Raw genomic sequence first — 83,387 nt, 5'->3', positions numbered from 1 at the left:
CGCTACGCTTACCCGGCCTACAAACGGCTATGCAATTGAAATATGCATGGTTTACGTAGGCCTGATAAGGCGCAGCCGCCATCAGGCAAGATATAGCGCCCGGTTTTGGCTCTGCGGTGGCTGCTTGCCGGGTGGCGCTACGCTTACCCGGCCTACAAACGGCTATGCAATTGAAATATGCATGGTTTACGTAGGCCTGATAAGGCGCAGCCAGCATCAGGCAAGATATAGCGCCCGGTTTTGGCTCTGCGGTGGCTGCTTGCCGGGGGGCGCCACGCTTACCCGGCCTACAAACGGCTATACAATTGAAATATGCATGGTTTACGTAGGCCTGATAAGGCGCAGCCGCCATCAGGCAAAATCTCACTCGAACAGGTTGTGATGTAACTTCTGCACTACCTGTTCGGCCTCTTTTCCGGGAACGAGGAAGCAGAGATTATGGCTCGAGGCGCCGTAACAGATCATGCGGATATTGAACGGTTCGAGCACGCCGAACACCTCTTTGCCCACGCCGCACGCTTTTGACAAATCGTTGCCAATCAGCGCCACCAGCGCCAGATCCTCTTCCACTTCCACCCGGCAGAGCGCCGAAAGCTCCATCAACAGCCCTTGCGTCAGCAGCGTATCGCCCGTTGAAGTGGAACCGGTGGTATCCAGCGTCAGCGCCACGCTCACTTCCGAAGTCGTAATCAGATCAACCGAAATATTGTGCCGCGCCAGAATGCCGAACACTTCGGCGAGGAAGCCGCGCGAGTGGAGCATATTCAGGCTGTGCAGCGTGAGCAGCGTCTGCTTACGACGCAGCGCCAGTGCGCGGAACAGCGGTGGATTGGTGGTGTGATTGCACACCAGCGTACCACCCGCCTGCGGATCTTTGCTTGAGCCGACAAACACCGGAATATCACTGCGCACCGCCGGTAACAGGGTTGCCGGATGGAGCACTTTCGCGCCAAAGGTCGCCATCTCTGCCGCCTCTTCAAAGGCGATTTCATCAATGCGTTTTGCCGCTGGCACCACGCGCGGATCGGTGGTGTAAATGCCCGGTACATCGGTCCAGATATCGACGCGCGACGCGCTCAGCGCTTCAGCCAGCAAGGCGGCGGTGTAGTCACTGCCGCCGCGGCCCAGCGTGGTGGTGCGACCTTTCGCTTCGCTGCCGATAAAGCCCTGCGTGATCACCAGGCCCTCATTGAGGCGCGGGGCAAGCTGCTGCGTGGCAAGCGTTAAGAGGGTTGCCACGTCGGGCTCGGCGCGGCCAAAACGGTCACTGGTACGCATCACTTTGCGAATATCAAACCACTGCGCCTGCACGCTACGCTCGCGCAGCACTTCAACAAACAGCAGGGTCGACATCAGTTCGCCGTGGCTGACCAGTTCATCCGTCAGCGCCGCCGAGGTCGCCAGCGAGGCGGCTTCGGCGAGGGTAGTAATATTTTCCAGCAGGCGTTCGATCTCTTCGCGAATCACCGCCTGGCTGCCCATACGCTCCAGAATATCGAACTGAATTTTGCGGATGGCGTCGAGCTTGACGAAACGCTCGGTCGCTTCAAGACCTTCCGCCAGCGCAACCAGTAAGTTGGTCACGCCCGCCGAAGCGGAGAGCACCACCAGACGGACACTGTTATCGGAGAGCACCACGTCCGCACTGCGGTTCATGGCATCGTAATCGGCAACGCTGGTGCCGCCAAATTTAGCGACAACGAAACTTGACATAACTACCTCGTGTCAGGGGATATCATTTCAGCCATGGCACAAGGTAAAACCTTCGCCTTTCGCCCCACAGCGGTGGCCTGGGAAGATGAAACTGAAGCGTGCAGTTAACCTGCAAAAACATTCGCAAAACAGCGTATTTATAAATAAAGGCTGGGCGGGCACAGTGTCAACGTCGGGATTATGCGGATTTTTCATGCTGCTTTTGCTGTTAGTAAAATGGCTTATGTTGTGCTTGTTTTCAGTGTTTTTTGCCTGGGTTTTGCGCACATCGAGCGAACCTTTGACATAAAAACCATCACACCTTCCCCTCGCAGGCGCTACAATCGACGGCAGTCTCACTTCTCAAATCAGAAGAGTATTGCTATGAAAAACATCAATCCAACGCAGACTTCTGCCTGGCAGGCACTACAGAAACACTACGCTGAAATGAAGGACGTCACCCTTGCGGAGCTCTTCGCAAAAGAGGGTGACCGCTTTGACAAATTCTCCGCCACCTTCGACGATCTGATGCTGGTGGATTACTCCAAAAACCGCATCACCCAAGAGACCCTCGACGCGCTGCTGGCGCTGGCGAAAGAGACCGATCTGGCCGGTGCCATCAAATCGATGTTTTCCGGCGAGAAGATCAACCGCACCGAAGATCGCGCCGTGCTGCACGTCGCGCTGCGTAACCGTAGCAATACGCCGATTATGGTCGATGGCAAAGATGTGATGCCGGAAGTGAATGCGGTGCTGGAGAAGATGAAAAGCTTCTCTGAAGCGATCATCTCAGGCAGCTGGAAAGGTTACACCGGCAAGCCGATCACTGACGTGGTTAACATCGGTATCGGCGGCTCGGATCTCGGTCCGTTTATGGTGACCGAAGCGCTGCGCCCCTATAAAAATCACCTCAACATGCACTTTGTCTCCAACGTCGATGGTACCCACATCGCCGAAGTGCTGAAGAAAGTGAACCCGGAAAGCACCCTGTTCCTTGTGGCATCGAAAACCTTCACTACTCAGGAGACGATGACCAACGCCCACAGCGCGCGCGACTGGTTCCTGAACACTGCCGGTGACGAAAAGCATGTGGCGAAGCACTTTGCCGCGCTCTCAACCAACGCGAAAGCGGTGGGTGAGTTCGGGATTGATACCGCCAATATGTTTGAGTTCTGGGACTGGGTAGGCGGTCGTTACTCGCTGTGGTCGGCGATTGGCCTGTCGATCATCCTCTCCGTTGGCTTCGACAACTTTGTTGAGCTGCTTTCCGGCGCGCACGCGATGGACAAGCACTTCGCTTCCACCGAGCTTGATAAGAACCTGCCGGTACTGCTGGCGCTGATCGGCATCTGGTACAACAACTTCTTCGGCGCTGAAACCGAAGCGATCCTGCCGTATGACCAGTACATGCACCGTTTCGCTGCCTACTTCCAGCAGGGCAACATGGAATCTAATGGCAAATACGTTGACCGTAATGGCAACGCCGTGGATTACCAGACTGGCCCGATCATCTGGGGTGAGCCGGGCACCAACGGCCAGCACGCGTTTTACCAGCTGATTCACCAGGGAACCAAAATGGTGCCGTGCGATTTTATCGCTCCGGCCATCACCCATAACGCGCTTTCCGATCACCACCAGAAGCTGCTCTCCAACTTCTTTGCTCAGACCGAAGCGCTGGCGTTCGGCAAATCTCGCGATGTGGTTGAGCAGGAGTATCGCGATCAGGGTAAAGATCCGGCAACGCTGGGCCACGTGGTGCCGTTCAAGGTGTTCGAAGGCAACCGCCCGACCAACTCCATCCTGCTGCGTGAAATCACGCCGTTTAGCCTCGGCGCGCTGATTGCGCTCTATGAGCACAAAATCTTCACCCAGGGCGCCATCCTCAACATCTTCACCTTTGACCAGTGGGGCGTTGAGCTGGGTAAACAGCTGGCGAACCGTATCCTGCCGGAGCTGGGCGACGATCAATCCATCTCCAGCCACGACAGCTCGACAAACGGGCTGATTAACCGCTACAAATCCTGGCGCGGTTAACTGAGAGAGCGTCGCTTCGGCGGCGCTTTTTTTTACCTGCGCAATTATTCCCGCCGTGCCTTAAATATCCGCTACCTGTGCGAATCAATATATAAGTAATCCCAATAATGTTATTTCCGTTAGGGCTAATCAGGGCGGAATAGTCTCCTTTGCCGTGCGTAATATCATTCATCAGGTTTATCCGAAAATCAGGGCGCGCGCCGTAACGCTTGCTATCTATTTTAGGACTAGCCTTATTGTATGAATAATATGTGATTATTTATGTCTATGTTTTTTAAAGTATTTATAAAATTACCCGTTTGCTAAATATACGCTCCGGCTAATGTTCCTAAAAGGTTCCCCGCTATTTCCTGAGGCGTAATTCATCTGCTTTAGTTGTGTATACTCCCTATCGCCTGAATTTTTTCAGGTAAATCTCCATTCATTCAATGAAGGGAAATTGATATGAAAAAAGCTCTTTATGGCATTTTTGCCATAACCGCGCTTGCGGCGACGTCTGCTTTCGCTGCACCGGTGTTAACCGGTGACGCAGCAGGCTCGGCAGCGACCTCCGTTTCTGCAGGTAGCTCTGCAGCAACGAGTGCGAGCACCGTAGGGTCAGCGGTAGGTGTCGCTCTGGCGGCAACCGGTGGCGGTGATGGCTCCAATACAGGGACCACCACGACCACCACGACAAGTACTCAGTAATAGCGAGTGCATTAACTATAACCACACTTCGGTGTGGTTATTTCGTCCCTTTCGGAGAAGAGTCGTGAAGCGACCTGGTATCATTTTGATTTGCCTGCTCCTTCAGGCATGTTCTGGCCCGATCAAAGGCCTCGGGAATTCACTCTGGAATAGCGTATTTGGCACGCCGGGCGTGCAGCTTACCGATGAAGATATCCGTAATATGCCCTACGCCAGCCAATATATGCGGCTTAATAATGGCCCGCAGCTGTTTGTGGTGCTGGCGTTTGCCGAAAACGGGCAACAAAAATGGGTGACGCAGGATCAGGCTGTCATCGTGACGCAAAATTATCGCATCGTAAAAACCCACCTTGGCACCGATAACCTGCTTGATGTCACCAACCTGGCGGCAGACCCGCTGGCGAAACCTAACCAAATTACCGACGGCACCAGCTGGACACGCATGATGGGCTGGACCGAATACAAACAGGTGCGCTACGCCACTGCCCGCTCTCTGTTCCACTGGAATGGCACCGACACCGTGCAGTTGGGCAGCGACGAAACCCGCGTTCGCGTGCTGGATGAAGAGGTCACGACGGATCAAAAAAGCTGGCGCAACCGCTACTGGGTGGATGAGGACGGGGTGATCCGCCAGTCTGAACAGTATCTCGGCGCGGACTGGTTCCCGGTGAAAACCACGCTGATTAAGGCGGGCAAACAATGAAAACACGCGCGCTTCTGTTGATGCTTTCAAGTCTCGCCTCCCCGCTGGCGCTGGCGACCGGCAATGTTGATGTCTACACCGCTGGCGACAGCAAACCAAAAACCTTAACCAATGCCGAACATCTGGTCGATCTGGTGGGCCAGCCGCGGCTGGCGAACAGCTGGTGGCCGGGTGCGGTGGTCAGCGAGCGAAAGGCGGCGATCACCGAGCAGGCGCGCCATCAGGCGCTGCTGGCCCGTCTCGCCACGCGGGCCTCCGGGGAGGACGGGGATAGCGCTGCCGCCATTAACGGCTTACGCCAGCAGTTACAGGGAATAAAGGTTACCGGCAGGCAGCTTGTTGAACTCGACCCCGACTTTTTGCGCACGCATCGCCGCGCTAACCGGCCGCTGGTCGGCGACTACACCCTGTGGGTGGGGCCGCAGCCGACCACGATTACCGTCGTCGGGCTGGTGAGCCGCCCGGGTAAAAAACCGTTTACGCCAGAGCGTGATGTGGTGAGCTACCTCGACGAGATGGAGCTGCTGAGCGGCGCCGATCGCAGCTACGCCTGGGTGGTCTATCCCAACGGTAAAACGCAAAAGGTACCGGTGGCTTACTGGAACCGTCGTCACGTCGAGCCGATGCCCGGCAGCGTGATTTTCGTCGGTTTCGCACCGGGTTTGTGGAGCGATGAGAATGACGAACTCAATGCCGACATTCTCCAGTCCCTGACGCATCGGATACCGGAATAATAATGAAAAAATCGTTTGTTATTAGCATATTGGCGCTTGGCGTGAGCGCCGCTTGTCACGCAGAGTCCTGGCCGGAACCCATCGGGCCTTCGCAGTCAGATTTCGGCGGCGTCGGCCTGCTGCAAACGCCCACCGCGCGTATGGCGCCCGAAGGCGAACTGAGTCTGAACTACCGCGATAACCACCAGTACCGTTACTACTCTGGCTCGGTGCAGCTCTTCCCATGGCTGGAAACCACGCTGCGCTATACCGACGTGCGCACGCGAAAATATAGTTCGGTCGAAGCGTTCTCCGGCAACCAGACCTATAAAGATAAAGCGTTCGATCTGAAATTACGTCTCTGGGAAGAGAGCTACTGGCTGCCGCAGGTCTCCGTCGGCGCGCGCGATATCGGTGGGACGGGGCTGTTCGACGGCGAATATCTGGTGGCGAACAAAGCCTGGGGGCCGTTTGATTTCTCCCTCGGTATTGGCTGGGGCTATCTGGGCACCAGTGGAAACATTAAGAACCCGCTCTGTAGCTACAAGTCAGCCTGGTGCGAGCGTGATACCCGCTATAAGAAAGCCGGTTCGACGGATACCAGCCAGATGTTTCGCGGCCCGAGCGCGCTGTTCGGCGGCGTGGAGTACCAGACGCCGTGGAACCCGCTGCGCCTGAAGCTGGAGTATGAAGGCAACAACTATCAGCAGGATTTTGCCGGCAAGCTGCCGCAGCGCAGCAAAGTGAACGTCGGTGCCATCTATCGCGTGTCGGACTGGGCAGACATCAACCTGAGTTACGAGCGCGGCAACACCTGGATGTTCGGCTTTACTCTGCGCAATAACTTCAATAACTTGCGTCCTTCCTATAACGATAATCCACGGCCGAAGTATCAACCGCAGCCGCAGGACGCGATCCTGCAACACTCGGTGGTGGCGAACCAGCTGACGCTGCTGAAGTACAACGCCGGCCTCGCCGACCCGAAAATTCAGGTCAAGGGCGATACGCTCTATGTCACCGGCGAGCAGGTGAAATATCGTCATAACCAGGAAGGGGTTGAGCGCGCAAACCGTATCATCATGAATGATTTGCCGGACGGTATTCGCACCATCCGCGTAACGGAAAACCGCCTCCGTATGCCAGCCGTGACCACCGAAACGGATGTCGCCAGCCTGAAACGCCACCTCGAGGGTGAACCGCTGGGACAGGATACGGAACTGGTGCAAAAACGCGTCACGCCAATCGTGCCGGAGAAAACCGAGCAGGGCTGGTATATCGACCGCACAGCGTTCGACTTCCATCTTGATCCGGTGCTTAATCAGTCTCTCGGCGGCCCGGAAGGCTTCTACATGTATCAGCTCGGGGTGATGGCGACTGCCGACTGGTGGGTAACCGAGCATCTGCTGACCACCGGTAGCCTGTTCGGCAACATCTCCAATAACTATGACAAGTTTAACTACACCAACCCGCCGAAGGACTCCGCGCTGCCGCGTGTCCGTACCCGGGTGCGTGAATATGTGCAGAACGATGTCTACGTAAACAACCTGCAGGCCAACTACCTCCAGTACCTCGGCAATAACTTCTACGGTCAGGTCTATGGCGGCTATCTGGAGACCATGTACGGCGGCGCGGGTGCTGAGGTGCTGTGGCGTCCGGTCGACGGGCCTCTGGCTTTCGGCATTGACGCGAACTATGTGAAGCAGCGTGACTGGCGCAGTGCGCAGGACATGATGAAGTTCACCGATTACAGCGTGAAAACCGGACACTTCACCGCCTACTGGACGCCGTGGTTTGCCGATAATGTGCTGGTGAAAGCGAGCGCCGGGCAGTACCTGGCAGGCGATAAAGGGGTGACGCTGGAGGTGGCGAAACACTTCGACAGCGGCATCGTGGTCGGGGCGTATGCGACGAAAACCAACGTTTCCGCCGCGCAGTACGGCGAAGGGGATTTCACCAAAGGGGTCTATGTCTCTGTACCGCTGGATCTGTTCAGCGCCAGCCCAACCCGCAGCCGTGCCGCTATCGGCTGGACACCGCTGACGCGTGACGGCGGTCAGAAACTGGGCCGTAAGTTCGATCTCTACAGCCTGACCAGCGATAAGTCGGTTAACTTCCAGTAATCCAACGCCCTTCTCGCGCTGAGAAGGGCGCTGTTTTATAACCGGCGCAGCAGTCGCGCCGGGTTGCCTGCATAAATCCCTTTCACCGTAAGCGACTTCGTCACCACGCTGCCTGCGCCAATCACGCAGCCATCGCAAATTGAGACCGCCAGAATTGTCGCGCCGCTGCCAATAGATACCCCATTGCCAATCGTAATCCGTCCCCAGTTATTGCGATCGGCATCGGGCTTGCCGTCGCGAAACAGATCGTTGGCGAACATCACGCCGTGGCCGATAAAGCAGCCTTCGCCAATGGTGACGTACTCGCAGATAAAGGTGTGGGACTGGATCTTCGTGCCTTTGCCTATCTGCGTATTGCCCTGAATTTCCACAAACGGGCCGACAAAAACCTCATCCGCCAGCGTGCAGTCATACAGGTTAGCGGGATCATAAATCACCACATTTTCACCGCAGGTGACGTTGCGAACGGCGGCGTGGCGAAGAGAGGGGGTGCTCATGATGGCTCCTTAAAGCGGTTTCCCGAGAATATGCAGTGTGCTTTGTTGGGAAGGTGTGCTGAAGAGGGCGCTCTTGATAAAGGTGAACCCCTGGCGCTGATAGAAACGCTGCGCGTGCGGGTTGGCGTCCAGCACTTCCAGCCAGAAAAAGGTCTCGCCACGGCGTTGCGCCTCGCGCGCTATCTCATTGATGAGATGCTCGCCGTAGCCTTTTCCCGTCTCGCCAGGTAAGAGATAGAGTTTATGCAGCAGCGTGCCTGTCGGCCCATTATCGTCACTGGTGCAATGCCAGGTGACTTTGGCAAACCCCACCGGATCGGGATCGAAAGCAATAAACCAGTTTCCCGATTCGTTTTGCAGGCTCTGCTGCAGGGAGGGCAGAGCGTACTCCTGATGCAGAAACGCCTCCAGTTCACTTCTCTCATGCCATAAGTGCGCGAAATGGTGGGTGTAACTGTCATAGCCCATTTTGCTCAAGAGGGCGGCGTCGCCCATGCCCGCTTTACGTATCGTTGTCATCGCTGCTTAACCTCCCGTTTCGCTGATCCAGCGATACATCTCATCACGAGCTGTCACATAATCTAAGTAAAAAAAGTAGATCAAGATCACATTTACGCGCTATACAGAGCATCTCCGGACAATAAAGAGGTGCTGTTATGTCGTCACTTAATCACCCGCGCGTGGCGTTTGTTTCGACCATTTTGCAGGGTGTGCTCAGCCTGGGTCTGCTGGCGCTGGGTATTATCCTCATTGTCTTTCTTGGCAAAGAGACGCTGCATCTGGCAATTGCGCTCTTCGCGCCAGTACAAACCAGCAAATATGAACTGGTGGAAGGGCTGGTGGTCTACTTTCTCTACTTTGAGTTTATCGCCCTGATTGTGAAGTATTTTCAATCTGGCCTGCACTTCCCGCTGCGCTACTTTGTCTATATCGGCATTACGGCAATTGTGCGGTTGATCATCATCGATCATGAGTCACCGATGGATGTGCTGATCTACTCGGCGGCGATCCTGCTGCTGGTCATCACTCTCTGGATCTGTAACTCCCAACGCCTGCGGCGCGAATAAAAAAGGCGGCCCATTCAGGCCGCCGAAATCGAGGGTGCAGTGGCAATAACAACAAGAGTAAAGCAACGATGAAATTTAGCCTTTCACCCCACCGGCCGTCAGGCCATTGACCAGCCAGCGCTGCGCCAGCAGGAATACCAGGGTAATCGGGATGGCGGAGAGCACCGCCGCGGCGGCAAAATCGCCCCATAAGTAGTTCTGCGGGTTGAGATACTGCTGCATCCCCACCGCCAGCGTGTAGCTGTCAACATCGCGCAGCAGCAGCGAGGCGACCGGCACTTCGGTAATGGCCGCAATAAACGACAGAATAAACACCACCGCCAGAATCGGCACCGACAGCGGCAGCAGCACCAGGCGGAACGCCTGCCATGGGGTGGCGCCATCCAGCGAGGCGGCCTCTTCCAGCGAGCTGTCGATCGTTTCGAAATACCCTTTGATCGTCCAGACATGCAGCGCGATCCCGCCGAGATAGGCGAAGATCACTCCACCATGCGTATTCAGTCCAATAAAGGGAATGTACTGGCCTAAACGATCAAACAGGGCATAGAGCGCCACCAGCGACAACACCGCCGGGAACATCTGGAAAATCAGCATCCCTTTCAGCAGCGTCGCTTTACCGCGAAAACGCATACGGGCAAAAGCGTAGGCGCAGGTGGTGGAGAGCGCGACAATGCCGATAGCAGTAATCACGGCGATCTTCACCGAGTTCCACAGCCATAACAGCACCGGGAAGGGCGGAGGCGTCACGCGCCCATCGGCATGCTCAACGCTAAAGCCCAGCGCCAGCCGCCAGTGCTCCCAGGAGATACGCTCCGGGATCAGGCTGCCGGTGGCGAAGTTGCCTTCACGCAGTGAAATGGCGATCACCATCAGCAGCGGGAACATAATCGCGGCGATAAACAGCAGCAGAAACGCATGGGTGAAAAAGAGCCGCAGCTTTTGCGATTTCGCCTGCACCATAGCCATAGTTTTCCTCCTCCTTAATCGAATTTCATGCGCGTGGCTTTCAGATTGACGATGGCCAGCGCGCCCACCAGCAGGAAGATCAGCGTGGCGATAGCCGCGGCAAGACCGAAGTCCTGGCCGCCGCCGCCTTCAAAGGCGATGCGGTAGGTGTAGCTCACCAGCAGGTCGGTATAGCCCGCCGGCGTGGTGGTGCCGATGCGATCCGGGCCGCCGTTGGTCAGCAGCTGAATCAGCACGAAGTTGTTAAAGTTAAAGGCAAAGCTTGCGATCATCAGCGGCGTCAGGGGCTTTATCAGCAGCGGGAAGGTGATGCGGAAAAAGTTCTGCAACGGCCCGGCGCCATCCATTGCCGAGGCTTCATAGAGATCGTCCGGGATCGCTTTTAGCAGGCCCATGCAGAGGATCATCATATAGGGGTAGCCGAGCCAGGTGTTGACGATCACTACCATCGCGCGGGCGGTGTTCGGATCGCTAAACCATGCCGGTTTAATGCCGAACAGCGCGCTCAACATCATGTTGATCTCACCAAAGCTCTGGTTGAACAGCCCTTTAAAGATCAGGATCGAGATAAACGACGGCACGGCGTAAGGCAGGATCAGCAGCAGGCGATAGACCGCCTTACCTTTTAACGACTCCCACTGCACGACGCAGGCCAATACCATACCGACCGCCACCGTCAGCACCACGGTGAGGAGGGAGAAGATTACCGTCCAGATAAAAATCTCGATAAACGGTTTTTGAATTCCTTCATCGGTAAAGACGCGGGTGAAGTTATCCCAGCCGATGGTGACCGTATAACCGGGGCTTAGCTTCTCACTGCCCCAGCTTCCGTCAGCGTTAAGCGCCTGGTAGAAACCGATCTGGTTGTTGGGGCGATATTTGATGCCGCTCTGGTTATTGAGCAGCGTGCCGTCCGGCTCAACCTGATAGAGCGGGCGGGTGCCGGAGAACTGGCGCAGCGAACTCATCGCCACTTTGCTCTCATCCGGCAGGATCGCGGTGAGCTGGTTCAGCCCCTGGCGGTTCTGCGTAATCACACGCAGGTTTGCGCGCTCGCCGGCTGGCAGCGCATCAACCTCTTTGACCTTTAGCTTCTGTTCGCCGCCGGGTTTAAAGGCGTCAGAAAGATAGTGTTTACCGCTCTCGCCATCCGTCAGCGCTAATTGCCACTTATCTCCGGCCGGATAGAGGCCAAAATTGTAGGCTTTGCCCGCCTGGTATGAGCGATCGAGCAGCACCTGCTGCGCGCGCTCCTGGGTGAGCTGGTTGGTACTGCTGTAGTTGGTAAAGGCGATGGCGATGGTGCAAATCAGCGGGAAGAGGACAAACAGCCCCATGCCCGCCAGGCCCGGATAGACATAGCGCCAGGCGTACGCTTTACGATTGGCAAAAATGTAGAGGCCTGCCGAACTCAGCACGAGCGTGGTGATGGCAAAAAGGTATTCCCCCTGGGCATACATCATGACGACAAGGTAAGCCACCAGCAGCCCGATCAAGGCGATGGCGGCCCATGCAACCTGCGAGCTTTGCCACCAGTGGCGTTTTCTTACAACATCCATGGGAGTGTCCTCTCTACACGCCCCTCTTCACGCCGCTTCGTTGTTGGCGAGGCAGCGTGAAATCGGGCATGTATACAGCCTGTCCAGTGCGCCCTGTCCTGAACGGAGCAGGGCCGTTACGTTCTTACTTGGTGATACGACCCTGCGCATCTTTCAGCGCCGCGTCGACGGTCTGGCGACCGGTCACGGCGTTGATCACCGCGGTACGGGTGGCGTACCAGAAGGCGGACATTTGCGGGATGTTCGGCATGATTTCGCCGGTTTGAGCGTTCTCCATGGTGGCGGCGATGCGCGGATCTTTCGCTAACTGATCCTGATAGGACTTCAGCGCTACCGCACCCAGCGGTTTGTCTTTATTCACTTCTGCCAGGCCTTCATCGGTCAGCAGGTAGTTTTCAAGGAACTCTTTCGCCAGCTCTTTGTTCGGGCTGGCGGCGTTAATGCCTGCGCTCAGCACGCCAACAAAGGTTTTTGACGGTTTACCGTTGAAGGTCGGCAGCTGCGCGACGCCGTAATTAATCTTGCTCTTGTCGATATTGGTCCACGCCCACGGCCCGTTGATGGTCATCGCCGTTTCGCCTTTGTTGAACGCGGCTTCGGCAATGGAGTAGTCGGTGTCGGCATTCATGTGCTTATCTTTGATCAGTTTCACCAGGAAGCTGAGACCGGCTTTCGCGCCCGCGTTATCCACACCGACATCTTTCACATCATATTTACCGTTTTCATACTTGAAGGCGTAACCGCCATCGGCGGCAATCAGCGGCCAGGTGAAGTAGGGCTCTTGCAGGTTGAACATCAGCGCGCTCTTGCCTTTCGCCTTCAGCGCTTTATCCAGCGCCGGGATCTCTTCCCAGGTTTTCGGCGGGTTCGGCACTAAATCTTTGTTATAAATCAGCGACAGGGATTCAACAGCAACCGGGTAGGCGATCAGCTTACCGTTGTAGCGCACCGCGTCCCAGGTGAAGGGAACCAGCTTCTCCTGGAAGGCTTTGTCCGGCGTCACTTCCGCCAGCAGACCAGATTGTGCGTAGCCACCGAAACGGTCATGCGCCCAGAAGATGATATCCGGGCCGTCGCCGGTCGCCGCAACCTGCGGGAACTTCTCTTCCAGCTTGTCCGGGTGTTCAACGGTCACTTTGATGCCGGTATCTTTCTCGAATTTTTTACCCACTTCGGCCAGGCCGTTGTAGCCTTTGTCGCCGTTGATCCAGATAACCAGCTTACCTTCTTCGATTTTAGCAAGGGCAGAGGCGGAGAACATCATCGTTGCCACTGCGGACAATGCGAGGATGCGTGCGCCTGTTTTGATTTTCATATATCCCGTCCTTTAGATGATGTGCTCATGGAACGCATAAGGTGGTTTGACGGAAGTAGTCTCCTTTTTTGGCAAGCGCTTCTCATCCTCCCCGCCCCTACGCCCCTGCGGTGATTTGTGTGATCTCTGTTACAGAGATTTTCTTTATGTGTCGCAGCGCACATAAAAATGCGCCGTTTTTTGCAAAGCCGGTCACGAAATTGCCCGCCGCCCGCTCACCGGGGGGGCAGAGCAGCGCGTCTCATCCTCCCATCTCCTCCCCCATAAAAAACGCGGGGGGTGGAGGATTCGCCATCAACATCGTTACGCCATAGTCAGGCCACTTTGAATGTATCCGTTGGTATCAGGTTGTAACGAAGGGAGATGGGGATGGCGAGCGTACAGCTGCGAAATGTCACGAAAGCCTGGGGCGATGTGGTGGTATCGAGAGATATCAGTCTGGACATTCACGAAGGTGAGTTCGTCGTGTTTGTCGGCCCGTCAGGCTGCGGTAAGTCAACGCTGCTGCGCATGATTGCCGGGCTGGAGACGATTACCAGCGGTGATCTGCTGATTGGCGATACCCGCATGAATGATGTGCCGCCCGCTGAGCGCGGTATCGGCATGGTGTTCCAGTCCTATGCGCTCTACCCGCACCTGTCGGTGGCGGACAATATGTCGTTCGGCCTTACGCTCGCGGGCGCGAAGAAAGATCTGATCAAATCGCGCGTCACGCAGGTCTCCGAAGTGCTGCAACTGGGGCACCTGCTGGAGCGTAAACCGAAGGCGCTCTCCGGCGGTCAGCGTCAGCGCGTGGCGATTGGCCGCACGCTGGTGGCCGAGCCGCGCGTTTTCCTGCTTGATGAACCCCTCTCCAACCTTGATGCCGCGCTGCGCGTGCAGATGCGTATTGAGATCTCCCGTCTGCATAAGCGCCTGCGCCGCACGATGATTTACGTCACTCACGATCAGGTCGAAGCGATGACGCTGGCCGACAAAATCGTGGTGCTGGACGCCGGGCGCGTGGCGCAGGTCGGCAAGCCGCTGGAGCTGTATCACTACCCGGCGGACCGCTTTGTTGCTGGTTTTATCGGCTCGCCGAAGATGAACTTCCTGCCGGTGAAAGTCACCGCCACGGCGATTGAGCAGGTGCAGGTTGAGCTGCCTAACCGCCAGCAGGTGTGGCTGCCGGTCGACAGCGCAAACGTGCAGGTCGGCGCCAATATGTCGCTCGGCATTCGCCCGGAGCATCTGCTGCCCAGCGATATCGCCGATGTCACGCTCTCCGGCACCGTTCAGGTGGTCGAACAGCTCGGTCATGAAACACAGATTCATATCCAGATCCCCGCAATACGTCAGAACCTGGTCTACCGCCAGAACGACGTGGTGCTGGTAGAAGAGGGTGCCACATTCGCCATCGGCTTACCGCCGGAGCGTTGCCATCTGTTCCGTGAAGATGGCACCGCCTGCCGCCGGTTGCATAAAGAACCTGGCGTTTAAGCTACCCCACAATGAGATTACACAAAGCCATTCGCATGATGTCGAGGCGGCAACGGCATGCACTTGTGAGCTTACAAAGGTAGGCGAACGGGTGAATACGGCAGCCAACAAAGCGTTAGCCGGACGGGGGCGTGTAAAAAAAGAAAAGCAAGCTCTCAGGAGATAGAACGATGATTACTCTGCGCAAAGTTCCTCTGGCAATCGCCATAACGGCAGGCATTTTGTCTGCTCAGGCGGGCGCTGTTGATTTCAAAGGTTATGCTCGTTCCGGCATTGGCTGGACCGGCAGCGGCGGTGAGCAGCAGTGCTTCCAGGCCACCGGTGCGGATGCAAAATACCGTCTCGGTAACGAATGCGAAACCTACGCTGAAATTAAATTAGGTCAGGAAGTGTGGAAAGACGCTGATAAAAGCTTCTATTTCGACTCCAACATCGCCTATAAAACGGCTCAGTTGAATGACTGGGAAAACAGCAACACCCCAGCTGTGCGTGAATTTAACGTCGTGGGTAAAAACCTGATTGACGCGCTGCCGGGTGCCAATATGTGGGCCGGTAAACGTTTCTATCAGCGCCACGATGTACACATGATCGACTTCTACTACTGGGATATCTCCGGCCCGGGTGCAGGCCTTGAAAATATTGACGTCGGCATCGGTAAACTCTCTCTGGCAGCAACCCGCTCCTCTGAATCCGGCGGCTCTTCAGCCTTCGGCGATCGTGATACGACCACTGGCCTCAGAACCTATAACAAAGTGGTTCCTAACGATGTATTTGATGTACGTTTGGCCGGTCTGGAAACCAACCCGGATGGCGTGCTGGAACTGGGCGTGGATTATGGCCATACCAACATTCCGGACAACTACTACCTCGAGCCGGGTGCGTCGAAAGATGGCTGGATGTTCACCGCAGAACATACCCAGAGCATGCTGAAGGGCTACAACAAGTTCGTGGTGCAATACGCCACCAACGCAATGATTTCTCAAGGTAAGGGCGTGCCGCGCGGCGGCTCGGTGGATAATGACGGGCATCTGATTCGTGTCCTGGATCACGGCGCAGTTAACCTCGCCGAGAAGTGGGATCTGATGTACGTCGGTATGTATCAGGATACCGATCGCGATAACAACCGCGGCAACACCTGGTACACCGTGGGCGTGCGTCCGATGTACAAATGGACGCCGATCATGAGCACCCTGATGGAAGTGGGCTACGACAATGTGAAGTCTCAGGAAACGGGCGATCGCAACAGCCAGTACAAAATTACCCTCGCGCAACAGTGGCAGGCAGGCGACAGCATCTGGTCTCGCCCGGCTATTCGTGTCTTCGCCACCTACGCCAAGTGGGATGAAAAATGGGGCTACATCAAAACCGATCCTGATGGCAACGTCTCTTCATTTGCTGCAAGCAATGGCACCGTGACGCCGTTTGGCACCTCCAGCCGTGGTGACAACGACGAGTGGACCTTCGGTGCGCAGATGGAAATCTGGTGGTAATCGAGACTTACCCGCTGTAATGCATGAAAAGAGGGGCGCAAGCCCCTCAATTTTAGGTGAAGCGCGCTATTGCCTGGCTACCGCTCACAACGAAATTAAGGTGATAACAATGAAAATGAAAAAGAGTCTTCTCGCATTGTGCCTCACAGCTGGCCTGCTGGCTGCGCCCATAACCAGCTTCGCGGCGATTAACATCGTGCCGCAGGATCTCTCCGCCGCGCCTGCTATTCCTGCCTCCGCGCTTCAGCAACTACAGTGGACGCCGGTAAATGCCTCACAAACCGTGACTAACGACATCTCTGTCGCCGGACAGCGTCTGAATGTCAGCGGCATCAGCGGCCCGGTGATGGCCTACAGCGTGCCGGCCAATATCGGCGAACTGAATATTACGTTAAGCAGCAAAGTCAAAGATGAAAGCGTCTTCGCGCCGAACGTGCTGGTGCTGGATCAGAATCTGTCGCCAGCAGCCTTTTTCCCCTCCAGCTTCTTTGCCTACCAGGAGCCGGGCGTGATGTCCGATAATCGCCTGGAAGGCACCATGAAACTGACGCCTGCGCTGGGTCAGCAAAAGCTCTACCTATTAGTGTTCACCACGGAAAAAGATCTGCGGCAGACCACGCAAATGGTTGACCCGGCGAAAGCCTTCGCCAAAGGAAACGGTAACGCGGTGCCGGATATTCCGGATCCGATTGCCCGCCATGCCACCAGCGGCACACTGGCGCTGAAAGCCAGCACCTCGTCCGCGTCCAGCATCCTGGTTGGCCCACTGTTTGGCTCCTCAGCACCGAGCGCGGTCACGGTCGGAAACACCGCCGCACCGGTTTATAACACGCAGCCTGCACCAGCACCGGTTGCAGCACCTGCGCCTGCTCCGGCACCTGCCGCGAAAAGCGAGCCGATGCTGAATGATACCGAGAGCTACTTTAACCGGGCCATCAAACAGGCGGCTGAGAAGGGTGATATCGATAAGGCCCTGAAATTATTGAATGAAGCAGAGCGTCTCGGGTCGAAAACTGCCCGTGCCACTTTTATCAGCAGTGTAAAAGGCAAGGGGTAACCTCTCCCCACGTTGTTGATACTTGCAGTAACTGGTGCGTCGCCAGACGCACCTTTTTTTCCTCCGTGCGGGTGCGCTGTTGCGCAACTGTTGCACGGATGAAAACGAATAAAGTTTCCCGCCACTCGCCAATCGGTTCTGCGATACACTACGGCAATGTTATGTACCGGAGAGTAAGGCATGTCACATCCTGCGCTTACGCAATTGCGTGCGCTTCGCTACCTGGACGCCATCCCCGCGCTGGAACCGCAACTGCTTGAGTGGCTGTTGCTGGAAGATTCCATGACCCAACGTTTTGAACAACAGGGCAAAAAGGTCACGGTTACGCTGATCCGCGAGGGGTTTGTCACGCCTGATGAGATCGCCGAAGAGCGCGATCACCTGCCCGATGAGGCTCGTTACTGGCTGCGGGAAATCCTGCTCTGCGCCGACGGCGAGCCCTGGCTTGCCGGTCGTACCGTGGTGCCGGAGTCAACCCTGAGCGGTCCGGAACTGGCGCTGCAAAAGCTGGGGAAGACGCCGCTGGGGCGATATCTTTTCACCTCTTCTACACTTACGCGTGACTTTATTGATATTGGACGCCACGAGCAGTTATGGGGGCGGCGCTCCCGCCTGCGTCTCGGCGGCAAGCCGCTGATGTTAACCGAACTGTTTCTGCCCGCGTCGCCGCTGTACTAAGAGGAATTGAAAATGGAGTGGAGTCTCACGCCAACTAAACTGTTGGCCTTTCATCGGCTAATGCGTACGGACAAACCGATTGGTGCGCTGTTACTGCTGTGGCCGACGCTGTGGGCGCTGTGGGTGGCAACACCGGGCGTACCGCCGCTGTGGATTTTGTTAGTGTTTGTCGCCGGCGTCTGGCTGATGCGCGCGGCCGGCTGCGTGGTGAATGATTACGCGGATCGTAAATTTGACGGGCACGTGAAGCGCACAGCTAACCGTCCCCTGCCGAGCGGCGCGGTGACGGAGAATGAGGCACGCGGGCTGTTTCTCATCCTTGTGCTGCTGGCTTTTGCGCTGGTGCTTACCCTCAATCTGATGACTATCCTGCTTTCGGTCGCGGCGCTGGGCCTGGCCTGGATCTACCCGTTTATGAAACGCTACACGCATCTGCCGCAGGTGGTGCTGGGTGCGGCCTTTGGCTGGTCGATACCGATGGCGTTTGCCGCTGTCAGCGAGTCGGTGCCGCTGAGCTGCTGGATTATGTTCTTCGCCAACATCCTGTGGGCAGTAGCCTATGACACTGAATATGCGATGGTCGATCGTGACGATGATGTGAAGATTGGCATCAAGTCGACGGCGATCCTCTTTGGACGTCACGACAAGCTGATTATCGGCATTTTGCAGGTGATGGTGATGGCGATGATGGCGGCAGTTGGCTGGCTGAACGGGCTTGGGGGGATCTACTACGCTACCGTGCTGATTGCCGGGGCGCTGTTTGTCTATCAGCAGGTATTGATTGCAGGCCGCGAGCGTGATGCCTGTTTTAAAGCCTTTCTGAACAATAACTACGTTGGCCTGGTGCTGTTTCTGGGGCTGGCGGTGAGTTATCTGCACATATAGCGTGGGGGGCGGGTTTACGCGGCTCGTGCGCGAAGTTGCCGGATGGCGGCTGCGCCTTATCCGGCCTACAGGTTCGGTGCCCCTGAAACTGTAGGCCGGATAAGCGTTAGCGCCATCCGGCAATGAGTATACAGTTCAGCATTACCACCCAGGCCGGATAAGCGTTTACGCGCCATCCGGCAATGAGCATACAGTTCAGCATTACCGGGCAGGCCGGATAAGCATTTATACGCCATCCGGCACTTCCATTACTCCGCTTGCGTCGCGCTCTCAATCGTTAAACGCACATCGGACGTCATCAGCTCTGCCAGCATCTGGTAAACGCCAAGCGTGCGCGCCGGATCGGCGTCGCCGGTATCGCTGATATAGCCCTCATCGCGCAGCGTCAGCACCAGCGTGCTGAAGACCGCTTTATCGAAGAACTCCGGCGCATTGATGCCGTGCAGTACCGACAGGCGCTGCGCCAGCGTACGGCTCTCTTTCTCCAGCGTACTGCGGTTCATCGTCGGGTTGGCGCTCAGCAGCCAGAAGGTGATGGCATAACGCTGCAGCGTCTCGCGCGCGCCTGCGGCCAGCAGTTGCAGGGTGCGTGAGTGAGCCGGATTGACGTTAAGAAGATCCTCTTTCAGGGTAATCAGCCCCTGGCGCACCAACTCCTGAATCAGATTATCCAGCACCCCGGCCAGCTCTGCGTTTTCCCAGCGCAGGAACAGCTCGGCTTTAAGCATTGGGTAGAGCAATTCCACATGACGCAGAATTTCGCCGCGAGAGATGGCGCGATGCTGGATCACAATCGCCGCGATCAGCGACGGCAGCATCAGCATGTGCGCAATGTTGTTGCGGTAATAGGTCATCAGCACCGCCTGCTCGCGCGGCAGGATGATGATATCGCCAATGGTGTCCTTCTCGACCTCAAACTTGTTCATCTGCAGCGCATGAGCAATAAGCTCGGCGGCGCTGGCGGACGGCGTGGTAGAGTCCGGCGAGTAGGGCACATTGCGCATCAGCTCAAGGTAGCAGTTGAGCTGCTCGGTCAACTGCTCGCGCGTCAACGAGCGCTGGCGCGAAGCCAGCAACGCCGTACAGCAGAGGTTCATGGCGTTTGCCGCTCCGGCGTTATTGATGCGCACCATCAGATCGGCAGCGATGCTGTTAACCGTCGGGGTCAGCCATGCCGGACGGATTGCTTCAATCGGGTCGATGGATTCACGCCACTCCGGCACATGGTGGTTCAGGTAGTTCATCAGCGGGATCGGCTCGCCGAAGTTCACATAGCCCTGACCAAGGTTACGCAGCTTGCTGAGGCCGCGCAGCATCTGCAGCAGGCTCTCTTTCTCTTTCGTCGCGCCGCGCAGCTCTTTGGCGTAGGTGCCGACCTCCATCACATGCTCGTAGCCGATATAGATTGGCACCAGCGTGATCGGGCGCGTGCCGCCGCGCAGCATCGCCTGAATGGTCATCGACAGGGTACCGGTTTTCGGATCGAGCAGGCGCCCGGTACGCGAGCGACCACCTTCAACAAAATACTCCACCGAATAACCGCGGCTGAACAGCTCGCCCAGGTATTCACGGAACACCGTCGAGTAGAGCTTGTTGCCTTTGAAGGTACGGCGAATAAAGAAGGCGCCAAGACGGCGGAAAATCGGACCGGCGGGCCAGAAGTTGAGGTTGATCCCGGCCGCAATATGCGGCGGCACCAGACCCTGGTGGTAAAGCACATAGGAGAGCAGCAGGTAGTCCATGTGGCTGCGGTGGCAGGGGACATAGACAATTTCATGCCCTTCGTGCGCCAGCTGGCGTACGCGCTCGGCGTTGTGCACGTTGATCCCCTGATAGAGCCGGTTCCACGTAAAGCCGAGGATGCGGTCCGTCAGGCGAATCATCTCGTAAGAGAAGTTAGCGGCGATCTCTTCCATCAGCGCGATAGCATTTTGCTGTGCCTTATCGTGGGAGATCTTTTTGCTGCGCGCTTCATCTTCCACCGCGCGGGCAATCGCTTTCGACGACAGCAGCTTATTGAAGAGATCCTGGCGCGCCGGCAGACGGGGGCCAACGGCGGCCAGACGCTGACGGGCGAAGTGCATCCGCGCCACGCGGGCCAGTTTCTGCGCGATGATCTTATCCGTGCCGTGTTCGGTCGCCATGCGGCGCAGCGAAACCGGCGGGGAGAAACGCACAAAGCTGTCGCGGCCAAGCCACGAAACAGCGAAAAACTTTTGAATACCGTTGAGCATGCGCAACGGCGGGTTGACCTCACCCTTTTCGCGGCCTGGTGAACGGCCAAACATTACCGAGACCGGCACCATCTGCACATCCAGATCGGGATGGCTGCGGTGTAAATCCAGGTAGTCGTGAAACAGTTTGATAGACTCTTCTTTGGGCGTGTAATAAGTGAATACGCGCGGGCCGCCGTGAATAAACACGTAGCGTGGCAGCAGTGCGCCATCGATCTCCAGCGGTTCGAGGGGATCGGGTAATTCATGCGCCAGGCACTGCTCGCGCAAGGTCATTAAGTCTGCCTTTGAGTTATAAGGCAGCACGTACATAATAGGTCGTGATGTGTCGAGCCCCAGTTCCTGTGCAGGTTCTGCGGGGATCGATTTACTTTTTACCAGCACGCTTAATGGTAAGTTCAGTAATTTGTAGTAAATTCGTGGCCAGCCGGACATAAAGGGTGTAAAGCCTCTGGTTATTAATAGTGCCATTGCGCCGCAAGAATATCAGAAAGCACGCATAATTTCTGGGGTACCGCTGTGTGTACCACTACTCATTGACGCTTAATAGTTAAAAAGGTTCTTTTCATGGCAAATAATACCACCGGTTTTACCCGGATCATTAAAGCCGCAGGATATTCGTGGAAAGGCGTACGCGCAGCCTGGATCAATGAAGCTGCTTTTCGCCAGGAGGGCGTAGCCGTCGTTCTGGCTATTATTATTGCTGCATTTTTAGATATTGACGTCATTACTCGCGTCCTGCTTATTGGCTCGGTCACGCTGGTGATGATTGTCGAAATCCTCAATAGCGCTATCGAAGCGGTGGTAGACCGTATTGGGCCTGAGTTCCATGAGCTTTCCGGCCGGGCAAAAGATATGGGCTCGGCCGCGGTGCTGATGACAATCTTACTGGCGCTCTTTACCTGGATCTCGCTTCTTTGGTCACATTTTCGATAGCGTTTCCATAATTCAATAACACTCTGGATTTTTGCTTAAATGTGGTTTCAAAATCGCCGTTGACTGTATATACTCACAGCATAACTGTATATACACCCAGGGGGCGGGATGAAAGCATTAACGGCCAGGCAGCAAGAGGTGTTCGATCTGATTCGCGATCGCATCACCCAAACCGGTATGCCACCGACGCGTGCGGAAATCGCACAGCAATTGGGGTTCCGTTCCCCAAATGCAGCCGAAGAACACCTTAAAGCGCTGGCGCGCAAAGGGGTAATCGAAATCGTATCTGGCGCATCGCGCGGTCTCCGCCTGCTGCTGGAAGAAGAGAACGATGTGGGTCTGCCGCTGATTGGTCGTGTCGCTGCGGGTGAGCCGCTACTGGCGCAGCAGCATATCGAAAGCCACTACCAGGTCGATCCTAATCTCTTCAAACCACATGCGGACTTCCTGCTGCGCGTTAGCGGGATGTCGATGAAAGATATCGGTATTATGGACGGCGATCTGCTGGCGGTGCATAAAACCCAGGATGCGCGTAACGGCCAGGTCATTGTTGCCCGTATCGAAGATGAAGTGACGGTGAAGCGCCTGAAAAAACAGGGCAACACCGTTGAACTGCTGGCGGAAAACAGCGATTTCTCCCCGATTGTGGTCGATCTGCGCAAACAGAACTTCACCATTGAAGGGCTGGCGGTAGGCGTCATTCGTAACGGTGAATGGCTGTAACGCCTCTTTTCTCTGCTGTGGCGCCCCGTTGTGCGCCGCAGCACCATGCTTCTCCTCTTTAATGACGCTTACGCTATGCCGCTGTTAACCGCATCCGACAAAGCTTTGTGGCGGCTTGCGCTGCCGATGATTTTATCGAATATCACCGTGCCGCTACTGGGCTTAGTTGATACGGCGGTGATAGGTCATCTGGATAGCCCCATCTACCTCGGCGGTGTGGCGATTGGCGCAACGGCAACCAGCTTCCTCTTTATGCTGCTGCTGTTTCTGCGTATGAGCACCACCGGGCTTACCGCCCAGGCATTCGGTGCAAAAAATCCCTCCGCACTGTCACGTGCTCTGGTACAACCGCTGCTGCTGGCGCTCGGCGCAGGTGTTGTTATCGCGCTGTTACGCACGCCGCTTATCGATCTGGCGCTGCATATTACCGGGGGTAGCGAGGCGGTGCTGGAGCAGGCGCGACGCTTTCTGGCGATCCGCTGGCTTAGCGCGCCAGCCTCGCTGGGTAATATGGTGCTGCTTGGCTGGCTGCTCGGGGTGCAGTATGCCCGCGCGCCGGTGATACTGCTGGTGGTCGGCAACCTCTTCAATATCGTCCTCGATCTCTGGCTGGTGATGGTCCTGCAGATGAATGTGCAGGGTGCCGCGCTCGCCACAGTAATCGCGGAATACGTCACTTTCTTTATCGGCCTGCTGATGGTGTGGCAAGTTTTACGCCGGCAGGCTATCCCGCTCTCAATGCTGAAATCTGCCTGGCGCGGCGGCGTTCGTCGCTTGCTGGCGCTCAACCGCGATATCATGCTGCGCTCGCTGCTGCTGCAACTCTGTTTCGGCTCTATCACCGTGCTGGGTGCGCGTCTGGGCAGCGAAACGGTTGCCGCCAACGCAGTGCTGATGATGTTCCTCACCTTTACCGCCTATGCGCTGGACGGCTTTGCCTATGCCGTTGAAGCGCACTCCGGTCAGGCTTACGGCGCGCGCGACGGCAGTCAGTTACTCCATGTCTGGCGCGCGGCGTGTCGACAGGCCGGGCTTGTAGCCCTCGCGTTTGCCCTTGTCTACGCGCTGGCGGGCAGCACGATTATCGCGCTATTGACCTCCATTCCTGAGTTGCAGGCTGTTGCCGGGCACTATCTTATCTGGCAGGTGGTGCTGCCGCTGGTGGGGGTATGGTGCTATTTGCTCGACGGCATGTTTGTGGGTGCGACGCGCGCGGCTGAAATGCGTAACAGTATGGCGATTGCCGCTGCCGGATTTGGACTGACCCTGATAACGGTGCCGTGGTTGGGTAACCATGGTTTATGGCTCTCGCTGGCGGTTTTCCTTGCGCTGCGCGGCGTCACGCTGGCGCTGATCTGGCGTCATCACTGGCGCAACGGCAGCTGGTTCGCCAATGCCGACAGTGCATGAGTATCTGCGGCTTCGTCTGGCGTGTATGGTTAAAGATTCCGAATAACAAACCGAACGCCGAATCCTTATCTACAATGATTAATACGTTCAGTACACAAGAACGTCATTTTAACCGAACGATAAGGAGTCATTTATGAACAAAGACGAAGTCGGCGGTAACTGGAAACAGTTTAAAGGTACTGTTAAAGAGAAATGGGGCAAATTGACCGATGACGATATGACCGTTATCGAAGGTAAACGTGACCAGCTGGTAGGTAAAATCCAGGAGCGTTACGGTTACGCGAAAGACGAAGCGGAGAAGGAAGTTACGGATTGGGAAACGCGTAACGAATACCGCTGGTAGCCTACACTTCCCCCTCAAGTGTATTAACCCTCACAGGCTACCCTGCCCGTAGGTACAAGGATGTACCTCCCTAATAATCCCTTCCTGTTTCATTTCATGTCTTATCTACATTGGCTGCGCTTGCTCACATGGGTCACATACTTGTGTATGCTCCCCATGATTCCCGCACTTGCCGCCTTGCTAAAACGTGAAATCTTTTGGGATTACCTTCAGAAACAGAAACAGAAACAGAAACAGAAACAAAAGCAGAAATCCTTAACGTGGTTTTTTCTTCACCTGCAGGCTGTGATCGTGCTGGCAATGGTCGTGATGACGGCAGGCTTCAACTTCCACGCAGGCCGCGCATAAGCCATGGGCTTCAATCACGTTATGGCGCAGGGCAAAGCCCATCTTCGCCGCCAGCGCATGCATGATATCTTCCACTCCTTCCGCCTGCTCCTCTTTAACCGCGCCACAGCGGTCGCAAATAAACATGGCTGAGGTGTGCGTCGGCTGATCAAAGAGATGACACAGCACGTAGCTGTTCGTGGACTCCACCTTATGCACAAAACCCTGCTCCAGCAGAAAATCGAGCGCACGATAAACCGTAGGCGGCTTCGCCTGGGGTTCGCTCTCCCGCAGCAGGTCGAGCAGGTCATAAGCGCTGATGGCGCTCTTTTGCAGGCTCAGCAAACGTAAAACTTCCAGACGCTGTGGAGTCAGGCGCACGTTGCGCTGCGCGCACAGCTTTTCAGCCTGCACTAACATCTCTTGCGAAGTGGTCTTATCCATAGGCGTTCTCGGGTTGGTGAAAAGGTGAAGGTTGACACTTTACCATGTCCTGCCTGAAACGCCGAGACCGCCAACTTTAAAGACACTTTCGGAACTTTCCTTCCCGAAATGATTTTCCTCTTCTATAAATAGTGAGTGCCATCACTATAAATATGAACCGGCCGCCATTGAGCGTTCGGAAGAGATAGTGCCTTTTTCTACTGTTATTCACAGCAATATAACTTCCTGTTTGTGCGCAAACTAACAGGCTTAAATACTCATCTGGCTACGAGAACATACTGTGAAAATAAATGCGAAACTTTCGGTGGTCGCCATTGCTGTCTCCTTTTTTATGGCAAATCAGGCGGGAGCAGCCAATACATGGGCAGAGGCGCGTAACGATGCAATGGGTGGTACGGGCGTCGCATCAGCAAATTATGGCAGTGGAGCATTAATCAACCCGGCGTTGCTGGCGAAAGGCCAGCCGGAAGATGATGTCACCGTGATCCTGCCAAGCGTACAAGCACAAATTTCAGATAAGGATAATCTGCGCGACGAAATAGACTATATCAATGACAAAGTCGATCAATATAAAGATGTTGTCGATAATCTGACGGCGATCGACATTATTACCGACCCGTTTGGCACCATCGATCAGTTCCAGAACGCGGCCAAAGATTTGGGTGACGAACTGGTTAAACTGCGTGGTAAAACCGCGCAAGCAAAAGCGGCAGCCGGTATTGCGGTCAGCATCCCTAACGATGTGCTCTCTGCGGCTTTCGTTACCAAAGCCTACGCCCACGCGCGCGTAAGCTCCAATATCGATCAGCAGGACATTGATTACCTGCGCAGCATTCAGAACAGCGATGCCGTTGCGGTGCGTGAAGCACTGGGCGCGGCGCTGTCGCCAAACGGCAGCGATGAGATTACCCGTAACCTGAACTCCACCGCTTCCGGGCGCGGCGCGATTGTTACCGACTTTGGCGTGGCGCTGGCACACCAGTTTGACGCGGGCGGCATTCCGCTCTCCGTTGGCGTAACGCCGAAGCTGCAAAAAGTGTGGGTCTACAACTACACGGCGTCGATTTATGACTACGACAGCAGTGACTGGAATAGCAGCCGCTATCGCCGCGATGACACCGGCTTTAACGTTGACGTTGGTCTCGCCGCTGACCTGAATGAAAACGTGACGCTCGGCTTGACCGGCCAGAACCTGATCTCGCGTAATATCGACACCCAGGATGCCATTATCCGCAACGGCAGAACGGGCGAAGTGCGCAACTACAAAGATACCTACCAGATTAGCCCGATCGTCACCGCCGGTGCCGCCTGGCATAACGATCTGGTCACCCTGAGCGCCGATGGTGATTTAACCGAGACTAAAGGCTTTAAGAGCGAGAAAAACTCGCAATATGTTGGCGTCGGGGCGGAAGTGCGTCCACTTAACTGGCTGGCAGTACGCGCTGGTTACCGCGCTGATGTGAAAGGCGATGACAAAGATGTCTTTACCGCCGGTGTTGGCTTCTCGCCGTTCAACCGCGTTCACCTCGATCTGATGGGGCTGGTGGGTGAAGATGAAACCTGGGGTGCCGGCGCGCAGCTTAGCCTGACATTCTAAGGATTAACCGGAGGCGCTGCGCCTCCGGTTTTGCCTGTGCTATAGTAGCGCCCCTTTTTCTTTTGATGTTCAAATAATCGCCATGCTGCCAGAAAAACCGTCCACACTCTTTCCCGCTCATCGTTTCTCCATTGCCCCGATGCTCGACTGGACGGACAGGCACTGCCGTTACTTCCTGCGCCTGCTGTCGCGCCACACGCTGCTCTATACCGAGATGGTAACGACCGGCGCGATTATTCATGGCAAAGGTGATTATCTGGCGTACAGCGAAGAGGAGCATCCGGTGGCGTTGCAGCTTGGTGGCAGCGATCCGGCGCAGCTGGCTCACTGTGCGAAGCTTGCCGAAGCGCGCGGCTATGACGAAATCAACCTTAACGTCGGTTGCCCCTCTGACCGCGTACAGAATGGCCGTTTCGGCGCCTGCCTGATGGGCGAAGCGCAGCTGGTCGCAGACTGCATTAAAGCGATGCGCGATGTTGTCTCCATTCCGGTCACGGTCAAAACCCGTATCGGCATTGATGAGCAGGACAGCTATGAATTTCTCTGCGACTTTATTGGCACCGTAGCCGGTAAAGGCGAGTGTGAAAGCTTCACTATCCACGCCCGCAAAGCCTGGCTTTCGGGCCTCAGCCCGAAAGAGAACCGCGAAATTCCGCCGCTTGATTACCCACGCGTCTATCAGCTGAAACGTGATTTCCCGCACCTGATCATGGCGATCAACGGCGGCATCAAATCACTGGATGAGGCAAAAGCGCATCTCGAACATATGGATGGCGTAATGGTCGGGCGCGAAGCCTACCAGAACCCGGGCATCCTCGCGTCGGTGGACAGAGAGATTTTCGGCGTCAATACGCCAGATGCCGACCCGGTAGCGGTGGTGCGCGCGATGTACCCCTATATTGAGCGTGAACTGAGCCAGGGGGCGTATCTCGGCCACATCACACGTCACATGCTGGGTCTCTTCCAGGGCGTGCCGGGCGCGCGCCAGTGGCGGCGTTACCTGAGTGAAAACGCCCATAAAGCGGGCGCGGATATCAATGTGGTGGAGCACGCCCTCAATCTGGTGGCATCGAAACGTTAAGGTGTGCAGATTTCTTGCGCAATCCTGGGATCGGTTAGCGAAGGAGTGAGCGCTTCGTCACATCCTTGAAACATTCCCGCCGCCATTCCGGTGAAGCAAATAGGATTTAGCGCGTAAATCTGTCACTATCCCGGCGTAACGAATTCATCGCGCTGTGCCCTACAATACAGCCGAACTAAAAAAGAAAGGGCTTCCTGCGGGAAGCCCTAATTCTTTCTGCATACTCTCTTACGGAATCAGCAGGCTCGATCCCTGGGTTGCCCGGCTCTCCAGCGCTTCATGGGCGCGCTGCGCATCGGCAAGCGTAAACTTCTGGCTCTCAGCAACTTCTACTTTAATCACGCCGCTGGCAATCAGTGAGAAGAGCTCATTGCTCGCCTCCTGCAACTCTTCGCGCGTGGTGATGTAGCCGTTCAGCGAAGGGCGGGTGGCATAGAGCGATCCCTTCTGATTGAGGATGCCCAGATTGACGCCGGTAACTGGCCCGGAGGAGTTACCAAAACTGACCATCAAGCCGCGGCGGCGCAGGCAGTCGAGGGAAGTTTCCCAGGTGTCTTTACCAACGGAGTCATACACCACGCTCACTTTTTTACCGCCGGTCAGCTCTTTCACCCGCTCAACCACGCTCTCTTCGCTGTAGTTAATCACCTGCCAGGCACCTGCCTGCTGGGCGCGCTGCGCTTTTTGCGCCGAGCCAACCGTGCCAATCAGCTTCGCGCCGAGGGCTTTTGCCCACTGGCAGGCAATCAGGCCAACGCCACCCGCCGCCGCGTGAAACAGGAACATCTCATTGGGTTTCACTTCATAGGTTTTGCGCAGCAGATAGAAGACGGTCAGCCCTTTGAGGAAGGAGGCGGCGGCTTGTTCAAAGGAGATGGCGTTGGGCAGGACGGCGACTTTATCGGCAGGCACGTTATGCACGGAACTGTACGCACCCAGCCCCGACTGGGCGTAGACCACGCGGTCGCCAACCTGCACATCCGTGACGCCTGTGCCCACTTTGCTGACTACCCCAGCGGCTTCGGTTCCCAGCCCGCTTGGCAAGCCCGGCGGCGGATAGAGACCGCTGCGGATGTAGGTGTCGATATAGTTAACGCCAATGGCTTTATTGTCGACTTGCACCTCATTTTCTGCCGGATCGACGGGCGTAAATTCCACCGCTTTTAAGACTTCAGGGCCGCCGTGCTGTTGAAACTCAATTCTTGTCGCCATGCTTCCTCCTGATCTGTGATAATCTCTCAACCCATTCATTACCCGGATAACTCCTTTCACTATGGCAGGAAATAAACCCTTCAACAAACAGACTGAGCCCCGCGACCACAAGCTTGAGGGGATGAAAGTGCCTCCGCATTCGATCGAAGCGGAGCAGTCGGTGTTGGGCGGTTTAATGCTGGATAATGAGCGCTGGGACGACGTCGCCGAGCGCGTGGTCTCCGAGGATTTTTACACTCGCCAGCATCGCCATATTTTTACGGAAATGCACCGCCTGCAGGAGATGGGCAAACCCATCGACCTGATTACCCTTGCCGAATCGCTGGAGCAACAGGGGCAACTCGAGATTGTCGGCGGCTTCGCTTATCTCGCTGAGCTGTCAAAAAATACGCCAAGTGCGGCAAACATTAGTGCTTACGCCGATATCGTGCGTGAACGTGCGGTAGTACGCGAGATGATCGCGGTGGCGAATGAGATCGCCAACGCCGGTTTTGATCCCCAGGGCCGGAGCAGTGAAGATCTGCTCGATCTGGCCGAGTCGCGGGTGTTTAAAATCGCCGAAAGCCGCGCCAATAAAGATGAAGGGCCGAAGAACATCGCCGATGTGCTTGAGGCGACGGTAGCGCGTATTGAACTGCTATTCCAGCAGCCTCATGACGGGGTGACCGGCGTGAACACCGGCTATGACGATCTGAACAAAAAGACCGCCGGCTTGCAGCCCTCGGATCTGATTATCGTCGCGGCGCGTCCCTCGATGGGTAAAACGACATTTGCGATGAACCTCGTCGAAAACGCGGCGATGTTACAGGATAAGCCGGTACTTATCTTCAGCCTGGAGATGCCCTCCGAACAGATTATGATGCGTTCTCTCGCGTCGCTGTCGCGCGTCGATCAGACCCGCATCCGTACCGGTCAGCTCGATGATGAGGACTGGGCGCGTATCTCCGGCACGATGGGCATTCTGCTGGAAAAACGTAATATCTATATCGATGACTCCTCCGGCCTGACGCCAACGGAAGTGCGCTCTCGTGCGCGGCGTATCGCCCGCGAGCATGGCGGCATCGGCCTGATTATGATCGACTACCTCCAGCTGATGCGCGTGCCGTCGCTATCGGATAACCGTACGCTGGAAATTGCTGAGATCTCCCGCTCGCTGAAAGCGCTGGCGAAAGAGTTGCAGGTGCCGGTGGTGGCGCTGTCGCAGCTTAACCGCTCGCTGGAGCAGCGTGCCGATAAGCGCCCGGTCAACTCCGACCTGCGTGAATCGGGCTCTATCGAACAGGATGCCGACTTAATCATGTTTATCTATCGTGATGAGGTTTATCACGAAAACAGCGACTTAAAAGGCATCGCTGAAATCATTATTGGTAAGCAGCGTAACGGCCCTATCGGCACGGTACGTCTGACATTCAATGGGCAGTGGTCACGCTTCGATAACTATGCCGGGCCACAATACGACGACGAATAACGTTTCGTTACTCTTCGCGCCGCAGGTGCGTTCAACGCACCTGCACACGAACGATCGACAAAATTGTTTTTGAGGAAAAACATGCAAGCGGCAACCGTAGTAGTTAACCGCCGCGCTCTGCGACACAATCTGCAACGCCTGCGCGAACTGGCTCCCGCCAGCCGACTGGTTGCGGTCGTGAAAGCGAACGCTTATGGACACGGTCTTCTCGAGACCGCGCGAACGCTCCCCGATGCCGATGCTTTCGGCGTCTCCCGTCTTGAAGAGGCCTTGCAACTGCGCGCAGGGGGCATTACTCAACCGATTCTGTTACTCGAAGGCTTCTTTGCCGCCAGCGATTTGCTACAGGTAGCTGAACATCAGCTGCATACGGTGATCCACAGTGTCGAACAGCTTGAAGCCCTTGAAGCCGCGACCCTGAGCGCGCCGGTAGATGTCTGGATGAAACTCGACACCGGCATGCATCGCCTGGGCGTGCACCCTCACGAAGCGGAATCTTTCTACGCCCGCCTGAGCCAGTGCAAAAACGTGCGCCAGCCGGTGAACATTGTCAGCCACTTTGCCCGCGCTGATGAACCTGACTGTGGCGCGACCGAGCGCCAGCTCGACCTTTTTACCACCTTTACCGAAGGCAAGCCGGGCATGCGCTCGATTGCCGCCTCGGGCGGCACGCTGCTGTGGCCGCAATCCCATTTCGACTGGGTGCGCCCCGGCATCATTCTCTACGGCGTTTCGCCGCTCGACCATAAGCCGTGGGGCAGCGATTTTGGCTTCCAGCCGGTAATGACGCTGACCTCGCAGCTGATTGCCGTGCGCCAGCACGCAGCGGGCGAGCCGGTCGGCTATGGTGGCACATGGCAGAGCACGCGTGACACCCGCTTAGGGGTGGTGGCGATGGGCTACGGCGACGGCTACCCGCGCGCGGCACCCTCCGGCACACCGGTGCTGGTCAACGGGCGCGAAGTGCCGATTGTCGGGCGCGTAGCGATGGATATGATTTGCGTCGATCTGGGGCCAGAGGCGCAGGATAAACCCGGCGATCAGGTGGTGCTGTGGGGCGAAGGTTTACCCGTTGAGCGCATCGCGCAGGCAACCAATGTGAGTGCTTACGAACTTATTACGCGCCTGACCTCCAGGGCCGCCCTTATCTACATCGACTAAAAGGAACGCCCGTGTCGCCGATGGAAATCGCCGCCTGTCTGGCTTACGCCCTCTCCGTGTGGCTTGCCGCGCGCAACAATGTGCATACGTGGTGGACGGGCATTATTGGCTGCGTGCTCTACGGCTGGGTCTTCTACTCTGTTCAGCTTTACGCGGATGTTACCCTGCAACTCTTTTTTATCGTCAGCAGCCTTGCCGGCTGGATCAACTGGTTAAAGGGCAATCATGGCCATCAACTGGCGGTGCGCAAAACGCCGCTGCAACATATTGCTCTGTTGTTGGTGGGGGCGCTGATTGTCGCGGGCGGCTATGCCTGGCTGCTCCATCGCTTTACCAACGCCTGGTCGCCGTGGCTGGACTCGACGATTATGGTCTTCAGCATTCTCGCGCAGTTTATGCTGATGGGGCGGCGGCTGGAGAGCTGGTACTTCTGGCTGTTGGTCAACACTATCGCTGTGCCGCTCTATGCCGCACGCGAGCTGTGGCTGACCGCAGGTCTCTATCTGATCTTCTGGTGTAATGCCTGGCACGGGCTTTACCAGTGGCGCAAGGCGCTGGTAAAGCCATGAAACGCTTCGCCACGGGGCTGATTGTCGGCAAATTCGCGCCGCTGCACTGTGGCCATGAGCAGTTAATCAACACCGCGCTGGCGCAGTGCGAGCGCCTGTGGTTAATCAGCTACTCCGTGCCTGAGCTGCCGGGCTGCGAGCCGGAAAAGCGCGAACGCTGGCTGCGGGCGCGCTTTCCGCAGTGCGAGATCCTGGTCCTGACACCGGAGCGCGCTGCGGCGCTGGGTTTAGACCCGTTACCGCATAACGACGCCGATGACGCTCTGCATCGCCACTATGTTGCTGATATCTGTTTGCAGATGCCGCGCTGTCAGCCTGACGCGGTCTTTACGGCGGAAGCGTATGGCGACGGCTTCGCCCGCGTGCTGAGCGAACGCTTTGCCCGCCCGGTGACTCATGTGCGGCTGACCCGCGGGCAGGGTGAGGATGCGCCATCCGGGACGCTGATCCGCAGCGATGTCCATCGCTGGCGACAGATGCTGGCCGCACCCGTCTATCACGACTTTATTCAGCGCATCTGCCTGCTCGGCGGCGAATCGACCGGCAAAAGCACCCTCAGCGTCGCGCTGGCAGAAGCGCTGGGAACGGCATATGTGGCAGAGTATGGCCGCGAGCGCTGGGAGGAGCAGGGCGGCGAGTTGGTGTATGACGATATGCTGGCGATTGCGCAAGCTCAGCTGCAACGGGAAGAGAGCACGCCCGCGGTGCGCTGGCTGGTGTGCGATACCTCACCGCTGACCACGCTCTTTTATACGCTGGCGATGTTTGGCAAGGCGCCTGCGGCGCTCTACGCACTGGCGGAGCGGCACTATCACCTGGTGGTATTGTGTGAGGATGACTTCCCCTTTGTGCAGGATGGCACCCGCCAGGATGAAACCTTCCGCCAGCGCCAGCAGGCCTGGTATCTCGAACAGTTGACGGAGCGCGGCGTGCCGTTTATGCGCGTCAGCGGGTCGGTGGCTAAGCGGGTCGCACAAGTGCGGGCTGCGCTGGGCGGCTAGCCCTTATTTTCTCTTCGTTTTACTGCCCACTCGACCTTCCCCGGCTTCCGGTTTATTGTGGTGTTCCGCCCACTGTAAACCTGGAGACTACACGCGTGTTTCAGAAAGTTGACGCCTATGCTGGCGACCCGATCCTCTCATTGATGGAGCGGTTCAAAGAGGACCCCCGCAGCGACAAAGTTAACCTCAGCATCGGGCTCTATTACGACGAAGAGAGCACAATACCGCGCCTGCAGGCGGTGGCGGAAGCCGAAGCGCGCCTCAATGCGCAGCCGCATGGCGCCTCGCTCTATCTGCCGATGGAAGGGCTTAACAGCTATCGTCATGCTATCGCGCCACTGTTGTTTGGTGCCGGGCATACGGTGCTGGAGCAACAGCGTGTCGCGACGATTCAAACCCTCGGCGGCTCCGGCGCGCTGAAAGTCGGCGCAGATTTTCTGAAACGTTACTTCCCCAACTCCGGCGTCTGGGTCAGCGATCCGACCTGGGAGAACCATATCGCGATTTTCGAAGGCGCAGGTTTCGACGTTGCCACCTACCCGTGGTATGACAACGAAACCAACGGCGTGCGTTTCGCGGCATTTCTCGAAAAATTGAACACGCTGCCTGAGCAGAGCATTGTCCTGCTGCACCCGTGCTGCCATAACCCGACCGGCGCCGACTTAACGCCTACGCAGTGGGACGAGGTGGTCGAGGTGCTGAAAGCCCGCACGCTGATCCCGTTCCTTGATATCGCATACCAGGGCTTCGGCGCGGGGATGGAGGAGGATGCCTATGCGATCCGCGCGATTGCTCACGCCGGGCTGCCTGCACTGGTCAGCAACTCCTTCTCAAAAATCTTCTCCCTGTATGGCGAACGCGTCGGCGGCCTCTCTGTGGTGTGTGAGGATGCTGATGCTGCCGGTCGCGTGCTTGGACAGTTGAAGGCCACCGTACGCCGCAACTACTCCAGCCCGCCGAATTTTGGCGCGCAGCTGGTGGCGACCGTGCTGAACGATGCCGGGCTGAAAGCATCATGGCTGGCAGAAGTGGAATCGATGCGCACCCGCATCCAGGCAATGCGCCAGACGCTGGTTGATGCGCTTAATGCGGCGATGCCGGGAGGGGATTTTACCTACCTGCTCAGGCAGCGCGGCATGTTCAGTTATACCGGTCTGAGCGCCGCGCAGGTGGATCGTCTGCGCGAAGAGTTTGGTATCTACCTCGTTTCCAGCGGCCGCATCTGCGTCGCCGGGCTGAATAATCGCAACGTTCACCGCGTGGCGCAGGCCTTCGCGGCAGTGATGTAAGTATTCACTTACTCTCTTTCACCCTCTGCGAAGCGGCAGAGGGTGACCCACCAAAGCTGGCGGATTTCCCGGAAAAGAGTTTGTTTCACCCCGCGTTGCGGTTATGGTCACTCAGGTTTGAGATTATTCACGTCATTTATAAAAACAACGCACTGATAAGCAAGGAAAATTATGCAAAAGTTCAGACACGCGCTCGGCGCGCTCTGCCTGTGGGCGGCCTTTAGCAGCGCGGCGGTGTACGCCTCTGCACCGACGCCGGTTTCAACGGGCACTAACGTTGCAAAACTCTCTGAGCAGGCGGCGGTACACTGGGTATCCGTGGCGCAAATCGAAAACTCGCTGATTGAACGCCCGCCGATGGCAGTGGGGTTCGATATCGACGATACCGTGCTCTTCTCCAGCCCTGGCTTCTGGCGCGGCAAGAAAACATGGTCACCGGATAGCGATGCCTATCTGCACAACCCGGAATTTTGGGAAAAGATGAATAACGGCTGGGACGAGTTCAGTATTCCTAAAGAGGTCGCGCGTCAGCTGATCGCCATGCACGTTAAACGCGGCGATACCATTTTCTTTATCACCGGGCGCAGCCAGACTAAAACCGAGACGGTGAGCAAAACCCTGCAGGATGATTTCCATATCCCTGCTGCCAATATGAACCCGGTCATTTTTGCCGGCGATCAGCCGGGCCAGAACACCAAGGTGCAGTGGCTGAAGGATAAAAAGATCCGCCTCTATTACGGCGACTCTGATGGCGACATTACCGCCGCGCGTGAAAGCGAAGCGCGCCCGATCCGCGTCCTGCGCGCCGCCAACTCGACCTACCAACCGCTGCCGCAGGCCGGTGCGTTTGGTGAAGAGGTGATAGTCGACTCCGACTTTTAATCCACGGCCCTTTTTTCGATAAAAAAAGGGCCCCGGGTTTCCCCTTTTGGCCACATGCTGCACACTTACAGAGGTTCATTTTTGATAAGGAGCAGTTTATGTGGCATCAACAGACGCTTACGCTTAGCCAGAAACCGCGCGGCTTTCACCTGGTTACCGATGAGGTGCTCGGGCAGATTACTGCGCTTAAGAGCGTGAAAACCGGTTTGTTGCACCTGCTGCTTCAGCACACGTCCGCTTCTCTCACCCTGAATGAAAATTGCGATCCTACGGTGCGCCAGGATATGGAGCGCCACTTTTTACGTGCTGTGCCGGACAATGCGCCCTATGAGCATGATTATGAAGGGCCGGATGATATGCCTGCGCATATCAAATCATCGACGCTTGGCGTGTCGCTGATGTTACCCGTGCAGAGTGGGCGCGTACTGCTGGGGAGATGGCAGGGGATCTGGCTGGGAGAGCATCGCATCCACGGCGGTTCGCGGCGGATTATCGCGACACTACAAGGGGAATAAACGATGACAATTTCGGAGTTACTGCAATATTGCATGGCCAAACCTGGCGCGGAGCAGAGCGTGCACAGCGACTGGAAAGCGACGCAGATTAAGGTCGCCGATGTGCTGTTTGCTATGGTGAAGGAAATTGAGGATCGCCCTGCGGTCTCGCTGAAAACCAGCCCGGCGCTGGCAGAGCTGCTGCGCGATCAGCACAGCGATGTGCGCCCCAGCCGCCATTTGAATAAGGCGCACTGGAGCACGGTCTATCTGGACGGTACGTTACCGGATTCGCAGATCTACTACCTGGTGGACGCCTCGTATCAGCAGGCGATGGAGCTGGTGCCGGAGGGCGTCCGGCAACAGCTCTCCGTCTGACTAGCTGAGCAGCGGTTTCAGGAACCGTGCCGTGTGCGACGCTTCGCATTCGGCGACGGTTTCCGGCGTGCCGGAGACGAGGATCTCCCCGCCGCCGCTGCCCCCTTCCGGGCCTAAATCGACAATCCAGTCTGCGGTTTTCACCACGTCGAGGTTGTGTTCAATCACCACGATGGTATTGCCCTGATCGCGCAGCTGATGCAGCACCTCAAGCAGCTGCTGAATATCCGCAAAGTGCAGACCGGTAGTCGGCTCATCAAGAATATAGAGCGTCTGCCCGGTGCCGCGTTTTGACAGCTCGCGCGCCAGCTTCACGCGCTGAGCTTCACCGCCGGAGAGGGTGGTGGCTGACTGGCCGAGACGAATATAGGTCAGGCCGACATCCATCAGCGTTTGCAGCTTACGTGCCAGCGCCGGAACCGCGTCGAAGAACTCACGCGCCTCTTCAATGGTCATATCCAGCACTTCGTGGATGGTCTTGCCTTTGTATTTAATCTCCAGCGTTTCACGGTTATAGCGCTTGCCTTTGCACTGGTCGCACGGCACGTAGATATCCGGCAGGAAGTGCATTTCGACTTTGATCACGCCATCGCCCTGACACGCTTCGCAGCGCCCACCACGAACGTTAAAGCTGAAGCGCCCCGGCGTATAGCCGCGTGAACGGGACTCCGGCACGCCGGCGAAGAGTTCGCGCACTGGCGTAAAGACGCCGGTGTAGGTCGCCGGGTTTGAGCGCGGGGTACGGCCAATCGGGCTCTGGTCGATATCGATCACTTTATCGAAGTGCTCCAGCCCCTGAATGTCGCGGTAAGGAGCCGGTTCGGCAATCGTCGCGCCGTTAAGCTGACGCTGAGCGAGCGGGAAGAGCGTATCGTTAATCAGCGTCGACTTACCGGAGCCGGAAACGCCGGTGATGCAGGTAAAGAGGCCGACCGGCAGCGTCAGCGTCACATCCTTCAGGTTGTTCCCGCGCGCGCCGCTCAGCTTCAGCACGCGCTGCGGATCGGCTTTCACACGCTCTTTCGGCACTTCAATTTTGCGTTTTCCGCTCATGTACTGCCCGGTGAGGGATTCCGGCACTGCCATGATCGCTTCCAGCGGGCCTTCCGCGACCACCTGTCCGCCGTGCACACCGGCGCCAGGGCCGATATCGATCACGTGATCCGCCGCGCGGATAGCGTCTTCGTCATGCTCAACCACAATCACCGTGTTGCCGAGGTTGCGCAGGTGCACAAGGGTACCGAGCAGACGTTCGTTATCGCGCTGGTGCAGACCAATCGAAGGCTCATCGAGGACGTACATGACGCCGACCAGGCCTGCGCCAATCTGGCTGGCCAGACGAATACGCTGCGCTTCACCACCGGAGAGCGTTTCTGCCGAGCGGGAAAGTGTCAGGTAGTTCAGACCGACGTTAACGAGAAATTTCAGACGATCGCCAATCTCTTTGAGCACTTTTTCAGCGATTTTTGCACGCTGACCGGAAAGTTTGAGATTGGTGAAGAACTCCATCGCATGACCGATGCTCATGTCAGAGATGCTCGGCAGCGGCGTGTCTTCAACGTAAACATGGCGCGCTTCGCGACGCAGACGCGTCCCTTCGCAGGTGGCGCAAGGGCGATTGCTGATAAATTTCGCCAGCTCTTCGCGCACCGCGCTCGATTCTGTCTCTTTGTAGCGGCGCTCCATATTGTGCAGCACGCCTTCGAACGGATGGCGGCGCACGGAGGTGTCGCCGCGATCGTTCATGTACTTGAACTCAATCGACTCTTTGCCGGACCCTGCCAGAATCACCTTCTGCACGTTAGCGCTGAGGCTTTCCCACGGCGCTTCGACGTCAAATTTGTAGTGCTCTGAGAGCGACTTCAGCATCTGGAAATAGTAGAAGTTGCGGCGATCCCAACCGCGGATCGCGCCGCCAGCCAGCGACAACTCCGGGTTCTGGATCACGCGGTCAGGGTCAAAATATTGCTGAACGCCCAGGCCATCGCAGGTCGGGCAAGCGCCCGCCGGGTTGTTGAACGAGAAGAGACGCGGCTCCAGTTCGCGCATGCTGTAGCCGCAAATCGGGCAGGCGAAGTTCGCCGAGAAGAGCAGCTCTTCGGCGTTTGGCTCATCCATATCGGCCACAATTGCCGTACCGCCGGAGAGTTCCAGCGCGGTCTCAAAGGATTCCGCCAGGCGCTGCGTAAGATCGTCGCGCACTTTGAAGCGGTCAATCACCACTTCAATGGTGTGTTTCTTTTGCAGCTCAAGGCTCGGTGGATCGGAGAGATCGCACACTTCGCCGTCGATACGGGCGCGGATATAGCCCTGGCCTGCCAGGTTTTCGAGGGTTTTGGTGTGCTCGCCTTTACGCTCTTTGATCACCGGTGCCAGCAGCATCAGGCGCTTGCCTTCCGGCTGCGACAGCACGTTATCCACCATCTGGCTGACGGTTTGCGCCGCCAGCGGCACGCCGTGGTCCGGGCAACGCGGCTCGCCAACACGCGCATAGAGCAGACGCAGGTAATCGTGAATTTCGGTTATTGTGCCGACGGTAGAACGCGGGTTGTGCGATGTCGACTTCTGCTCAATAGAGATGGCAGGCGAGAGACCTTCAATGTGGTCAACGTCCGGTTTTTCCATCAACGACAGGAACTGGCGGGCATACGCAGAGAGCGATTCGACGTAACGACGCTGCCCTTCTGCATAGAGCGTATCGAAAGCCAGCGAGGATTTGCCCGAACCCGACAGCCCGGTGACAACAATCAGTTTGTCGCGAGGGATGACGAGGTTGATGTTTTTGAGATTATGGGTGCGCGCGCCCCGAACTTCTATCTTATCCAATCCATTCACCTTTTACCCGGTGGAACACGTAATGCCCGGTGTGTTTGAAGGACAACCGGCGATCACAAACGGCTAATTATGACACAAATTAACCTGAATGAATATACAGTATAGGAATGCAACTTCCGCGTAAGTGTGTAAAATACGCACTTCGCGGACGATGTCTGGAACCTGCTTCGCAGCTATCAAAATGCTACGTGGAAATGGTACACTCGCGCGTTTACACTACTACGAAACGTTTTCAGGAGACACGATCATGGCCAGCAGAGGCGTAAACAAGGTTATTCTCGTCGGTAATCTGGGCCAGGACCCGGAAGTACGCTATATGCCGAGTGGTGGCGCAGTTGCCAACATTACGCTGGCTACGTCCGAATCGTGGCGTGACAAGCAGACCGGCGAGATGAAAGAGCAGACCGAGTGGCACCGCGTTGTGCTGTTCGGCAAGCTGGCGGAAGTTGCCGGTGAGTATCTGCGTAAAGGCTCTCAGGTCTATATCGAAGGCCAGCTGCGCACCCGCAAATGGACCGATCAGTCCGGCCAGGAAAAGTACACTACCGAAGTGGTGGTGAACGTTGGTGGCACCATGCAGATGCTGGGCGGTCGCCAGGGCGGCGGTGCACCGGCAGGTGGTGGTCAGCAGCAGGGCGGTTGGGGTCAGCCTCAGCAGCCGCAGGGCAACAACAACCAGTTCAGCGGCGGCGCGCAGTCTCGCCCGCAGCAGCAGTCTGCTCCGGCACCGTCTAACAACGAACCGCCGATGGATTTCGACGACGACATCCCGTTCTGATTTAACGCTTTTTTCTGGCGTTGTGACATGAACGATAAGACCCCGCCCCGGCGGGGTCTTTTGTTTCAGGCTTTCAGTGAAATGGACGCCAGCGCCCGCCACATCCGCGCTTTATCCTGCTCGGTTAAATTGTGCTGCTGCACTGTGCGCATAAACTCCTTTTTATCAGCTTCGGTCAGCTTGCCGTCAGCTTTCAGACGTTCAGCCACTTTGCGCAGAATACTATCGCTCAGCTCGCTTATCTGTTTTCTCACCTCATCCAGCGCTCTGGGCTGCCAGTTTGTTTCCGGTGCCGCCAGCCAGTCGGCGCGATAGCGGTACTGAATCGCCTTCGCGGCATCCATTTGCGCCTGGATAAAGGGTTTCACGCTCTCACCGTTCAGCCCCAGCGACTCGGCGTCGATGACGGCACGCTCCAGCACTTTCTGCTCCTGGGCTAAATCTTCTATGGCCTGGTGGTGCTGTGCTTTAGCGCCTGCGACATCTTTCATCCATGACAAGCGCTCGTTGACGAGTTTGCCGAGAGACGCATCGGCCGTCACCGCAGCTGCGGAAAAGCTAAGCGTCGCGAGCATTACCACGGCAGAATAAAGCTTGTAGTCCATAATCACTCTCCGAAGTCGATAAAAGGGCTGGTCTCTGATATGTCTGTGACGCGCTCTCCTGATACGTCACTGCGCCAGACAAAAAAGCGTGTAGCGGCGTGATTATATTAAAAAGTTGTAATCACGAAATGAAATTACCGTTTCGTTTTATTACACCGTTAACAATGTCCTGCTGGTGCAAGCACCTGAAATAACGCATGCTGTAACGCGCTTAAGCTGCCACACTTTCCCGACACGCAGGAGGCAAATCGCGATGAAAACCCGCACCACTCTTATCATTATTACCACCCTGCTGCTGATCCTGTTTCTCAGCCTTTCAGAGAGCGATCTGGCGCTGGAAGCGCGCACGTTTCTGCGTGCGCTGCTGCGAGCAATATTCTGATAAATAAATAGCGGGACGAAACAGGGCATAAATTATCAGGCAGCACTACGCTGCCTTATTATTCAGACTGTTCTTTAGGATAATAAAATTAGCTAAATAAAGAGCAGAATCTTCCTGTCACTTAAATAATGAAATTATCCTGGTAGCCTTTAATATGATTTTCATTGTCTGTACGTTGCCCCCGATATTTATCTTTCGAACTGCATTAATCATATTTAAGGGATTATTATGAAAAGTATATTTACGTTAAATAAGGTTTTCGCCTCGCTGGCGCTGGCGGGGATGGTCGGTCTTAGCGGCCACGCATTCGCCGACACGGATTACGCCGACACCATGCCCTCCATCGAAGGTAAAAAGTTATTAGTTGGCTACTGGCACAACTGGGATCAGGGTTTCTCCGGTGATTATGAGCAGGGCTACCCGCTGAAACTGGCATTGAAGGATACGCCCAAAGAGTACAACGTGGTGATGGCCTCATTTATGAAGTCGGCAGATGGCAAAAGCATGCCAACGTTTGTCCCTTACTACGGCACCGATCAAAGCTTTCGTGCCGAGGTGGCAGCGCTGAATGAGCGCGGGCAGGCAGTATTGCTCTCCCTTGGCGGCGCGGATGCGCATATTGAACTGCATGAAGCTAACGGTGATACGCAGCATTTTGCCGACGAAATTATCCGACTGGTTGATCTATATGGTTTTGACGGTCTGGATATCGATCTCGAGCAGAGTGCGATTAAAAAAGCCGATAATGAAACCGTTATTCCGGCGGCGCTGAAAAAAGTACGCGAGCATTATCAGCAGCAGGGTAAACACTTTATTATCAGTATGGCACCAGAAATTCCCTATCTGACCAAAGCGAACCCGCAATATCAGAACTATATTAATAACCTCGAGGGTTATTACGACTTTATCGCGCCGCAATTCTATAATCAGGGCGCGTTTGGTATTGGCTTCCAGCCCGACGACACCGCTACAGATGGCTGGTGGGTCAATTACGCGCAGAATGACGACAGCAAAAAATATGAGTTCCTCTATCACTTCAGCAAAGAGATCATTACCGACAAACATGGCCTCTCTGCGGTAAAAATTCCCTCCAGCAAATTAGTCATCGGCCTGCCGAGTAATGGCGCAGCCGCCGCGACCGGGTTTGTTAAAACGCCGGAAGATGTGTATCGCGTCTTTGCCGATATGGAAAAAGAGGGGCTGCCGCTCAGAGGGTTAATGACCTGGTCAATCAACTGGGATGAGGGCGAAAACGTTAATCATGTGCCCTACGCCGGGCAGTTCCGCAAAGCCTATACCCAGCTGATCCACGACGGTAGCGTGATTGAAACGCCGGCAAAAGATACCACTGCGCCGAGTGTACCCACCGGGCTGAACGCGCAGGCGACCGCCACCAGCGTCCATCTGACCTGGAAGGCCTCCACCGATAGCGGCTCGGGCGTGGACCACTATGAAGTGTTCCGCAATCAGCAGAAAGTGGCTGATGCCAGCGGTAATACCTATACCGATGAGGATCTGACGGCGAACAGTCACTACGCCTACAGCGTGAATGCCGTTGATAAGGCGGGGAATAGATCCCTTCTATCGGCGGTATTAAATGTCATGACAACCGATCACAGCGACGATACCCCGGATCAGCAGAGCTACCCGAAATATGTCGCCGGCCATGCTTATAAAGCGGGAGATATTGTTGTCGCCACCGATAATCAACTTTATCAATGTAAACCTCACCCCTATACCGCTTGGTGCGGCGGGCTGGCGAGCGCCTATGCGCCGGGTACCGGCAGCGCCTGGCAGATGGCCTGGGATAAGGTCGTGAAATAGAGTTGCCTGGAAGCGTGCTTCCATGGACGGAGGCACAACCCGGCGCAAGATGAGCAATATCGGCAGATGTTGATAAACTCAATGCTTCGCGGGCGAATTCAGGCGTTGAAATGAGTCACGGGCAATTTAATCTCTCACTCTTTGCTGCGCTGGATGACAGCGAAAAATTCGATCTCCTGCGTGGTTTTAATCAGACCCTGGATCAGAGTTCAGCCAAAGCGCTGCTTGAGATTGCCACGGATAACGATAATGACGACGATATCCGCACTGAAGCGATAAAGATCCTCGGCTTATATCATGGCGATTATGACGATGCGTTTATTAAAGAGGTGCTGATTCAGATCATTCGTAATGATGCCGTTGAGAATGATAGCCTGATTGTGCGCTCTATTAATTCGCTGGCTTTATTAAGTGTGAAAGAGAACGAGATCACCCTGGCGCTGAGCATTATTCAGGGGGACGCTTACACGCTGTTTAAGCATGCTGCTTTCTCACTGATTTGTCAGAGTAAACAGCAGCCTGCAGCTATAGAAGCACTAAAAACGTTGCTGAAAGATAATGACTTTTGCCGCCATGCGAAACGAGAGTTGACGTAACTTCCTGCTAATAGGAATGTTTCTAATAGAGTAATTATTGCTTATATCAAAACAACGCAGTGTTATAACTTAACTATCCTCTGGTTTAATACAAAAATTAAACCCTACTGTTTATCAAGTTATCAATAAGCTCAATATTTTCTCGATATCTGTATATTTCAGGTGAATTTATTTTTCATAATTTTACATTCAGACTTTTTTTACTAATTTAAATCCACAATAAGATTTTCCTTAGGATTATATTTCCCCGGACAGTGCTACTAGTAAAAGTTCCCGCATCAAACCAGCCAGATTTTGTTCACCGTCCACAAGGGAGTCGCACTGTGAAAAGGTTAAAACCGTTGCTGGCCCGTTCTCTTCCCGTCGCCACACTGCGCCAGGATACCCTGGCAGGCGTAGTCGTTTTTCTGGTGGCGCTGCCGCTCTGCCTGGGCATCGCCCACGCCAGCGGGCTGCCGCCCTTTGTTGGCCTGCTAACCGGGATCATTGGTGGGCTACTGGTCACCGCACTCAGCCCATCCCGTTTTGCCGTCAGCGGCCCGGCCGCCGGGCTGGTAACGATTGTCGTCGCTTCGGTGGAGTCGCTCGGCTCCTTCTCCGCTTTTCTCTTCGCGCTGGTGCTGGCAGGCGTGCTGCAGCTGGCAATGGGTCTGCTGCGCGCCGGTCGGTTTATCGGGCTGGTGCCCGGTAGCGTGATCAAAGGGATGCTGGCAGCGATCGGTTTGCTATTGATTATGCAGCAGATCCCGGTTGCGCTCGGCGAAGTGGAAGAGAGCGGATTAGGGCAACTCTTTAGCGGCGATTTCACCTTTTCGCTGACCTCATTTCTCGTCGCGGCTGGTGGACTGATCCTGCTATGGGGATGGGATTCAGCAGCCATAAAGCGGGTAAAAAGCCTGAGCTGGCTCCCCGGTCCGCTGGTGGCGGTGCTGCTCGGCAGCATGATGGTGATTGCATTGCGCTCTTTTGCGCCGCATCTCCTCCCGGCCTTACCGCGCATCACCCTGCCGGAGTTTGGTTCCCTCAACGATCTGATGGGCGAGCTGGAAGGGCCGGACTGGAGCGCCTGGCAAAACCCGGCGGTCTACACCGTGGCAATCACGCTGGCGCTGGTGGCCAGCCTTGAAACGCTGCTCAGCCAGGAGGCGCTGAAGAAGCTGCGTCCACAAAACCCGCCGCCGTCGCCGGATAAAGAGCTGGTGGCGCAGGGGGCGGGCAACCTGCTCTCAGGCCTGGTGGGTGCGATGCCGATCACTGCGGTAATTGTGCGCAGCTCCGTCAACGTCAGCAACGGCGCGCAAAGCAAATTCTCAGTGCTGCTGCATGGCGTATTACTGCTGGTGTGTGGTCTCTGGTTCGGTGAGCTTTTGTCAGTGATCCCGCTGGCGAGCCTCGCCGCAGTGCTGCTCTACACCGGCTATAAGCTGGCGACACCGCGCCTCTTTATCGAACAGTTTCGCGCCGGGTATCAACAGTATGTGCCGTTTCTTACGACCGTCGCGGGGATTATTACTTTCGGCATGCTGATGGGGATTGCGCTGGGGCTGGCGGTGCAGATGGCGCTGAGCCTCTACCACTGCCATCGCAATGCGTTGCAGCTTGCGCGCCGGGGCGATCACTATGTGCTGCGCATTCAGCAGAACCTGACCTTTTTGCATAACCCCCGTTTGCAGGCATTACTGGCGAAGATCCCGGAGCGCAGCGTGGTGGTGGTTGAGCATGAGAACGTCGACTATTTCGATCCGGATGTGAAAGCGGTGCTGCGGGAGTTTGCCAAAAACGCGCCGCAGCGTGGAATCGATCTCAACCAGTGGCCCGCCCGTTAAGCGAGTGGCTTCCCGGCCGGCAGCAGCAGCGGTTGCAGCCGCTGCCACACTGCTGGCGTGGCGGCCCAGGCCGTATTGCCGTTAGTTAAGCCATCGTCAGCGAGAAAGTCGTTGTGCCGACCGCCCGCTTCGCTGATCAGCACCAGCCCGGCCAGCGCGTCCCAGCTGTGCAGGTGCGCTTCGTAATAACCGTGCACCAGCCCTGCGGCAACGTGGGCCAGCATCAGCGCACCTGCGCCAAAGCGGCGGTGTTCCACACCCTGCTCGAGCAATTTTTCCAGCGCATCGGTATATTCACGCGGCGCGCGGCGGCTTGAGCGCCCCACGCCGAGCACAATGGCATCCGGCGAGGGTTCTGCCAGGGTTAAACGGCGATCGTTGAGGAACGCGCCGTGACCTGCGCGGGCAAAGAAGAACTCTTCGCGATCCGGCGCATAGATAATGCCAAGCTCGATGCGGTTATCGCATACCCAGGCGACGGAGATGCACCAGTAATCCATACCAAGAATGAAGTTAGTCGTGCCATCAATCGGATCGATAACCCAGGTCCCCTCGCTGCCCGGCTCCAGGCCGCGCTCTTCACCAAGCAGCCCATCCTGCGGGCGCTGCTCCTTGAGCCACTTGCGTAGCTGCGTTTCGACATACACATCTGCCTGCGAGACAAAATCCTGGCGACCTTTCTGCTCAACGGTCAGTCCCTTATCACGAAGCTGTTTGGCCTCAAGGCCAAGGCGGCGAATCAGTGCGCAGAGCGCGAGGGTAAACTCTTCTGTCATAGATAGCTCTTAGCCAGTGCGTGGCGAGGTGTGTTGAGGAATAAGCTCCACCTTAACCCACTCGACGTGAGAAGGCTGCAACGGTTTTTCGCTCACGCAAGGGGAAGGATGACAGACGGTGAGTTTCAGGGGGATGTGCCCGGTGCGGCTATTAACGTGGGGAGGGAGCGTTAATGTGAGAGCGCCACCGGGCGGCGGAGATCAGGTCATCACCATTGGCCACTCTGGCGGTGCGTTGCGGGTCATCTCTTCCCACACCGACGCAAAGTGTTGCCAGATTCTGGCGAAATCCATTACCGTCAGGCCAAGCAGGCCGGTGGCAAACCAGCAGGCGGCGGCCAGCCCCATGCCGCTGCTGATTACCGCAAGACCGAAGTAATCTGAACGGCGAAAACGGATATTCAGCGTGCTCGCCATAAACATCAAAAGTGCGCTCAATAACTGCCAGCGGAACAACACTACGCTGGTGGTAAGGGTTGCCATCTTACTATCCTCAGGAGAATCAAACACCTGGCGAGCAAAGGCCTGCGCAGCGCGCGAAAGCGGTTGTCCGTCGGGTTAACACAACAATGTAAAGGAGGGTTCCGCATACACGGAATTTGTGAACTTTATCACATTTGTTGTTTTATTCACCAGTACAAAAAGAGAGCTTTTTTAGTTTTTTAAGTCAGTAAAAAGTGGGTTGCCACGTTATCTTCGCCGGGCGAGATTGCGCCCCTTGAATATTTTTATTTAACTAATTCTCATCGGGAAATAAAAAATAAATTTTACATAAGCGCAGCAATAAAACGACAAAAGCGTGATAACCGTGGTTATGAGGATGTTCTGATTATGGAAAAGCGCGAGGTGTAAATTGCGCTACTTTTCGCCAGATAATGAAGCCTGCTTATATTATTAAGCGCAAGTACATTGTGTACTTAACTATTAAGCACAGGTTTATTGTTTACCGGCTTTTAGCCGGAGAGTTGAGTGAAAAACAGGCAATGCAGGCGCGACTCTAACCAAAGGGCATGCTGTTTTATTCATGGGCGTTTCGCCTTTGGCACGGGCATGGTGAAATACTTTCTTAAATATAAAACCAGAGGCACACTTTTAGTTTGCCTTACGGTGGAATATTCTCAGCATCGTTAAATATCAGGATTGAGAAGAGAAAAGTCAGTTGCTAATGGTCAGTGTTTGATGCAACGTAATCACCTGTTTCTAAAAGCCTCCTGCCCAACAATATAAAAGGCACATAAAATGCATGGATTTCGGCGGACATGAAGCTCACTGTGCCTCGTAAAATGCTCATAATTAGCGGAATGATACTGGTGGTTCTTATCCCGGTAATGATCTCGCTATGGTTTGCGCATATCCACGCCGTAAAAGAGACGCGCACGCACCTGCGCGCATTTGCCCGCCAGGCGCTGAATAAAACCGAGCTCGTTATCCAGCAGGCGGATAGCGTGCGCCGCGCGGCGGAGAACTATCGCGGCAAACCATGTACCCCGCAACATCGCGCCATGATGCTTAATATTGTTCACGGCAGTCAGTATGTCGCTGACCTTATTTATGCCGAGGGCAACCACTTTGTCTGTTCCAGCGCGGTGACGCCTGCGCAATCGTATGCTATTTCACCTGCGGATTATGAAGGGCAGCACGGTACAGCGATCTATTACTATCGTGATACCCCCTTTTATGCCGGCTATAAAATGGTCTATGTGCAGCGGGGAAATTATGTCGCAGTGATTAACCCGCTCACCTATAGCGATGTGACATCCGACGATGCGCGTTTAGCATATGGCGTTTATGACACGCGCTCCGGCGGCTTTTTCTCGCTCAGCAAGAACGCACGTCTGAAGACCTTTGCGGCGTTAATCCACCGCCAGGATAGCTCATTTTTACAGGGCGATCGCTTTTATACGATTGCGTATGCCTCCTCGCGGCCTATCGCCATTATTGTTTCGACATCGCGCGAAAACTATTTCCACTTGCTCTATCGGCAGGCGGTTTTTACCCTGCCGTTGGGGATGATCTGCAGCGCACTGATCTTTTTTATCTGCACGCGAACACGGCGGGAATTTACGTCGCCACGCCGCAGGCTCCACCGCGCGCTCACCCGCCGTCAGCTTCGCCTTCATTACCAGCCTATTATTGATATTAAAAACGGCAGCTGTGTTGGTGCCGAGGCGCTATTGCGCTGGCCAGGTTTTAACGGCCAGGTAATGAGCCCGACGGAGTTTATTCCGCTGGCGGAAAAAGAGGGAATGATTGAGCGCGTAACGGATTATGTTGTTGATGAGGTGTTCAATGATTTAGGGGATTTTCTGGCGGTAGTGCCGAATCTCTATATTTCTATTAACCTCTCGGCCTCTGACTTCCACTCGTCGCGCTTAATTTCGCTGATTGCCAACAAAGCGCGCGACTATGCGGTGCGTGCCGAGCAGATCAAAATCGAAGTGACTGAGCGCGGCTTTATTGACGTGCCAAAAACCACGCCGGTGATCCAGGCGTTTCGCCAGGCGGGATACGAAGTGGCGATCGATGATTTTGGCACCGGCTACTCCAACCTGCACAATCTCTACTCACTCAACGTCGACATCCTGAAAATCGACAAATCCTTTATCGATACGCTCTCCACTAACAGCACCAGCCACTTAATTGCGGAACATATTATTGATATGGCGCAGAGCCTGCGGCTGAAGATCATCGCGGAAGGGGTGGAGACGGCAGAGCAGGTCGCCTGGCTGCTTAAGCGCGGCGTGCAGTTCTGCCAGGGGTGGCACTTTGCGAAGGCGCTGCCAGCACAGGAGTTTAAACGCTGGGTGCAGCAGCCGCCTTCGCTAAAGTGAGTTACGCCTGGTGGCGATAGTCGCTCGGCGTACGATCAAACTCGCGGCGGAAAACGCGCGAAAAAGTCTGCTGTGAGACGTACCCCAAATCCATCGCAATATCAAAAATCGGTCGCTTGGTGGTGCGCAGCGCTTCGGCGGCCAGCAGCAAGCGGCGCTGACGAATATACTCCCCAAGCGTCTGATGCATCACTGTGCGGAACATCCTCTGTAGATACCACTTTGAATAGCCTGACTTTTTGGCGACAACATCAATATTCATTGGTTGGTCGATATGTTCATCAATCCATTCAATTAAGGTCTGAATAATCTGCTGATGGGACATAAAGCTTCCTCTTTCCCGATTCGTCGTTTTGTCTGCGGGCGAGTATAATTCCTCAAGTTAACTTGAGGTAAAGAGGTTTTATGGAAAAGAAAACGCCGCGAATCAAAGCCCTTCTCAGCCCCGGTGAAGTGGCGAAGCGCAGCGGGGTTGCCGTCTCGACGCTGCACTTTTATGAAAGCAAAGGGCTGATAAAAAGTTCGCGCAATGCCGGTAACCAGCGGCGCTATCAGCGCGATGTATTACGCCATGTGGCGATTATCAAAATCGCCCAGCGTATCGGCATTCCGCTGGCGACCATCGGTGAGGCCTTCGGCGTGCTGCCGGAGGGGCATGCGCTGAGCAAAAAGGAGTGGAAAGCGCTCTCCTCCCAGTGGCGTGAAGAGCTGGACAGACGTATTCATACGCTGGTGGCACTGCGCGACGAACTTGATGGCTGCATCGGCTGCGGCTGCCTGTCGCGCAGCGACTGCCCGCTACGCAACCCCGGCGACACGCTGGGCAAACAGGGGCCGGGCGCACGGTTGCTGGAAGATGAGTGAACCTAAAAAAACTAAAGCGCCCGCTGGGGCGCTTTAGTCGTTTTCCGGTCATTGTCTTTCGCTCTATCCCGCATCGAAACGGGAGGGTTTCCCCCGACATCAGCACCCCTTGTGTAGCGAGTAAGGTTCCGGTTTGTGCTGACTCTATAAGTATAGACGCGCATCGCAGTTATGCTTATTTCTTGACCGCTTTTGTTATGAATTTTTCGGCGCTTTGCCTGCGCTTTTCTATAGTTAAAAAGAATATAAACGCGGGAGAGAGTCATGCTTACAGTGCACCATCTGAATCAATCGCGCTCACAGCGCATCCTCTGGGCGCTGGAAGAGCTGGGCGTTCCCTACAATATCGTGCGTTATCAGCGGCAAAAAAACATGCTGGCACCGGACGAGCTGAAAAAGATCCATCCCTTGGGGAAATCGCCAGTGGTGGAAGATAACGGCTTTATCCTCGCCGAATCGGGGGCGATCCTCGAATACTTGCAAGAGACCTACGACACGGAGCAGCGCTTTAAGCCGCACGATGCGCAGCAGAAGATCGATTACCGCTTCTGGCTGCATTACGCCGAAGGCTCGCTGATGCCACTGCTATTAATGAAGCTGGTGGTTGGGCAACTCGGTAAACCGCCGGTGCCGTTTGGCGTGCGCAGCGTTGGCAAGCTTATCGGTAAAGGGATCGAGAACGCGTTTTTAAATAAACAGCTGGAGACCCACGCCCGCTTTATGGAAGGGGAGCTGGCGCACCGCCCCTGGTTCGCCGGCGATGAACTGAGCATGGCGGATGTACAGATGAGCTTCCCAGTGTTCGCGCTGCTGTCGCGCGGCGGCATTGAGAATCTGCCCAATCTGCAGGCGTGGAAAAAACGCGTCGAAATGCGCCCAACCTGGAAACGCGCCATTGAACAGGGCGGCCCCTTCTCGCTGCCAGGCGAGTGAGAATGTTCGTAGAGTGTTGCAAAGTTGCGCATCGACGATAACGTTTGCGCACCCGGCGGGCACTTCTTCGCCGCTTTCGGCGATATTTGGCAGAAAGCGGCAAAGTTTGGTTGAAAAACGGCGTCTAAACGCTGGATAATCGTTTGCCTTTTTTTGACCACCCGTTGGATGCGCGGAGTTAAACGTTTGCTTTTTTGTGACCCCTTGTCACAACGCAGCACAGGGAGAAGACGTTTGACCGGCAGTGGACTGTCCACCACGCATGCCAACGCACAATAAAATTCTCAGGGGATGTATCTATGTCTACGCCATCTGCGCGTACCGGCGGTTCGCTTGACGCACTGTTCAAAATTTCTGCCCGTGGCAGCACCGTTCGTCAGGAGATCGTGGCCGGTTTAACCACCTTCCTGGCGATGGTCTACTCCGTCATCGTGGTGCCCGGCATGCTGGGCAAAGCCGGTTTCCCGCCGGCCGCCGTCTTCGTCGCTACCTGTCTGGTTGCCGGTGTCGGCTCCATTGTGATGGGGCTGTGGGCCAACCTGCCGCTGGCCATCGGCTGTGCCATTTCGCTCACCGCGTTTACCGCGTTCAGCCTGGTGCTGGGGCAGCAGATCAGCGTGCCGGTTGCACTCGGCGCGGTGTTCCTGATGGGCGTGCTGTTTACCGTGATCTCCGCCACCGGCATTCGCAGCTGGATTTTACGTAACCTGCCGCAGGGCGTTGCGCACGGCACCGGTATTGGTATCGGCCTGTTTCTGCTGCTGATCGCCGCTAACGGCGTCGGTCTTGTGGTCAAAAACCCGATTGACGGGCTGCCGGTTGCCCTTGGCCACTTCGCCAGCTTCCCGGTGATCATGTCGCTGATCGGCCTGGCGGTGATTATCGGTCTGGAGAAGCTGAAAGTGCCGGGTGGCATTCTGCTGACCATCATCGGCATCTCCATTGTCGGCCTGATTTTCGACCCCGCAGTGCACTTCTCCGGTTTTTTCGCCATGCCATCCCTGAGCGATGACAAAGGCAACTCCCTGATCGGCAGCCTCGATATTATGGGCGCACTCAATCCGGTAGTGCTGCCAAGCGTGCTGGCGCTGGTGATGACGGCGGTGTTTGACGCCACCGGCACCATTCGTGCAGTGGCGGGCCAGGCGAACTTGCTGGATAAAGAGGGGCAGATCATCGACGGCGGCAAAGCGCTGACCACGGACTCCCTGAGCAGCGTCTTCTCCGGCCTGGTGGGTGCGGCGCCGGCAGCGGTCTATATCGAATCGGCGGCAGGCACCGCAGCGGGCGGCAAAACCGGCCTGACGGCGATCACCGTCGGCGTGCTGTTTATGCTGATCCTGTTCCTCTCTCCGCTCTCTTATCTGGTACCGGTTTACGCCACCGCACCGGCGCTGATGTATGTCGGTCTGCTGATGCTGAGCAACGTGGCGAAAATTGACTTCGCCGACTTCGTTGACGCCATGTCAGGCCTCATCACCGCGGTGTTTATCGTGCTGACCTGCAACATCGTTACCGGCATTATGATCGGCTTCGCCTCGCTGGTGATTGGCCGCGTAGTGTCGGGTGAGTGGCGCAAGCTGAACATCGGCACCGTGGTGATCGCTATCGCGCTGGTGGCATTCTATGCCGGCGGCTGGGCTATCTAACCATTACATATTCAGACAATGGGTAACTTCGGTTGCCCATTTTTTTGCCCACAGCCCGGTTGCTTTGCGTTAAGCTGAAAGACCCCGTCTCAGGTCTGATGCGGGTATAACAACACACTGCAAACAGGGAACGCATGGAAATTTTCTTTACCATTCTCATCATGACCCTTGTGGTATCGCTCTCCGGTGTTATCACTCGGGTTCTGCCGTTTCAAATCCCCTTACCGCTGATGCAGATCGCTATCGGCGCGTTACTCGCCTTACCGACCTTCGGTTTGCACGTCGAGTTCGATCCGGAACTCTTCCTCGTGCTCTTTATTCCGCCGCTGCTCTTTGCCGATGGCTGGAAAACGCCGACGCGCGAATTCCTTGAGCATGGGCGCGAAATATTTGGCCTCGCGCTGGCGCTGGTGCTGGTCACCGTGGTCGGGATTGGCTTCTTAATTTACTGGATGGTGCCGGGCATCCCGCTGGTGCCCGCCTTTGCGCTGGCCGCGGTGCTGTCGCCAACCGATGCGGTGGCGCTCTCCGGTATCGTCGGTGAAGGGCGCATCCCGAAAAAAATCATGGGCATCCTGCAGGGTGAGGCGCTGATGAATGACGCCTCCGGCCTGGTGTCGCTGAAGTTCGCGGTTGCCGTGGCGATGGGCACGATGGTCTTTACCGTCGGCGGCGCAACGGTTGAGTTCCTGAAAGTGGCGCTTGGCGGCCTGCTGGCCGGTTTCGTCGTCAGCTGGCTTTATGGCCGCTCGCTGCGTTTCCTCAGCCGCTGGGGCGGTGACGAACCGGCCACGCAAATCGTGCTGCTGTTCCTGCTGCCGTTCGCCTCTTACCTGATTGCGGAACATATCGGTTTCTCTGGCATTCTCGCCGCCGTTGCCGCCGGGATGACCATTACCCGCTCCGGCGTAATGCGCAGCGCGCCGCTGGCGATGCGCCTGCGCGCAAACAGCACCTGGTCGATGCTGGAGTTTGTCTTTAACGGCATGGTGTTTCTGCTGTTGGGCCTGCAACTGCCGGGCATTCTCGAGTCCTCGCTGGTGGCGGCAGAAGCCGATCCGAATGTCGAAACGTGGATGCTGTTTACCGATATCCTGCTGATTTACGCCGCGCTGATGCTGGTGCGTTTTGGCTGGCTGTGGGTGATGAAGAACTTCAGCCTGCGCTTCCTGAGCAAAAAGCCGATGGAGTTCGGTGCATGGAGCACCCGTGAACTGCTGATCGCCACTTTTGCCGGCGTGCGCGGGGCGATTACCCTCGCCGGTGTGCTCTCGATTCCTCTTCTGCTGCCGACTGGCGATGTCTTCCCGGCGCGTTATGAGCTGGTGTTCCTCGCCGCCGGGGTGATCCTCTTTTCGCTCTTTGTCGGCGTGATTGCCCTGCCGATGCTGTTGCAGCGTATCGAAGTGCGTGACCACGCCCAGCAGCAGAAAGAGGAGCGTATGGCGCGCGCGGCGACCGCCGATGTGGCGATTGTGGCGATCCAGAAGATGGAGGAGCGCCTGGCGGCGGATACCGAAGAGAATATCGATACCCAGCTGCTGACGGAGGTGAGTTCGCGGGTGATTGGTAACCTGCGCCGCCGCGCCGATGGTCGCAATGATGCGGAAAATACGCTGCAGGAAGAGAACCTCGAGCGCCGCTTCCGCCTGGCGGCGCTGCGCTCGGAGCGTGCCGAGCTTTACCACCTGCGTGCGACCCGCCAGATCAGTAACGAGACGCTGCAAAAGATGCTGCACGACCTCGATCTGCTGGAAGCTCTGCTCATCGAGAACAAGTAAGCGTGACCACAAGGCCGGATGGCGGCTGCGCCCTATCCGGCCTACGCAAACAGGTGGGCCTGTACCAAAGCGTAGGCCTGATAAGCGTAGCGCCATCAGGCATTGAACCATTCCGACGCCCCTCTTTATGCGCGATGCGCCCTCTTTTTCAATCGGGCCACCAACTCAAACTCGTTAAAATTGACCGGCCGCTGCTGTTGCAGTGAGATATTGCCCGCAATGCCGGTCAAAATCGACATCGCGCCGGCGCGGTGATCGGCGGCGCGTTGCAGAGGGTCACTACCCGGTGTACCAAACAGGTCTGCCAGCATCGCGTTATCCCCGCCGCCGTGTCCCCCTTCACCGAGGGTAAACTCCGCTTTCCACGGCGCGGCAAACATCGGGAAAACGGTGATATCACACGAGGTCAGGCTCCCCTCATTCGCGCGCTCGCCGCCCGCATTCACATAGGATTTCTCGACGATTTTCATCTCCAGCCGTCCGAGGCTGCCGTTAAACACCACGTTCAGCCCTTCCCACGGCAGATAGGTATTGAGCGAGTAGGTCAGCTGGCACTGGTTCTGGTACTTCACCAACACCGACATCGTATCTTCAATGGTGATGCCATCGCTGAAGACGCTCTGATCGCGCCAGTAGTTATCTTCATGTTCCGCATCCAGATAGAGCGCTTTTAACTGCGGATTGTCGGCCATATGCAGCGCAAACGGATCATCCTGGGCGGCGTCATAGCCGTGCGCGCGCGGGTAGAAGCGCGTCACGCCGCGCTTCTCGGCGTTCTCCTTCCCGTAGAAGCGCAGGCCGCCCTCGGCATACACCCGCAGCGGATAGCTGTCGAGCCAGAAGTTCATCAAATCGAAATGGTGGGTGGATTTGTGCACCAGCAGGCCGCCGCTGTTGCACTTCTCCCGGTGCCAGCGGCGGAAGTAATCCGCGCCATGTTCGGTGTTGAGCAGCCACTCAAAATGCACCGAGTAGACCTCGCCGATGGTGTTATTCATCAGCAGTTCGCGCACTTTGCTATGGTGGGGCGCATAGCGATAGTTGAAGGCCACGCGCACGGTTTTACCGGTCTCTTCAATGGCATCCAGAATACGCAGTGCGCGCGTCTCGTCGATGGTCATCGGTTTTTCGGTGATCACATCGCAGCCTGCGCGCAGGGCGCGGACGATATAGTCATCGTGTGTTCTGTCTATGGTGGTGACGATAATCGTGTCGGGCCGCGTTTCGCGGATCATCGCCTCAAACTGCGTTGCCTGCCAGGTGGGGACGGAAGCCGCTCCCTCCTGCATTAACAACTGGTTGGCGTAATCCATCCGCGTCTGGTTGGTATCGCAGAACGCCACCATGCGGGCATTCTCTCTCCACTCCCCGCCAATGGCGGAGATATACAAACCGGCACGCCCGCCCGTGCCGACCAACGCATAATTTTTCATCGCATCCCCTCTTATGAATTGACGTGCTGAATTAATAGAACGCTGTTTCATTTCTATGAGGGTACTGTAGCGCGATGGCGGAATATGCCTATGGCGGAGAGGAGAAAGTGTGATCCCCGGCCAAAAGCGGCCGGGGAGAGGGGAGGTTAGTGCGCGCGGCCCTGCTCGATACCGACGCCGGTTTGTGAGCGGATAAACTGGGCGCGGAACAGCTCGCGCTCGCGTTTGCCCGCTTCGGTGTTGTCGGTCGCCGAGAAGACCCAGATACCGATAAATGCCACGGCAATCGAGAAGAGCGCCGGGTATTCATAGGGGAAGAGCGGTGCGGCATGACCGAGGATCTGCACCCAGATGGTCGGACCTAGCACCATCAGAATCACCGCCGTCAGCAGGCCGAGCCAGCCGCCAATCATCGCCCCGCGCGTGGTCAATTTCGACCAGTACATCGACAGCAGGATAATCGGGAAGTTACAGCTCGCGGCGATAGAGAAGGCCAGCCCCACCATAAAGGCGATGTTCTGGTTCTCGAACAGAATACCCAGCAGGATAGCCACCACGCCGAGCACCAGCACGGTGATTTTCGATACCCGCAGCTCCTGACGCTCCGTCGCCCCTTTGCGGAAGACGTTGGCATAGAGATCGTGCGACACCGCCGAGGCACCCGCCAGCGTCAGGCCTGCGACCACCGCCAGAATGGTGGCGAAGGCGACGGCGGAGATAAAGCCGAGGAACAGGTTGCCGCCCACGGCATCGGCGAGGTGCACCGCCGCCATATTGTTACCGCCGATCAGCGCGCCCGCTGCATCTTTAAACGCCGGATTCGCGCCGACCAGCATGATGGCACCAAAACCGATGATAAAAGTCAGGATGTAGAAGTAGCCCATAAAACCGGTAGCGTAGAGTACGCTTTTGCGCGCTTCCCGCGCATCGCTGACGGTAAAGAAGCGCATCAAAATATGCGGCAGCCCTGCGGTACCGAACATCAGCCCAAGACCTAACGACAGTGCCGAAATCGGATCTTTCACCAGCCCCCCTGGGCTCATGATCGCCTCGCCTTTCGGGTGCACCGCCATCGCTTCGCTAAACAGGTTATTGAAGCTGAAGCCGACATGTTTCATCACCATAAAGGCCATAAAGCTGGCGCCGAACAGCAGCAGCACGGCTTTGATGATCTGCACCCAGGTGGTGGCGAGCATGCCACCAAACAGCACATACATCACCATCAACACGCCGACCAGCACGACCGCGATGTGGTAGTTCAGGCCAAACAGCAGCTGGATAAGCTTGCCCGCGCCGACCATCTGCGCAATCAGGTAGAGCGCCACCACCACCAGCGAACCGCAGGCAGAGAGGATGCGAATCGGCCCCTGCTTCAGGCGGTAGGAGGCGACATCGGCAAAGGTGTAGCGCCCGAGGTTACGCAGCCGTTCGGCAATCAGAAAGAGGATAATTGGCCAGCCGACGAGGAAACCGAGGGAGTAGATCAACCCATCGTAGCCGGAGGTATAAACCAGCGCCGAGATGCCGAGGAACGAGGCGGCAGACATAAAGTCGCCCGCAATCGCCAGCCCGTTCTGGAAACCGGTGATATTGCCCCCCGCCGTATAGTAATCGTTGCGCGAGCGGACGCGTTTCGACGCCCAGTAGGTAATGTAGAGGGTCAGCACGACGAAAATCAGGAACATGACAATCGCCTGCCAGTTGGTCGGCTGGCGCTGCACCGCGCCGGTAATGGCATCAGCGGCATTCGCCGCGAGCGGAAGTGTGGCGGCAAGCGCCGTCAGGACTCTCTTCATGGCGCTTTTACCTCGCTCAGTACCGCCCGGGTCAGTCTTTCAAACTCGCTATTCGCGCGCCAGACATAGATTGCCGTCAGCACGAACGAAATCAAAATCACGCCGATACCAATCGGGATGCCGCGCGTGACGGTGGTGCCCGCATGCAGTGGGGTACCGAGCCAGTGCGGAGCAAAAGCGATAAGCAGGATAAAGCCGACGTAGATAATCAGCATGATGATGGATAAAAGAAAGGCAAACCGTTGCCGCTTTTCAACTAACTCCCTGAAATGAACACTGTTTTCTATCCGCTGATAAACGGGATTTTCATTCATTACAGAAATCTCCAGAGGTAAGTAATGCCAGCAAATATAGGGTTGGTAGAGTGACATTTCTTTGCCGGATGGCGGCGCAACGCCGCTTATCCGGCCTACAATCCGCACAGGATTTTGCAGGCCGGATAAGGCGTCAGCCGCCATCCGGCGTAATGGTGACCTTCAAAGCAAGCCGGATAACGACGCCCACCGCATCCGGCCCGGGATTACGACGGCATCGTAATGGACTGCTTCTCTTCGAGCAGTTTCTCCACCACGCCCGGATCGGCGAGGGTTGAGGTATCGCCGAGGTTGCTGGTATCGCCGGCGGCGATCTTGCGCAAAATACGGCGCATGATTTTGCCGGAGCGGGTTTTCGGCAGCGAGTCGGTCCAGTGCAGCACATCCGGCGTCGCCAGCGGGCCAATCTCTTTTCGCACCCAGTTACGCACATCGGTATAAAGTTCCGGCGACGGCTCTTCACCGTGATTGAGCGTCACGTAAGCGTAGATCGCCTGGCCTTTGATATTGTGCGGAATACCGACCACCGCCGCTTCGGCGATTTTCGGGTGCGACACCAGTGCCGACTCAATTTCCGCCGTGCCGAGACGGTGGCCGGAGACGTTGAGCACATCATCCACGCGCCCGGTGATCCAGTAGTAGCCATCTTCATCCCGGCGCGCGCCATCGCCGCTGAAGTACATATTTTTGAAAGTGGAGAAGTAGGTCTGCTCGAAGCGGTCGTGATCGCCAAACAGTGTTCGCGCCTGGCCCGGCCAGGAGTCGGTGATCACCAGGTTGCCCTCGGTCGCGCCCTCCAGCGGATTACCTTCGTTATCCACCAGCGCAGGCTGCACGCCAAAGAAGGGGCGCGTGGCGGAACCGGCTTTCAGCTCGGTTGCACCGGGCAGCGGGGTGATCATAAAACCGCCGGTTTCCGTCTGCCACCAGGTGTCCATCACCGGGCATTTGCCGTTACCGATTTTCGACCAGTACCACTCCCAGGCTTCCGGGTTGATCGGCTCGCCGACGGAACCCAAAATGCGCAGCGAAGAGCGGTCGGTGCCGGCAATCGCTTTATCCCCTTCCGCCATCAGGGCGCGGATCGCCGTCGGCGCGGTGTAGAGAATATTGACTTTATGCTTATCAACCACCTGGCTCATTCGTGCCGGGGTCGGCCAGTTAGGCACCCCTTCAAACATCAGCGTGATGGCGCCGCAGGCCAGCGGGCCGTAGAGCAGGTAGCTGTGGCCGGTTACCCAGCCGACATCGGCGGTACACCAGTAGACGTCGCCCGGATGGTAATCAAAAACATATTTAAATGTGGTTGCCGCATAGACCAGATAGCCGCCGGTGGTGTGCAGCACCCCTTTCGGTTTGCCGGTCGAGCCGGAGGTGTAGAGGATAAAGAGCGGATCTTCCGCGCCCACTTCCACAGGGGTATGCTCATCGCGGGCAGTCGCCGTTAACTCGCTCCACCAGAGATCGCGCCCTTCGTGCCACTCAATATTGCCGCCGGTGCGCTTGAATACCACCACATGCTCAACGCTCTTCACGTTCGGGTTTTTCAGCGCGTCATCGACGTTCTTCTTCAGCGGGATCGCGCGCCCGGCGCGTACACCCTCATCGGCGGTGATCACTAAGCGCGAGCTGGAGTCGATAATGCGCCCGGCAACCGCTTCCGGCGAGAAGCCGCCGAAAATCACCGAATGAACCGCGCCGATACGCGCGCAGGCGAGCATCGCCACCGCTGCTTCCGGCACCATTGGCATATAGATCGCCACGACATCGCCTTTCTTGATGCCCAGATCCAGCAGCACGTTGGCAAAGCGGCAGACATCGCGGTGCAGTTCGCGGTAGGTAAGCGTTTTGCTCTGGTTGGCGTCATCGCCTTCCCAGATAATCGCTGGCTGGTCGCCGCGCTCGGCGAGATGGCGATCGAGACAGTTCGCGGCCAGGTTCAGGGTGCCATCCTGATACCAGTTAATAGCGATATTGCCGGGCGCGAAAGAGGTGTTCTTCACGGTGGTATAAGGTTTAATCCAGTCGAGGATTTTGCCCTCTTCGCCCCAGAAGGTCTCCGGGTCGCTAACGGATTGCTGATATTTGGCCTCATACTGCTGTGGGTTGATCAGGCAACGCTCCGCAATGTTCGCGGGAATATCGTGTTTATGTATTTGGCTCATGGCGGTTGCTCTCCTTGTAAGATGTTAATAATATGTCACAAGAACGTTAATTGTAGGGCCTTTGCCTGCTTTGTTTATTATTTGCGCGATAGATCACGCATTAGGCAATGCAACTGCAAATCAGCCAAACCGTAGGCGTCGTAACGCAGAGGCGCTAAAAAGCGCGCACAGTGAGAAATTTCATTCATAACAGCAAGTTATGGAATTAGGCGATTTGATTACTCAGCTATTGGCTGGATGAAAGGTGAACAAGCGTAAGCACCTGAAAATACACCACTGAACAAATAGTCTATTAATAATTTTCGTCATGGATTATTCACTCTTTAAATAGAAAATCGCAGTGGAAATTTCGGTGTGGGATCGGTTGTACGACATTTCTGATGATTAAAAAGTGCGCAACCGAACAATTTCGGTGCATTAATTTCCAACGTTAAATATTGGAATTACGCAGAGTGAAAAGTTTTTTATAACAATCAGTTAATTTTAATAACTGGAATAAAAGACGGTTTTTCCTTAAAAAATCAGTCAAACCCCCTCCCGCTATAGGGTTGCGCGTTACACCTTGCAAATGGTACTGATAATGCGCGTTAAAAACCCCCGCAATACCGTGCAACGCAAATCATACCCTTTCAGTATGTGTCGTTCCTGTGCATGGAATGGCGCTTCGTTGAGGAAGTCTGTAGTGATGAAAAATATGAAAATCAGCCTGGCCTGGCAGATATTGCTGGCTCTGGTGCTGGGTATTCTTCTGGGTAGTTACTTGCATTATCAGAGCGACAGCCGCGAATGGCTGATTGCGAATTTCCTGTCTCCGGCGGGCGATATCTTTATTCATCTGATCAAAATGATCGTGGTGCCGATTGTCATCTCCACGCTGGTTGTGGGTATTGCAGGCGTTGGCGACGCGAAGCAGCTTGGTCGAATTGGCGCGAAAACCATTATCTATTTCGAAGTGATCACTACGGTCGCGATTGTGCTCGGCATTACGCTGGCCAACGTCTTCCAGCCGGGCGCGGGCATTGATATGTCGCAGCTGGCAACGGTGGATATTTCGAAATACCAAAGCACTACCGCGGACGTGCAGAGCCATGCCCACGGCCTGATGGGGACGATCCTCTCGCTGGTGCCGACCAACATCATCGCGTCGATGGCGAAAGGCGATATGCTGCCGATCATCTTCTTCTCGGTGCTGTTTGGTCTGGGTCTCTCTTCGCTGCCGGCAACGCACCGCGAACCGCTGGTTACCGTCTTCCGTTCCATTTCCGAAACCATGTTTAAAGTCACCCATATGGTGATGCGTTACGCGCCGGTCGGCGTCTTCGCCCTGATTTCGGTGACAGTCGCCAACTTCGGTTTCGCCTCGCTCTGGCCGCTGGCTAAGCTGGTGATCCTTGTCTATGTCGCGATTATCTTCTTTGCGCTGGTGGTGTTAGGTCTGGTGGCGCGCGTCTGCGGGCTGAGCGTCTGGACCCTTATCCGCATCCTGAAAGATGAGCTGATTCTGGCTTACTCCACCGCCAGCTCGGAGAGCGTGCTGCCGCGTATCATCGAAAAGATGGAAGCCTACGGCGCGCCGCCGTCCATCACCAGCTTCGTGGTGCCGACCGGTTACTCCTTTAACCTCGACGGCTCGACGCTTTACCAGAGCATCGCGGCAATCTTTATCGCCCAGCTTTACGGTATCGACCTGTCGCTGTGGCAGGAGATCATCCTTGTGCTGACGCTGATGGTGACCTCGAAGGGCATCGCCGGGGTGCCGGGCGTGTCGTTTGTGGTACTGCTGGCAACCCTTGGCAGCGTCGGTATTCCGCTGGAAGGGCTGGCGTTTATCGCCGGTGTTGACCGTATCCTCGATATGGCGCGTACCGCGCTGAACGTGGTCGGTAACGCGCTGGCGGTGCTGGTGATCGCCAAATGGGAACACCAGTTTGACCGCAAAAAAGCGCAGGCGTACGAGCGCGAAATGCTGGGCAAATTTGATAAAACCGCCGGGCAGTAACCGGCGTATGCTCCCCGGCGCAAGCGTGTCGGGGAGCGTTTCCTCTCTTTGCGTTCACGAAAACGACGCGCCTCTCATTTCTCCACCTCCCTCCCTCTAACTTATTGACACTCTTGATGTGAATGCCATGCTGAGGCCTTCGAACCGGCAGAAGGATGGACGCAATTATGGTTTCGCGTAAACCAGATGATGAGCAGAATGGCGCCGCCTTGCGCCGCGTGCGGCTGGACGATATCGCGACCCGTTGCGGCACATCGCTCAGTACCGTTTCGCGTGCGCTCTCGGGCGAGAAAGGGGTGAGCGAGACGCTGCGGGCCCGCATTCAGGAGGTCGCTCGCGCCATGCGTTACACACCAGCCCAGGAGATTGGCGGCACGCGTATTGTGCTGGCGGTGTCGCAAGCGGCGATGCTTGATTACAACCGCTATCAGTTCAGCTGGTATGTGCTGCAGGGGTTAAAAGAGCGGGCAAAAGTGCTCGGTGTCGAGCTGACGACTCACGCTTTAAGCGGCCAGGATGACCCGGCGTTGCAGGCGCTGCTGAGCGAGCCCGATATCGGCGGCGTACTGGCGTTAACGGTGGACGACCCCGGTTTTCTCACCGCCGTTGCCGGGCTGCGCAAACCGGCGGTGCTGGTCAATAGTGAAGATCCGCTGATGCGCCTCTCCAGTGTGCTGCCCTGCAACCGCTCCGCCACGCGCATGGCCTGCGACTACCTGATTGCCCATGGGCATCAACATATTCTGTTTCTCACCCATCCCGGCCGTCGCACCATTGCGCAGCGGGAAGAGGGGTGGCGGGAAGCGATGCGCGATGCGCACCTCTCCTGCGGCGAGGAGGATATTCTCACCGTGACCGACTGGCTACCGGAGCTGGCCGAGCAGGCAGTGATGGCGTGGTTTGCGAAGGGGAAACACCCGCATACCGCGATTTTGTGTGCCAATGATTCGCTGGCGCTGGGGGCGATGCAAGGGCTGACAAAACTGGGCATCGGCGTGCCGGAGGCGGTGTCGGTGGTCGGCATGAACGATTTGCCACAGGCAGAGTTTGCTTCTCCGGCGCTGACCACGGTGCATCTACCGGTGCAGGAGATGGGTACCCTTGCGCTTGAGCTGTTGCAGGATATGATTGCCGGCAGCGTCGAAACCCCGCGGCGGATTGAACTGGCCTGCGCGATGGTTGAGCGTCAGTCGGTAGCAAAACGGGGCGCCGAAGCGGCCCCGTTTTGAGCGTGAGCGGGTTAATCGAATTTAGCCCGCTCCATTTTTGGCACCAATAGCAGGTACATGACGCCCCAGGCGACCAGATAGGCGACAGAGCTGATGGCAAACAGCGCCCAGTAATTACCCGAAGACTCCAGCACGGCACCAATAACCGTTGAGAAAATCACGCTGCCAATCATGCCGAAGGTGCTGCCGATCCCGACGACGGAGCCGACTGCTGCGTTGGGGAAGAGATCGGAAACGGAGGTCAAAATATTTGCCGACCAGCCCTGGTGCGCGGCCGCCGCCAGGCCGACCAGCGCCACCGCCGCCCACAGATTATCCACCTGGGTGGCGGCAAAAATCGGTGTCACCAGGCAGGCGCAAATCAGCATGGTGGTTTTACGCGCTTTCGCCGCGCTAAAGCCCATATTCATCAGTTTGCCCGGCAACCAGCCCGCGCCAAGGCTGCCGACAATCGCAAACAGGTAGATCACGATCAGCGGTAAACCTAAGCCCTCCATATTCAAGCCACGCGACTCGTTAAGCCACTTCGGCAGCCAGAAGAGGAAGAACCACCAGATCGGGTCGGTCAGCATCTTGCCGAGCGCAAACGCCCACAGCTGGCGATACTTCAGCAGCTGCGTCCATTTGATGGCGGAGACGTTCACCGCCTCCTCTTTATCCTGGCGGATCCACGTCAGCTCCTCCTGGGGGGCTTTATCGCTCGCTTTGCCAAAGGCTAAAAACCACGGGATCAGCCAGACAAAGCCGACGCCGCCGAGGATCAGGAACGCGCCATGCCAGCCGTAATGAATGGCGATAAAGGGAATAAGTGCCGGTGAGATCACCACGCCAATGTTGACCGCCACGCCGAGAATGCCGGTTGCCAGCGTACGCTCTTTTTTCGGGAACCAGTCGGAGATGACTTTCATTGCCGCCGGGAAGTTAGCTGCTTCACCCAACCCGAGGATAACGCGCACAATCATAAAGCCGACCACGGTGCCGACCACCGCATGCAGCATCGCGGCGGCGCTCCATACCACCATGGCGATGGCATAGCTGATGCGGGTGCCGAGCTTATCAATAATGCGCCCGCACACCAGCGTGCCGATGCCGTAGGCAATGGTGAAGGCATTCACCAGCCAGCTATATTCGATCTGCGTCCAGCCGATATCCTTTTGTAGCATCGGTGCCAGCAGGCCGAGGATCTGCCGGTCCATATAGTTGACCGTAGTGGCGAACACCAGCATTGAGCAGATCACCCACCGGTAGTTGCTTTTCGGCTTCGCTACCGCGCGGGCGGGGTTGTGGATCGCATTCGGGTTTACGTCGTTTTGCGCCGCCGCCTGTGGGCTGCGCGCCTTATCAATTTGCGTTTCCATAAACTGTCTCCCGACCCGCACGGTCGCCCGCCGGGTCGTTACGCGCCAGAGGGATTAGAGAGTGAGTTCGCGGCTTTCGCCATCAACGGTCCACGTCGCCGGGTCGAGTGTGCGCCCCTGCGCCTGCACGCGTCCGTCGGCATAAAACAGCACATCACCGTAATTCGCATCGCACACCTGCAGCGTGCCGTTGCTCAGCGTTTCAACGTGCAAACCGGCAAAGTGGCTGGCAAATTGCGCCAGTGTGGTGAGCGCGGGATCGTCATTGAGGCGGATCAGCCAGCAGGTTTCGCGCCCTGCGAGGCGCACTTCGCACTCGCGGGTCGGGCCGCTATCGACCACCTCAAAAGGCTGGTTGCCGGTCAGTTGCACCATGCCTTTACCGCCGCGTAGCAGAATGCGTGCGGCATCGATCTGCCGTTCATCAAAGGCGCTCTGCGCCAGCCACGCGTGGGTAAAGTCCGGTTGCCCGTCGTGCGTGTGGAAGAGAACCACCGCCAGGCCGCGGTATTGCTGCACGCGCGGCAGCGTGCCGCACCCGCCCCAGTAAGAGGGGCGACCAAAGCCGCCGTGCAGGGTTTCGCCTGGGTGATTGATCCACATCTGCGCTTCCGGGCAGTCGCCGATACGCAGGTGGATCGGCGTCTCCTGGTAACCCCATTCGCCCCAGCGATATCCGGCAATCGAGCCCATCGCCGCCTGACCTGTTTTGTAGTGATAGAGGCGAGCAATGCGGTTCGCGCCCTGGGCGAAGCACCACTCCAGCGCGCTGTCCCCCTGCCAGGCGGCAACCTCGGCCAGCTCCGGTGCCAGCGACAATTTTTGCTGGCGCAGCAGCAGTGCGATTTGCGGCAGAACATGGAAGCGGCAGCCATAGTTGCCTTTGCCCCACAGCAGGCGGGAGAGGGCGGAGAGTTCCAGCGAGCGCCCGGCGCGTAAGGTGTATTCGTAGGAGCGCCCCTGCGAGGCGGTAAGCGTTCCCTGGTGGGCAGAACGCGCAATCTGTTCTAATAAACGGGCAATCGCGCGCTGGCTGCGGGCGACGATTTCCGCATCGTCCGCCAGCGCGGCGAGCGCGGTTAACCCTTTTAAATCAATCGGGAAATAGGGGGCTGAGTTCCACTCCGCCATTTCGCACTGCTCGAAATGGTCGAGCCACGCCAGCACGCGGGTGCGTCCGATATCGGCCTGCTCCTGCCCGCGTCGACCGCTGCGCGCAAAGGTGCTGTCGACAAAGAAACTGCCTGCCAGATACGCGGCGGTGTGGAACAGCAGGGCGTGGTTTTCAGAGAAGTACCACTGCACATCATTGCCCGGCTCATCCATCCAGTAGCGGAAGTTGAGGATCGCATGATCGATCTTCGCCCGCGTCCCGGCGGCGATCTGCTCGCCCCAGGCGATACGGCACCACAGCAGCGGCACGAGGGTGAAGTCCGCGCAGTCATGACACGCCTCAACAGAGGGCAGCACCCCTTCAAGCATGGCGTGAGTCTGCGCGTCGTTCATATTACAGGCCAGCCGCGCCAGCGCTTTGACGCTGCTGTATTCGCCCCGGGTCGCCACATAGTGCAGGGCTTCATCGATGCGCGCCTGCTGCGTAGCGGGCACCTGCGCCTGCTGTTCGGCGTGGCAGATCTCCACCCCCAGCGTGCGGGTGATGCGAAAATCCGCTTTCTCTATGCTAATAACAAAATTACGGAAATCGGCGGGCAGCGCTTCGCTCTGCGCAATCTCCACCTCTGTTTCACCTTTTTCCAGCGTCGCCGCCAGCTCGACTGGCTTGTCTAAGGAGATAAAGTCCCCCACGACGCGAATCGCAAGATGCAGCGTCTCCGCTGCCGGTTGCGGGAAGCGCAGACGCACCGGCCCGGAGGTGTAGGTGGCCTGGTCAAATGAGATGCCGTCGAGCAACTGCTCCATATGGCGGGTCATCTCGCCACTGACCGGCGTCGGCAGCGCAATGTGCAGCGGCGCGCCCTGCAGATAGTCGAGCTGGAAGAAGAAGCGAATATCGCGCTCGGCCAGATCGTCAAACCAGACGGCAATCTCGTTTAACCCGGCATTAAGCGCGACCGTAAACTCAAACACGCTCTCAAGGTTACGCTGATAATCCGCCTTCCACGCCACCTCTTTACCGTTCACCGACACGACCGCTGCCCCGCAGGTGGTCAGCCGAAAGGTGTGCTCGCGCGACTGTTCTGCCACAAGATGACTTTTTGCCAGCGCACCAACGCGCGTCGGGCGAAACCAGAAGCCGGAGAGATCGACGCGATCCGAGCCAAACGGAAACCACCATGTTGCCATCGCGGTCTCGCCAAACGGCATCGGCTTTTTCCCGGCGAAAGTGCGCTGAAATTCCGTGCGGCACGGGTAGGTGTGGGGAATAAAGTTTTTATGTTTACTTAAAAAGAAAAAGGGGTCCATCTCGCCCTGCATCGGCTGGTCAGCAACATCATAGGGCAGCGAAGAAACAGGTGATAATTGCCAGTAGCGCACGGCGTTATTTACCGCGAGCGGAAAATAACAATAATTATCTTGAAGCGTTGTCATTATTTTCTCCAGGTACAAGAGGCGTTGTTTTATTTATTTTCTGTCAGACGCAGACCTTCGCTGAGGCATAAAATTGCCAGCGCCTGGCCATAGCCCGTCGGTTGTAGGGGAATATCCTTATAAAATTGCAGGGTTCTGCCCATGCGCGTGCCATAGGAGACATTGTGCACCGTGCCGCGGCTATCAATATTATTTTGCACGGCGGCCAGCGCTTTTAATCCCGCCTCTTTCCAGCGCGCGTCGCCAATGCCGAGCCGCGCGCCTTTTAACAGCCCATAACCAAACCCGGCGGTGGCGGAGATCTCTTCATAGGAGTCGGGGTGATCGAGCAGGGTGTGCCATGCGCCGCTCTCTGCCTGCAAATCGAGCAGGGTGTTGACCTGGGTTTTCAGGCACTCAAGCAGATAGTCACGCACGCCGCCGCCGAGATCCGTGAGTTCAATAAACTCCAGAATGCCAACGGTGATCCAGGCGTTGCCGCGTGCCCAACGCGCATTGGCGAAGTTGCTCTTCTCCGCGAAGCTCCAGCCGTGAAACCATAACCCGGTGCGCGGATCGTTGAGATAGCGAGCGTGGAGCAGGAACTGGCGCACGGCTTCATCTACCAGCTCCTGACGGCCGGAAACAGTGCCGTAATGGCCGAGAAACAGCACCACCATAAACAGCGTATCGTCCCAGATCTCCTGCTCGTTGATGCCGTCGGAGACCACATGCTGAAAGCCACGCTCCGGCGTGCGCGGCAGTTCGCTCATCACGCGATCGGCCCAGGCATCCAGTACCTGCTCATAGCGCGGATTACGGTGATGAGACCAGAAGAGCGACAGCGGCAGCATCGGCGCGGTGGTATTGATATTGAGCGGCGGCAGCCCTTTGGCGATATTCTCCTCAAACCAGCGGTCGATTTGGTTATAAATGTCATCCCGGCGCGTAAATTCCCACAGCCTGACCATGCCAAATAAACCGACGCCCTGCGGCCACTCCCAGCTGATAAAGGAAATATAATCGCCCGGCGTGCCGTCGAGATTTGGCTCATTAAATTTCCCCTCATCTTTTAATGAGGTAAAGCCCTGCAATAATAAATTCAATTGATCACTTAATGTGCGCATTTGCATATTTAATCCCACGCTGAAAATTATTTTATGCGTTGATTAAATCACTTTGATTTTTTAATGCGCAATACGAAAAAATTTTGCGTTTTTAAATTGTGAGCCATGCGGTGATTCTTAACGGGAGGGGTTTACAGGAATGGAAGATAAAACAACAGTTTAATGAAATAATGTTTTAAGTTTTCATGAAGGGCGCAAAATTTTTGCGTTCAGGGGAGACACAAAGAAAACAGGGGCATCTGCCCCTGTTTATTTCATTAACCTTGCTCAGCCCATCGCGCTTTCGCGCAGCCGGGTTTTCAGCTTGCTGTACTCATCAATGACATACTGCTCGGCGGCACGCTGATCGGCGATCGGCTCAATACGCACGGCGCAATATTTATACTCCGGCGTTTTGGTTATCGGGCTTAAGTTCTCCGTCACCAGCTCGTTACAGGCGCCAATCCACCACTGGTAGGTCATATATACCGCCCCCCGGTTTGGGCGATCGCTCACCTGCGCGCGGGTGATGATTCTGCCTTTGCGCGAGTTAACCCACACCAGCGCTTCATCTTCAATGCCCAGCCTTGCGGCGTCGGCAGTGTTGATCTGCGCGTAACCTGGCTCATCCGCCAGCGCGGCGAGCGCGGCGCAGTTACCGGTCATCGAGCGGCAGGAGTAGTGGCCCACTTCGCGCACGGTGGAGAGCACCATCGGATACTCTTCGGTGAGTTTATCCATCGGCGCGACCCAGTCGCAGGTGAAGAACTGCGCTTTGCCGTTCGGCGTATCGAACTGCTCTTTAAACAGATACGACGTCCCCTGATCGGCATCGGAGGTGTCGCGACACGGCCACTGGATGTAGCCCAGCTCACCCATTTTTTCGTAGGTGGCACCGTAGAAGTCCGGGCAGAGATGACGCAGCTCGTCCCAGACCTCCTGCGTGTTGCGGTAGTGCATCGGGTAGCCCATGCGGGTGGCGATCTCGCTGATGATTTGCCAGTCCGTTTTCAGATCCCACTTCGGCTCGACGGCTTTAAAGAAGCGCTGGAAGCCGCGATCGGCTGCGGTGTAGACCCCTTCATGTTCGCCCCACGAGGTCGAGGGCAGGATAACGTCCGCCGCGGCCGCGGTTTTGGTCATAAAGATATCCTGCACAATCACCAGCTCCAGGCCGTCGAACGCTTTACGCACCGCCGACAGCTCGGCATCGGTTTGCAGCGGATCTTCGCCCATGATGTAGGCGGCGCGCACTTCACCGTGCTCCACGCGGTGCGGCAACTCGCTGATGCGATAGCCGGTATGCGCCGGCAAGCTCGCCACGCCCCAGGCTTTGGCGAACTTCTCGCGGTGGGCCTCCACCTTGACATATTGATAGCCAGGGAAGGTGTCCGGCAGCGCGCCCATGTCGCAGGCACCCTGCACGTTGTTCTGCCCGCGCACCGGGTTAACCCCTACGTGCGCTTTGCCGAGGTTGCCGGTAAGCATCGCCAGGCTGGTCAGCGAGCGCACCGTCTCCACCCCCTGGTAAAACTGGGTGACGCCCATGCCCCAGAGGATCGCGGCGGTTTTCGCCCCGGCGTACATGCGTGCGGCCTGGCGAATCTGCTGTGCGCTGACGCCGGTCACCTCTTCAACCGACCCCGGCGTATAGCCTTCAACGATTTTGCGGTACTCCTCGAACCCTTCCGTGCGGCTGGCGACAAACGCCTCGTCGTAGAGTCTTTCCTCAATAATCACATGGCCCATCGCATTCAACAGGGCAATGTTAGAACCGTTTTTCAACGCGACATGGAGATCGGCGATGCGCGCAGTTTCAATTTTGCGCGGATCGCAGACGATGATTTTCGCCCCGTTTTGCTTTGCGCGAATCACATGATTGGCGACGATAGGGTGCGAATCCGCCGGGTTGTACCCAAAGATAAAGAGTAAATCGGTGTTATCGATTTCATTGATGGCATTACTCATCGCGCCATTACCGACCGACTGGTGCAGACCTGCAACCGAGGGGCCGTGTCAGACACGCGCGCAGCAGTCAACGTTATTGGTACCAATAACGGCGCGCGCGAATTTTTGCATGATGTAGTTAGTTTCGTTGCCGGTGCCGCGCGATGAGCCAGTGGTCTGGATCGCATCGGGGCCATATTTTGCTTTGATCTCGCTAAGACGGCTGGCGACATAGTCGAGCGCCTCGTCCCAGGAGACCGACTCCAGTCTGCCGCCGCGCTGGCGGCGAATCATCGGGGTTTTCAGGCGAGGCGTCAGGATCTGGGTATCGTTAATGAAATCCCAGCCGTAATAGCCTTTCAGGCAGAGGGTTCCCTGGTTGGTTCTCCCCTGCGCTGCTTCCGCCCGAACGATTTTGCCGTTATCGACCACGAGGTGAATCTTGCATCCCGAGGCGCAATACGGGCAAACCGTGACGACTTTTTCCATCACTTTCGCTCCAGTTAAAAATTGCGTTTCCGCTGTCGCTCCCGGTTATGCATCTTTTATGCCATCGCAAAGCAGGGGGCGTACGGGGGATATTACGGCGCAAATCAGCGCAAAATAGTGACGAAGCTCAGGCCATCGTCAAAAGTGACGTGTCGAGAGGCGAAGGGGATGTGACCGCGCTTAAAAAATCGGCATTTATTCGCTGCATTTATCAAAGGCAGCCAACAGAATAGGCCAGACTGAGCAAAGCAAGCTGGCGGAAGCGAATAATGAAACCTGCGATTCTGGTGGTCGATGATGATACGGCGGTATGTGCGCTGCTGGAGGATGTGCTGAGCGAGCACGTCTTTACGGTCCATCTTTGTCATAACGGACTGGATGCGATCACGCTCTGCGCACAACACCCGGAGATCGCGCTGGTGCTGCTCGATATGGTGCTGCCCGATATCAACGGCCTGCGCGTATTGCAGCAGTTGCAGAAGATCCGTCCTGCGCTGCCGGTCGTGATGCTGACGGGCATGGGCAGCGAAGCGGATGTTGTGGTCGGCCTGGAGATGGGCGCGGATGACTATATCGGCAAACCGTTTAATGCGCGCGTGTTAGTGGCGCGCGTCAACGCCGTGCTGCGCCGCACCGGTGTGCTGGCGGCCGAAACAGCTGTGGCAAAAAGTGGCGGTTTTGCGTTTAACGGCTGGTATCTTGACCCGATACGCTGCGAACTGAGCAATCCGCAGCAGCAGGTGATCGATTTAACGCAGGGGGAGTACAGCCTGCTGCTGGCGCTGGTGCAAAACGCGCGGCGCGTGCTGAACCGCGAGCAGCTTTTGACCCTGACACACAGTGAGAGCGTGGAGGTGTTTGACCGCACCATCGATGTGTTGATCATGCGCCTGCGGCGCAAGATTGAGGTCAATCCGCATCAACCCACGCTTATCAAAACGCTGCGCGGCCTGGGGTATGTTTTTGCCGCCGATGTCGCGCACGGCGAGCAGGCGGCGTAGAGGGCTTGTTGCCGGATGGCGGCTACGCCTCATGACATTTGTAGCCCCGATAAGCGCAGCGCCATCGGGCATGGGGTGTCGCATTGAGCACATCGCCGGATGGCGGCTACGCCTTATCCGGCCTACGCCGTTTCAGTAACACCTGTCCACATTCGTCATTCGTAGGTTTTGTAGGCCGGATAAGCGCAGCGCCATCCGGCAGATGCCGTTTCAGCAGCGCCGAACCCCATCCGGCACTCGTCACCCGTTACCCCTTCATCCACATGCGGATACCGTCGAGGAACATCTGCGTGGCGAGCATCACCAGGATCAGCCCCATCAGCCGCTCCAGCGCGTTTACCCCTTTCTCGCCCAGCAGCCGCAAAAAGAGCGACGACTGCAACAGAATCGCCACCGTGCCGCCCCAGGCGATCAGCAGGGCAATCACTAAGTGCCCCATCTGATTCGGGTATTGATGCGACAGCAGCATCAGCGTCGCCAGCAGCGTCGGGCCAGCAACCAGCGGGATCGCCAGCGGCACAATAAAGGGCTCTTCCCCGGCGGGAAGGCCAGAGCTGCTGCCGATAGGGCTGGGGAAAATCATCTTGATAGCAATCAAAAAGAGAATGATGCCGCCGGAAATCGATACCGTTTCGGCGCGCAGGCTAAGGACGGAGAGAATTTTCTCGCCGGCGAAGAGGAAAATAAACATCACCAGCAGCGCAATCAGCAGTTCGCGGATCATGATCGCGCGGCGGCGTTTTGGCTCGGTATGCTTTAACACCGACATAAATATCGGCAGGTTGCCCAGCGGATCCATTATTAATATCAACAATACGGCGGCAGAGATGATTTCATTCATTGATTATTATTTCCGGACATTTGCGGCGAAATGCGGTGATTAGCGGCATTTCTAACGCAGTAGCGATCATTTATTAATTTCACTTGCGACTTTGGCTGCATTTTGTAATGTGGAGCGATGTCCAGTTATCGCTGGCTCGCATACACAGCACACATCTTCGCAGGAACTCGTTATGAAAAATGTTGGTTTTATCGGCTGGCGCGGTATGGTCGGCTCCGTCCTCATGCAACGCATGATTGAAGAGCATGATTTTGACGCCATTCGCCCTGTTTTCTTCTCCACGTCCCAGCTCGGCCAGGCCGCGCCCGCGTTCGCAGGCCAGGCGACCGGCACGCTGCAGGATGCGTTCGATCTGGAGGCGCTAAAGGCGCTCGACATCATTGTCACCTGCCAGGGCGGCGATTATACCAACGAAATCTATCCAAAGCTTCGTGAAAGCGGTTGGCAGGGTTACTGGATTGATGCCGCCTCGTCGCTGCGCATGAAAGATGACGCGATTATTATTCTCGACCCGGTAAACCAGGAGGTCATCACCGACGGGCTGAATAAAGGCATTAAAACCTTTGTCGGCGGTAACTGTACCGTCAGCCTGATGCTGATGTCCCTCGGCGGCCTTTTTGCCAACGATCTGGTGGAGTGGGTGTCGGTCGCCACTTACCAGGCCGCGTCCGGCGGCGGTGCCCGTCATATGCGTGAACTGCTGACGCAGATGGGCCAGCTGCATCATCACGTGGCCGCCGAACTGGAAAACCCGGCCTCTGCGATTCTCGATATCGAACGCAAAGTGACGGCGCTGACCCGCAGCGGCGATCTCAGCACCGAGAACTTCGGCGTCCCGCTGGCCGGCAGCCTGATCCCGTGGATCGACAAACAGCTTGATAACGGCCAGAGCCGCGAAGAGTGGAAAGGGCAGGCGGAAACCAACAAAATCCTCAACACTGCGTCAGCCATTCCGGTTGATGGCCTCTGCGTACGCATCGGCGCGCTGCGCTGCCACAGCCAGGCCTTCACTCTCAAACTGAAAAAAGATGTTTCCATTCCGACCATCGAAGAGCTGCTGGCGGCACACAACCCGTGGGCGAAAGTGGTGCCGAACGATCGTGAAATCTCGATGCGCGAACTGACGCCTGCCGCCGTCACCGGCACGCTGACCACTCCGGTTGGCCGTCTGCGCAAGCTGAACATGGGGCCGGAGTACCTCTCCGCCTTTACCGTCGGCGACCAGTTACTCTGGGGTGCGGCAGAGCCGCTACGTCGCATGCTGCGCCAACTGGCGTAGAACAATTCTCCTTATAAGGGTGCTTCGGCACCCTTTTTTTTGATCTTTTTAAATGAAAAGGAGAGAAGGGCGTTTATTTTCCCAGAAGTCTTAAACCGTTGGCTATGCTTTAGGCTGGGTGTCTTACATTTTGCCTGAAAGTGGAACGGAGCAATCAGAGTGCACATGAGGTGCGGCACCGTTCAGGTTCAAAAAAGTATCGCAACCGCACGAAACTACGGTGGAAGGTGCGATACCACAACAACAGGATGAGAACCATGTCTGTTCATGTTGATAAAGACGTGATTAATGCGCTTATTGTCGGCCATTTTGCCGATCCATTTTCTGTTCTCGGAATGCACCGTACCGATGCGGGTCTGGAAGTTCGCGCGCTTTTACCCGACGCCACGGAAGTATGGGTGATTGAAACCAAAACCGGGCGTAAAGTGGCAAAGCTGGAGTGCCTTGACTCTCGCGGTTTCTTCAGCGGCGTCGTGCCGCGCCGCAAAAATCCCTTTAATTATCAGTTTGCCGTCTTCTGGCACGGCCAACAGAATCTGATTGATGATCCTTACCGTTTCGGCCCATTAATTCAGGAGATGGATGCCTGGCTGCTGAGTGAAGGTACCCATCTGCGTCCTTACGAAACGCTGGGCGCCCACGCCGATACGATGGATGGCGTCGTTGGCACGCGTTTCTCCGTCTGGGCACCCAACGCGCGGCGCGTGTCGGTGGTCGGTCAGTTCAACTTCTGGGACGGTCGCCGTCACCCGATGCGCCTGCGCCGCGAAAGCGGCATCTGGGAGTTATTTATTCCCGGCGCGCTGAACGGGCAGCTCTATAAATTTGAATTACTCGATGCGCACGGTCACTTGCGCATCAAATCTGACCCTTATGCCTTTGAAGCGCAGATGCGCCCCGATAGCGCTTCGCTAATTTGCGGCCTGCCGGGCAAAAAAACGCAGAGCGAAGAGCGCAAGCAGGCAAACAATTTCGATGCGCCTATCAGTATTTATGAAGTGCATCTTGGCTCCTGGCGACGCCATACGGATAACAACTTCTGGCTCAGCTACCGCGAGTTAGCCGATCAGCTGGTGCCTTATGCCAAGTGGATGGGTTTTACCCACCTCGAACTGCTGCCCATCAATGAACATCCGTTTGATGGCAGCTGGGGTTATCAGCCTACCGGGATGTATGCGCCGACGCGCCGTTTCGGCACGCGCGACGACTTCCTGCACTTTATCCATACCGCGCATGCTGCCGGTCTTGGCGTGATCCTCGACTGGGTGCCGGGCCACTTCCCGTCCGATGATTTTGGTCTGGCGGAGTTTGATGGCACACACCTCTATGAGCACAGCGATCCGCGCGAAGGGTACCACCAGGACTGGAACACACTGATTTACAACTATGGCCGCCGGGAGGTGAGCAACTACCTGGTCGGTAATGCCCTCTACTGGATTGAGCGTTTCGGTATCGACGCGCTGCGCGTCGATGCGGTGGCCTCGATGATCTACCGCGACTACAGCCGCAAAGAGGGCGAGTGGGTGCCTAACGAATATGGCGGCCGGGAGAACCTCGAAGCGATTAGGTTCCTGCGCGACACCAACCGTATCATCGGCGAACAGGCGCCGGGCGCGGTGACGATGGCGGAAGAGTCGACCGACTTCCCCGGCGTCTCGCGTCCCCCTTCAGGCGGCGGTCTTGGCTTCTGGTACAAGTGGAACCTCGGCTGGATGCACGACACGCTCGATTACATGAAGCTCGATCCGATCTACCGCAAGTATCACCACCATAAGCTCACCTTCGGCATGGTCTACAACCACACCGAAAACTTTATTCTGCCGCTCTCCCATGACGAAGTGGTGCACGGTAAGAAGTCGATTCTGGACCGTATGCCGGGCGACGCGTGGCAGAAGTTTGCCAACCTGCGCGCCTATTACGCCTGGATGTGGGCCTTCCCCGGCAAGAAACTGATCTTTATGGGGTGTGAATTCGCCCAGGGCCGCGAGTGGAACCATGACACCAGCCTCGACTGGCATCTGCTGGAGGGGGATGACAACTGGCACCACGGCGTACAGCGCCTGGTGCGCGATATGAACACCCTCTATCGTCACCATAAGCCGCTGCATGAGCTGGACTTTGACTCCTACGGCTTCGAGTGGCTGGTGGTCGATGATGAAGAGGCGTCGGTGTTTGCCTTTGTCCGCCGTGACAAACAGGGCAACGAAATTATCGTCGTCAGCAACTTTACGCCGGTCTCACGCCCGGGTTACCGCCTCGGTATCAACCAGCCGGGACGCTGGCGCGAAGTGTTAAACAGCGACTCGATGCACTATCACGGCAGCAACACGGGCAACGGGGGCCTGGTGCAGAGCGACGAGATTGCCAACCGCGGGCGTGACAACTCGTTGCTGCTCAACCTGCCGCCGCTCGGCACCATCTGGCTGGTGCGGGAGGGGGAATGATCTCCCTGACGACCGGTTCGGCGAGCCCGCTCGGCGCAGAGGTGCAGAGCGGGGGCGTCAACTTTAGCCTCTTCTCGGCCCATGCTGAGCGCGTGGAGCTGTGCCTGTTCGACGCCGGGGGTAACGAACAGCGCGTCGATCTGCCGGCGCGTTCGGGCGATATCTGGCACGGTTTTCTCCCCGGCGCGAAAGCGGGCCAGCGCTACGGTTATCGGGTGCATGGCCCGTGGCAACCCGCGCAGGGGCACCGCTTTAACCCGGCGAAACTGCTGCTCGATCCCTGCGCGCGGCGCGTTGAGGGCGAGGCGATAGATAGCCCGCTGTTCCACGCCGGTTTCGACGAACCCGACCCCCATGACAGCGCGGCAGTGGGTTTACGCAGCGTGGTGGTCAACGACGCATTTGACTGGGAAGAGGATAAAGCACCGCGCACGCCGTGGGGCAATAGCGTGATTTATGAAGCCCATGTTAAAGGGCTGACCTGGCTGCACCCGGACATTCCGCAGGAGATCCGTGGAACCTATAAAGCGCTCGCGCATCCGGTGATGATCGCCTGGTTTAAACAGCTGGGTATCACCGCCCTCGAACTGCTGCCCATCGCCCATTTTGCCCACGAGCAGCGCCTGCAACGGTTGGGGCTGAGCAACTACTGGGGCTACAACCCGCTGGCGCTTTTTGCGCTCCATCCGGCTTATGCCCACGATCCTGAGCAGGCGATTAACGAGTTCCGTTCGGCAGTGAAAGCGCTGCACGCGGCGGGCATCGAAGTGATCCTCGATATCGTGCTTAACCACAGCGCTGAAACGGATCTGGCAGGCCCGACCTTCTGCCAGCGCGGAATCGACAACCGTAGCTATTATTGGATCAGAGAGGATGGCGATTACCACAACTGGACCGGCTGCGGTAACACGCTCAACCTGAGCCAGCCTGGCGTGGTGGAGTATGCCCACGCCTGCCTGCGCTACTGGGTCGAGACATTTCATATTGATGGTTTCCGCTTTGACCTTGCACCGGTGATGGGGCGCACGCCGGCGTTTAACCCGCAGGCACCGCTATTTGCCGCGATTCAAAACGATCCACTGCTGCGCGATCTGAAGCTGATTGCCGAGCCCTGGGATATCGGCGAGGGCGGCTATCAGGTGGGCAACTTCCCCGCGCCTTTCGCCGAGTGGAATGACCATTTCCGCGATGCTGCCCGCCGCTTCTGGCTGACCGAGTCGCTGCCGATGGGCGCTTTCGCCGGGCGCTTTGCCGCTTCCAGCGATCTCTTTAAACGTAACGGGCGTCTGCCGTCGGCGACGGTCAACCTGGTGACGGCCCATGACGGTTTTACGCTGCGCGACTGCGTCAGCTTTAACCACAAGCACAACCAGGCGAACGGTGAAGATAACCGCGACGGCACTAACGATAACCACAGTTTCAACCACGGCGTTGAAGGGCTGGACGCCAGCCCGGATGTGATGGCGCGTCGGCGCGCAAGCCAGCATGCGCTGCTGGCGACGCTGCTACTGTCGCAGGGGACGCCGATGCTGCTGGCGGGCGACGAGATGGGCCACAGCCAGCACGGGAACAATAACGCCTACTGCCAGGACAACGCCCTGACCTGGCTCGACTGGCGCCAGGCGGATCAAGGGTTAATCGACTTTACTGCTGCGCTTATCAAAGCGCGGGCACACATCGCCGCGCTGACGGCCGATGCGTGGTGGGAAGAGGGTGACGGCAACGTCGCCTGGCTCAATCAGCATGGGCGGCCATTAACGCCGCAGGAGTGGCAGGAGGGGGCGCACCGCCTGCAAATCCTGTTATCGGACAACTACTTACTTGTGATGAACGCCACCTCTGAATTGGCGGAAATAGCGTTACCGACCGGCGACTGGCATGCCCTGTCGCCCTTTGCCGGAGAAGAGAATCCGGTGGTGATAACTGTCTGGCAGGCACCAAAGCACGGCGTGTGCCTCTTTCAGCGGTCAGATAAACGGAGTCAGTCATGGTGAGATTAGATAAGAACGACCCTACAATGTTGGCGCGGCAGCTGCCGTTAAAATCCGTCGCCCTGATTCTGGCCGGCGGACGCGGCACACGCCTGAAAGATTTAACCAAAAAACGCGCCAAGCCTGCCGTGCACTTCGGTGGCAAATTCCGCATCATCGACTTTGCGCTCTCCAACTGCATCAACTCAGGCATCCGCCGCATCGGCGTTATCACCCAGTATCAGTCCCACACGCTGATCCAGCACATCCAGCGCGGCTGGTCTTTTTTCAATAACGAGATGAACGAGTTCGTCGATCTGCTCCCCGCTCAGCAGCGTGTCCACGGCGAAAACTGGTACCGTGGCACCGCCGATGCGGTAACGCAGAACCTGGATATTATTCGCCGCTACGGCGCGGAGTACATCGTCATCCTCGCCGGTGACCATATCTATAAGCAGGATTACTCCCGCATGCTGCTCGACCACGTTGAGAAGGGCGCGCAGTGTACGGTGGCCTGTTTACCGGTGCCGGTGCATGAAGCCACCGCGTTCGGCGTGATGGCGGTCGATGAGAACGATAAAGTGATCGACTTCGTCGAGAAACCGGCCAATCCGCCGAGCATGCCGGGGGATGAGACCCGCGCGCTCGCCAGTATGGGCATCTATATTTTTGACGCCCAGTACCTCTACGATTTGCTGGAAGAGGACGATAAAAACGAAAATTCCAGCCACGATTTCGGTAAAGATATTATTCCGCAAATCGTCAAATCAGGTATGGCGTTCGCCCACCCCTTTCCCTTGTCCTGCGTGCAATCGGACCCGAATTCTGAGCCTTACTGGCGCGACGTCGGCACGCTGGAAGCCTACTGGAAAACCAACCTGGATCTGGCCTCGGTCATGCCCGAACTGGACATGTACGATCAAAACTGGCCTATCCGTACCTATAATCAATCATTGCCGCCGGCGAAATTCGTTCAGGACAGGTCTGGCAGCCATGGCATGACGTTGAACTCGCTGGTTTCCGGCGGCTGCGTTATTTCAGGATCGGTTGTTGTGCAGTCGGTGCTTTTCTCGCGCGTGCGCATCAACTCATTTTGCAATATCGACTCAGCGGTTCTGCTGCCTGATGTCTGGGTCGGGCGCTCTTGCCGCCTGCGCCGCTGCATTATCGACAGAGCCTGCGAGATACCGGAAGGCACGGTGATTGGCGAAAACGCAGAAGAGGACGCACGACGCTTCTACCGATCGGAAGAGGGCATTGTGCTGGTTACGCGCGAAATGCTGCGCAAATTACAAGGTTGAAAGCACCACTTACATCCTTGCGCGGAAGGGGTCCGCGTGCTGTTTTTCCGTGAACGGCAACGCGAGCCGAACGGTTTTGACAGGAGCGATAATGCAGGTTTTACATGTATGTTCTGAGATGTTTCCGTTGCTGAAGACCGGTGGTCTGGCGGACGTGATTGGCGCGCTGCCCGCGGCACAAATTGCCGATGGGGTAGATACGCGCGTTCTGCTGCCTGCGTTCCCGGATATTCGCCGTGGTGTAACCGACGCAAAAGTGATCTCCCGCCGCGACACCTTCGCCGGCAAGATCTCTCTGCTGTTCGGCCACTTCAACGGGGTGGGGATCTACATGATCGATGCGCCGCACCTCTATGAGCGCCCCGGTAGCCCCTACCATGACACTAACCTGTTCGCCTACACCGATAACGTGCTGCGTTTTGCGCTGCTCGGCTGGGTCGGCAGTGAAATGGCCTGTGGCCTCGATCCCTTCTGGCGGCCGGATATTGTGCATGCGCACGACTGGCACGCCGGGCTGACACCCGCATATATGGCGCTGAAAGACCATTCGGCAAAATCGGTATTTACCGTGCATAACCTTGCCTATCAGGGCATGTTTTATGCGCAGCATATGGATGACATTGAGCTGCCATGGTCCTTCTTTAACATGCACGGGCTGGAGTTCAACGGTCAGATCTCCTTCCTGAAAGCGGGGCTCTACTACGCGGATCACATCACCGCCGTCAGCCCGACCTACGCGCGGGAGATCACCGAACCGCAATATGCGTATGGTATGGAAGGGCTACTGCGCCAGCGCCAGAAAGAGGGCCGCCTGAGCGGTATTCTCAACGGCGTTGACGAGAAGATTTGGGACCCGGCCACCGACCTGCTGCTCGGCGCGCGCTACACGCGCGACACGCTGGAGGAGAAGGCGGAGAACAAACGCCAGTTGCAGATCGCCATGGGGCTGAAAGTGAACGACAAAGTGCCGCTGTTTGCGGTGGTAAGCCGTTTGACCAGCCAGAAAGGGCTCGATCTGGTGCTGGAAGCGCTGCCCGGTTTGCTGGAGCAGGGGGGGCAGTTAGCGCTGCTTGGCGCGGGCGATCCGGTGTTGCAGGAGGGGTTCCTCGCGGCCGCGGCGGAGCACCCAGGCCAGGTCGGCGTGCAGATTGGTTACCACGAAGCCTTCTCGCACCGCATTATGGGCGGCGCAGATGTCATTCTGGTGCCGAGCCGCTTTGAGCCGTGCGGGTTAACGCAGCTCTATGGTTTGAAATATGGCACCTTGCCGCTGGTGCGACGCACCGGCGGGCTGGCCGATACCGTCTCTGACAGTTCGCTGGAGAACCTCGCCGATGGCGTGGCCAGCGGGTTTGTCTTTGAGGACAGCAACGCACTGGCGTTGCTTCGCGCGATTCGTCGTGCTTTCGTATTGTGGTCCCGCCCTTCGCTATGGCGCTTTGTACAACGCCAGGCGATGGCAATGGATTTTAGCTGGCAGGTCGCAGCGCAGTCTTACCGCGATCTTTACACTCGGTTGAAATAGTTTTCCAGGAATCACGCATATGAATGCTCCGTTTACCTATGCTTCACCGACACTCAGTGTCGAGGCATTGAAACACTCGATTGCCTATAAACTGATGTTCACGATCGGTAAAGATCCGGTTATCGCTAACAAACATGAGTGGCTGAACGCCACGCTGTTCGCGGTCCGCGATCGGCTGGTGGAGCGCTGGCTGCGTTCTACCCGCGCACAACTCTCGCAGGAGGTGCGTCAGGTCTACTACCTGTCAATGGAGTTCCTGATTGGGCGTACACTCTCCAACGCGCTGCTCTCACTCGGTATTTATGAGGATGTGAAAAACGCGCTGGATGAGATGGGGCTCGATCTTGAAGAGCTGATCGATGAAGAGAACGATCCGGGCTTAGGTAACGGCGGCCTCGGGCGGCTGGCAGCCTGCTTCCTCGATTCGCTGGCAACCCTCGGGCTGCCGGGGCGTGGCTACGGCATTCGCTATGATTACGGCATGTTCAAACAGAACATCGTTGAGGGGCGTCAGAAAGAGTCCCCCGATTACTGGCTGGAGTACGGCAACCCGTGGGAGTTCAAACGCCACAACACGCGCTACAAAGTGCGGTTTGGCGGGCGCATTCAGCAGGAGGGGAGAAAGAGCCGCTGGGTTGAAACCGAAGAGATCCTCGCGGTGGCTTACGACCAAATTATCCCCGGTTATGACACAGACGCGACCAATACACTGCGTTTGTGGAACGCGCAGGCCAGTAGCGCGATTAACCTCGGTAAATTCAACCAGGGCGACTACTTCGCGGCGGTGGAGGATAAAAACCACTCCGAGAACGTCTCCCGTGTGCTCTACCCGGATGACTCGACCTACTCCGGGCGCGAGCTGCGTCTGCGCCAGGAGTACTTCCTGGTCTCGGCAACGGTGCAGGACATTCTGCATCGCCACTACCAGCTGCATCAGACCTACAGTAACCTGGCGGACAAAATCGCCATTCACCTCAATGACACCCATCCGGTGTTGTCGATCCCGGAACTGATGCGTCTGCTGATTGACGAGCATAAGTTTGAGTGGGATGAGGCGTTTGAAGTCACCTGCCAGGTCTTCTCCTACACCAACCATACGTTGATGAGCGAAGCGCTGGAGACGTGGCCGGTGGAGATGCTCGGCAAGATCCTGCCGCGCCATCTGCAGATCATCTTTGAAATTAACGACTACTTCCTGAAGACGTTGCAGGAGCAGCATCCGAACGATATCGAGCTGCTGAGCCGCACGTCGATCATTGATGAGTCGAGCGGCCGCCGCGTGCGTATGGCGTGGCTGGCGGTGGTGGTGAGCCATAAAGTGAATGGCGTTTCGGAGCTGCACTCCAACCTGATGGTGCAGTCGCTATTTGCCGATTTCGCCGCCATCTTCCCGATGCGTTTCCTCAACGTCACCAACGGCGTGACGCCGCGCCGCTGGCTGGCGCTGGCTAACCCGTCGCTCTCGGACGTGCTGGATGAGCATATCGGCCGCACCTGGCGCACCGATCTCAGCCAGCTGAGCGAGCTTGAGCAGCATATCGACTTCCCGACGGTGAACCAGGCGGTGCGCCATGCCAAGCTGGAGAACAAGAAGCGGCTGGCGACGGTGATCGCTCAGCAGCTTAATGTGGTGGTCAACCCGAAAGCGCTGTTCGATGTGCAGATCAAACGTATTCATGAGTACAAACGTCAGCTGATGAATGTGCTGCACGTTATCACCCGCTATAACCGGATCAAGGCCGATCCGACGGCGGAGTGGGTGCCGCGTGTCAATATCTTTGCCGGTAAAGCGGCCTCGGCCTACTACATGGCGAAGCACATTATTCATCTCATCAACGATGTCGCGCAGGTGATCAACAACGATCCTGATATCGGCGATAAGCTGAAAGTGGTCTTTATCCCCAACTACAGCGTCAGCCTCGCGCAGGTGATCATTCCGGCGGCGGATCTTTCAGAGCAGATCTCGCTGGCGGGCACCGAAGCGTCGGGTACCAGTAATATGAAGTTCGCCCTTAACGGTGCGCTGACCATCGGTACGCTGGATGGCGCGAATGTGGAGATGCTGGAGCACGTCGGCGAGGAGAATATCTTTATCTTTGGTAACACCGCGGATGAGGTGGAAGAGCTGCGTCGTCAGGGCTATAAACCGCGCGAGTACTACGAAAAAGATGAAGAGCTGCACCAGGTGCTAACGCAGATCGCCACCGGTTTGTTTAACCCGCAGGATCCAGGACGCTATCGCGATCTGGTTGATTCGCTGATTAACTTTGGTGACCACTACCAGGTGCTGGCGGATTTCCGCAGCTATGTCGACTGTCAGGATAAAGTGGATGCGCTCTATCAGCATCCGGAAGAGTGGACCACCAAAGCGATGCGCAATATCGCCAACATGGGCTACTTCTCCTCTGACCGCACGATCCAGGAGTACGCCGAGCATATCTGGAATATCAAGCCGGTGCGCCTTTAGCTGAAAACGCGCAGGCCGGATAA

General features: G+C 56.7%; 67 protein-coding genes. 44 read left to right on the top strand and 23 right to left on the bottom strand.

Annotated elements, in window-relative coordinates:
- Positions 1 to 363: 363 nt before the first annotated feature.
- Positions 364 to 1,713, bottom strand: coding sequence for a lysine-sensitive aspartokinase 3 (lysC, locus tag PU683_RS19195; protein ID WP_277174139.1), 1,350 nt, complete (start codon positions 1,711 to 1,713; stop codon positions 364 to 366).
- A gap of 363 nt (positions 1,714 to 2,076) precedes the next feature.
- Between lysC and pgi the strand changes: the two genes are divergently transcribed.
- From pgi to PU683_RS19170, 5 genes are all read left to right on the top strand, one after another.
- Positions 2,077 to 3,726: a glucose-6-phosphate isomerase gene (gene pgi / locus PU683_RS19190; RefSeq protein WP_277174138.1), complete on the top strand. Its 1,650-nt coding sequence runs from the start codon at positions 2,077 to 2,079 to the stop codon at positions 3,724 to 3,726.
- Between the two features lie 444 nt (positions 3,727 to 4,170).
- Positions 4,171 to 4,413, top strand: a complete 243-nt coding sequence (gene yjbE / locus PU683_RS19185; protein WP_277174137.1) for an exopolysaccharide production protein YjbE — start codon at positions 4,171 to 4,173, stop codon at positions 4,411 to 4,413.
- 64 nt (positions 4,414 to 4,477) lie between these two features.
- Positions 4,478 to 5,116, top strand: coding sequence for a YjbF family lipoprotein (locus PU683_RS19180; protein ID WP_277174136.1), 639 nt, complete (start codon positions 4,478 to 4,480; stop codon positions 5,114 to 5,116).
- A complete protein-coding gene (locus PU683_RS19175) occupies positions 5,113 to 5,850 on the top strand; it encodes a capsule biosynthesis GfcC family protein (RefSeq protein WP_277174135.1) in 738 nt (245 codons plus the stop codon). The genes PU683_RS19180 and PU683_RS19175 overlap by 4 nt, the downstream gene beginning before the upstream one ends.
- Before the next feature lie 2 nt (positions 5,851 to 5,852).
- On the top strand, positions 5,853 to 7,949 hold the full coding sequence (locus PU683_RS19170) for a YjbH domain-containing protein (RefSeq protein ID WP_277174134.1): 2,097 nt from the start codon (positions 5,853 to 5,855) through the stop codon (positions 7,947 to 7,949).
- A 35-nt stretch (positions 7,950 to 7,984) separates the two neighbouring features.
- On the opposite strand, the gene PU683_RS19165 is transcribed toward PU683_RS19170, so the two are convergent.
- Both PU683_RS19165 and PU683_RS19160 read right to left on the bottom strand, forming a co-directional pair.
- Entirely contained in the window at positions 7,985 to 8,446 is a 462-nt protein-coding gene (locus PU683_RS19165) for an acyltransferase (protein WP_277174133.1), read from the bottom strand.
- Between the two features lie 9 nt (positions 8,447 to 8,455).
- Positions 8,456 to 8,965 (bottom strand): GNAT family N-acetyltransferase, encoded by a 510-nt coding sequence (locus PU683_RS19160; RefSeq protein WP_277174132.1) that lies wholly within the window; start codon positions 8,963 to 8,965, stop codon positions 8,456 to 8,458.
- 137 nt (positions 8,966 to 9,102) lie between these two features.
- On the opposite strand from PU683_RS19160, the gene psiE reads away from it, so the two are divergent.
- Positions 9,103 to 9,513, top strand: a complete 411-nt coding sequence (gene psiE / locus PU683_RS19155; protein ID WP_277174131.1) for a phosphate-starvation-inducible protein PsiE — start codon at positions 9,103 to 9,105, stop codon at positions 9,511 to 9,513.
- A gap of 75 nt (positions 9,514 to 9,588) precedes the next feature.
- Here the strand turns inward: psiE and malG are convergent, their stop codons facing one another.
- From malG to malE, 3 genes are all read right to left on the bottom strand, one after another.
- Positions 9,589 to 10,479, bottom strand: coding sequence for a maltose ABC transporter permease MalG (gene malG, locus PU683_RS19150; protein WP_277174130.1), 891 nt, complete (start codon positions 10,477 to 10,479; stop codon positions 9,589 to 9,591).
- A gap of 14 nt (positions 10,480 to 10,493) precedes the next feature.
- Positions 10,494 to 12,038: a maltose ABC transporter permease MalF gene (malF, locus tag PU683_RS19145; RefSeq protein ID WP_277174129.1), complete on the bottom strand. Its 1,545-nt coding sequence runs from the start codon at positions 12,036 to 12,038 to the stop codon at positions 10,494 to 10,496.
- A gap of 124 nt (positions 12,039 to 12,162) precedes the next feature.
- Entirely contained in the window at positions 12,163 to 13,353 is a 1,191-nt protein-coding gene (malE, locus tag PU683_RS19140) for a maltose/maltodextrin ABC transporter substrate-binding protein MalE (protein ID WP_277174128.1), read from the bottom strand.
- A gap of 369 nt (positions 13,354 to 13,722) precedes the next feature.
- On the opposite strand from malE, the gene malK reads away from it, so the two are divergent.
- The 5 genes from malK to ubiA all read left to right on the top strand — a co-directional run bounded on the left by malK (position 13,723) and on the right by ubiA (position 18,942).
- Positions 13,723 to 14,832 (top strand): maltose/maltodextrin ABC transporter ATP-binding protein MalK, encoded by a 1,110-nt coding sequence (gene malK / locus PU683_RS19135; RefSeq protein ID WP_023478364.1) that lies wholly within the window; start codon positions 13,723 to 13,725, stop codon positions 14,830 to 14,832.
- 170 nt (positions 14,833 to 15,002) lie between these two features.
- A complete protein-coding gene (locus PU683_RS19130; RefSeq protein ID WP_277174127.1) occupies positions 15,003 to 16,322 on the top strand; it encodes a maltoporin in 1,320 nt (439 codons plus the stop codon).
- A gap of 109 nt (positions 16,323 to 16,431) precedes the next feature.
- Positions 16,432 to 17,379 (top strand): maltose operon protein MalM, encoded by a 948-nt coding sequence (gene malM, locus PU683_RS19125; RefSeq protein WP_277174126.1) that lies wholly within the window; start codon positions 16,432 to 16,434, stop codon positions 17,377 to 17,379.
- Between the two features lie 180 nt (positions 17,380 to 17,559).
- A complete protein-coding gene (gene ubiC / locus PU683_RS19120; protein ID WP_277174125.1) occupies positions 17,560 to 18,057 on the top strand; it encodes a chorismate lyase in 498 nt (165 codons plus the stop codon).
- Between the two features lie 12 nt (positions 18,058 to 18,069).
- Positions 18,070 to 18,942, top strand: coding sequence for a 4-hydroxybenzoate octaprenyltransferase (gene ubiA / locus PU683_RS19115; protein ID WP_277174124.1), 873 nt, complete (start codon positions 18,070 to 18,072; stop codon positions 18,940 to 18,942).
- Positions 18,943 to 19,190: 248 nt separating this feature from the next.
- Here the strand turns inward: ubiA and plsB are convergent, their stop codons facing one another.
- A complete protein-coding gene (plsB, locus tag PU683_RS19110) occupies positions 19,191 to 21,611 on the bottom strand; it encodes a glycerol-3-phosphate 1-O-acyltransferase PlsB (RefSeq protein WP_277174123.1) in 2,421 nt (806 codons plus the stop codon).
- Between the two features lie 132 nt (positions 21,612 to 21,743).
- On the opposite strand from plsB, the gene PU683_RS19105 reads away from it, so the two are divergent.
- The 4 genes from PU683_RS19105 to PU683_RS19090 all read left to right on the top strand — a co-directional run bounded on the left by PU683_RS19105 (position 21,744) and on the right by PU683_RS19090 (position 24,588).
- Entirely contained in the window at positions 21,744 to 22,112 is a 369-nt protein-coding gene (locus PU683_RS19105) for a diacylglycerol kinase (protein ID WP_023478516.1), read from the top strand.
- A gap of 108 nt (positions 22,113 to 22,220) precedes the next feature.
- Positions 22,221 to 22,835: a transcriptional repressor LexA gene (gene lexA / locus PU683_RS19100; protein WP_277174122.1), complete on the top strand. Its 615-nt coding sequence runs from the start codon at positions 22,221 to 22,223 to the stop codon at positions 22,833 to 22,835.
- A gap of 75 nt (positions 22,836 to 22,910) precedes the next feature.
- Positions 22,911 to 24,245, top strand: a complete 1,335-nt coding sequence (dinF, locus tag PU683_RS19095; protein ID WP_277174337.1) for an MATE family efflux transporter DinF — start codon at positions 22,911 to 22,913, stop codon at positions 24,243 to 24,245.
- Positions 24,246 to 24,378: 133 nt separating this feature from the next.
- The gene (locus PU683_RS19090) at positions 24,379 to 24,588 is read left to right on the top strand and encodes a CsbD family protein (protein WP_023478538.1); all 210 of its coding nucleotides are present in this window, start codon (positions 24,379 to 24,381) and stop codon (positions 24,586 to 24,588) included.
- A 255-nt stretch (positions 24,589 to 24,843) separates the two neighbouring features.
- On the opposite strand, the gene zur is transcribed toward PU683_RS19090, so the two are convergent.
- Complete coding sequence (zur, locus tag PU683_RS19085; protein ID WP_023478461.1) at positions 24,844 to 25,359, bottom strand: zinc uptake transcriptional repressor Zur; 516 nt, start codon at positions 25,357 to 25,359, stop codon at positions 24,844 to 24,846.
- 331 nt (positions 25,360 to 25,690) lie between these two features.
- Between zur and PU683_RS19080 the strand changes: the two genes are divergently transcribed.
- Positions 25,691 to 26,956, top strand: a complete 1,266-nt coding sequence (locus PU683_RS19080; RefSeq protein WP_431190969.1) for a conjugal transfer protein TraF — start codon at positions 25,691 to 25,693, stop codon at positions 26,954 to 26,956.
- An 82-nt stretch (positions 26,957 to 27,038) separates the two neighbouring features.
- Complete coding sequence (gene dusA / locus PU683_RS19075) at positions 27,039 to 28,037, top strand: tRNA dihydrouridine(20/20a) synthase DusA (RefSeq protein WP_277174120.1); 999 nt, start codon at positions 27,039 to 27,041, stop codon at positions 28,035 to 28,037.
- A 228-nt stretch (positions 28,038 to 28,265) separates the two neighbouring features.
- On the opposite strand, the gene PU683_RS19070 is transcribed toward dusA, so the two are convergent.
- Positions 28,266 to 29,249 carry a quinone oxidoreductase gene (locus PU683_RS19070; protein WP_277174119.1) on the bottom strand — a complete coding sequence of 328 codons (984 nt, stop codon included), beginning with the start codon at positions 29,247 to 29,249 and terminating at the stop codon, positions 28,266 to 28,268.
- A 61-nt stretch (positions 29,250 to 29,310) separates the two neighbouring features.
- Here PU683_RS19070 and dnaB point away from each other — a divergent pair, with 61 nt between their 5' ends.
- The 8 genes from dnaB to PU683_RS19030 all read left to right on the top strand — a co-directional run bounded on the left by dnaB (position 29,311) and on the right by PU683_RS19030 (position 36,491).
- A complete protein-coding gene (gene dnaB, locus PU683_RS19065; protein WP_277174118.1) occupies positions 29,311 to 30,717 on the top strand; it encodes a replicative DNA helicase in 1,407 nt (468 codons plus the stop codon).
- 81 nt (positions 30,718 to 30,798) lie between these two features.
- Positions 30,799 to 31,878 carry an alanine racemase gene (gene alr, locus PU683_RS19060; protein WP_277174117.1) on the top strand — a complete coding sequence of 360 codons (1,080 nt, stop codon included), beginning with the start codon at positions 30,799 to 30,801 and terminating at the stop codon, positions 31,876 to 31,878.
- 11 nt (positions 31,879 to 31,889) lie between these two features.
- Positions 31,890 to 32,447 carry a nicotinamide riboside transporter PnuC gene (gene pnuC / locus PU683_RS19055; protein WP_277174116.1) on the top strand — a complete coding sequence of 186 codons (558 nt, stop codon included), beginning with the start codon at positions 31,890 to 31,892 and terminating at the stop codon, positions 32,445 to 32,447.
- A complete protein-coding gene (locus PU683_RS19050; protein ID WP_277174115.1) occupies positions 32,444 to 33,448 on the top strand; it encodes an AAA family ATPase in 1,005 nt (334 codons plus the stop codon). The genes pnuC and PU683_RS19050 overlap by 4 nt, the downstream gene beginning before the upstream one ends.
- A gap of 95 nt (positions 33,449 to 33,543) precedes the next feature.
- Positions 33,544 to 34,737, top strand: a complete 1,194-nt coding sequence (gene tyrB / locus PU683_RS19045) for an aromatic amino acid transaminase (protein WP_277174114.1) — start codon at positions 33,544 to 33,546, stop codon at positions 34,735 to 34,737.
- A 171-nt stretch (positions 34,738 to 34,908) separates the two neighbouring features.
- The gene (gene aphA, locus PU683_RS19040; RefSeq protein ID WP_277174113.1) at positions 34,909 to 35,619 is read left to right on the top strand and encodes an acid phosphatase AphA; all 711 of its coding nucleotides are present in this window, start codon (positions 34,909 to 34,911) and stop codon (positions 35,617 to 35,619) included.
- A 98-nt stretch (positions 35,620 to 35,717) separates the two neighbouring features.
- A complete protein-coding gene (locus PU683_RS19035) occupies positions 35,718 to 36,134 on the top strand; it encodes a secondary thiamine-phosphate synthase enzyme YjbQ (RefSeq protein ID WP_277174112.1) in 417 nt (138 codons plus the stop codon).
- 3 nt (positions 36,135 to 36,137) lie between these two features.
- On the top strand, positions 36,138 to 36,491 hold the full coding sequence (locus PU683_RS19030) for an MmcQ/YjbR family DNA-binding protein (protein ID WP_277174111.1): 354 nt from the start codon (positions 36,138 to 36,140) through the stop codon (positions 36,489 to 36,491).
- On the opposite strand, the gene uvrA is transcribed toward PU683_RS19030, so the two are convergent.
- Positions 36,492 to 39,317, bottom strand: a complete 2,826-nt coding sequence (uvrA, locus tag PU683_RS19025; protein ID WP_277174110.1) for an excinuclease ABC subunit UvrA — start codon at positions 39,315 to 39,317, stop codon at positions 36,492 to 36,494.
- 256 nt (positions 39,318 to 39,573) lie between these two features.
- On the opposite strand from uvrA, the gene ssb1 reads away from it, so the two are divergent.
- A complete protein-coding gene (gene ssb1 / locus PU683_RS19020; RefSeq protein WP_277174109.1) occupies positions 39,574 to 40,104 on the top strand; it encodes a single-stranded DNA-binding protein SSB1 in 531 nt (176 codons plus the stop codon).
- A gap of 65 nt (positions 40,105 to 40,169) precedes the next feature.
- Here the strand turns inward: ssb1 and PU683_RS19015 are convergent, their stop codons facing one another.
- On the bottom strand, positions 40,170 to 40,709 hold the full coding sequence (locus tag PU683_RS19015; RefSeq protein WP_277174108.1) for a chorismate mutase: 540 nt from the start codon (positions 40,707 to 40,709) through the stop codon (positions 40,170 to 40,172).
- Between the two features lie 253 nt (positions 40,710 to 40,962).
- Between PU683_RS19015 and PU683_RS19010 the strand changes: the two genes are divergently transcribed.
- From PU683_RS19010 to PU683_RS18995, 4 genes are all read left to right on the top strand, one after another.
- Positions 40,963 to 41,091, top strand: a complete 129-nt coding sequence (locus PU683_RS19010; protein WP_277174107.1) for a hypothetical protein — start codon at positions 40,963 to 40,965, stop codon at positions 41,089 to 41,091.
- 228 nt (positions 41,092 to 41,319) lie between these two features.
- Positions 41,320 to 42,915, top strand: a complete 1,596-nt coding sequence (locus tag PU683_RS19005) for a glycosyl hydrolase family 18 protein (protein ID WP_277174106.1) — start codon at positions 41,320 to 41,322, stop codon at positions 42,913 to 42,915.
- Positions 42,916 to 43,025: 110 nt separating this feature from the next.
- Positions 43,026 to 43,511, top strand: a complete 486-nt coding sequence (locus PU683_RS19000; protein WP_277174105.1) for a hypothetical protein — start codon at positions 43,026 to 43,028, stop codon at positions 43,509 to 43,511.
- A gap of 344 nt (positions 43,512 to 43,855) precedes the next feature.
- The gene (locus PU683_RS18995; RefSeq protein ID WP_277174336.1) at positions 43,856 to 45,337 is read left to right on the top strand and encodes a SulP family inorganic anion transporter; all 1,482 of its coding nucleotides are present in this window, start codon (positions 43,856 to 43,858) and stop codon (positions 45,335 to 45,337) included.
- Here the strand turns inward: PU683_RS18995 and PU683_RS18990 are convergent.
- Both PU683_RS18990 and PU683_RS18985 read right to left on the bottom strand, forming a co-directional pair.
- Complete coding sequence (locus PU683_RS18990; RefSeq protein ID WP_277174104.1) at positions 45,334 to 46,113, bottom strand: inositol monophosphatase family protein; 780 nt, start codon at positions 46,111 to 46,113, stop codon at positions 45,334 to 45,336. The two genes, PU683_RS18995 and PU683_RS18990, sit on opposite strands and share 4 nt — an antisense overlap.
- A gap of 201 nt (positions 46,114 to 46,314) precedes the next feature.
- Positions 46,315 to 46,596, bottom strand: coding sequence for a YjcB family protein (locus tag PU683_RS18985; protein WP_277174103.1), 282 nt, complete (start codon positions 46,594 to 46,596; stop codon positions 46,315 to 46,317).
- A 776-nt stretch (positions 46,597 to 47,372) separates the two neighbouring features.
- Between PU683_RS18985 and PU683_RS18980 the strand changes: the two genes are divergently transcribed.
- Complete coding sequence (locus PU683_RS18980; RefSeq protein WP_277174102.1) at positions 47,373 to 48,944, top strand: EAL domain-containing protein; 1,572 nt, start codon at positions 47,373 to 47,375, stop codon at positions 48,942 to 48,944.
- Between the two features lies 1 nt (position 48,945).
- Here PU683_RS18980 and soxS read toward each other — a convergent pair whose 3' ends face one another.
- Positions 48,946 to 49,269: a superoxide response transcriptional regulator SoxS gene (gene soxS, locus PU683_RS18975; protein WP_023478478.1), complete on the bottom strand. Its 324-nt coding sequence runs from the start codon at positions 49,267 to 49,269 to the stop codon at positions 48,946 to 48,948.
- A gap of 80 nt (positions 49,270 to 49,349) precedes the next feature.
- Between soxS and soxR the strand changes: the two genes are divergently transcribed.
- The 4 genes from soxR (at position 49,350) to PU683_RS18955 (ending at position 54,171) form a co-directional block, all read left to right on the top strand.
- Positions 49,350 to 49,808 (top strand): redox-sensitive transcriptional activator SoxR, encoded by a 459-nt coding sequence (gene soxR / locus PU683_RS18970; RefSeq protein ID WP_187800920.1) that lies wholly within the window; start codon positions 49,350 to 49,352, stop codon positions 49,806 to 49,808.
- Positions 49,809 to 50,072: 264 nt separating this feature from the next.
- The gene (locus tag PU683_RS18965; RefSeq protein WP_277174101.1) at positions 50,073 to 50,741 is read left to right on the top strand and encodes a glutathione S-transferase family protein; all 669 of its coding nucleotides are present in this window, start codon (positions 50,073 to 50,075) and stop codon (positions 50,739 to 50,741) included.
- 299 nt (positions 50,742 to 51,040) lie between these two features.
- Positions 51,041 to 52,390, top strand: a complete 1,350-nt coding sequence (gene ghxP / locus PU683_RS18960) for a guanine/hypoxanthine transporter GhxP (RefSeq protein WP_277174100.1) — start codon at positions 51,041 to 51,043, stop codon at positions 52,388 to 52,390.
- Between the two features lie 134 nt (positions 52,391 to 52,524).
- Positions 52,525 to 54,171, top strand: coding sequence for a Na+/H+ antiporter (locus PU683_RS18955; protein ID WP_277174099.1), 1,647 nt, complete (start codon positions 52,525 to 52,527; stop codon positions 54,169 to 54,171).
- A gap of 125 nt (positions 54,172 to 54,296) precedes the next feature.
- Here the strand turns inward: PU683_RS18955 and PU683_RS18950 are convergent, their stop codons facing one another.
- From PU683_RS18950 to acs, 4 genes are all read right to left on the bottom strand, one after another.
- Positions 54,297 to 55,604 carry a Gfo/Idh/MocA family protein gene (locus PU683_RS18950; protein ID WP_277174098.1) on the bottom strand — a complete coding sequence of 436 codons (1,308 nt, stop codon included), beginning with the start codon at positions 55,602 to 55,604 and terminating at the stop codon, positions 54,297 to 54,299.
- Positions 55,605 to 55,750: 146 nt separating this feature from the next.
- Positions 55,751 to 57,400: a cation/acetate symporter ActP gene (gene actP, locus PU683_RS18945; protein ID WP_277174097.1), complete on the bottom strand. Its 1,650-nt coding sequence runs from the start codon at positions 57,398 to 57,400 to the stop codon at positions 55,751 to 55,753.
- Positions 57,397 to 57,714, bottom strand: coding sequence for a DUF485 domain-containing protein (locus PU683_RS18940; protein ID WP_277174335.1), 318 nt, complete (start codon positions 57,712 to 57,714; stop codon positions 57,397 to 57,399). The genes actP and PU683_RS18940 overlap by 4 nt, the downstream gene beginning before the upstream one ends.
- Before the next feature lie 206 nt (positions 57,715 to 57,920).
- Positions 57,921 to 59,879 carry an acetate--CoA ligase gene (acs, locus tag PU683_RS18935; RefSeq protein WP_277174096.1) on the bottom strand — a complete coding sequence of 653 codons (1,959 nt, stop codon included), beginning with the start codon at positions 59,877 to 59,879 and terminating at the stop codon, positions 57,921 to 57,923.
- 685 nt (positions 59,880 to 60,564) lie between these two features.
- Between acs and gltP the strand changes: the two genes are divergently transcribed.
- Together gltP and PU683_RS18925 are read left to right on the top strand one after the other, a co-directional pair.
- The gene (gltP, locus tag PU683_RS18930; RefSeq protein ID WP_277174095.1) at positions 60,565 to 61,878 is read left to right on the top strand and encodes a glutamate/aspartate:proton symporter GltP; all 1,314 of its coding nucleotides are present in this window, start codon (positions 60,565 to 60,567) and stop codon (positions 61,876 to 61,878) included.
- Between the two features lie 167 nt (positions 61,879 to 62,045).
- Positions 62,046 to 63,107 (top strand): LacI family DNA-binding transcriptional regulator, encoded by a 1,062-nt coding sequence (locus PU683_RS18925; protein ID WP_277174094.1) that lies wholly within the window; start codon positions 62,046 to 62,048, stop codon positions 63,105 to 63,107.
- Between the two features lie 11 nt (positions 63,108 to 63,118).
- Here PU683_RS18925 and PU683_RS18920 read toward each other — a convergent pair whose 3' ends face one another.
- The 4 genes from PU683_RS18920 to fdhF all read right to left on the bottom strand — a co-directional run bounded on the left by PU683_RS18920 (position 63,119) and on the right by fdhF (position 70,536).
- The gene (locus PU683_RS18920) at positions 63,119 to 64,465 is read right to left on the bottom strand and encodes an MFS transporter (RefSeq protein WP_277174093.1); all 1,347 of its coding nucleotides are present in this window, start codon (positions 64,463 to 64,465) and stop codon (positions 63,119 to 63,121) included.
- A 54-nt stretch (positions 64,466 to 64,519) separates the two neighbouring features.
- Positions 64,520 to 67,015 (bottom strand): hypothetical protein, encoded by a 2,496-nt coding sequence (locus PU683_RS18915; protein ID WP_277174092.1) that lies wholly within the window; start codon positions 67,013 to 67,015, stop codon positions 64,520 to 64,522.
- Between the two features lie 29 nt (positions 67,016 to 67,044).
- Positions 67,045 to 68,127 (bottom strand): beta-galactosidase BglB, encoded by a 1,083-nt coding sequence (gene bglB / locus PU683_RS18910; RefSeq protein ID WP_346771063.1) that lies wholly within the window; start codon positions 68,125 to 68,127, stop codon positions 67,045 to 67,047.
- A gap of 261 nt (positions 68,128 to 68,388) precedes the next feature.
- Positions 68,389 to 70,536 carry a formate dehydrogenase subunit alpha gene (fdhF, locus tag PU683_RS18905; RefSeq protein WP_277174089.1) on the bottom strand — a complete coding sequence of 716 codons (2,148 nt, stop codon included), beginning with the start codon at positions 70,534 to 70,536 and terminating at the stop codon, positions 68,389 to 68,391.
- Between the two features lie 269 nt (positions 70,537 to 70,805).
- Here fdhF and PU683_RS18900 point away from each other — a divergent pair, with 269 nt between their 5' ends.
- Positions 70,806 to 71,537 carry a response regulator gene (locus PU683_RS18900; protein WP_277174087.1) on the top strand — a complete coding sequence of 244 codons (732 nt, stop codon included), beginning with the start codon at positions 70,806 to 70,808 and terminating at the stop codon, positions 71,535 to 71,537.
- A 247-nt stretch (positions 71,538 to 71,784) separates the two neighbouring features.
- On the opposite strand, the gene PU683_RS18895 is transcribed toward PU683_RS18900, so the two are convergent.
- Positions 71,785 to 72,378 (bottom strand): YhgN family NAAT transporter, encoded by a 594-nt coding sequence (locus PU683_RS18895; RefSeq protein ID WP_277174085.1) that lies wholly within the window; start codon positions 72,376 to 72,378, stop codon positions 71,785 to 71,787.
- Positions 72,379 to 72,550: 172 nt separating this feature from the next.
- On the opposite strand from PU683_RS18895, the gene asd reads away from it, so the two are divergent.
- The 6 genes from asd to glgP all read left to right on the top strand — a co-directional run bounded on the left by asd (position 72,551) and on the right by glgP (position 83,364).
- A complete protein-coding gene (asd, locus tag PU683_RS18890; RefSeq protein WP_277174084.1) occupies positions 72,551 to 73,657 on the top strand; it encodes an aspartate-semialdehyde dehydrogenase in 1,107 nt (368 codons plus the stop codon).
- Positions 73,658 to 73,914: 257 nt separating this feature from the next.
- On the top strand, positions 73,915 to 76,101 hold the full coding sequence (gene glgB, locus PU683_RS18885; RefSeq protein WP_277174081.1) for a 1,4-alpha-glucan branching enzyme: 2,187 nt from the start codon (positions 73,915 to 73,917) through the stop codon (positions 76,099 to 76,101).
- On the top strand, positions 76,098 to 78,095 hold the full coding sequence (gene glgX / locus PU683_RS18880) for a glycogen debranching protein GlgX (RefSeq protein ID WP_277174079.1): 1,998 nt from the start codon (positions 76,098 to 76,100) through the stop codon (positions 78,093 to 78,095). Before glgB ends, glgX begins: the two co-directional genes overlap by 4 nt.
- On the top strand, positions 78,089 to 79,372 hold the full coding sequence (gene glgC, locus PU683_RS18875) for a glucose-1-phosphate adenylyltransferase (protein ID WP_277174078.1): 1,284 nt from the start codon (positions 78,089 to 78,091) through the stop codon (positions 79,370 to 79,372). Before glgX ends, glgC begins: the two co-directional genes overlap by 7 nt.
- Positions 79,373 to 79,463: 91 nt before the next feature.
- The gene (gene glgA, locus PU683_RS18870) at positions 79,464 to 80,897 is read left to right on the top strand and encodes a glycogen synthase GlgA (protein ID WP_277174076.1); all 1,434 of its coding nucleotides are present in this window, start codon (positions 79,464 to 79,466) and stop codon (positions 80,895 to 80,897) included.
- A 19-nt stretch (positions 80,898 to 80,916) separates the two neighbouring features.
- A complete protein-coding gene (gene glgP / locus PU683_RS18865; protein ID WP_277174074.1) occupies positions 80,917 to 83,364 on the top strand; it encodes a glycogen phosphorylase in 2,448 nt (815 codons plus the stop codon).
- The last annotated feature ends 23 nt before the right edge of the window (positions 83,365 to 83,387 follow it).

Origin of the sequence: Candidatus Kosakonia sp. 282A-S69, assembly GCF_029433855.1 — a bacterium.
In the GTDB taxonomy this organism is placed as follows: Bacteria; Pseudomonadota; Gammaproteobacteria; order Enterobacterales; family Enterobacteriaceae; genus Kosakonia; species Kosakonia cowanii_A.
This window is presented reverse-complemented; position numbering and strand designations above follow the sequence as displayed.

Coding starts and splice junctions, on each gene's coding strand:
- PU683_RS18915 (WP_277174092.1), bottom strand. CDS start 67,015: ATGACAACGCTTCAAGATAATTATTGTTATTTTCCGCTCGCGGTAAAT.
- plsB (WP_277174123.1), bottom strand. CDS start 21,611: ATGTCCGGCTGGCCACGAATTTACTACAAATTACTGAACTTACCATTA.
- malG (WP_277174130.1), bottom strand. CDS start 10,479: ATGGCTATGGTGCAGGCGAAATCGCAAAAGCTGCGGCTCTTTTTCACC.
- glgC (WP_277174078.1), top strand. CDS start 78,089: ATGGTGAGATTAGATAAGAACGACCCTACAATGTTGGCGCGGCAGCTG.
- PU683_RS18950 (WP_277174098.1), bottom strand. CDS start 55,604: ATGAAAAATTATGCGTTGGTCGGCACGGGCGGGCGTGCCGGTTTGTAT.
- PU683_RS18990 (WP_277174104.1), bottom strand. CDS start 46,113: ATGACAGAAGAGTTTACCCTCGCGCTCTGCGCACTGATTCGCCGCCTT.
- ghxP (WP_277174100.1), top strand. CDS start 51,041: ATGTCTACGCCATCTGCGCGTACCGGCGGTTCGCTTGACGCACTGTTC.
- PU683_RS19130 (WP_277174127.1), top strand. CDS start 15,003: ATGATTACTCTGCGCAAAGTTCCTCTGGCAATCGCCATAACGGCAGGC.
- ubiA (WP_277174124.1), top strand. CDS start 18,070: ATGGAGTGGAGTCTCACGCCAACTAAACTGTTGGCCTTTCATCGGCTA.
- PU683_RS19175 (WP_277174135.1), top strand. CDS start 5,113: ATGAAAACACGCGCGCTTCTGTTGATGCTTTCAAGTCTCGCCTCCCCG.
- PU683_RS19050 (WP_277174115.1), top strand. CDS start 32,444: ATGAAACGCTTCGCCACGGGGCTGATTGTCGGCAAATTCGCGCCGCTG.
- soxS (WP_023478478.1), bottom strand. CDS start 49,269: ATGTCCCATCAGCAGATTATTCAGACCTTAATTGAATGGATTGATGAA.
- PU683_RS19105 (WP_023478516.1), top strand. CDS start 21,744: ATGGCAAATAATACCACCGGTTTTACCCGGATCATTAAAGCCGCAGGA.
- soxR (WP_187800920.1), top strand. CDS start 49,350: ATGGAAAAGAAAACGCCGCGAATCAAAGCCCTTCTCAGCCCCGGTGAA.
- aphA (WP_277174113.1), top strand. CDS start 34,909: ATGCAAAAGTTCAGACACGCGCTCGGCGCGCTCTGCCTGTGGGCGGCC.
- dinF (WP_277174337.1), top strand. CDS start 22,911: ATGCCGCTGTTAACCGCATCCGACAAAGCTTTGTGGCGGCTTGCGCTG.
- zur (WP_023478461.1), bottom strand. CDS start 25,359: ATGGATAAGACCACTTCGCAAGAGATGTTAGTGCAGGCTGAAAAGCTG.
- glgB (WP_277174081.1), top strand. CDS start 73,915: ATGTCTGTTCATGTTGATAAAGACGTGATTAATGCGCTTATTGTCGGC.
- PU683_RS18900 (WP_277174087.1), top strand. CDS start 70,806: ATGAAACCTGCGATTCTGGTGGTCGATGATGATACGGCGGTATGTGCG.
- lysC (WP_277174139.1), bottom strand. CDS start 1,713: ATGTCAAGTTTCGTTGTCGCTAAATTTGGCGGCACCAGCGTTGCCGAT.
- PU683_RS18965 (WP_277174101.1), top strand. CDS start 50,073: ATGCTTACAGTGCACCATCTGAATCAATCGCGCTCACAGCGCATCCTC.
- yjbE (WP_277174137.1), top strand. CDS start 4,171: ATGAAAAAAGCTCTTTATGGCATTTTTGCCATAACCGCGCTTGCGGCG.
- malM (WP_277174126.1), top strand. CDS start 16,432: ATGAAAATGAAAAAGAGTCTTCTCGCATTGTGCCTCACAGCTGGCCTG.
- PU683_RS19035 (WP_277174112.1), top strand. CDS start 35,718: ATGTGGCATCAACAGACGCTTACGCTTAGCCAGAAACCGCGCGGCTTT.
- PU683_RS18955 (WP_277174099.1), top strand. CDS start 52,525: ATGGAAATTTTCTTTACCATTCTCATCATGACCCTTGTGGTATCGCTC.
- PU683_RS19005 (WP_277174106.1), top strand. CDS start 41,320: ATGAAAAGTATATTTACGTTAAATAAGGTTTTCGCCTCGCTGGCGCTG.
- malK (WP_023478364.1), top strand. CDS start 13,723: ATGGCGAGCGTACAGCTGCGAAATGTCACGAAAGCCTGGGGCGATGTG.
- PU683_RS18940 (WP_277174335.1), bottom strand. CDS start 57,714: ATGAATGAAAATCCCGTTTATCAGCGGATAGAAAACAGTGTTCATTTC.
- PU683_RS18980 (WP_277174102.1), top strand. CDS start 47,373: ATGAAGCTCACTGTGCCTCGTAAAATGCTCATAATTAGCGGAATGATA.
- PU683_RS18920 (WP_277174093.1), bottom strand. CDS start 64,465: ATGGAAACGCAAATTGATAAGGCGCGCAGCCCACAGGCGGCGGCGCAA.
- pgi (WP_277174138.1), top strand. CDS start 2,077: ATGAAAAACATCAATCCAACGCAGACTTCTGCCTGGCAGGCACTACAG.
- PU683_RS19080 (WP_431190969.1), top strand. CDS start 25,691: ATGGCAAATCAGGCGGGAGCAGCCAATACATGGGCAGAGGCGCGTAAC.
- PU683_RS18895 (WP_277174085.1), bottom strand. CDS start 72,378: ATGAATGAAATCATCTCTGCCGCCGTATTGTTGATATTAATAATGGAT.
- dnaB (WP_277174118.1), top strand. CDS start 29,311: ATGGCAGGAAATAAACCCTTCAACAAACAGACTGAGCCCCGCGACCAC.
- dusA (WP_277174120.1), top strand. CDS start 27,039: ATGCTGCCAGAAAAACCGTCCACACTCTTTCCCGCTCATCGTTTCTCC.
- PU683_RS18925 (WP_277174094.1), top strand. CDS start 62,046: ATGGTTTCGCGTAAACCAGATGATGAGCAGAATGGCGCCGCCTTGCGC.
- PU683_RS19090 (WP_023478538.1), top strand. CDS start 24,379: ATGAACAAAGACGAAGTCGGCGGTAACTGGAAACAGTTTAAAGGTACT.
- malF (WP_277174129.1), bottom strand. CDS start 12,038: ATGGATGTTGTAAGAAAACGCCACTGGTGGCAAAGCTCGCAGGTTGCA.
- ubiC (WP_277174125.1), top strand. CDS start 17,560: ATGTCACATCCTGCGCTTACGCAATTGCGTGCGCTTCGCTACCTGGAC.
- psiE (WP_277174131.1), top strand. CDS start 9,103: ATGTCGTCACTTAATCACCCGCGCGTGGCGTTTGTTTCGACCATTTTG.
- asd (WP_277174084.1), top strand. CDS start 72,551: ATGAAAAATGTTGGTTTTATCGGCTGGCGCGGTATGGTCGGCTCCGTC.
- bglB (WP_346771063.1), bottom strand. CDS start 68,127: ATGCAAATGCGCACATTAAGTGATCAATTGAATTTATTATTGCAGGGC.
- actP (WP_277174097.1), bottom strand. CDS start 57,400: ATGAAGAGAGTCCTGACGGCGCTTGCCGCCACACTTCCGCTCGCGGCG.
- PU683_RS19030 (WP_277174111.1), top strand. CDS start 36,138: ATGACAATTTCGGAGTTACTGCAATATTGCATGGCCAAACCTGGCGCG.
- glgP (WP_277174074.1), top strand. CDS start 80,917: ATGAATGCTCCGTTTACCTATGCTTCACCGACACTCAGTGTCGAGGCA.
- PU683_RS19160 (WP_277174132.1), bottom strand. CDS start 8,965: ATGACAACGATACGTAAAGCGGGCATGGGCGACGCCGCCCTCTTGAGC.
- PU683_RS18985 (WP_277174103.1), bottom strand. CDS start 46,596: ATGGCAACCCTTACCACCAGCGTAGTGTTGTTCCGCTGGCAGTTATTG.
- alr (WP_277174117.1), top strand. CDS start 30,799: ATGCAAGCGGCAACCGTAGTAGTTAACCGCCGCGCTCTGCGACACAAT.
- glgA (WP_277174076.1), top strand. CDS start 79,464: ATGCAGGTTTTACATGTATGTTCTGAGATGTTTCCGTTGCTGAAGACC.
- PU683_RS19070 (WP_277174119.1), bottom strand. CDS start 29,249: ATGGCGACAAGAATTGAGTTTCAACAGCACGGCGGCCCTGAAGTCTTA.
- PU683_RS19015 (WP_277174108.1), bottom strand. CDS start 40,709: ATGGACTACAAGCTTTATTCTGCCGTGGTAATGCTCGCGACGCTTAGC.
- malE (WP_277174128.1), bottom strand. CDS start 13,353: ATGAAAATCAAAACAGGCGCACGCATCCTCGCATTGTCCGCAGTGGCA.
- lexA (WP_277174122.1), top strand. CDS start 22,221: ATGAAAGCATTAACGGCCAGGCAGCAAGAGGTGTTCGATCTGATTCGC.
- PU683_RS19010 (WP_277174107.1), top strand. CDS start 40,963: ATGAAAACCCGCACCACTCTTATCATTATTACCACCCTGCTGCTGATC.
- acs (WP_277174096.1), bottom strand. CDS start 59,879: ATGAGCCAAATACATAAACACGATATTCCCGCGAACATTGCGGAGCGT.
- ssb1 (WP_277174109.1), top strand. CDS start 39,574: ATGGCCAGCAGAGGCGTAAACAAGGTTATTCTCGTCGGTAATCTGGGC.
- gltP (WP_277174095.1), top strand. CDS start 60,565: ATGAAAAATATGAAAATCAGCCTGGCCTGGCAGATATTGCTGGCTCTG.
- PU683_RS19170 (WP_277174134.1), top strand. CDS start 5,853: ATGAAAAAATCGTTTGTTATTAGCATATTGGCGCTTGGCGTGAGCGCC.
- PU683_RS19000 (WP_277174105.1), top strand. CDS start 43,026: ATGAGTCACGGGCAATTTAATCTCTCACTCTTTGCTGCGCTGGATGAC.
- glgX (WP_277174079.1), top strand. CDS start 76,098: ATGATCTCCCTGACGACCGGTTCGGCGAGCCCGCTCGGCGCAGAGGTG.
- PU683_RS19165 (WP_277174133.1), bottom strand. CDS start 8,446: ATGAGCACCCCCTCTCTTCGCCACGCCGCCGTTCGCAACGTCACCTGC.